The 115,343-nt window shown below is 53.4% G+C and carries 111 protein-coding genes, 4 tRNA genes and 1 other RNA gene (1 of these 116 running past the window's edge); 98 read left to right on the forward strand and 18 right to left on the reverse strand.

The window, feature by feature from the left end:
• The first annotated feature begins 213 nt into the window (after window positions 1-213).
• From QO008_RS00005 to arsB, 3 genes are all read left to right on the forward strand, one after another.
• Window positions 214-495, forward strand: a complete 282-nt coding sequence (locus QO008_RS00005; RefSeq protein ID WP_197721109.1) for an ArsR/SmtB family transcription factor — start codon at window positions 214-216, stop codon at window positions 493-495.
• Between the two features lie 78 nt (window positions 496-573).
• On the forward strand, window positions 574-990 hold the full coding sequence (locus QO008_RS00010) for an arsenate reductase ArsC (protein ID WP_307383120.1): 417 nt from the start codon (window positions 574-576) through the stop codon (window positions 988-990).
• Window positions 980-2,014: an ACR3 family arsenite efflux transporter gene (arsB, locus tag QO008_RS00015; protein WP_307383123.1), complete on the forward strand. Its 1,035-nt coding sequence runs from the start codon at window positions 980-982 to the stop codon at window positions 2,012-2,014. The genes QO008_RS00010 and arsB overlap by 11 nt, the downstream gene beginning before the upstream one ends.
• A gap of 54 nt (window positions 2,015-2,068) precedes the next feature.
• Here the strand turns inward: arsB and QO008_RS00020 are convergent, their stop codons facing one another.
• Window positions 2,069-4,945, reverse strand: a complete 2,877-nt coding sequence (locus QO008_RS00020) for an insulinase family protein (RefSeq protein WP_307383126.1) — start codon at window positions 4,943-4,945, stop codon at window positions 2,069-2,071.
• Between the two features lie 141 nt (window positions 4,946-5,086).
• Here QO008_RS00020 and QO008_RS00025 point away from each other — a divergent pair, with 141 nt between their 5' ends.
• The 7 genes from QO008_RS00025 to QO008_RS00055 all read left to right on the forward strand — a co-directional run bounded on the left by QO008_RS00025 (window position 5,087) and on the right by QO008_RS00055 (window position 15,285).
• Window positions 5,087-6,376, forward strand: a complete 1,290-nt coding sequence (locus QO008_RS00025) for an NAD(P)H-dependent oxidoreductase (RefSeq protein ID WP_232006499.1) — start codon at window positions 5,087-5,089, stop codon at window positions 6,374-6,376.
• A 48-nt stretch (window positions 6,377-6,424) separates the two neighbouring features.
• Window positions 6,425-6,856 (forward strand): RrF2 family transcriptional regulator, encoded by a 432-nt coding sequence (locus QO008_RS00030; RefSeq protein ID WP_126465008.1) that lies wholly within the window; start codon window positions 6,425-6,427, stop codon window positions 6,854-6,856.
• Between the two features lie 210 nt (window positions 6,857-7,066).
• Window positions 7,067-10,162: an isoleucine--tRNA ligase gene (gene ileS / locus QO008_RS00035; protein ID WP_307383130.1), complete on the forward strand. Its 3,096-nt coding sequence runs from the start codon at window positions 7,067-7,069 to the stop codon at window positions 10,160-10,162.
• Window positions 10,159-10,764, forward strand: a complete 606-nt coding sequence (locus QO008_RS00040; RefSeq protein WP_164715189.1) for a histidine phosphatase family protein — start codon at window positions 10,159-10,161, stop codon at window positions 10,762-10,764. The genes ileS and QO008_RS00040 overlap by 4 nt, the downstream gene beginning before the upstream one ends.
• Window positions 10,765-10,773: 9 nt before the next feature.
• The gene (locus QO008_RS00045) at window positions 10,774-11,760 is read left to right on the forward strand and encodes a 1-aminocyclopropane-1-carboxylate deaminase/D-cysteine desulfhydrase (protein WP_126465013.1); all 987 of its coding nucleotides are present in this window, start codon (window positions 10,774-10,776) and stop codon (window positions 11,758-11,760) included.
• A 231-nt stretch (window positions 11,761-11,991) separates the two neighbouring features.
• Window positions 11,992-14,049: an elongation factor G gene (gene fusA, locus QO008_RS00050; protein WP_126465015.1), complete on the forward strand. Its 2,058-nt coding sequence runs from the start codon at window positions 11,992-11,994 to the stop codon at window positions 14,047-14,049.
• A gap of 282 nt (window positions 14,050-14,331) precedes the next feature.
• Window positions 14,332-15,285: an L-lactate dehydrogenase gene (locus tag QO008_RS00055; RefSeq protein ID WP_307383134.1), complete on the forward strand. Its 954-nt coding sequence runs from the start codon at window positions 14,332-14,334 to the stop codon at window positions 15,283-15,285.
• Between the two features lie 116 nt (window positions 15,286-15,401).
• Here QO008_RS00055 and QO008_RS00060 read toward each other — a convergent pair whose 3' ends face one another.
• From QO008_RS00060 to QO008_RS00070, 3 genes are all read right to left on the reverse strand, one after another.
• Window positions 15,402-16,859, reverse strand: coding sequence for a hypothetical protein (locus QO008_RS00060; protein WP_126465019.1), 1,458 nt, complete (start codon window positions 16,857-16,859; stop codon window positions 15,402-15,404).
• 145 nt (window positions 16,860-17,004) lie between these two features.
• Entirely contained in the window at window positions 17,005-18,234 is a 1,230-nt protein-coding gene (locus QO008_RS00065) for an MFS transporter (RefSeq protein WP_307383141.1), read from the reverse strand.
• 1 nt (window position 18,235) lies between these two features.
• Window positions 18,236-19,027 (reverse strand): zinc dependent phospholipase C family protein, encoded by a 792-nt coding sequence (locus QO008_RS00070; protein WP_307383144.1) that lies wholly within the window; start codon window positions 19,025-19,027, stop codon window positions 18,236-18,238.
• Window positions 19,028-19,073: 46 nt separating this feature from the next.
• Between QO008_RS00070 and QO008_RS00075 the strand changes: the two genes are divergently transcribed.
• Window positions 19,074-20,336, forward strand: coding sequence for a tetratricopeptide repeat protein (locus QO008_RS00075; protein ID WP_307383148.1), 1,263 nt, complete (start codon window positions 19,074-19,076; stop codon window positions 20,334-20,336).
• 135 nt (window positions 20,337-20,471) lie between these two features.
• On the opposite strand, the gene gltA is transcribed toward QO008_RS00075, so the two are convergent.
• Together gltA and QO008_RS00085 are read right to left on the reverse strand one after the other, a co-directional pair.
• Window positions 20,472-21,860, reverse strand: coding sequence for an NADPH-dependent glutamate synthase (gltA, locus tag QO008_RS00080; protein WP_307383151.1), 1,389 nt, complete (start codon window positions 21,858-21,860; stop codon window positions 20,472-20,474).
• A complete protein-coding gene (locus QO008_RS00085) occupies window positions 21,857-22,705 on the reverse strand; it encodes a sulfide/dihydroorotate dehydrogenase-like FAD/NAD-binding protein (protein ID WP_307383153.1) in 849 nt (282 codons plus the stop codon). Before QO008_RS00085 ends, gltA begins: the two co-directional genes overlap by 4 nt.
• Before the next feature lie 179 nt (window positions 22,706-22,884).
• Between QO008_RS00085 and thrC the strand changes: the two genes are divergently transcribed.
• Together thrC and thrB are read left to right on the forward strand one after the other, a co-directional pair.
• Window positions 22,885-24,321 carry a threonine synthase gene (gene thrC, locus QO008_RS00090; protein ID WP_307383156.1) on the forward strand — a complete coding sequence of 479 codons (1,437 nt, stop codon included), beginning with the start codon at window positions 22,885-22,887 and terminating at the stop codon, window positions 24,319-24,321.
• Window positions 24,314-25,174, forward strand: coding sequence for a homoserine kinase (gene thrB / locus QO008_RS00095; protein WP_126465027.1), 861 nt, complete (start codon window positions 24,314-24,316; stop codon window positions 25,172-25,174). The genes thrC and thrB overlap by 8 nt, the downstream gene beginning before the upstream one ends.
• A 36-nt stretch (window positions 25,175-25,210) precedes the next feature.
• Here the strand turns inward: thrB and QO008_RS00100 are convergent, their stop codons facing one another.
• Window positions 25,211-26,353 carry an alanyl-tRNA editing protein gene (locus QO008_RS00100; protein ID WP_126465028.1) on the reverse strand — a complete coding sequence of 381 codons (1,143 nt, stop codon included), beginning with the start codon at window positions 26,351-26,353 and terminating at the stop codon, window positions 25,211-25,213.
• A 63-nt stretch (window positions 26,354-26,416) separates the two neighbouring features.
• On the opposite strand from QO008_RS00100, the gene QO008_RS00105 reads away from it, so the two are divergent.
• Window positions 26,417-28,786, forward strand: coding sequence for a DNA internalization-related competence protein ComEC/Rec2 (locus QO008_RS00105; RefSeq protein ID WP_307383160.1), 2,370 nt, complete (start codon window positions 26,417-26,419; stop codon window positions 28,784-28,786).
• Window positions 28,705-29,685 carry a DNA polymerase III subunit delta gene (gene holA, locus QO008_RS00110; protein WP_307383162.1) on the forward strand — a complete coding sequence of 327 codons (981 nt, stop codon included), beginning with the start codon at window positions 28,705-28,707 and terminating at the stop codon, window positions 29,683-29,685. The genes QO008_RS00105 and holA overlap by 82 nt, the downstream gene beginning before the upstream one ends.
• Before the next feature lie 42 nt (window positions 29,686-29,727).
• Here the strand turns inward: holA and rpsT are convergent, their stop codons facing one another.
• A complete protein-coding gene (gene rpsT / locus QO008_RS00115) occupies window positions 29,728-29,991 on the reverse strand; it encodes a 30S ribosomal protein S20 (RefSeq protein ID WP_126465034.1) in 264 nt (87 codons plus the stop codon).
• 171 nt (window positions 29,992-30,162) lie between these two features.
• Between rpsT and lepB the strand changes: the two genes are divergently transcribed.
• The 33 genes from lepB to QO008_RS00280 all read left to right on the forward strand — a co-directional run bounded on the left by lepB (window position 30,163) and on the right by QO008_RS00280 (window position 60,328).
• Window positions 30,163-30,717, forward strand: a complete 555-nt coding sequence (lepB, locus tag QO008_RS00120) for a signal peptidase I (protein ID WP_232006500.1) — start codon at window positions 30,163-30,165, stop codon at window positions 30,715-30,717.
• Between the two features lie 9 nt (window positions 30,718-30,726).
• Window positions 30,727-32,538: a translation elongation factor 4 gene (lepA, locus tag QO008_RS00125; RefSeq protein ID WP_126465036.1), complete on the forward strand. Its 1,812-nt coding sequence runs from the start codon at window positions 30,727-30,729 to the stop codon at window positions 32,536-32,538.
• 46 nt (window positions 32,539-32,584) lie between these two features.
• Window positions 32,585-33,727 (forward strand): radical SAM family heme chaperone HemW, encoded by a 1,143-nt coding sequence (gene hemW / locus QO008_RS00130; RefSeq protein ID WP_307383166.1) that lies wholly within the window; start codon window positions 32,585-32,587, stop codon window positions 33,725-33,727.
• Between the two features lie 110 nt (window positions 33,728-33,837).
• Window positions 33,838-34,860 carry a heat-inducible transcriptional repressor HrcA gene (gene hrcA / locus QO008_RS00135; RefSeq protein ID WP_307383169.1) on the forward strand — a complete coding sequence of 341 codons (1,023 nt, stop codon included), beginning with the start codon at window positions 33,838-33,840 and terminating at the stop codon, window positions 34,858-34,860.
• A 14-nt stretch (window positions 34,861-34,874) separates the two neighbouring features.
• Window positions 34,875-35,417 carry a nucleotide exchange factor GrpE gene (gene grpE, locus QO008_RS00140; protein ID WP_164715191.1) on the forward strand — a complete coding sequence of 181 codons (543 nt, stop codon included), beginning with the start codon at window positions 34,875-34,877 and terminating at the stop codon, window positions 35,415-35,417.
• Between the two features lie 42 nt (window positions 35,418-35,459).
• On the forward strand, window positions 35,460-37,289 hold the full coding sequence (dnaK, locus tag QO008_RS00145; protein WP_126465044.1) for a molecular chaperone DnaK: 1,830 nt from the start codon (window positions 35,460-35,462) through the stop codon (window positions 37,287-37,289).
• A 110-nt stretch (window positions 37,290-37,399) separates the two neighbouring features.
• Entirely contained in the window at window positions 37,400-38,524 is a 1,125-nt protein-coding gene (gene dnaJ / locus QO008_RS00150) for a molecular chaperone DnaJ (RefSeq protein WP_126465046.1), read from the forward strand.
• Window positions 38,524-39,435, forward strand: a complete 912-nt coding sequence (prmA, locus tag QO008_RS00155) for a 50S ribosomal protein L11 methyltransferase (RefSeq protein ID WP_307383175.1) — start codon at window positions 38,524-38,526, stop codon at window positions 39,433-39,435. The genes dnaJ and prmA overlap by 1 nt, the downstream gene beginning before the upstream one ends.
• Window positions 39,432-40,157, forward strand: a complete 726-nt coding sequence (locus tag QO008_RS00160) for an RsmE family RNA methyltransferase (protein WP_164715192.1) — start codon at window positions 39,432-39,434, stop codon at window positions 40,155-40,157. The genes prmA and QO008_RS00160 overlap by 4 nt, the downstream gene beginning before the upstream one ends.
• The gene (gene mtaB, locus QO008_RS00165) at window positions 40,157-41,452 is read left to right on the forward strand and encodes a tRNA (N(6)-L-threonylcarbamoyladenosine(37)-C(2))-methylthiotransferase MtaB (protein WP_126465051.1); all 1,296 of its coding nucleotides are present in this window, start codon (window positions 40,157-40,159) and stop codon (window positions 41,450-41,452) included. Before QO008_RS00160 ends, mtaB begins: the two co-directional genes overlap by 1 nt.
• A 2-nt stretch (window positions 41,453-41,454) precedes the next feature.
• The gene (locus tag QO008_RS00170; RefSeq protein WP_126465053.1) at window positions 41,455-41,793 is read left to right on the forward strand and encodes a histidine triad nucleotide-binding protein; all 339 of its coding nucleotides are present in this window, start codon (window positions 41,455-41,457) and stop codon (window positions 41,791-41,793) included.
• 113 nt (window positions 41,794-41,906) lie between these two features.
• Window positions 41,907-42,086: a 30S ribosomal protein S21 gene (gene rpsU / locus QO008_RS00175; RefSeq protein WP_126465055.1), complete on the forward strand. Its 180-nt coding sequence runs from the start codon at window positions 41,907-41,909 to the stop codon at window positions 42,084-42,086.
• A gap of 16 nt (window positions 42,087-42,102) precedes the next feature.
• Window positions 42,103-42,546 carry a GatB/YqeY domain-containing protein gene (locus tag QO008_RS00180; protein ID WP_307383184.1) on the forward strand — a complete coding sequence of 148 codons (444 nt, stop codon included), beginning with the start codon at window positions 42,103-42,105 and terminating at the stop codon, window positions 42,544-42,546.
• Window positions 42,547-42,626: 80 nt separating this feature from the next.
• Complete coding sequence (locus QO008_RS00185) at window positions 42,627-43,310, forward strand: NfeD family protein (protein WP_126465059.1); 684 nt, start codon at window positions 42,627-42,629, stop codon at window positions 43,308-43,310.
• Window positions 43,311-43,350: 40 nt separating this feature from the next.
• A complete protein-coding gene (gene floA / locus QO008_RS00190; RefSeq protein WP_371828957.1) occupies window positions 43,351-44,310 on the forward strand; it encodes a flotillin-like protein FloA in 960 nt (319 codons plus the stop codon).
• Window positions 44,311-44,817, forward strand: a complete 507-nt coding sequence (locus QO008_RS00195) for a hypothetical protein (protein WP_126465063.1) — start codon at window positions 44,311-44,313, stop codon at window positions 44,815-44,817.
• A gap of 10 nt (window positions 44,818-44,827) precedes the next feature.
• Complete coding sequence (locus tag QO008_RS00200; protein WP_307383189.1) at window positions 44,828-45,844, forward strand: PhoH family protein; 1,017 nt, start codon at window positions 44,828-44,830, stop codon at window positions 45,842-45,844.
• Window positions 45,831-46,295, forward strand: coding sequence for an rRNA maturation RNase YbeY (gene ybeY / locus QO008_RS00205; RefSeq protein WP_126465067.1), 465 nt, complete (start codon window positions 45,831-45,833; stop codon window positions 46,293-46,295). The genes QO008_RS00200 and ybeY overlap by 14 nt, the downstream gene beginning before the upstream one ends.
• Window positions 46,282-46,986, forward strand: coding sequence for a diacylglycerol kinase (locus QO008_RS00210; protein WP_307383192.1), 705 nt, complete (start codon window positions 46,282-46,284; stop codon window positions 46,984-46,986). The genes ybeY and QO008_RS00210 overlap by 14 nt, the downstream gene beginning before the upstream one ends.
• A gap of 4 nt (window positions 46,987-46,990) precedes the next feature.
• Window positions 46,991-47,407 carry a cytidine deaminase gene (gene cdd / locus QO008_RS00215; RefSeq protein ID WP_126465071.1) on the forward strand — a complete coding sequence of 139 codons (417 nt, stop codon included), beginning with the start codon at window positions 46,991-46,993 and terminating at the stop codon, window positions 47,405-47,407.
• Window positions 47,400-48,296: a GTPase Era gene (gene era / locus QO008_RS00220; RefSeq protein ID WP_126465073.1), complete on the forward strand. Its 897-nt coding sequence runs from the start codon at window positions 47,400-47,402 to the stop codon at window positions 48,294-48,296. The genes cdd and era overlap by 8 nt, the downstream gene beginning before the upstream one ends.
• Complete coding sequence (gene recO, locus QO008_RS00225; RefSeq protein ID WP_307383197.1) at window positions 48,277-48,990, forward strand: DNA repair protein RecO; 714 nt, start codon at window positions 48,277-48,279, stop codon at window positions 48,988-48,990. The genes era and recO overlap by 20 nt, the downstream gene beginning before the upstream one ends.
• 13 nt (window positions 48,991-49,003) lie before the next feature.
• Complete coding sequence (gene glyQ, locus QO008_RS00230) at window positions 49,004-49,891, forward strand: glycine--tRNA ligase subunit alpha (RefSeq protein WP_126465076.1); 888 nt, start codon at window positions 49,004-49,006, stop codon at window positions 49,889-49,891.
• Window positions 49,884-51,977 (forward strand): glycine--tRNA ligase subunit beta, encoded by a 2,094-nt coding sequence (gene glyS / locus QO008_RS00235; protein ID WP_307383199.1) that lies wholly within the window; start codon window positions 49,884-49,886, stop codon window positions 51,975-51,977. Before glyQ ends, glyS begins: the two co-directional genes overlap by 8 nt.
• A gap of 8 nt (window positions 51,978-51,985) precedes the next feature.
• Window positions 51,986-52,615 (forward strand): CBS domain-containing protein, encoded by a 630-nt coding sequence (locus QO008_RS00240; protein WP_126465080.1) that lies wholly within the window; start codon window positions 51,986-51,988, stop codon window positions 52,613-52,615.
• Entirely contained in the window at window positions 52,599-53,444 is an 846-nt protein-coding gene (locus QO008_RS00245) for a pyruvate, water dikinase regulatory protein (RefSeq protein ID WP_307383203.1), read from the forward strand. Before QO008_RS00240 ends, QO008_RS00245 begins: the two co-directional genes overlap by 17 nt.
• A 9-nt stretch (window positions 53,445-53,453) precedes the next feature.
• Window positions 53,454-54,470 (forward strand): deoxyguanosinetriphosphate triphosphohydrolase, encoded by a 1,017-nt coding sequence (locus tag QO008_RS00250; RefSeq protein WP_307383206.1) that lies wholly within the window; start codon window positions 53,454-53,456, stop codon window positions 54,468-54,470.
• 15 nt (window positions 54,471-54,485) lie between these two features.
• On the forward strand, window positions 54,486-56,252 hold the full coding sequence (gene dnaG / locus QO008_RS00255; RefSeq protein WP_307383209.1) for a DNA primase: 1,767 nt from the start codon (window positions 54,486-54,488) through the stop codon (window positions 56,250-56,252).
• Window positions 56,253-57,374, forward strand: coding sequence for an RNA polymerase sigma factor RpoD (gene rpoD, locus QO008_RS00260; protein ID WP_126465086.1), 1,122 nt, complete (start codon window positions 56,253-56,255; stop codon window positions 57,372-57,374).
• On the forward strand, window positions 57,371-58,039 hold the full coding sequence (locus QO008_RS00265; RefSeq protein WP_307383214.1) for a tRNA (adenine(22)-N(1))-methyltransferase: 669 nt from the start codon (window positions 57,371-57,373) through the stop codon (window positions 58,037-58,039). Before rpoD ends, QO008_RS00265 begins: the two co-directional genes overlap by 4 nt.
• A complete protein-coding gene (locus tag QO008_RS00270) occupies window positions 58,014-58,781 on the forward strand; it encodes a Nif3-like dinuclear metal center hexameric protein (protein ID WP_307383217.1) in 768 nt (255 codons plus the stop codon). The genes QO008_RS00265 and QO008_RS00270 overlap by 26 nt, the downstream gene beginning before the upstream one ends.
• A 10-nt stretch (window positions 58,782-58,791) precedes the next feature.
• Window positions 58,792-59,118, forward strand: an RNA gene (rnpB, locus tag QO008_RS00275) — RNase P RNA component class A.
• 52 nt (window positions 59,119-59,170) lie between these two features.
• On the forward strand, window positions 59,171-60,328 hold the full coding sequence (locus QO008_RS00280; protein WP_307383220.1) for a CapA family protein: 1,158 nt from the start codon (window positions 59,171-59,173) through the stop codon (window positions 60,326-60,328).
• A gap of 67 nt (window positions 60,329-60,395) precedes the next feature.
• On the opposite strand, the gene QO008_RS00285 is transcribed toward QO008_RS00280, so the two are convergent.
• The 7 genes from QO008_RS00285 to QO008_RS00315 all read right to left on the reverse strand — a co-directional run bounded on the left by QO008_RS00285 (window position 60,396) and on the right by QO008_RS00315 (window position 66,836).
• Complete coding sequence (locus tag QO008_RS00285) at window positions 60,396-61,160, reverse strand: ABC transporter ATP-binding protein (RefSeq protein WP_307383223.1); 765 nt, start codon at window positions 61,158-61,160, stop codon at window positions 60,396-60,398.
• Complete coding sequence (locus tag QO008_RS00290; RefSeq protein WP_307383226.1) at window positions 61,141-62,127, reverse strand: ABC transporter substrate-binding protein; 987 nt, start codon at window positions 62,125-62,127, stop codon at window positions 61,141-61,143. Before QO008_RS00290 ends, QO008_RS00285 begins: the two co-directional genes overlap by 20 nt.
• Before the next feature lie 10 nt (window positions 62,128-62,137).
• Window positions 62,138-62,902 carry an ABC transporter permease gene (locus QO008_RS00295; RefSeq protein ID WP_307383229.1) on the reverse strand — a complete coding sequence of 255 codons (765 nt, stop codon included), beginning with the start codon at window positions 62,900-62,902 and terminating at the stop codon, window positions 62,138-62,140.
• Entirely contained in the window at window positions 62,877-63,170 is a 294-nt protein-coding gene (locus tag QO008_RS00300) for a thiamine-binding protein (RefSeq protein WP_126465100.1), read from the reverse strand. The genes QO008_RS00295 and QO008_RS00300 overlap by 26 nt, the downstream gene beginning before the upstream one ends.
• Before the next feature lie 122 nt (window positions 63,171-63,292).
• Window positions 63,293-64,648 (reverse strand): aspartate kinase, encoded by a 1,356-nt coding sequence (locus QO008_RS00305; RefSeq protein ID WP_197721111.1) that lies wholly within the window; start codon window positions 64,646-64,648, stop codon window positions 63,293-63,295.
• Window positions 64,649-64,802: 154 nt separating this feature from the next.
• Window positions 64,803-66,440, reverse strand: coding sequence for a zinc-ribbon domain-containing protein (locus QO008_RS08070; protein ID WP_307383234.1), 1,638 nt, complete (start codon window positions 66,438-66,440; stop codon window positions 64,803-64,805).
• 114 nt (window positions 66,441-66,554) lie between these two features.
• A complete protein-coding gene (locus QO008_RS00315) occupies window positions 66,555-66,836 on the reverse strand; it encodes a hypothetical protein (protein ID WP_307383237.1) in 282 nt (93 codons plus the stop codon).
• Between the two features lie 171 nt (window positions 66,837-67,007).
• Between QO008_RS00315 and dnaX the strand changes: the two genes are divergently transcribed.
• Genes dnaX through recR form a run of 3 tightly spaced genes read left to right on the forward strand, consistent with a single transcriptional unit; the run spans window position 67,008 to window position 69,530 of the window.
• On the forward strand, window positions 67,008-68,597 hold the full coding sequence (dnaX, locus tag QO008_RS00320; RefSeq protein ID WP_307383240.1) for a DNA polymerase III subunit gamma/tau: 1,590 nt from the start codon (window positions 67,008-67,010) through the stop codon (window positions 68,595-68,597).
• Window positions 68,590-68,928, forward strand: coding sequence for a YbaB/EbfC family nucleoid-associated protein (locus QO008_RS00325; protein ID WP_126465110.1), 339 nt, complete (start codon window positions 68,590-68,592; stop codon window positions 68,926-68,928). The genes dnaX and QO008_RS00325 overlap by 8 nt, the downstream gene beginning before the upstream one ends.
• 2 nt (window positions 68,929-68,930) lie before the next feature.
• Window positions 68,931-69,530, forward strand: a complete 600-nt coding sequence (gene recR / locus QO008_RS00330; protein ID WP_126465112.1) for a recombination mediator RecR — start codon at window positions 68,931-68,933, stop codon at window positions 69,528-69,530.
• A gap of 53 nt (window positions 69,531-69,583) precedes the next feature.
• On the opposite strand, the gene QO008_RS00335 is transcribed toward recR, so the two are convergent.
• The gene (locus QO008_RS00335) at window positions 69,584-70,261 is read right to left on the reverse strand and encodes a GerMN domain-containing protein (protein WP_307383244.1); all 678 of its coding nucleotides are present in this window, start codon (window positions 70,259-70,261) and stop codon (window positions 69,584-69,586) included.
• 388 nt (window positions 70,262-70,649) lie between these two features.
• Here QO008_RS00335 and ftsH point away from each other — a divergent pair, with 388 nt between their 5' ends.
• The 4 genes from ftsH to QO008_RS00355 are packed head-to-tail and all read left to right on the forward strand — an operon-like array spanning window position 70,650 to window position 76,742.
• Window positions 70,650-72,611, forward strand: a complete 1,962-nt coding sequence (gene ftsH / locus QO008_RS00340) for an ATP-dependent zinc metalloprotease FtsH (protein WP_126466302.1) — start codon at window positions 70,650-70,652, stop codon at window positions 72,609-72,611.
• Between the two features lie 33 nt (window positions 72,612-72,644).
• Window positions 72,645-74,018, forward strand: a complete 1,374-nt coding sequence (locus QO008_RS00345; RefSeq protein WP_126465116.1) for a 4-alpha-glucanotransferase — start codon at window positions 72,645-72,647, stop codon at window positions 74,016-74,018.
• Complete coding sequence (locus QO008_RS00350) at window positions 74,008-76,374, forward strand: glycogen/starch/alpha-glucan phosphorylase (RefSeq protein WP_307383248.1); 2,367 nt, start codon at window positions 74,008-74,010, stop codon at window positions 76,372-76,374. Before QO008_RS00345 ends, QO008_RS00350 begins: the two co-directional genes overlap by 11 nt.
• Window positions 76,374-76,742 (forward strand): helix-turn-helix domain-containing protein, encoded by a 369-nt coding sequence (locus tag QO008_RS00355; protein ID WP_126465118.1) that lies wholly within the window; start codon window positions 76,374-76,376, stop codon window positions 76,740-76,742. Before QO008_RS00350 ends, QO008_RS00355 begins: the two co-directional genes overlap by 1 nt.
• Before the next feature lie 185 nt (window positions 76,743-76,927).
• Here the strand turns inward: QO008_RS00355 and QO008_RS00360 are convergent.
• Window positions 76,928-77,003 (reverse strand) — tRNA-Lys (locus QO008_RS00360).
• A gap of 165 nt (window positions 77,004-77,168) precedes the next feature.
• Between QO008_RS00360 and QO008_RS00365 the strand changes: the two genes are divergently transcribed.
• The 12 genes from QO008_RS00365 to QO008_RS00420 all read left to right on the forward strand — a co-directional run bounded on the left by QO008_RS00365 (window position 77,169) and on the right by QO008_RS00420 (window position 86,695).
• Window positions 77,169-78,983, forward strand: coding sequence for an acyltransferase family protein (locus QO008_RS00365; RefSeq protein ID WP_307383252.1), 1,815 nt, complete (start codon window positions 77,169-77,171; stop codon window positions 78,981-78,983).
• A 16-nt stretch (window positions 78,984-78,999) separates the two neighbouring features.
• Window positions 79,000-80,343, forward strand: a complete 1,344-nt coding sequence (locus QO008_RS00370; RefSeq protein ID WP_232006502.1) for an aminopeptidase — start codon at window positions 79,000-79,002, stop codon at window positions 80,341-80,343.
• A 68-nt stretch (window positions 80,344-80,411) separates the two neighbouring features.
• Window positions 80,412-80,498: transfer RNA gene (locus QO008_RS00375), tRNA-Leu, on the forward strand.
• A 1,056-nt stretch (window positions 80,499-81,554) separates the two neighbouring features.
• Window positions 81,555-81,851 carry a type II toxin-antitoxin system RelE/ParE family toxin gene (locus QO008_RS00380; protein ID WP_126465124.1) on the forward strand — a complete coding sequence of 99 codons (297 nt, stop codon included), beginning with the start codon at window positions 81,555-81,557 and terminating at the stop codon, window positions 81,849-81,851.
• Window positions 81,852-81,868: 17 nt separating this feature from the next.
• Window positions 81,869-82,915 (forward strand): helix-turn-helix domain-containing protein, encoded by a 1,047-nt coding sequence (locus tag QO008_RS00385; protein ID WP_126465126.1) that lies wholly within the window; start codon window positions 81,869-81,871, stop codon window positions 82,913-82,915.
• A gap of 191 nt (window positions 82,916-83,106) precedes the next feature.
• Window positions 83,107-83,811 carry a phage portal protein gene (locus QO008_RS00390; RefSeq protein ID WP_232006503.1) on the forward strand — a complete coding sequence of 235 codons (705 nt, stop codon included), beginning with the start codon at window positions 83,107-83,109 and terminating at the stop codon, window positions 83,809-83,811.
• Window positions 83,804-85,333, forward strand: coding sequence for an ADP-ribosyltransferase (locus QO008_RS00395; protein WP_307383258.1), 1,530 nt, complete (start codon window positions 83,804-83,806; stop codon window positions 85,331-85,333). Before QO008_RS00390 ends, QO008_RS00395 begins: the two co-directional genes overlap by 8 nt.
• Window positions 85,311-85,493 carry a hypothetical protein gene (locus QO008_RS00400; protein WP_126465130.1) on the forward strand — a complete coding sequence of 61 codons (183 nt, stop codon included), beginning with the start codon at window positions 85,311-85,313 and terminating at the stop codon, window positions 85,491-85,493. The genes QO008_RS00395 and QO008_RS00400 overlap by 23 nt, the downstream gene beginning before the upstream one ends.
• 39 nt (window positions 85,494-85,532) lie before the next feature.
• On the forward strand, window positions 85,533-85,790 hold the full coding sequence (locus tag QO008_RS00405; RefSeq protein WP_307383261.1) for a hypothetical protein: 258 nt from the start codon (window positions 85,533-85,535) through the stop codon (window positions 85,788-85,790).
• A 194-nt stretch (window positions 85,791-85,984) separates the two neighbouring features.
• On the forward strand, window positions 85,985-86,182 hold the full coding sequence (locus QO008_RS00410; RefSeq protein ID WP_307383264.1) for a hypothetical protein: 198 nt from the start codon (window positions 85,985-85,987) through the stop codon (window positions 86,180-86,182).
• Window positions 86,183-86,213: 31 nt separating this feature from the next.
• Entirely contained in the window at window positions 86,214-86,432 is a 219-nt protein-coding gene (relB, locus tag QO008_RS00415; protein ID WP_307383267.1) for a type II toxin-antitoxin system RelB family antitoxin, read from the forward strand.
• Window positions 86,429-86,695 (forward strand): type II toxin-antitoxin system RelE family toxin, encoded by a 267-nt coding sequence (locus QO008_RS00420; RefSeq protein ID WP_126465136.1) that lies wholly within the window; start codon window positions 86,429-86,431, stop codon window positions 86,693-86,695. Before relB ends, QO008_RS00420 begins: the two co-directional genes overlap by 4 nt.
• A 47-nt stretch (window positions 86,696-86,742) precedes the next feature.
• Here the strand turns inward: QO008_RS00420 and QO008_RS00425 are convergent, their stop codons facing one another.
• The gene (locus QO008_RS00425; protein ID WP_126465138.1) at window positions 86,743-87,063 is read right to left on the reverse strand and encodes a YjgN family protein; all 321 of its coding nucleotides are present in this window, start codon (window positions 87,061-87,063) and stop codon (window positions 86,743-86,745) included.
• A gap of 257 nt (window positions 87,064-87,320) precedes the next feature.
• Between QO008_RS00425 and polA the strand changes: the two genes are divergently transcribed.
• From polA to nadD, 31 genes are all read left to right on the forward strand, one after another.
• On the forward strand, window positions 87,321-89,957 hold the full coding sequence (gene polA, locus QO008_RS00430) for a DNA polymerase I (RefSeq protein WP_307383273.1): 2,637 nt from the start codon (window positions 87,321-87,323) through the stop codon (window positions 89,955-89,957).
• Complete coding sequence (gene coaE / locus QO008_RS00435) at window positions 89,944-90,552, forward strand: dephospho-CoA kinase (RefSeq protein WP_126465142.1); 609 nt, start codon at window positions 89,944-89,946, stop codon at window positions 90,550-90,552. Before polA ends, coaE begins: the two co-directional genes overlap by 14 nt.
• Window positions 90,539-92,200, forward strand: coding sequence for an ABC transporter substrate-binding protein (locus QO008_RS00440; RefSeq protein WP_307383279.1), 1,662 nt, complete (start codon window positions 90,539-90,541; stop codon window positions 92,198-92,200). Before coaE ends, QO008_RS00440 begins: the two co-directional genes overlap by 14 nt.
• Before the next feature lie 147 nt (window positions 92,201-92,347).
• A tRNA-Leu gene (locus QO008_RS00445) sits at window positions 92,348-92,434 on the forward strand.
• A 158-nt stretch (window positions 92,435-92,592) separates the two neighbouring features.
• Window positions 92,593-92,679 (forward strand) — tRNA-Leu (locus tag QO008_RS00450).
• 146 nt (window positions 92,680-92,825) lie between these two features.
• Window positions 92,826-93,977, forward strand: coding sequence for a hypothetical protein (locus QO008_RS00455; RefSeq protein WP_307383281.1), 1,152 nt, complete (start codon window positions 92,826-92,828; stop codon window positions 93,975-93,977).
• Window positions 93,978-94,119: 142 nt separating this feature from the next.
• Window positions 94,120-95,382, forward strand: coding sequence for a carboxyl transferase domain-containing protein (locus QO008_RS00460; RefSeq protein WP_307383285.1), 1,263 nt, complete (start codon window positions 94,120-94,122; stop codon window positions 95,380-95,382).
• Window positions 95,383-95,391: 9 nt separating this feature from the next.
• Complete coding sequence (locus QO008_RS00465; protein ID WP_126465150.1) at window positions 95,392-95,607, forward strand: acetyl-CoA carboxylase biotin carboxyl carrier protein subunit; 216 nt, start codon at window positions 95,392-95,394, stop codon at window positions 95,605-95,607.
• Between the two features lie 283 nt (window positions 95,608-95,890).
• Window positions 95,891-97,216, forward strand: coding sequence for an electron transport complex subunit RsxC (gene rsxC, locus QO008_RS00470; protein WP_307383288.1), 1,326 nt, complete (start codon window positions 95,891-95,893; stop codon window positions 97,214-97,216).
• 12 nt (window positions 97,217-97,228) lie between these two features.
• The gene (locus tag QO008_RS00475; protein ID WP_197721112.1) at window positions 97,229-98,194 is read left to right on the forward strand and encodes an RnfABCDGE type electron transport complex subunit D; all 966 of its coding nucleotides are present in this window, start codon (window positions 97,229-97,231) and stop codon (window positions 98,192-98,194) included.
• A complete protein-coding gene (locus QO008_RS00480; protein ID WP_126465154.1) occupies window positions 98,195-98,776 on the forward strand; it encodes an RnfABCDGE type electron transport complex subunit G in 582 nt (193 codons plus the stop codon).
• 10 nt (window positions 98,777-98,786) lie between these two features.
• Window positions 98,787-99,380: an electron transport complex subunit RsxE gene (rsxE, locus tag QO008_RS00485; protein WP_126465156.1), complete on the forward strand. Its 594-nt coding sequence runs from the start codon at window positions 98,787-98,789 to the stop codon at window positions 99,378-99,380.
• A gap of 10 nt (window positions 99,381-99,390) precedes the next feature.
• Window positions 99,391-99,966 carry an electron transport complex subunit RsxA gene (rsxA, locus tag QO008_RS00490; RefSeq protein ID WP_126465158.1) on the forward strand — a complete coding sequence of 192 codons (576 nt, stop codon included), beginning with the start codon at window positions 99,391-99,393 and terminating at the stop codon, window positions 99,964-99,966.
• A gap of 12 nt (window positions 99,967-99,978) precedes the next feature.
• Complete coding sequence (gene rnfB, locus QO008_RS00495) at window positions 99,979-100,944, forward strand: RnfABCDGE type electron transport complex subunit B (protein WP_126465160.1); 966 nt, start codon at window positions 99,979-99,981, stop codon at window positions 100,942-100,944.
• Window positions 100,945-101,039: 95 nt separating this feature from the next.
• On the forward strand, window positions 101,040-101,420 hold the full coding sequence (locus QO008_RS00500; RefSeq protein ID WP_307383295.1) for a NusG domain II-containing protein: 381 nt from the start codon (window positions 101,040-101,042) through the stop codon (window positions 101,418-101,420).
• Window positions 101,421-101,424: 4 nt separating this feature from the next.
• Window positions 101,425-101,931, forward strand: a complete 507-nt coding sequence (locus QO008_RS00505; protein ID WP_126465163.1) for a Gx transporter family protein — start codon at window positions 101,425-101,427, stop codon at window positions 101,929-101,931.
• Between the two features lie 2 nt (window positions 101,932-101,933).
• The gene (locus QO008_RS00510; RefSeq protein WP_307383299.1) at window positions 101,934-102,470 is read left to right on the forward strand and encodes a Maf family protein; all 537 of its coding nucleotides are present in this window, start codon (window positions 101,934-101,936) and stop codon (window positions 102,468-102,470) included.
• Window positions 102,471-102,482: 12 nt separating this feature from the next.
• Complete coding sequence (radC, locus tag QO008_RS00515) at window positions 102,483-103,199, forward strand: RadC family protein (protein WP_126465167.1); 717 nt, start codon at window positions 102,483-102,485, stop codon at window positions 103,197-103,199.
• A gap of 5 nt (window positions 103,200-103,204) precedes the next feature.
• Window positions 103,205-104,044 carry a rod shape-determining protein MreC gene (mreC, locus tag QO008_RS00520; RefSeq protein WP_307383302.1) on the forward strand — a complete coding sequence of 280 codons (840 nt, stop codon included), beginning with the start codon at window positions 103,205-103,207 and terminating at the stop codon, window positions 104,042-104,044.
• Complete coding sequence (locus tag QO008_RS00525; protein ID WP_307383306.1) at window positions 104,041-104,535, forward strand: hypothetical protein; 495 nt, start codon at window positions 104,041-104,043, stop codon at window positions 104,533-104,535. The genes mreC and QO008_RS00525 overlap by 4 nt, the downstream gene beginning before the upstream one ends.
• Window positions 104,528-107,746 carry a penicillin-binding transpeptidase domain-containing protein gene (locus QO008_RS00530; RefSeq protein ID WP_307383309.1) on the forward strand — a complete coding sequence of 1,073 codons (3,219 nt, stop codon included), beginning with the start codon at window positions 104,528-104,530 and terminating at the stop codon, window positions 107,744-107,746. The genes QO008_RS00525 and QO008_RS00530 overlap by 8 nt, the downstream gene beginning before the upstream one ends.
• A gap of 1 nt (window position 107,747) precedes the next feature.
• Window positions 107,748-108,410, forward strand: coding sequence for a hypothetical protein (locus QO008_RS00535; protein WP_307383312.1), 663 nt, complete (start codon window positions 107,748-107,750; stop codon window positions 108,408-108,410).
• A gap of 66 nt (window positions 108,411-108,476) precedes the next feature.
• Window positions 108,477-110,336 (forward strand): TIGR03960 family B12-binding radical SAM protein, encoded by a 1,860-nt coding sequence (locus tag QO008_RS00540; protein ID WP_307383315.1) that lies wholly within the window; start codon window positions 108,477-108,479, stop codon window positions 110,334-110,336.
• Window positions 110,311-110,994 carry a TIGR03936 family radical SAM-associated protein gene (locus QO008_RS00545; protein ID WP_307383318.1) on the forward strand — a complete coding sequence of 228 codons (684 nt, stop codon included), beginning with the start codon at window positions 110,311-110,313 and terminating at the stop codon, window positions 110,992-110,994. The genes QO008_RS00540 and QO008_RS00545 overlap by 26 nt, the downstream gene beginning before the upstream one ends.
• Window positions 110,978-112,159: a ribonuclease E/G gene (locus QO008_RS00550; protein WP_307383320.1), complete on the forward strand. Its 1,182-nt coding sequence runs from the start codon at window positions 110,978-110,980 to the stop codon at window positions 112,157-112,159. Before QO008_RS00545 ends, QO008_RS00550 begins: the two co-directional genes overlap by 17 nt.
• A 101-nt stretch (window positions 112,160-112,260) precedes the next feature.
• Complete coding sequence (gene rplU, locus QO008_RS00555) at window positions 112,261-112,569, forward strand: 50S ribosomal protein L21 (RefSeq protein WP_126465181.1); 309 nt, start codon at window positions 112,261-112,263, stop codon at window positions 112,567-112,569.
• Window positions 112,569-112,898 carry a ribosomal-processing cysteine protease Prp gene (locus tag QO008_RS00560; RefSeq protein ID WP_307383325.1) on the forward strand — a complete coding sequence of 110 codons (330 nt, stop codon included), beginning with the start codon at window positions 112,569-112,571 and terminating at the stop codon, window positions 112,896-112,898. Before rplU ends, QO008_RS00560 begins: the two co-directional genes overlap by 1 nt.
• A complete protein-coding gene (gene rpmA / locus QO008_RS00565; RefSeq protein WP_126465185.1) occupies window positions 112,899-113,189 on the forward strand; it encodes a 50S ribosomal protein L27 in 291 nt (96 codons plus the stop codon).
• A 126-nt stretch (window positions 113,190-113,315) separates the two neighbouring features.
• A complete protein-coding gene (gene obgE, locus QO008_RS00570; RefSeq protein WP_307383328.1) occupies window positions 113,316-114,587 on the forward strand; it encodes a GTPase ObgE in 1,272 nt (423 codons plus the stop codon).
• 8 nt (window positions 114,588-114,595) lie between these two features.
• The gene (gene yhbY, locus QO008_RS00575) at window positions 114,596-114,886 is read left to right on the forward strand and encodes a ribosome assembly RNA-binding protein YhbY (RefSeq protein ID WP_126465189.1); all 291 of its coding nucleotides are present in this window, start codon (window positions 114,596-114,598) and stop codon (window positions 114,884-114,886) included.
• A 3-nt stretch (window positions 114,887-114,889) separates the two neighbouring features.
• Window positions 114,890-115,343, forward strand: partial view of a nicotinate-nucleotide adenylyltransferase gene (nadD, locus tag QO008_RS00580; protein WP_126465191.1) — the 5' portion only. The gene runs 155 nt beyond the window's last position; only the first 454 of its 609 coding nucleotides appear in the window; the start codon lies at window positions 114,890-114,892; its stop codon lies off the right edge, out of view.

A 115,343-nucleotide genomic window follows, 5' to 3' on the forward strand; every position in this document is an offset into this window, starting at 1 on the left:
AAGAGATCAATCGCCGGCCACGTAAATGCTTAAACTGGAAAACGCCTTATGAGGTTTACCATTCAGTGGAGTTGCACTTGACTTGACAATTCAAGACAAAAAATGAGAACGCCGCGGACGAAGATAGATCAAAATATTTAGATTTGACATTGACAGAGAGGCGTAAAAATCGTATACTCATTACATCAATATATATTGATATGAGGTGATATCGTGGAAGAATACAAGGAGATCGCCAAGATCTTTAAGGCATTCTGTGACGAGCGCAGATTGGCGATTTTGGATTTGTTGCGCTCAGGGGAGGAATGTTCCTGCGTGCTATTGGAGCATTTGCCGCTCACCCAGTCCGGTCTTTCGTATCACATGAAGATTTTGACGGAATCCGGCATCGTCGTCGGCCGCCAAGAGGGCAGGTGGACCTATTACCGCATCTCCGAAGCGGGCAGAGAAGCTGCCATAGAGGTGCTGATGCAGTTGACGCAATCCGAGGAATAGCCATCCCAAAGGATGGCTGCTTTTTCATCCGATACATCAAAAAACATTGATGTGTAAATATATATATTGGAGGTAGCTATGAAAACAAAAGTCGCATTTATCTGCGTACACAATTCTTGTCGAAGTCAAATTGCCGAGGCATTGGCCAAAAAATTCGGCGGAGATCGGTTGGAGGTATACTCCGCCGGTACCGAGGTCAAAGGATCGATCAATCCCGATGCCGTTCGCCTGATGCGCTCGGTCTACGGCATCGATATGCAAAAAGAACAGAGACCGAAGACGATTTCAGAAATCCCCGCCGTCGATCTCGTGATTACGATGGGGTGCAATGTCGTATGTCCCGTATTGGATTACGATTATGTCGCGTACGATTGGGGCTTGGACGATCCGACGGGCAAGGACGATGCCGCCTTTATAGAGACTATGCGGACGATCGAAAAAAAGGTGAAGGATCTCGTCGAAGCGGTGGAAACGGGGGCCGAATATGCAGGATAAGGGTATCGGATTTTTTGAACGCCATCTCACCATCTGGGTCTTACTCTGTATGGCAATCGGCGTTGCCATCGGACGCTTTATTCCCGAAATCCCCGCCGCATTGGGTCGCCTGGAGTTCTATAATGTATCGGTGCCGACGGCGATTTTACTGTGGATTATGATCTATCCTATGATGTTAAAGATCGACTTTGGGAGTATTCGAGAGATCGGGAAAAATCCCCAAGGGCTTTGGATTACCTGGATCGCCAATTGGATCGTAAAGCCGTTTACCATGTATTTTATCGCAAAAATTTTTTTCTTCGGCATCTATCGCAACTTGGATCCGGCCGTCGCCTCCCAATACTTGGCGGGCGCGGTACTCTTGGGAGCCGCACCCTGTACGGCGATGGTGTTTGTCTGGAGTAAGCTTACGAGGGGAAATCCCGCCTATACCTTGGTGCAAGTGGCATCGAACGATCTGATTTTATTGTTTGCCTATGTGCCCATCGTGAGTTTTTTATTGAAGGTCGGCGATATCGCAATCCCCCGAGAAACGCTGATTCTGTCGATTCTTCTGTTTATCGTCGCGCCTCTGGGATTCAGCTACCTGACGCGCCGGTATCTGTTACGGCATAAGGGCGAGGATTATTTAAATGAGCGATTAATTCCCGCTTTTGACAAATACACGATGGTGGGGTTGCTCCTCACATTGGTGATTATTTTTTCCTTCCAAGGGGATACGATTATCGCAGAACCGCTGAATATTCTGCGCATAGCCGTTCCGTTGATCTTACAGACTATTTTAATCTTCGGTCTGACCTTTTATGCCGCCTATCGGGCGAAGTTGCCGTATTCCGTCGCCGCGCCCTGCGGCATGATCGGGGCCTCTAATTTCTTTGAGCTCGCAGTCGCCGTCGCGATCTCGCTATTCGGCCTCGCATCCGGCGCCACGCTTGCCACCGTGGTGGGCGTCTTGGTAGAGGTGCCGGTGATGCTGTTGCTCGTTCGCATTGCCAACGCATTACAAGACAGGTTTGCCGCATAGATCCCCACAAAAAAACGCCTCGATGTTTTCGCATCGGGGCGTTTTTGTTTCGCGCTATCGCTTAATGGATTCGAATCGATCGAACAGATCGGTATTTTGTTTCAGTACATCGGAATTTCCCATGGCGACGACGTGGTTTTGCGCCATAACCTTTTGTATCATGGGACCGTAGCTTTTTAAATCTTGTACGGTCGTGGCGAGGGCCTCTTCTTTTCGCTTCTGAATCTCTTCGGCGGTGGTGCCGTTCAGATAGCGCTTAAAGTCCAACACGCCGTAGGCGGGAGGCGAAAGATGGGGATCGAAGGCGTTCATAGTGCCGATGATCATATCGTCGAGATCGCGCTTTTTCATCTCGAGGGTCGCGAGAAATTCCGCCATTTTGTCGTAGACCGCGATGGTCTCGGGCACGCGGGGGTCGCGGTAGGAATAGCAGGCGACTTCGCCCGCGCGGGTGATGCGCACGCCGGCGCCGTAGGCACCGCCTTTGGCGCGGATTTCGTTGTGCAAAAAGCGGTTACTCAGCACATTGGAAAGCACCGCGAGCCGGCCGTCGTAGTCGAAACCCGCCGCGTGAATGTCGCCGCCCTTTGCCACATAATTGACTTGGGAGCTGGCGAGAAAGGCTTCGTTTTCGCGGCGAACGGAAAAGGCGAGCGCCATATTATCGTAGCGGGTCTTCGGGAATTTTTCGAGGAAGGGGGCGAGTGCCGTCTTTGCGGCATCCAGGTCCTTTTCCTCGGCGATCAAATTGATCTTTAGGCGGCTGGTCGTAAAGAGTTTTTCATATACCCCTTTGAGTTTTTGTGTCAAGGCTTTAAAGTCGCCTTTCTTTAGGAGATCGGCGAGGAAGAAATAGAGATTGAGCCCGTTTAAGAGATCGTCCACATAGGCGGCCTCGTGAAAATGGGCGCGCACCCGGGCGGAGACGATTTGATGTCCCGATTGGAGAAGCGATGTGGCGATGTCCGCCTTTACCGACTCCAAGAGGGTGCGAATGCGCGCCGCATCGTCGAAGCGGGAGCGCGTCATAATCTCGTGGAGCACATCGTAGCAGCGCGTCAGCTGCCGGGGCAGGGCGCCGGTGGAGATAAAGAAATAGGGCGTATAGCCGTCGTCACTTTTTTCTACCGGGGTCTCGAAGGTGATGCCGCCGCCGGAGAGATAGATTTCGGTATCGAGGGCGGCGGGATCGTAGGCTTCGGTCTCCACTTTTGACAAGAGATCGCTTAGGATCGACGCGTAATAGAGTTCTTCTTCGTCGAGATGCCGCATATCGAAGGCGAGATTGGTATAGACGATGCCATTGGTCTCTAAGGCATTTTCCGTTCCCGATACGCCGGCGACTTCGATCGCTTTGCGGGGGATGGGGGTGATATTCGGCTCCACGTCCTCGGGTTCGAGTTTGGGGATGCTCGCCTTATCCTCGGGGGAATCGGGCGTCTGTTGGTAGCGAATGAGCGCTTCGGCTTCGGCGCGAATCCGCTCTTTTTCCGCTTCGGGAAGGACGCTGAGCGCTTCGCGTTCTCTTTCTCTTTGGGCGGCATCGAGGCGCTTTTGCTTGCCCGCTTCGGGATCGATTCGCATGGCGATCTGTTGCGGGGCGTTTAAGAAGTATTCGCGAATTTTTTCGGAGAAATAATCGCTTCCGATTTTCAGACGAAGGGCATTGAGTTTCGGCAGCAGTTCGATTCCGTCCAAGGGATTTTTGTCGTAGAGCCAGGTATTCAGCGCGCCGATATAGCTCAACAGATCCGCATGGGCGCCGCCGCCGCGACGAACCGAAAATTCGAATTTGGCGAGGGTTGCCCGCAGTATGTCCTCGTCGAAGCCGTTTTCGGCGAGATCTTCGAGGGTATTTGTCACGATCTCTTTAAAGCGTTCGTACTGCTCTTTTTCCGCGTGGTAGGCGACGATCGTAAAGTCCCAAGTATTGCCCGCGGAAAGCTCGGTATAGATGTCTTCGCCGATTTCCGCCTCGCGAAGCTTTCTCTTGAGTATGCCGTTTTCCGATTCCACCAAGAGCTCCTGAAAGAAGCTGCGCAACAGTAGGTCTTCGGCATCGGGATTTTCCTTTGCCGTATAGGCCATGGCGAAATACGATTTTCCGTGGCCGTCTTCGCCTTCTTCCAGGTCGTAGGTGTCGAAAAATTCCTGCGGTTCGGAATAAAAGTCGTGGCCCACGATTTCGGAGGCGGGATCGCGGCGGTTAAACTGCGAAAGATATTCGCGGTCCAAATAGTCCAACCGCTCCGCAAAGTCCATATCGCCGGCGAGGAGGATATAACTATTGGACGGGTGGTAAAAGCGCTCGTGGAAGGCGAGGAAATCTTCATAGCGCAGTTCGGGGATATGTTCGGGATTGCCGCCGGAATCGTGAGAATAGGTGCCGGCGGGGTGGAGGCGTTCCCGTACGATGTCCGATACCTGATTGGACGGGTCGGAGTAGACGCCCTTCATTTCGTTATAGACCACGCCGTTTTTAATCAGCCGGTCGTCTTGGATCTCAGCGTGCCAGCCCTCTTGGTAGAATATATTTTTGTTTTCTTTCATCGAGGGATAAAAGACCGCATCCAAATAGAGGTCCATCAGTTGCCGAAAGTCCTTGTCGTTTCGGGAGCTGATGGGATAGATCGTCTTATCCGGATAGGTCATGGCGTTTAAGAAGGTCTGCAGACTGGAGCCGACCATATCCATAAAGGGTTCCTTGGTCTTGTATTTGCGCGAGCCCGACAGGGTGGAATGTTCCACGATATGGGCGACGCCGGTCGAGTCCTCCGGCGGCGTGCGAAAGCCGATCGAAAATGTCTTGTTGTGGTTTTTATTGTCGATTAAGAGGAGGCGTGCTCCCGTTTTTTTGTGCTCTAAAAGGGAGACTTCCCCGTGTAGTTCGGGAATCTCCCGCTTGTCGATTTCGATATAGTTTTCGTTCATAGATTCACTCCTATTCTGATGGTATATACCCGAAAGGGTAAGGGAATATCAAATTCCGGGCAAGGAACGGCAAATGCGTTCCCATCTTTTTTGCGCGGCCTGAAACTGTGCTATAATTCTAGAGAATGAATGGAGGAAACTATGAAAATCAAAGATGATTTGGAGCAACAGGGACCGATTCGCGTCGCCGTCGTCGGGGCGGGACTGATGGGAACGGGCCTGGTCGCCCAATTGTTAAAGATAAAGGGCATGGAGCCCGTGCTGTGGGCGTCGAGAAACGCCGACGGACTGCAGCAAAAACTCGAGGACCTCGGGCTCGCCTACGATGCATTTGTAGACGCCAAGACGATCGATGCGGCGAAGGCCGCCCGCAGCCGGGGCGAAATCGCCCTTACCACCGAAAACCGACTTGCCTGGGAGTGGGCGGCGGTGGACGTGATCGTCGACTGCACAGGCAATACCGAGGCGGGGGCGGAAATCAACGAATACGGCCTGGAGAACGGAAAGCATATCGTCTCTTTGAATGTGGAATGCGACGTTCTGCTCGGACCCTACTTTTTGAAGAAGGCCCGGGAAAAGGGACTCTGCTACACCGGCACCGCCGGGGACGAGCCGGGTTCGATAATGGAACTCTATGAATTTGCCGACTTCCTCGGATTCGATATCGTCTGCGCCGGCAAGGGAAAGAACAATCCCCTCCGCACCGACGCCACGCCCGAGGAGTTGGCGGAGGAGGCGGCGAAAAAGGGGATCAGCCCGCGTATGCTCACCTCTTTTGTCGACGGCACCAACACCATGATCGAGCTCAATGCCGTATCCAATGCCACGGGTCTGGTGCCCGACGTCTTCGGCTGCCACGGCATCGAAGCGGATATCCACGGGCTAAAGCGCGAGGCGCGGCAAAAAGAAGACGGCGGCCGCTTTTCGAAAAAGGGCGTGGTGGAATTCGTCCACGGCATTGCCCCCGGGGTGTTCGTCGCCGTAAAGACCGACGACGAAGTGATTCGCCGGGAGATGCCCTATCTTTCGATGGGAGAGGGCCCCAGCTATATCCTCTACCGGCCCTACCACCTCACCAATATCGAGACGCCCATGACCATCGCCAAGGCGGTGTTGTATCAGGAGCCGACCATCGCGCCGACAAAAGGCTATATCGCCCATACGGTCGCCATCGCCAAGCGCGCCATAAAAAAGGGAGAGACCCTCGGCGGCATCGGCTCCGATGCGGTCTACGGCAAGATCACCGAGGCGGCGCATTGTTACGGCGAGGGGCTTGTGCCCGTGGGATTGATCACAGAAGGCGCCGTCGCCAAGCGGGATATCGCCGCGGGGCATCTGTTGACCTTTGCAGACGTCGTCTTAGACGAGGAAACGAAGCTCGTCGAGATGTTTCGGTGCGAGCACGAGGATTTCTATTCTTTACCGAACTAAACAAAAGTGTTATAATTGATACTCAACCGAAGTAGAAGGAGGGCCAAAGTGAGACTGACGCAGGAAATAGACTATGCATTTCGAATTATCGCCCATTTGGCAAGCAACGAGGGCAAAGTAATCGGCGCTCCCAAGATCGCCCGCGCTATGGACGTACCCGAACGGTTTACCCTGCGTATCTTAAGAAAGCTGAACTTGGCGGGTCTGACCCGTTCCAAGAGGGGCGCAAACGGCGGCTATATCTTAAACAAGCCCGCCGCATCCATTACTCTCTACGACATCATCCTCGCCGTAGACGGCCCCATCGAACTCAATCGATGTTTGCACGCCGACGATCCGCAGTGCAATCGCTACGAAGGCAAGGCCATTCAGGGTTGCAAGTTCCATCGCACCCTTTACGGCATACAGGAAGAAGTCATTCAGCAATTTCAAAACGTGCCAATTACAAATTTTATCGAAACCGTAGAAGCCGAAGATTGAATCTCCCTGTCCACAGAGAGGCGCAGTGGCTGAAAAGCGCCGTCATAGATTCGATCGCATCACCTTCTTCAGAGCCTTCGGGCCGTCTTACCGCGTTAAGGTATCGAGTGATAGTAACCTATAAGTAGGGTGGTACCGCGTATAATTGCGTCCCTTCGTCTTTTGACGAAGGGACGTTTTTATAAATTAAAAACAACAAAGGAGTGTATTATGGCAAAGTTTCAGACCTTATCGACCGATCCCGCCGATGTACGGGAACGTCGAATCGTGGACTACTGGCAAGAGATCGACCTGTTAAAGCGTTCGGTCGAGGCCCGAGAAGACAGCGAAGACTTTATCTTTTACGAAGGCCCGCCGACGGCAAACGGCAAGCCGGGCATTCACCACGTAATTTCCAGAACCTTAAAGGATTTGACCTGTCGCTATAAGACGATGCAGGGCTATAAGGTAAAGCGCAAAGCGGGGTGGGATACCCACGGGCTGCCGGTGGAAATCGAAGTGGAAAAGAAGCTGGGCCTAAAGAATAAGCAGGATATCGAGAAATACGGCATCGAAAAATTCAACCAAAAATGCCGCGAATCCGTCTTCGAATACGAAGATCTGTGGCGCAAGATGACCGCGCGCATGGGTTATTTGATCGACCTCGACGAAGCCTATATCACCCTGAACAACGACTATATCGAATCGGTCTGGTACATCCTCAATAAGATGTTTCAGGACGGTTTGATCTACGAAGGCCATAAGATTCTGCCCTATTGTCCCCGCTGCGGCACGGGCCTCGCTTCCCACGAAGTGGCGCAGGGCTACCAAGAAGACAAGACGCCGACGATTACCGTCAAGTTCAAGGCGAAGGACGAAGACGCCTATTATTTGGCCTGGACCACGACCCCGTGGACCGTCCCTTCGAACGTGGCGCTTGCTGTGCATCCCGACGTGGAATACGCCAAGGTACGATACGCCGACGGCAATGTGTATTATCTCGCTTCGGCGCGGATCGACGATGTGCTCAAAGACGAATACGAGATTCTCGAGACGATGCCGGGAAGCGCATTGGAGTACCGGGAATACGAGCAGTTGATCGATCAGGTCTCCATTGAAGGCAAGGCCTTTATGGTGGTCTGTGCGGACTATGTCACCACCGACAACGGAACCGGGATCGTGCATACCGCGCCGGCTTTCGGGGAAGACGACTACCAGACCGGCCACCGCTATGGCTTAGGATTCGTACGGCCCGTGGACGAAGAGGGGAACTTTACCGAGACCCTGTGGAAGGGCCGCTTTGTACACGACGTCAACGAAGAGATCATCGACTTTTTGAAAAAAGAAGACAAGGTCTTCTCCAAAGAGACCATCGTCCACAACTATCCCCACTGCTGGAGATGCAAGACGCCGCTGATCTACTACGCCCATCCGTCTTGGTATATCGCGGTGACCAAATACAAAGAAAAATTGGTCGAAAACAACGCCGGCGTCGACTGGTATCCGGATTTCGTCGGCGAAAAGCGATTCGGCAATTGGCTCGAAAACCTAAACGACTGGGCGATCTCCCGCTCTCGCTATTGGGGCACGCCCTTTCCCGTATGGCGCTGTCCGGACTGTGGCAAGATCGATTCGGTGGGCAGCCGCAAGGAATTGGTGGAGCGCGCCGTCGAAGACATCGACGAAAACATCGAACTGCACCGCCCGTATGTGGACGACGTACATCTGCAATGCGACTGCGGCGGCGAAATGGTGCGGGAAAAAGACGTCATCGACTGCTGGTTCGATTCCGGCTCCATGCCCTTTGCCCAATGGCATTACCCCTTTGAACACGCCGACGATTTCGACGAATTGTTCCCGGCGGCATTTATCAACGAGGGGATCGACCAGACGCGCGGCTGGTTCTATTCGCTGCTCGCCATCTCGACCTATATGACCGGACAATCTCCCTACAAGAGCGTCTTGGTCAACGACCTGATCCTCGACAAAGAGGGCAAAAAGATGAGCAAGAGCCGGGGCAATACCGTCTCTCCCGAAGCGCTCTTTAAGGAATACGGCGCCGATGCCGTGCGCTGGTACCTGATGTATGTCTCTCCGCCGTGGACGCCGACGAAATTCGACGAAGACGGCCTGCGCGAGGTAAAGGGCAAGTTCTTCCGCTCTCTGCGCAATCTGCACAATTTCTTTACCCTCTATGCCAACTTAAACGGCGTAGACCCTCGAGAAGAGATGGAAGTCGAATACGAAGAGATTGACCGCTGGGTTCTCTCCAAGTACAACAGCCTCCTGCAAAATGTAATCGAAAATATGGAAGCCCACGAGATCACCAAAGTCGTGCGGGAAATCCAAGATTTCGTCGCAGAAGACCTGTCCAACTGGTATATCCGCAGAAACAGAAGGCGTTTCTGGGACGAGGCGGACAGTCCCTCGAGAAATGCCGTCTTTAAGACCACTTACGACGTCCTCTTGGGCGTCTGCAAGATGATCTCTCCCATCGCCCCCTTTGTCGCCGAGGAATTCTACGAAACTCTCGTCGGCGGCGAGAGCATCCACTTGGAGCGCTATCCCGCCGTGGACGAGGAGGCCATCGATGTGCAGCTCGAGAAAAAGATGGACATCGTGCGCACCCTGGTCACTTTGGGCCGCGCCGGCCGGGAAAATGCCAAGATCAAGGTGCGTCAGCCCTTGTCGCAGGTCTTGATCGACGGCGACTTAGAAGATCTCGTCGGCGACCTCACCGGACTGATCAAAGAAGAACTGAATGTCAAAGACGTCGTGTTCAAACAAGATCTTTCCGAATATATGCATTACAATTTGAAGCCCAACTTTAAGACCGTAGGCAAAAAATTCGGCTCGAAGATCCGCGACTTCAAAAAAGAACTTGCTACACGGGATGCCAAGGCGTTGTATGCCGAACTCAAGGAAAAGGGATCGGTCACCATGACCTTAGAAGGCGAAGAGACCGAAGTGCTCTTGGAAGACGTCTTGGTGGATATCACCGCGAAAGAGGGCTTTGACGTCAGCATGGAGGACAATCTCTTCGTCATTCTCGATACGGAACTCACCGAGTCCTTGGTGGCGGAAGGCTATGTCCGCGAATTTATCTCCAAGGTACAAAAGCAGAGAAAATCCAACGACTACGAAGTCACCGACCGCATCCGCATCCGCTACAACTGCTCCGACAAGGTGGCGGAGGCGCTGGAAAATGTCAAGGACGACATTATGGATGAGACTCTCGCCGAAACCATGGACAGAGCCGAACTCATTTGCGACGCCACGGAACTCAACGACGAAATGATTCAATTCGACCTCACCAAAGCGGAGTGATCGAGCTGTATATTCTCCGCCACGGCCAGACGGAGTGGAATCGGGAAGATCGCATCCAGGGCCGACAGGACTCGCCCTTAACCGAGGCGGGGATAGAGGAAATCGAAAAAATGGCGAAAACCCTCGCCCATCTGCCGTTTCGATCCTGTTACTGTTCCGACCTGGGGCGGGCAAAAAAGACCGCCGAGATCTTGCGTAACGACAGAAAATTTCCCATAATAGAGGTAGAAGCGCTACGGGAACTCCCGCTGGGTCCCTGGGAGGGGAAGCTCTTTTCAGAGATCCAAGACGACCCGATGTGCAAGATCTACTTCGAATCGCCGGAGGCTTTCGGTTTTTCGGGGACGGAAAACTTTCACGATCTGTACCGAAAGATCGAATCCTTTCTTCGGCACATCGAGACCGAAGAGACGGGCCCGATCCTCGTCGTGGCACACGGCGTCAGCATTCGGGCGATGCTCAACTGCATGGAAGGCGTTTCGATCGAAAACTTTTGGCACCGGCCCATCCCCGAAAGCGCCGGACTCTCTGTGGCGCGCTACGACGAGAAGCGATGGGAAGTGCTGCAAACCGCCGACAAAAAAGACGGAGTATCATATTGAGGTGATCCCATGAAAAAATTGACTTTGGCGAATACGCCGACGCGCATCGAGCAAGTACAGTTGATGGATGCGGATTTACCCGCCAATCTCTTCGTAAAACGAGACGATATGACCGGTATATCCGTAACCGGAAATAAGATCCGTAAGTTGGAATATATATTGCAAAAAGCGTTGGACGACGGCATTACCGACATCATCACCACCGGCGCCGCCCAGAGCAACCATTGCCGCGCCACGGCGATGGCCTGTGCGCGAATGGGCTTCGACTGCCATCTGCTTTTGGGCGGAAGGGAAGATGTGCCGCCGGAGGGGAATGTGTTTTTGGACATCCTCGCCGGGGCGAAACTGCGCTTTATCAGCGGAGAAGACTACAACAACCGCCGGGACGAACTGATGGAAGATTGGAAGGCGGAGCTGGAGGCCGAGGGGAAAACGGTCATGATCATCCCCATGGGCGGCGCCAACGGCCTGGGGAGCTTCGGCTATGTGGACTGCTTCGACGAGATCCTCGCCCAGGAAAAAGAGATGGGGATCGAGTTCGACACCGTGATCTCCACCACCGGATCCGCGGGGATGTTGGCGGGCCTTTTATATGCCGATGCCCTGCGAAAAACGAAGAAAGATATTATCGGCATCAGCATCTTTGCCCCGGCAAAGAACATCAAAGAAGTCATGTTGCCGCCGATTCTCGCCGAAATGAACGAGATCGCCGCAACCGACGTCGTCGTCGAAGATCCCCACGTCATAGACGGCTACCAGGGCATCGGCTACGGCATCAGCCGGCCCGAAGAATTGGAGTTTATCCGCGACTTCGTCTCCCAAACCGGGATCATCCTCGATCCGGTCTATACGGGAAAGGCGATGTACGGCACGATTTCCGAGCTGTTGAGCGGCAACTGGAAGGACAAAAAGAACGTGCTCTTTATCCATTCCGGGGGCGCCTTCGGCTGGACCCGATCCAAGATCGACCAAATGCTGGGCGACAATCCCTATTGATTTTGAAAAGACGAGCGAGGGCTCGTCTTTTTTTAGTTGCAGTGGCGAACCTTTTCCCGAAAGCGATCCGTAAATTTTTTAAATACACTGCGCGGCATAAACGGCATGTGAGATCATCGGTTCGAATGGTGAAATTGTTATCAATAGACTGAAAAAAATGCGCGTTTATGGTATAATCGTACACATAAAAACGTTTCCGCAAGGGAAACCGCACGATAGGAGGAATTACACATGAAAGTCTATAACACCAGTCAGGTCCGTAACTTGGCCCTCGTAGGCCACAGCGGTTCCGGGAAAACGAATTTAACCGAGGCCATGCTCTTCCAATCGGGAGCGACCAAAAAGATCGGCCACGTGGACGAAAAAAATACCGTCTCCGACTTCTCCAAAGAGGAGATGGAGAGAGGGACGTCCATCGGTACGAGCATTATTCCTATCGAATGGCGGAAGATGAAGCTGAACATCATCGATACGCCCGGCTATATGGATTTTATCAGCGAATCCATCGGCGCACTGCGCGCCGCCGAAGCGGCACTGATGATTATCGATGCCACCGCCGGGGTGCAGGTGGGAACGGAACGGATGTGGAAATACACCGAAGAGATCGGATTGCCGCGGATTATCTTCGTCAATAAAATCGACGGCGAGAACGTAAATTTCCGCGCCTTGATGGAACAGATCGAGAGCCTTTTCGGCAAAAAGGTCATTCCCTTCTCCGTGCCCATCGGAGAGGGCGAAGAGTTCGTCGGCGTTACCGACGTTATCTTCCAAAAGGGATTCCGTTATACCGATGCGGCGCCGGCGGAAGTCGAACTCAACCACGACCAGATCAAGGCGACCGAGCGGATGTACGAAGAGATTGCGGAGGTCGTCGCCGAGTCCGACGAGGTCCTGATGGAAAAGTATTTCAGCGGCGATAAATTCACCCGCGACGACCTGCTGCGCGGCGTAACGACGGCGCTTTTGGAAGGGGACGCCGTGCCGCTATTGGTCGGCAGTGCCGAAAAGGGAATCGGGATCGACATTCTCTTGAACACCATCGTCAACTATATGCCCGCACCCGACGACGAGCGCGCCCATACGGGCTTCCGCTACGAATCCGGCGAAGAGCGCGAAATCGGCGATGCGGATCCCTTCTCGGCGGTGGTATTTAAGACGATTACCGACCCTTATGTGGGAAAAATCTCGATCTTTAAGGTGCTGAGCGGCGTATTCAAAAAGGATATGGGACTCTATAATGCCTCCCAAGGCGTCGAAGAGAAAAACGCCGGGGTCTTTGCGATTCGCGGTAAGGAGCAACTCCCCGTAGACGAGATTCACGCCGGAGACATCGGCGCCGTCGCGAAATTGACCCATACCAAGACCGGCGATACCTTGGCGGATAAGGCGCATCCGGTTATCTACAAAAAGGTAAAGATGCCGCAACCGGTATATTTCTACGCCATCGAAGCGGCGTCGAAAAACGACGAAGAAAAGCTCTCGACGTCGCTCCGCAGACTCCAAGAGGAAGATCCGGGCATCGTCATCGTCAGAAATCCCGAGACCAAACAACTTACCGTGGGCGGACAGGGCAATGTCCACCTGGACGTGATCCTCGAAAAGCTTAAAAATACCTTCGGGGTGGCGGTCAACAAAGTGCCCTTTATCATTCCCTATCGCGAGACGATCCGAAGCACCGCCTCGGTACAAGGGAAGCATAAAAAACAATCCGGCGGCGCCGGCCAGTACGGCGATGTGTGGATTCGCTTTGAGCCCACGGACGAGGACTTCGTATTCGACGAAGAAGTCTTCGGCGGCAGCGTCCCCAAAAACTACTTCCCCGCCGTAGAAAAAGGCCTTGCCGATGCCATGGAAAAGGGCGTCCTCGCGGGCTATCCCGTGGTCGGCGTCAAGGCCGTGCTCTATGACGGCAGCTACCACGATGTGGACTCCAACGAAATGAGCTTTAAGATGGCGGCGTCCCTCGCCTTTAAGAAGGGGATCCCCGAGGCGAACCCCGTGCTGCTCGAGCCCATTATGCGGGTAGAAGTCACCGTACCCGACGACTATATGGGCGATGTCATGGGAGACATGAACAAACGCAGAGGTCGCATTCTGGGTATGGACCAGCAAAAGGGCGGCGGCCAGCTGATTATCGCCGAGGCGCCCCAGGCGGAAATGTTTGAATACGCCATCGATCTGCGGGCGATGACCCAGGGTCGCGGCGCTTTCACCATGGAGTTCGAGCGCTATGAAGAAGTGCCCGCCCAACTGGCGCAGGAAATTATCGAGAACGCGAACAAAGAATAAACCCAATATAGAGAAAACGCACGGACCGCGCGGTCGGTGCGTTTTTTGTTTGCTCCTCGTCGGGGTCTATGCAATGGCTCTTCGGCTTCGCCAATGGATTGCATTTTTGGTCAAATCGGTCAACAACGGGCAACGAGATGCCTGAAAAACGGCAACCCTACAAATTCGGGAAAACGCGGTCAACAAGTGCCCAACGCATTTCATAGACGGAAGCAAAGTGGCTATGATATATTTTTTCTAAGCTCAAGCATATGGTATAAATATTTATGAAAGGATTGGATTATGTCGAAAGAACATGTAAAGATTTCCGTCATCGGGGCAGGCGCCGTGGGTGCCTCCACCGCTTTCTCTTTGACCATGGCAGGCCTCGCCAACGAACTCGTCGTCGTCGATTTGAACGAAGAATTGTCCGAAGGCGAGACCATGGACCTCAATCACGGGGCCAGTTTTATCAATCCCATGACCATTACGGCGGGGGATTATGACAAGACCGCAAACTCCGATATCGTCGTGATTACGGCGGGCGCCGCCCAAAAGTCCGGAGAATCGCGGATCAATTTGGTGGGAAGAAATATTAAGATTTTTGAATCCATTATTCCGCAAGTCACCGCGTATAGTCCCGATGCGATCCTCTTGGTCGTATCGAACCCGGTAGACATTCAGTCGCTTTTGTCGCTCAAATTGTCGCACTTTCCGAAGGAGCGAATCATCGGCTCCGGTACGGTTCTCGACAGCTCCCGCTTAAAATACGAAGTGGCGCGCCGCTTGGATGTCAGCCCCCACGACGTACAGGCCTATGTGCTGGGAGAACACGGAGACACCTCTTTTGTATCCTGGGATCTGATGACGATTCAAGGCATTCCGATCGAGACCTTTGCCGAACAAAAAGGGATCGAGTTCACCCCCGCCCTTCGAGAAGACATCGAAAACGACGTGCGCAATGCCGCCTATGAGGTCATTCAGCGCAAGGGCAACACTTCGTATGCCATCGCCATGTCCGTAACGCGGATTGTAAAGGCGATCCTCAAAGACGAACACTGCATTCTACCGGTCTCTACCTTCTTAGAGGACAACAACGGCATCAGCAATGCTTATCTGAGTTTGCCCGCCATTGTGGGGAGAGAGGGCGTCGTACAGACCTTAAATATCGAACTGAAGGGCGAAGAACGCGAAAAGTTCAACCACTCCGCGAGCGCGCTCCAGGACGTCATCGCCGCCCATGGCGCCTTGGCATAACGAGAAACACATCGGGCATTGTCCACACCCCTTATGCGACATAAAAAATTGTGCCGGCGAGATTCGGTTCTCGCCGGCACGATTTTTTTGCGAAGAAAATTCGATCGACGGAATTTCTAGTCCCTCGAAGGGTTAAAGATCTTCTCGTATTTGGTCAGCAAAGATTCCAAACTGTCCGCGTCGTAGGCGATATAGGCATTGTTGGCTTCTAATTCTCCGAGAAGGCTTTCAAAGAGATCCATCAATCGGGGATCGGTCACGACGGAGATCTCTGCGGTCTTCGCCAATTTGCTATTTTTTAAGAAACACTGCGTTCCGTTGTAGTGGAAGTTAAATTCCTTGTAGTTCTTTAGATTCCTCGTGGCGAAATCGTCGATCAGATAAAATTGAATCTTGGGGTTGTTGCGCATACATTCGATGATATGGGCATAGTGGCGGGATCGCTGTTCGGGGCGCAGCCGGTAGTGAATGCCGCAGTGCATGATATAGCCGTGTTCCATATATTCGAAGAGGGAGGAACGGGGCATAAAAAAATCGATCTCCGCGTTGATAAAGAGCTCTTCCCAGATCACTTCCAATTTCTTGATCTCTTGGATTTCCGCCGAGGTGCCGTCCCCGTTTTGATTGCTCTCGACGATGTCGGAGACGACTTCGGGCGGCAGGAGGAACTCGAATCCGTAGCCGTTTAAGAATTTGAACTGGCTTCCGGTGTAGAAGTTTGTGCGGAAATTGCTGCTCGCCACCTCTTCCGAGTCGATGGTCTTGAGCGCATAGTCGGGATTGGGTACCTTGGCCGTGATAAAATCCGAAAATTCCCGCACGAGATCCAGATCGAAGCTATAGGTGACGGTCTCAAAGTTTCCTTCGTTGTCGATGGTAAAGTTGGAAAAGAACTTGTCTTCAATCACGATAAATTTAAAGCCGCTGAGGGGACTCGTATCGTAGAGCTCAATCGAAAGATTGCTGTATGCGCTCATCAGTCGATAAAGTTGTAGGGAATTTGCCGTCTCGTCGAATGTGTAGCCCGCCGCTACGGTAATCTGACGATCGTTCAGCTGGTACTCTTTGATAATGTCCAGGATAAACTTCATCTGCGGCGAAAACACGTCAAAATTCGTCCAAATATAGAGCGGTTCCGCATCGCCCAGGATTATCAAGTCCTTTAAGATTTCCGCAATCTGTTTTTTCACTTTGTAGGTTCCCGCGTGAAAGGCGAGCTCGTTGCCGCCCACTTCGACAAAGGGCTCCGGCGCCGCTTCGTAGTAGGCGTCGTTTAGAATTTGTGTGATCTTTTTTGCGAGCTGGTCTTCGGTAAGATCTTGAAGACCCCGGCGGTCGATATGGAAGGTATGGTAGAAAAAGGGGAGCGCGTCCTCTTCTATAATGGCTTCGGCAAAGATCGCACCGAGGGTGTCGTTGATCTCGTGGATCGCCTTTGCCGTGGGCAATTTAGTGCCGGAACACCATTTGCTGATATACGAGGTGTCGTAGCGCAGGGCATTGGCGAGGACGATCAGTTTGGTATCTGTAAAATCGATGAAACGCTTTAATAGTTCGGAATAGCTTCGAATCACTATGTATTCTCCTTTGGAATTTCTGTCAAATGGGTGTATGGGTATTATATAGTACATTCGGCGCGGCGTCAGGACCTCCTCGCATTCGGAGATCAAAAAAACGAGCGAACCGATGTCCACTCGCTTGGGGTTTTGGCGGGGTCGTCTACTGATCGGTTTTACGCATTTCGCGAACGGAGGCGAGGAATAAAAAGAGTCCGATCAAAAACATTATCACCAGCGAAAAGATCGCCCGGGATTGGCTGCCCAACAAGGTCGTGAGCGCCGAGATCATAAGCGTGCCGATGATCGATGCGCCCTTGCCGAAGATGTCGAAGATGCCGAAGTATTCGCCGCTTCGTTCCGGGGGGATCAGGCGGACAAAGTGAGAGCGGCTCAAGGACTGGATCCCGCCCTGAAAGAGGCCGACGGCGACGGCGAGGAACCAAAATTCCGCCAAGCTGTCGAGCTGTACGGCAAATAGGGCGATGCCCGCGTAGCAGACGATACAGAGGGCGATCAGCCGGTACGCGGGGTATTTTTTGGAGAGCCGCGCAAAGAGCAAAGAGGCGGGGAAGGCGACGATCTGGGTCACCAAAAGCGCGAGCAAAAGACCCGAGGAATCGAGCCCCAGCGATTCGCCGTAGGCGGTGGCCATATTGATAATGGTATAGACCCCGTCGATGTAGAAGAAAAAGCTCAATAAAAACAGATAGAGCGCCTTGTCCCTGCGAATGTGTTTCAGGGTCTTCGCCATATCGGAAAACGAGGCGGCCTCTGTCGAAAAGTGGGTTTGCCGATAGGTCTTTAGGACCGGCAGCGTAAAGAGGAGCCACCAAAGCCCGTTGATAAAAAAAACGATTCCCATGGCGACTCCGGTATCGAGGCCCATCTTGGGAAAAAGCAATATCACCGCCAACGAGAGGACAAAGGGAATGCAGCTTCCGATATAGCCCCATGCAAAGCCCGTGGCGGAGACGCGGTCCATATTTTCGGGGCTCGTCACGTCGACGAGCATCGAATCATAAAAGATCAAAGAGGCGTTATAGCCCGCCTTCGCCAATATAAAGGCGATCAGAAAACTGCGCCAATCGGGGAAAAACGGAAATAGCAATGAAACCGTGACCGCAAAGGCGACGGAGACCAAAAAGCTCCTGCGCCTGCCGATCTTTCCGTCGGCGATGCGACCCAGAAAGGGGCCCGCCAAGGCGATCAATACGGTCGAGATCGTCATTCCCAGCCCCCAGTAGCTGAAGTAGTCGGTGGCGGAGATGCCCGCCCGATCGGTAAGGCTTCGAAAGTAGATGGGGAGAATGGTCGTCACCAAGAGGACGAAGGCGGAATTGCCGACGTCGTAGAGCATCCAATTGCGTTCGGAGACGGTAAAGTTTTTCATGTCACACTCCACTGAAATTCAGATCAAAAAACGGCGGATAGGCGTCCTCGCCTTCATACAGCGCCTCGATCGCCTCGACGGCGACGGGATAGGCGAGGCGCATGCGTGTCATTAAGGCGGGGGTGGTGATATAGCGGGATTCGAAAAATCCTTTGTCGTGCATCAACTTGCCGCCGAAGGATTTTTGCATGCCCAACAGGCGCAGTAGTCGCATCTTTCGATCGTACGCGCCGGGGGAGGAGACGTGAAAGAGCATCTCCACGAGGCGAAAGGAAAACAGGGCACTGCGTACGGCGTGGATGTCGCCGCCTTCGTAGCGGCCGTAGACCGGCACGATGGCATCCGCCACCTTATCCGGATGGGGAAGAATGTCGCGGCTAACGAACCGAAGCGGATCGATGCCTTCTTCTTCGAGCACCGCGCGGTCGAGCTCCCGCTCCATGGTCATATGGTCCAGGGCGACTCTGTCTTCGATGCGATCGATAAAGGGGTGCAGGGAGATGTCCAAAGAAAAATGGCAGAGCAGGCCCAAAAGATAGGCCCAGGTAGGATTGTTGCGATCGGAATAGCGGATCCAACCGCGATTTTGCCGCAGCAGTTTTGACAGGCTCTCGGCGTGAATGCGGCTCCCGAGATTGTCCGCCCGATAGGGTAAGGCAAAGAAAAAAATATCGGGTCCCTGATTGCCGATTGAAAAATGCGCTTCGTACTTTTGGGCGACTGCTTGCGCGGCATCCGGCAATAGGGTAAGGATACGCTTTCCGAAAAAATAATGGGCGATATGACTTGCCATAACATCTCCTTTCGTGCTTTTGCTATACTGGGTATAGGAGGTACACATGGACAAAAAAACAATCGATTTTATAGAGAGCCTCTCCGGGGACTATGCGGAGGATCTGAACCGCATATCCGACGAAGTGGAGCGACTCCACGCCGCCGGGGAGACCGAGCGCGCCGAAGCCCTACTGGAATACGGCAAGCGTCGCATACGAGAAAGGGACGCCGGAGAAGAGGAGTTTCGAAGCGTAGCGGCATCCGAAGGGGATCTCGGCCGCTTTTACATCCTGTTGGAAGGCGTCTTTGAAAAGATTTTACAAGAAGATTTTGCTGCGGCCGACGCGATTGCAGAAACCATCGCCGAAGAATCGCCGGTGATTGCCGTCGCGCTGGCGGCATTGGAAGACGACGAGCCGCTGCGTTCCTTTCAATCTTTGGTCGAAGAAGTGTTATACCGCGTGGCGCATACGGACGAGAGCGTGCCTATCGCGGGCCCCGAGGTCGAAATCTATTTGAGCGTGCGGGGCGGTTTGGCGCTGGAGCTGAAGGCCTATGACCGGGCGGAGCGCTATTTGAACGACGCGCTGGCGGTCAATCCCGCATCGGTCACCAATAGGCTGACGCTTTCGAAGCTGTATCGCATGACCGGCCGAGAGGACGAAGCGAAGGCGATGAATCGAAAGGCATTTCAAAACGCCTACCGCGCCGCCGACTTCGCCGAATGTTTTGCCAACGAAGGCTATTTCCTCTATAAAGAGGGCCGCGCGAATTTGGCCCTCGCCTGTTCGATGATCGCGCTGGATTACGACGAAGAAAATAGCGAGGCGGAGGGCAATCTCATCCTCCTGCGCCAAAAATATCCGGAGGTAGAGCCGGCGTCGGAAGACGAATTTGCCGACTATCTGCAGGCGAATGGGATTACCGGCACCCTATCGGAGGGGCGTGCGGAGATCCTCAAAAAGCTCGCCGAGCGCGCGGAATCCGACGAAAATTATGAACTCGCCGCCGATATCTGGATCGATCTGGAAACCATCCTCGGAGACGATGCGATCCACGAACATATTCACGAACTGATGCACAAGATGGAGCAAGCCCCCTCTATCTTTGCAGGCGATGCGGACGGCGGCTCCTGTGGCCATCACGACGAAGGGCACCATCATGCGTGCCGCCACGGGGAAGGCCATCACCACGGGAAAGGGCATCATGCGTGCCGCCACGGGGAAGGCCATCATCATGGGGAAGGACATCACGGTTGTCGCCACAGCGAGGATTCGAAAAAGGGCGACTGCTGTGGCGGCGGCGAATGCGATTCCGAGAACGCATAGATATGCACATTCGCCGCCTTCCTTTATAGAATATGGCGCATGCGATCGTATATATTAGATCATAAGTTTGTAAAATCGAGATCAGGATATAAGAAAAGGCAGGTCAATTTTGACCTGCCTTTTGCCGTCCTGTGATTATTCACCGAATTTTTCTTTGATGTATTTGTCGATGCCTTCTGCGGCCTGTTTGCCCGCGCCCATGGCGAGGATAACCGTCGCCGCACCGGTGACGGCGTCGCCGCCGGCGAAAATATCATCGACGGAACTTTGTCCCAATTCGTCGACGATAATGCCTTCGCGTTTATTGGTTTCGATATCGGGGTTGGTCGAGGTGATCAAGGGGTTGGGGTTGGTACCCAGCGCCATGATGACGGTGTCGACTTCCAATTCGTAGTCCTGTCCTTCGAGGGGGATGGGGCGTCTTCTGCCGGATTCGTCGGGTTCTCCCAATTCCATGGGACGCACCGTCATGCTCTTGACCCAGCCGTCTTCGTCGGCGTGGATTTCTACGGGGCTGGCGAGGAAGCGGAATTCGATGCCCTCTTCCATGGCGTGGTGCACTTCTTCCAGACGAGCGGGGAGTTCTTCCTGCGTTCTTCGGTAGACGACGGTGACGTCTGCGCCCAATCGCTTGGCGACGCGGGCCGCGTCCATGGCGACATTGCCGCCGCCGATGATGGCGGTCTTTCGGCCGGCGATAATCGGGGTGTCGTAGCCGGCTTCGTAGGCGTGCATCAGATTGGTACGGGTGAGGAACTCGTTGGCGGAGAATACGCCGTTGTAGTTTTCACCGGGGATATTCATAAAGCGAGGGAGTCCGGCGCCGGTTCCCAAGAAGATCGCATCGTAGCCTTCGAGGCGAATGCCGTCTACGGACATGGTGCGGCCGACGATGGTGTTGGTTTCGAATTTGACCCCGAGGTCCTTCAGTTTTTGGACTTCGCTGTCGACGACCTTGTCGGGCAGACGGAATTGGGGAATGCCGTAGACCAATACGCCGCCGGCGTTTTGCAGAGATTCAAATACGGTGACGTCGTAGCCTTTTTTCACGAGTTCGCCGGCGACGGTAATGCCCGCGGGGCCCGCGCCGACCACGGCGACTTTGTGGTCGTTGGGAGCTTCGACTTCCATGGTCTGAATATTATTTTCACGGGCGTAGTCGGCGGCAAAGCGTTCCAATTTGCCGATACTGATCGCATCGCCTTTGTTTTTCAATACGCAGTGCATTTCGCATTGGCTTTCCTGAGGACATACCCGTCCGCATACGCCGGGGAGGGCGGTGTACTTGGATAATTCCCTGGCGGCCTGTTCGTGATTGCCTTCGGAGATTTCGTGGATAAAGGCGGGAATGTCAATGGAAACCGGGCATCCGGTGCGACATTGGGGATTTTTACAGTTCAGGCAGCGTTTTGCCTCGGTCATCGCCTCTTCTTCGTTGTATCCGTAGCAAACCTCTTCAAAGTTTTTGTTTCTCTTGTCGGGTTCCTGTTCCCGTACGGGAACTCTCTTAAAGCGATCCATCATGCATTCCTCCAAACTTGTTGGCCTTTCGTCTTTTCCACGTCGATATATTGTCTTTGCCGCTTCATCGCCAAATCGAAGTCTACCTTGTGGCCGTCGAATTCCGGGCCGTGTACGCAGGCAAATTTCGTCTCGCCGTCGATCATAATTCGGCAGGCGCCGCACATGCCGGTGCCGTCGACCATGATCGGGTTCAAAGATACGATGGTGTGCAGATCGTATTTCTTCGTGGTGAGGCAGACGAACTTCATCATAATCATCGGTCCGATGGCGACGCATACGTCGTATTCGTTGCCTTCGGCGATCAATTCGTCGATCTTTTCGGTGACCATGCCCTTAAAGCCGTAGCTGCCGTCGTCGGTACACACATAGAGATTGCAGTCCAGATCTTTGAATTCTTCTTCGTAGATGACCGCGTCTTTGTTCTTAAAGCCGATAATGACATCGCAACGGATGCCGCGTTCGGAGAAATAGCGAACTTGGGGATACACCGGGGCGGCGCCGATGCCGCCGCCGACAAATAAGTACTTTTTCGTCTTGAGCTCTTCATCGTCGATATGGATAAATTCCGAGGGAACGCCCAACGGGCCGACGAAGTCCTTCAGATGATCGCCGACTTCCTTGGAAGCGAGCTTTTTCGTGGAGGGACCGGTGGCCTGCACGACGAGGTCGACCCAGCCTTCTTTGCGGTCGAAGTTGGCGATGGTGAGGGGAACTCTCTCGGCCGTCTTGTCTGCGATAACGATTACAAACTGTCCGGGTTGTGCCGCTTTGGCGACGCGGGGGGCGTCGATGCGCAACAGAAACACATTTGGCGCCAAGTCTTTCTTTTCTTGAATCTTAAACATATTTTCCTCCCATATATTCTCCTTTTCTCCATTATAATAGATAGGGAGAAGAATTTCTACCGATTAGTGAAAATATTATCGAAATATGAAAACCTATTCTCGCCCTTGATTCCGACCATCAAGTGGCGTAAACTGTTTTCTAATAAATTAAGAAAGGCATTGAACGAGAGGAGAGAGTGATGCAGTATTATTCCACCCGAGACCGATCCCAAATCGCAGACGAGAAAGAGGCGATTTTTCGCGGTCCCGCGCCCGACGGCGGGCTCTATGTGCCCGAAACCCTGCCGAAGTTTTCCTATGCGGATTTTCTTGACGCGCCGTACCCGGCGCTCGCCGCGGCGGTGCTCGCGCAGTTTTTCCCGGCTTTCGATTACGATGCGCTAAGTTCCTGGACGCAGGCGGCCTATGGCGATTTTCGCACGCCCGGCGTCGTGGGGTTTTGCGATCTCGGCGAATGTACGGTGGCGGAGCTCTTTCACGGGCCCACGGCGGCGTTTAAAGACTTCGCCCTTCAGATGCTGCCCCGCTTGATGTCCGCCTCGGCAGAGGGGCGCCGGGTGCGCATCCTTACCGCCACCAGCGGCGACACGGGAAAGGCCGCTTTGGCGGGATTTCAAGACGTGGAAAACACCGATATTTTCGTATTTTATCCGGCGGGCGGGGTAAGCCCCATGCAGATGCGGCAGATGGCGACGCAGCAAGGGAAGAATGTACACGTCTATGCCGTGCGGGGCAATTTCGACGACGCCCAGCGCACGGTCAAGGAGATCTTCGCCGACGAAGGAATTCGGCGCCGAGGAGAAGAAGTGGGGATCGCGTTTTCCTCGGCGAATTCCATCAATATCGGCCGATTGGTGCCGCAGATCGTCTACTATATCTACTCGTACCTGGAACTGGTGCGCCGCGGCACGATCGAGATGGGAGAGAAGGTGGATGTGGCGGTGCCCACGGGAAACTTCGGCAATATTTTGGCGGCCATGTACGCAAAGGAGATGTCTCTGCCCATCGGAGATTTTATCTGCGCCTCCAATCGAAACAATGTACTTACCGATTTTATTCGCACGGGCGTTTACGATGCGAATCGCCCCTTTTACAAGACGACTTCGCCGTCGATGGATATTCTGGTGGCGAGCAATATAGAGCGGTATCTGCACCGCATACTCGGTAGGGACTACAAGATCCGCGAGCGGATCGACGCCCTGAAAGAGGCGGGGAAATATAGCGTACCCATAGACGCGATTCGCCGCTCTAAGCTGGTCGGCTACTGGTCCGGTGATGCGGAGGCGGAGGCGCGGATTCGCGAGGTCTTTGAGAGGGACGGTTATTTGATGGATCCCCATACCGCCGTGGCCTACGACGGGATGAAAAAGCACGGTGCCGCGCGCCACGTGTTGGTAATGGCGACGGCGAGTCCCTATAAATTCCCCGACACCGTAGCGCGAGCTCTGGGCATCGACGAAGACGACGAGCGCGCGCAACTGGAAAAGATCGAAGCGCTAAGCGGCGTCCCGATCCCCGCGCCCTTGGCGGCGGTCTTCGACCTGCCCCTGCGCTTTGAAGATACGATCGATGTAGAGGAAATGCGTACAGTCGTACAGGAGGGTTTTTATGATTGAGGTAAGGGTGCCGGCGACGACGGCAAATATGGGGCCGGGTTTCGACGTGATCGGCATGGCGCTAAATCTACACAATACCTTTACGTTTTCTATGGACGGCGGCGAAGTGGATCGGGATTCGATGATCTACCGTAGCGCCGAGGTCGTATTTCGACGGGCCAAGCGGCCGATGGACGGCTTTGTCTATGCGGTAGAAGCCGAGGTGCCCATGGCGCGGGGGCTGGGAAGCAGCGCCACCTGCATCGTGGGCGGTATGGCGGGGGCGAACGCGCTTTTGGGCTCTCCCTTTTCTCGCGACGAGATCCTCGAGATGGCGTCGGATTTCGAGGGGCATCCGGACAATGTGGCACCGGCGTTGTTGGGCGGCTGTGTCGTAAGCGCCCCCGGACCGGACGGGGTGTTTTACCGCAAACTGAAGCGGGCGTCGGACTTTACGCCCATCGTCGCCATTCCGGACTTCGATCTGTCGACGGAGAAGGCGCGGGCGGCGCTCCCCGAGGCGTTGGCCTATGGCGATTGCGTCTATAATATCGGCAATATGGCGTTTTTGGTCTACGGCTTGGAGACCGGAGATTTCGAGGCGCTCCTACGGGGTGCGGGCGATCGCATCCACCAGCCTTACCGGGGGCCGCTGATTCAAGGCTATGATGCCATGGCGGCGATCGAAGAGACGAAAAAAGGGAAAATGCTGATCAGCGGTGCCGGTCCGACGCTTCTGTTTTTGACCGCGGCGACCGAGGACGCGGAAGCGATTCAAAGCGCATGGGAGCGCATTGCCGCTCCCCTCGATGCGCATTGGGAGATCCGCACCCTCGCGGTGGACGATGCCGGCGCCGTCGTTCGGAAGATCTAAAACGGGCACAAAAAAATCGGCCGAATAGCCGATTTTTTATTGCGCCGATGCCAGTTCGCTTTGGATTCGCATCAAAAATGCCTCCATAATATGCGCCATATCGCGATAGGCGACATTTAATTGGACGCGGTACATATTGCCCGTGCCGTCGATGCCGTCTCTTTCTTTTTCCAGATCGTTTAAGATCTTCTTCAGATCCACATGGGTATCCTGACTGCGGATCACGTGGATCTGAGCCTCGCTGCCGTTGGGAATGCCGTAAATCTGTACGGTGCGGGGTTTTCTTTGGATGGCGCCGGTCAAATTTTTGAAGTTCTTAAAATTGATGTTTTCGAGGGTCAGATAGATATAGCCGTAGCCGTTGATGCTCCGGCGGCGGTCCATAAATTCCTGTACCTGCTCCAGTCCGAGGCGGGATTCCAGTTCCTGTTTTTCCTGCTTTAGGGTGTCGATCTGTCCCTGTAATTTTTTGACCGCCTGCCAAATGCCGGCGGGGGCGTCTTCCTTAAGATATAAGGACAGATTGTTTTTCAGGTAGCGATGCTTCCGATAGTCCTCGAGCGCTTCCGCGCCGCAGAGGAAATAGAGGCGAATGCCGTCTTCGGTTTTTTCGGCATCGGTGATCGCAAAGAGCGCCAACTCGCCGGTGGCGCTCGGTGCGGGGGCATAGGAGACTGCGGATTCTACGCCCGAGACCGAGAGCTTTCCGTCTTTTTCTACTACGGGCAGATTCGATTCGATCAGGTGATTGACCAGGTTTTCCAGCTTTTCCAAGGTCATAAAGCCCACATCTTGGGTATCAACCAGAAGATAGCATTTGTCTTCGGTTTCGGCGCCCAGCACGTCCGCGTGCAGCAGCGTCGCCGCCGCATCGGCAAAGAGGATGCGTGCCAAATTGTTCTGCATATTCTGCAGTCTGCGGGACCAATCTATGGACAAAGTTCCCGTCTCGCCGGCGGAGATGTCCTTTATGCGGTATTGAATCCTGCCGTTTTCATCGACGGAGTACGAGATGGGTTTATCGTTATAATAGGCGAGATCGCCGCGGGTATAGCCCTCCACCGGGGGTTGAACGATGCTGTCTTCCAGTAAAAAGTGCTCATATCCCTTGCTATGTACCGTCGGGGGGATGGTGATTTCCATCTTCTTCCGATAGGGATCGGTCATATATAATGCCATAGATGCCTCCTTCGCAGTTTTCCTCTATTTTAACACAAATACTCGGTTTAGGAGAGTGTAGCCGTGAAACGACCGTGGTTTCTCCTGTGTTCGGCGTTCGCCGCGGGATGCCTTTTCGCCGATTGCGTCTCGAGCGATCTGTTCTTTTTAATTTTTCTGTTTGCCGTCGGCGGCGCCGCCTTATGTAGGCGGGGCGGGCTTGTTTTGGGTGCGCTTTTGATGGCGGCGTCGTTTGCGTGGTGTATGCACGAGACGGCATCGGTTACAGCGGGGCCGTATCGGTTTGCGGCGCGGGGACGGGTGGTGAAGAGCGAGGCGCATTACTATGATCTTTCGGCGGGGATCGGCAAGAGGACACGGGTGCTGTCGGAATCCATGCCGCCGGCGGGGACGGAGATGGTCGTGCGGGGACCGGTGCGCTATCCCGAGCGACCAAAAAACCCCGGGCAGCCGGACGATGTGCGCTACGCCCTCTCCCGCGGCATAATGCGTACGATACGGCCGGTGGCGGAAGAGATGCTTTCTAAAGCGGAAACAGATCCGCCGGGATCTCTATTGGCGGGGCGCGAATCGCTCGTGCGGCGACTGCGGGGCGTCTTCGATCGGCATTTGCCGCCGCGGGATGCCGATGTGCTTTCTGCCATGGTGTTGGGTACCCGCGCGGAGGCGAAGAGCACGGACAGTTTGCGAACGCTGGATCTGGTACATATCCTCTCGGTGTCGGGGCTGCATATCGGCGTGTGGATCCTGCTTTGGGAGAAGGTGCTCCGCCGCCTCACCGCACCCGTCGCCTTTCGCGTACTCTGGATCCATCTGTTTTTGGCGGCCTATCTCTTTCTCGCAGACTTTCCCGTGGGCGGCATGCGGATTTGGGCGATGGTCCTCTTTCGCGATCTCGCCCGGGCAAAGAATGTGCCGGCGGATCCGATGTATGCGCTCTTTTTCAGCGCCGGCGTATTTTTGCTGTGCAATCCCTTTTACATATTCCATAGGGGCTTTTTGTTCAGTTTCTTTTCCGTATACGGTCTGTTTTTTCTGTACCCGAAACTCCGACCGCTGCTTCCCACCGGCGGCGTCCTACGCGACGGACTCGTCGCCTCTGTCTCGGTAACGGCACTGATCGCACCGCTGTTGCTTGAGACCGCCGGCGGCATCTCGTGGGCGGGTATTCTCGCCAATGTCGTGGTATTGCCCGCGGCATCGATCGTTTTGATCGGCGGCATACTGTTGCTTGGATTTGCGGCGATCGCACCGCCCCTCGCTTTGGGGACGGCATTTTTCCTGCACCTCGTGCTGAGCGCGCTGTTCGGCTTTACCGATGCGATCGCTATGCTTTCCTCGAGCTGGGTGCTCCCCGCTTTTTCGCTTCCGGAAAGCGCGGCGTATATCGCGGCGATCCATGCGGCGGTGCTCTTTCCGTGGCGCCGGCTTACGCAACGGGCGGGGCGGGTGCTCATTCTGCAGGCGGTGGGGGTCGCATTTGCGGCACTCAGTACAACCTATATCCTGTCGCCGCCGCTTACGATCACCCAGCTCTACGTCGGCCAGGGCGACTGCGCCTTTGTGCGTAGCGGGGATTTTTGCGCGCTGATCGACACCGGCGGAAGCGCGGGTGCGAACGATCCGGCGCGGCGCTATGTGCTGCCGTTTCTTAGAAACCAAGGCGTAGGGCGCCTCGATGCGGTGGTTCTTTCTCACTACGATATGGACCATGCACAAGGCATATTCTCTATAAAAGATGCGGTGCCGATCGATGCCGTATATGGGCCGGCAGCGGATGGAAACGACGCGTTGTTTCGAGAAATCGAGCGCGTAGCGGGTCGCGTGCACACGGCGCCGGGTATGTATAAAGCGGGGCAGGGTCGAATTCTGCTCTACCCGTCGGTGGGGCGGGGCGATAACGCCGCATCCATGGTGGCGGAGGTATTTTACGGCGAGAATGCCGCGCTTTTTATGGGCGATCTTCCCCAAAGAGAAGAGGAGATTCTGTTTCAAAGGCCCGGCAAGCGCGGGATCGTAAAGCTCGGCCACCACGGTTCCCGCACATCGACCGGGGAAGCGTTTCTGATAAACACTCGGCCCGATTTGGCATTGATCTCGGCGGGAAAAGACAATCCTTACGGCCATCCCCACGAAGAAGTGTTGGAACGCCTGAAAGAGCATAGAATTCCCTATAAAAAGACCGAGGACGGGGCGGTGCGCATGGATTTTTACGGCGATAGCATCGCGGTCGATGCCTTTCGCACGACGCGGATTTCTATGGCGCGCGGTATGATTTTTTTCCTCTTCATGGTACTCTGTATAGGCATCGTCCGAATGGGCGCCGAATATTGTAAGAAAAGAGAAGAGATATGGACACAATGGACTATAAGGGGGCCTATCTCCTCCACGGGCCGGAAAAATACGGTATGGAGGAGCGGCGCCGAAAAATAGAAGAAAAATATATCGACGCGGCCATGCGGGATTTGAACTACGACGTGGCGGCCCCCGTCGCAGAGGAGATTATCGCTAAGGCGAACACCCTGCCTTTTATGAGCGAAAAGCGCATGGTGGTGGTAAAAGATAGCGGCGTGCTCGCCGGGGCACCGGACATCGACGCGTTTTTGGAGGCGGTCTTCGAGATTCCCGATTCTACGATCCTCCTCCTCTTAGAGGGGGAGGCGGCGATTCGAAAGAATCAAAAGCTCTACACCCGCTTCAAAAAACGCGACCGCCTAATCGCCATGGAGCGGCCGAAGGGCCGGCAACTCAGAAACTATATCGCTTCGTACTTGGCCGGCTACGGCCGAAAAATTCGCCCGGAGGTTATGGAGCGTTTTATCCGCCAGTCGGGTTACGAAGAGCGTCGTTACGAGGGCGATTTGCGAGAATTGGTCAATACCTTGGATCAGATTGTCAGCATTTCCGGCAAAGAGGTGACGGCGGAAGCCGTAGACAGCTTTATGGTGCCCTTTTCGGTCGAGACCATATTCGATCTATTGGATGCCGTCGCCAAAAAGGATGCCCCGCGTATGCTCCGCCTACTCGACGAATTCGAGGCGAAAGAAGAGCCGGCGCCCCGCATCCTCTATATGATCGCGCGGCAGACGGGCAATTTTTTGTTCTATAAGTATATGCGCGCCACCGGTCTGAACGATGTGGAAGTGTTTCGCTATATGGGCGTAAAGCCCTATGAGGGAAAAAAGATCGCCGCCAACAGCCGCGGCCTTTCCGAAGCACAGCTCAAGCGACATTATGCGCTGATTCTCTCGGCGGAGCGGAAGATGAAGACCTCTTCGGGATCCGATCGCGCGGTGATGGAAGGTTTGCTCTTGGATATGCTTCGAGTATAGAGGCATAAAAAAAACCCGATCCGTCGCGGATCGGGTCATTTTTTAGTTGGCCATACCGAGTTTTTTGGACAGGCGGCTCATTTTGCGCGCCGCTGCGTTCTTATGGATAATGTTCTTAGAAGCGGCCTTCTTCATCTTCTTGTCGACAGTGCGGAGGAGTTCTCTCGCTTCGTCGACATTGCCGTTTTCAAGAGCATCTTCAAACTTGCGGATGGAAGTCTTGATACCGGTTTTAATGGTTTTGTTGCGCAAGGTTTGCTTTTTCGTAACGTCAATTCGCTTAATCGCGGACTTGATATTTGCCATGGTTCACCTCCGACTGTGAAATTATCCCTACGGACCTTAACTTGTAGAATTTTATCACAGCCCCTTTGAATTTGCAAGAACACAGTGGCTTTCGCGAGATTTTTGCTGCATCTGTGGGAAATCGGGATTTTATGATAAAATGAATAGTCAGATTAAGAAAGGGGAAATGGTTTGAAACGTGAAGAAAAGTCGCAGTCGTTCGCCATGGAAGCGATAAAACTGGTCGTAACCGCCATTGTATTGGCCTTACTCATTCGTACATTTATCTTTAATACCACCATGGTGATCGGCCAGAGCATGGAGCCGACATTGCACCAAAACGAGCGGTTGATATGTTTGGTATTCCCGAACTACTACTCCGACCCCGCCCGGGGCGAAGTGGTGATTATCGACGCGCCGGACGGCTCCGGCAAGGAATACGTAAAGCGCGTAATCGGCTTGCCCGGGGACACGGTCTCGATCGAAGGCGGAAAAGTCCTCGTCAACGGCGTGGCCCTCAAAGAGCCGTATATCCATCCCGGTATCGAGACGGAGATCTATCGGGAGAGCAGCTGGCGTTTGGGAGAAGGGGAATTTTTCGTCTTGGGAGACAATCGACAACCGGGCATGTCCGTCGATAGCCGCTATTTCGGACCGGTTCAGAAAGAACATATCCGTTCGCGCGCTGCGCTCCGCTACTACCCCTTTCAGAAATTTGCGTTATTTCGCTCCGGTGGAACGGAATAAGGAGGATCGATGACAGACAGACAGACATTTATTCGAAACTTTTCTATTATCGCGCATATCGACCACGGAAAGAGCACCTTGGCGGATCGCTTGATCGAAAAGACGGGGATGCTCACCGAACGGGAGATGGACACCCAGGTGCTGGATTCCATGGCGCTGGAACGAGAGCGGGGCATTACCATTAAACTCAAGGCGGTGCGCCTGATTCACCAAAGCGCCGACGGCGACGAGTATATCTTCAATTTGATCGATACGCCCGGCCACGTCGACTTTAACTACGAAGTCTCGCGTTCCCTTGCGGCGTGTGAAGGGGCATTGTTGGTGGTCGACTCTACCCAGGGCGTGGAGGCGCAAACCCTCGCCAATGTGTACTTAGCCTTGGATCAGGATCTCGAGTTGGTGCCGGTCATCAACAAGATCGACCTGCCCTCGGCCCGCACCGACGAAGTGAAACAAGAAATCGAAGACATTATCGGGCTCGACGCCGAAGAAGCGCCCCTGATCAGCGCCAAAAAAGGCATCGGCATCGACGAAGTTCTAGACGCCATTATCCGCGAAGTGCCTGCCCCCACCGGCGATGCGAAGGCGCCGCTTAAGGCCTTGATCTTCGATTCCTTCTACGACGCCTACCGGGGCGTGGTCTGCTATGTGCGCATCTTCGACGGCACCGTAAAGGCCGGCGATGCGATCAAGATGTGGGCGACCCAAAAGGAATTCGAGGTCGTGGAGGTCGGCGTAAATGCCAACGGCCACATTCCGCTGGAGAAGCTCTCGGCCGGGGACGTCGGCTATATCACCGCGAGCATTAAAAATGTAAAAGAGGCGCGGGTCGGCGATACCATTTTCGACCCCGCCAACCCGCCGGCGGAAGCGCTGCCCGGCTACAAAAAAGTGGTGCCCATGGTGTATTCGGGAATCTACCCCGCGGAAGGGGAGTCCTATACCGACGTGCGCGACGCCCTGGAAAAACTCCAGGTCAACGACGCAGCGCTGGTATTCGACGCGGAGACTTCCGTCGCCTTGGGCTTCGGGTTCCGCTGCGGGTTCTTGGGGCTCTTGCATATGGAGATTATTCAGGAGCGCCTGGAGCGCGAATTCGACCTGGACATCATCACCACGGCGCCGTCGGTTATCTACCGCGTCTATACCGTAGAGGGAGAGATGCTCGAGATCCAAAATCCGTCGAATCTGCCGGATCCTACCGAGATCGAATATATGGAAGAACCCTTTGTGCGGGCGGAGATTATGTCGCCCACCGACTATGTAGGCACAATTATGGAGCTCTGCCAGGATCGACGGGGGCGCTATATCAGCATGGATTATCTGGAGGAAACGCGGGTAACTATCACCTACGAACTTCCTTTGAACGAAGTCATCTACGATTTCTTCGACGCGCTGAAGAGCCGAACCCGGGGCTATGCTTCCTACGACTACGAGCTGATCGGCTACGAACAGGGCGATTTGGTCAAGATGGACATCCTGATCAATGGCGAATTGGTCGATGCCTTTTCTTTGATCGTGCACCGGGAGAAGGCGTACGAGCGCGGCAGAAAAATCTGCGAGCGCCTCACCGGCGTCATTCCCCGGCATCAATTCGCCGTGCCGATTCAAGCGGCCATCGGCTCCAAGATCATCGCCAGAGAGACCATTCGCGCCGTGCGCAAGGACGTCCTGGCGAAGTGCTACGGGGGAGACATTTCCCGAAAGCGCAAACTGTTGGAAAAGCAAAAGGAAGGAAAAAAGAGAATGCGCTCTATCGGAAACGTAGAAGTGCCTCAGGAAGCCTTCCTCGCGGTATTGAAATACGACGAAGACCAATAAGACGAGCGGATCCTCAGGGTCCGCTTTTTTCATAGGAGAAAACAGTATGCAACCACTGTCCGTATACATTCACATTCCCTTTTGTGCCGCCAAATGCGGCTATTGTGACTTTTATTCCCACCGGCCCCGAGAAGGGGAGGCGGATCGCTATATTCGCGCCCTCAAAAACGAGATTGCGCTCTATCGAAATCTCTTGGACGCGCGGGGCATCTACACGGTCTATATCGGCGGGGGAACGCCGTCGCTATTGGGCACGGATCGACTGCTCGCGGTTTTGGGCGCACTTATGCCGCAAATGGCCGATGCGAAGGAGATAACAATAGAAGGAAATCCCGAAAGTATGCTCGATTTAAATATATCGACGCTGATCGATGCCGGCGTAAATCGCTTCAGCATGGGCGTACAGAGTGCAAGCGACGCGCTTCTTACCCGCATGGGACGCATTCACGACGCCGAGACGGCGATGCGCGCCTTTCGCCACCTAAGGAGCGGGGGCGCCGACAATATCAATCTCGATTTTATCTCCTCGGTGCCGGGGGAGAATGCCGCCGATGTAGAAGCGTCTCTCGCGATGATTCGTGCGCTTCAACCCGAACACGTAAGCCTCTATAGCCTGATTTTGGAAGAAGGCACGCCCTTTTACGAACGGTATTTTGACAGCAGGGATTCGGCCTCCGAAGAACGTGACCGCCTTCATGTGCATGCCTACGCCCGCGGCCTTTCGGAGATGGGCTATGGGCAATACGAAATCTCGAATTTTGCAAAGCCTGGGCGCGAATGCCGCCACAATCTGCACTACTGGGATCTGGGCGAGTATATCGGCATCGGCGCCGCCGCCTGCGGAAATCTGGGGGATACGCGCTATGGCAATCATCGATCGATGCGCGCCTACTTTGCGGCGACAGAGGCGAAAAGATCCCCCAGGGAATATACCGAGCGGCTTATGCCCATCGATCGGGACAACGAATATATCGTCCTGGGGCTTCGAAAAAACGTGGGAATCGCCCTCGATGCCGTGCTTCCCTCCGGCGCCACATTCGGCGCCGCCTATACAACGGAAATCGAAGAGTTTACGAAAAGCGGACTCCTGCATACACACAAAGGGCGCATCGCCCTTACGGACCGGGGACGGGATCTCGCCAATATCGTCGAGCTGGGATTTTTCCGCCTCGAGGAAGACGCAAAGTAGAGAATTTTAGCAATCGGACTTGACAAGTGCTAATAAGGGACCTATACTATAACTGTAAGCGATTAGCACTCATTCGAATCGAGTGCTAAAAACGATGGGGGAAGGAGCATATGGACCAGAGAAAGACGGACATCTTAAATATCATCATCGAGTCCTATATCAGCTCTCCCGTACCCGTCGGCAGCGGTACCATCTCCAAGGAATCCGACCTCAAGATCTCGTCGGCCACCATCCGAAACGAGATGAGCGATTTGGAAGAGATGGGCTTTTTGACGAAGCCCCATACCTCTGCCGGCCGTATTCCTTCGGAAAACGCTTATAGATTTTATGTCGACGAATGGATTTCCGAGATCGGCCATTCCGACGCCCTCGTGGGCCTCTTTCGAGAGGCCATGCCGCCGTCTCTGTTGGGGACGGAGGAATTTTACGAATCGGCGATCGGTGCATTGGCGGATCATACAAAAAGCATCGCATTTATGCTGATGCCCAAGCGGGGCGATCGGACCATAAAATATATGGATCTGATCCCGGTTTCGGAACACCTCGTCATGTTGCTCGTGGTGGGGGACCGAGGCGTGGTCGTTAAGCGACTGCTCCCGGTGGAGTTTCCCGCCGACGAAGAAGAGCTTCGTTATATTCGCGAGGTGTTATCCCGAGCCTTTGTAGGCATTTCTTTTATGGAATTCGACGGCGTGAAATTCGTCTTATCGGGCGGGCTGATCCGCTATGAAGACTTTGTCCTTCGGGTGACGGAGGTACTCTCTCGGGTCGCTTCGGCGGTCGAAGAAGTAGAGGTCATCACCGGCGGCATCAGCAATCTGTTCCGCTATGAGGAATTTCGCGATTCCTTCAAAATCCGATCCCTGTTGGAGTATTTGGGAGAGAAGAGAAATCTCTTGCGGCTTGCGGCGAATATGCCCGACACGCCGAGGATACAATTCATCATCGGCTCCGAAAACAGCGACGAAATCATGCGAGAGTATAGCGTCTCGGGGCAGAGCTATCCCATAAACGACTCTGATTTTGCAAAGGTGGGATTGATCGGTCCTTTGCGTATGAACTATAAAAAATCGGCAGAGGCGCTGGGCGCTTTTACCCAAGCTTTATCCGAGAGACTTTGGAAAGAACGTTGAGGTGGAATGTGGTAGTGGAAAATAACGAACAAAAACCCGTAAATCCGGACGAGACCCCCGAAGAGGAGCGCCGTCCGGAAGAAGAAGCACAGCGGGAAGAGGACTCCCGCGAAGCGGAGGTCGAACAGATCGAAAAGGAAAAATACGACGAGCTGGAAGACCGCTATATTCGCCTTCAGGCGGATTACAGCAACTTCCGGCGCCGCAGCACCGAACAAAGCGTTCGGCTCCGCGAAATGGGCATGGAAAAACTCGCCCTGGACATCCTGCCGGTGCTCGACAATTTTGAACGGGCGCTGGAGACGGAAGACGTGGGCGATGAAAAGTTTTACGAAGGCATGGCAATGATCGCCGACCAGTTCCGAAAAGAACTGGAGAAAAACGAGATCGTTGAGATCGACGCGTTGCATGCGCCCTTCGACCCCAATCTGCACCACGCCGTTATGCTCGAAGAAAAGGAGGGCGTGGAACCCGACGTGGTCGTGGAGGTGCTCCAAAAGGGGTATACCCTCAAAGAACGTGTCATCCGACCGGCCATGGTCAAGGTCTCGAAATAAGCATAGAGTAAGCGCAACTATATATATTCAGGAGGAAACAGAATGGCAAAAATTATCGGTATCGACTTAGGAACCACCAACTCCGCAGTGGCGGTAATGGAAGGTGGACAGTCCACGATCATCCCCAATATCGAAGGAAACCGTACGACCCCTTCGATCGTGGCATTTACCAAGGACGGCGAAAGATTGGTAGGGGAAACGGCAAAGCGGCAAGCCATCACCAACCCCGACAGAACCATCGCATCCATTAAGCGCCACATGGGTACGGACCACAAGGTCACCATCGACGGCAAGGATTACTCGCCCCAGGAAATCTCCGCGATGATCCTGCAAAAGCTGAAATCCGACGCCGAAAGCTATCTCGGTGAAACCATCACCGAAGCGGTTATCACCGTACCGGCATACTTTACCGACTCCCAAAGACAAGCGACCAAGGACGCCGGACGGATCGCCGGACTGGATGTAAAGAGAATCGTTAACGAGCCCACCGCGGCTGCCCTCGCCTATGGCGAAGACGAAGACGCGGAATCCAGCACGATTATGATCTACGACTTGGGCGGCGGTACCTTCGACGTATCGATCCTCGAACTCTCCGACGGCGTGTTCGAAGTACAGGCCACCCGCGGCAACAACAAACTCGGCGGCGACGACTTCGACGAGCGGATTATCGACTGGATCGCCGATTCCTTTAAGAAGGAAAACGGAGTCGACCTCAAGGCGGACCGCATGAGTATGCAGCGTCTGAAGGAAGCGGCGGAAAAGGCGAAGAAGGAACTCTCCTCGACCATGAGCACCAATATCAACCTTCCCTTTATCACCGCGACCGCCGAAGGACCGCTGCACTTGAACATGGACCTGACCCGTGCGAAGTTCGAAGAGCTCACCGCGGATCTCGTCAAAAAAACCGAAGAGCCCGTACTCTCCGCACTAAAAGACGCGGGCCTCAGCGCATCGGAAATCGACAAAGTCCTCTTGGTCGGCGGTTCTACCCGAATCCCCGCCGTACAGGCACTCGTTAAGAAGCTCACCGGTAAGGATCCCCAAAAGGACATCAACCCCGACGAATGCGTGGCCTTGGGCGCCGCCATCCAAGCGGGCGTATTGAGTGGCGACGTAAAGGACCTCTTGCTCCTCGACGTTACCCCCCTCTCTTTGGGTATCGAAACCATGGGACAGGTAACCACGCGTTTGATCGAACGCAATACCACCATTCCCACCAAGAAGAGCCAAATCTTTACCACCGCTGCCGATAACCAAACCAGCGTAGACATCCACGTACTGCAAGGGGAACGCCAAATGGCGAGCGACAACGTCACCTTGGGTCGTTTCCAACTGGACGGCATTGCGCCGGCACGCCGCGGCGTACCCCAAATCGAAGTCACCTTCGACATCGACGCCAACGGCATCGTAAATGTTTCGGCGAAGGACTTGGGTACCGGCAAGGAACAACACATCACCATCACCTCTTCGTCCAACCTGACGGAAGACGAAATCGAAGAAAAGGTCCGCGAAGCGGAAATCCACGCAGAAGATGACAAGAAGAAGAAGGAATCCATCGAAGTGAAAAACAACGCCGATTCCGTCATCTACGCATCCGAATCCGCATTGAAGGACGTAGAAGGTAAGATTTCCGAAGACGACAAGAAGAAGGTCGAAGCGGCCATCGAAGATCTGAAATCTGTCAAGGACACCGACGACATCGAGGCCATCAAGACCAAGACGGAAGCGCTGCAAACCGCCTTCCAATCCGTTTCGGAAGTTCTCTATCAACAAGCCCAACAAGAAAGCCAAGGAGCCGAAGGACAACAAGCTCCCCAAGACGACGATGTGGTCGATGCCGACTACGAAGTCGTAGACGAAGACGAAGAGTAAGCTATGGGCAAAAAGGGCACTGCGGTGCCCTTTTTTATTTTGTCGTCTTTTCAAAGCCCGAATTTTGCGATATGATTATCATTTAATCAGAGTGGAAAGAGATGGTGTGTATGAGAGATTTTTACGAAATTCTGGAGATCGAACGGGACGCTTCTATGACAGAAGTGAAAAAAGCGTATCGCAAAAAGGCGAAGCAATATCACCCCGACCTCCATCCCGGCGACGAAGAAGCCGAGCATAAATTTAAGGAAGTGAACCTCGCCTACGAAGTCCTTTCGGACGAGTCGAAGCGACAGACCTATGATCTGTACGGCGAGGACGGCCTGCGCAACGAATATGCCGGCGGCGGTGGTGGATTCGGATTCGGCGATATTTTCGGCGACCTGTTCGACATCTTCGGCGGCGGTTTCGGCGCGAATTTCAGCAGCGGCAATACGGCGAAGGCCCCCAGAGACGGCGGGCATATCCGCTACGACTTGAACCTTACGTTCAAAGAGGCGGTCTTCGGCACCGAAAAGGACATTCAGATCCGGCGGACCGAAACCTGTTCCCGCTGCGGTGGCACCGGTGCCGAGGAAGGAACCGACATCCATACCTGCGACAAATGCGGCGGCAGCGGCCAAGTGCGCGAAGGCACCAATTCCGCCTTCGGCCGGTTTGTGCGCGTGGTTCCCTGTGACGAATGCGGCGGTACGGGTAAGATTATCGAAGAGCCCTGCAAACACTGTAAGGGCGCGGGCAGAGAGACCATCAACCGCAAGCTCCACATCCGAATCCCCGCCGGGGTCGACGATCGCAGCGTGATCACCATGACCGGCGAAGGACACGCCGGCGAAAACGGCGGACAGCCCGGTACGGTGTACGTCTATCTGCATATCGAAGAGGACGCGATCTTTAAGCGCCTGGGGCAGGATCTCTACGTGGAGATCCCTATCCGCTACGAAGACGCGGTTCTGGGCGGTACGATTCAAGTGCCCACCCTAAAAGAAATCATCGACTACGAGATCCCCGCCGGCACCCAGGGCGGCGAGACCTTCCGCATCGAAGGCGAGGGCGTGCCCTATTTGCGCCGCGAAGGAGCGGGGGATCTCCTGTTTACCGTCAATATCCTGGTACCCAAAAAGATTTCCCGGGAGTATCGGGAACAACTGGAGTCCCTGCGGGCGGTCGCCGGCGGCAAAAAGTCGGAGGACGAAAAGGGATTCTTACAAAAGATTAAGGACTTTTTCGAGTAATGGACTACATTCTATTGGAAATTCAGGGACCCGACGCCGAGGAAGCCACCGCCGCTGCCGTACTCCACGGCGCGGGAATCGACGCCTTCGAGATCATTTCCCGAAACAGCGTGGAAGAACTGAATAGCAGCGAATTTACTTGGGATTTGGTGGACGAGAGCCTGCTCGCGGATGCGCAGGAAGGCTTTACCATCAAAGCGTATTTTGAACGCGGAGACGAAGCGATTGATGCGGTAAAGGCGCGGCTCGATGCGCGCGGCTTTTCGACGCGCATCCTTCCCGTAGAGGCGCGGGATTGGGCCAACGACTGGAAGCGGTATTTTCGCCCCATCGCCGTGGACCGGAGCCTCGTCATCGTGCCGAGCTGGGAAGACTACACGCCCGATGCCGACGAGGCCGTATTGTATATGGATCCGGGCATGGCATTCGGCAGCGGCAATCATGAGACGACGCTCTTTTGCGCCCGCTATCTGCGCCAATACGTGCGAGAAGGGGATCTAGTATTGGACATCGGCACCGGGAGCGGGATCCTTTCCTTGGTCGCCCTAAAGAGCGGCGCGGCGCGCGCCATCGCCGTGGATATGGACCCGCAATCAGTGGCCTCGGCCAAAGAGAACGCCGCAAAAAACCGCCTCGACGACCGAATCGACGTGCGACAAGGCGACCTGTTCGGCGTGGTGGAGGAAGTGGCGGATCTCGTGGTGAGCAATATCTTTGCGGAGATCATTATCGGCATGATCCCCGCACTCACAAAACACATCAAGCCCGGAGGCGTATTTATCGCCTCGGGCATACTCAAGGAAAAGCGAAAGAACGTAGAATCGGCGCTTATAGAATCGGGTTTTGAGATCCTGGATTCCGACGAAAAAGGCGACTGGGCCGCGATTGCGGCGAAAAGAGGAGTGCATTGAGACATTTTTTTGTAAGCGAACGACCGATACCGAAAAAACACGTCGCCCTGTCCTCGGCGGACAGCCGGCATCTCTTGCAGGTGCTCCGGGCGAAGAGCGGCATGGAAATTCAAGTCGCCTACGACGGCAGCTTATACCGGGGACGTCTGGTGGCGATCCGGGGCGACGCCTTTGTCGCCGTAGAAGAAGAGATTCCCATGGAGGGTCCTTTGGCCAGCGTGGTCTTGGTACAGAGCGTGGGCAAAGGCCAAAAGTTGGAAGCCGTCATTAAACACGCGACCGAATGCGGCGTCGATGCCTTCCTGCCCCTGCAGGCAAAGCGGAGTGTGTCGGACCTTACGAAGAAATACGAGTCCAAGCGTATTCGCTACGAAAAAATCGCGCAAGAGGCCGCCAAGCAGTCTAATCGCCGCCACATTCCCGAGATTTTGGACCTGGCGGACATGGAGTCCTTTCTCGCGTGCACTAAAGAAAACGACGAGATCCTCGTATGTTATGAAGAGGAGCGGCAGCAGGACATCCTCGACGTGGAGCTGCGCCTGCAGGGAGATGTGTACGTGGTCGTCGGGCCGGAAGGGGGATTCGATCCGGAGGAAATCGCGCGCTTAAAAGAAGCGAATGCGAAATTTGTGAGCCTCGGAGATACGATTCTCCGCACCGAGACCGCCGGCGTTATCGGGGGCTATATCGCCGCCCGATTGGTAGAAAGGCGGACGCGTTGATGCGTTTCAGCACATATACACTGGGATGTAAAGTCAATCAATACGAGACCGAAGCCGTAGAGGAGATGCTCGAGGCCGCTGGATACATTCGGGATCAAAGCGACGAGGCGGACATCGCCCTTATCAATACCTGTACCGTCACCAATACCAGCGATCAAAAGAGCCGCCAGATCATTCGGCGGCACAAGAGAAAGAGAAAAGATTGCATCGTCGTCGTACTGGGTTGCTACGCCCAAGTCTCCCCCGAAGAAGTGGCCGCCGTCGAAGGGGTGGATCTGGTTTTGGGCACCAAAAACCGGGCGAATCTGCTCGAAGATTTAGAGGCCGTGCGCCGGGGCGAAGGGCCGATCGTCGACGTGGAGGAACACGAACGCACGGATCCCTTCGAAGCCCTGCATGTGGAAGATGCCGAAGCGCGCACCCGCGCCTATATGAAAGTACAGGACGGTTGCAATCGCTATTGCAGCTATTGCATCATTCCCTATGCCCGCGGGTTTATCCGTTCCCGCGCCATTGATGACGCCGTAAAGGAAGCGCGGCGTCTCGCGCAAAACGGCTTTCGCGAAGTGGTGCTTACGGGAATCCACATCGGCAGTTATGGCAAGGATCTCGACGAAGCGGTCGAACTCATCGATCTGATCGAGGCGATCGGCGCCGTCGATGGGATTCTGCGCATACGCCTCTCGTCGGTGGAGCCGATGACGATTACGGACGAATTTCTGCAGCGCGTACAAAAGATTCCGAGCTTTATGCCGCACTTTCACCTCTCGTTGCAGAGCGGTTCTAAAAAAGTGCTCGAAGAGATGAATCGAAAATACACCCCGGCGGAATACAAAGAAACGGTAGAAAATATACGCCGCTACTTTCCCGACGCCGGCATAACGACCGATGTGATCGCGGGCTTTCCCGGCGAGACGGAAGAAGAATTCGAAGAGGGCCTCGCCTTTGTCCGAGACATCGGATTTTCGGACCTCCACGTGTTTCCCTATAGTATGCGGAAAAACACGCCGGCGGCAAAGCGAGAGGATCAAATTCCCAAGGCGATTAAAAATCGGCGCGCGCAGCGTCTGATCGAAGCCGGTAAAGAAATGCACAAAAAGTTCGCCGAATCCATGGTCGGCAGACGCTTCTCTGTTCTTTTTGAGGAAGAAAAAGACGGAAAGTACTACGGCTTTACGCCGAACTACCTGCGGGTTTTCGTCGAGAGCGACGAAGATCTTCATAACGCCGTGCGATGTGTTACAATACAGGGTATAAGGGAAGAGGAAATCATCGCTGTACTCGGAAAGGAGTGACCATGGACTGTTTGTTCTGTAAGATCGCGGCGGGAGAAATTCCGTCCGATTGCATCTACGAAGACGAGAAGATCTTTGCCTTTCGGGATATCGACCCCCAAGCGCCCGTACATTTTCTCGTCATCCCGAAAGTGCATATCGAATCGCTGGATGCCCTAAAGGATTCCGACGCCGGGCTGATCGGCCATATCTTTACGACCATTCGCGACCTGGCGAAAAAAGAAGGCCTCACCGGCGGCTACCGCGTCGTCAACAATATCGGAAAGGACGGCGGGCAGTCGGTCGCACACCTGCACTTTCACGTTCTCGGCGGCAGAAGCCTGCAATGGCCACCGGGTTAAATCTTTGAAAACTCTTTGCCGTTATTGAATTCACCTCCCGAATCGTGTATAATTGTAAGGAATTTAGCCAGACTCCTGGCTAATCACTCTTTTCTAAAGAGGGGAGGGAAATTATGTCGGAAATCCGCGTTGGAGAAAATGAGTCTTTGGAATCCGCCCTTAAGCGATTTAAGAGACAATGTGCTTCCAGTGGCGTTTTAAAGGAAGCGCGCAAAAGAGAACACTACGAAAAACCCAGTGTTAAGCGCAAGAAAAAATCTGAGGAAGCACGCAGAAAAAAACGTAAATACTAATTGAGAAGGTGTAATTTTGTCTTTAAAAGAAACCTTGATGCAGGATCTCAAGACTGCGATGAAGGAAAAGAACAAAAAAACGAAAGATACCATCACCTTAGTGCGCGCGGCGATCAAACAAAAAGAAGTTGACGAACGCATCGAACTGGATGATGAGGGCGTTTTACAAATCCTTTCGAAACAAATCAAGGAAAGACGCGGAAGCATCGAAGAATTTGGAAAAGCCGGCCGGGATGACCTGGTCCGGGAAACCGAAGAGGAAATTCAAATTCTCATGCGCTATATGCCCGAACAATTGTCGGAGGAAGAGCTCGAGAAGCTGGTACGCGAGGTTATGGCGGAACACGACATCACCGAGAAGAAGCAGATCGGCCTTCTGATGAAAAATATTATGCCGAAAGTGCAAGGGCGTGCCGACGGAAAAGCCGTCAACGCAATAGTAAATCGCATCTTAAATTAAGATAACCCGGGGATTCATCTCCGGGTTACTTTTCGATTTGCCCGAAATTTCGAGGGTATAATACAAAAGGAGGTTTGTGTATGAAAAAGCGTATCCTTCTCTTTGTATTCTCTCTTGTCCTCTTGCCGCAAGCCGTCTACGCACGGGGCGTAGAAATCGCACCGTTTCTCTATTTGGTGCGCGCACTTCTCGTGATCGCGGGGCTTTCGAGCCTGGTCTACGGCTTGTTTTCCCGAAAGGGATCGGCTAGTTGGATTTTCGGTCTATTTTGCATCGTTTTGTACTTCGGACTGGGGCTTTACATCGGCATCGGCTCGGCCATTCCCTTTGTATTGTTTTTGCTGAGCGGCATACTCTTTGCCGTGGAGTTTGTGGTGCCCGGTTTCGGCATTGCGGGCATCAGCGGCATCGCCTTGATGGCCTATTCCCTCGCCGCTTCTATGGGGAATCCCTCTGTGGCGGCCGGCACATTGGGGCTATCGGCGCTGGTGCTGTTCGTCTTGATCCGCAATTTGATCGAGCGCGGCGAAGACATTGCCTTTCTCGAAAAGCTGATCTCGCCGGAAAAGCAATATACGCAGTTTCCCGCGGCCTGTGCCGTCGGCGATCGGGGAAGGAGCGTTTCACCCCTTCGGCCTTCCGGCACCGCCGAAATCGACGGAAAGCGCCTATCCGTGCAATCCGTTACGGGTTTTGTCGATGCGAATCGGCCCTTAGAAGTCGTATCCGTTACAGGCAATCAGATATACGTCAAGGAGGTTTGACATGTTTCAAGCAGCAGGCGCCGTTTTGGGGACCATATTGATGTTCGTCCTGATCGTCGTCCTTATCGCCATCTTTACCATGGTTCCCGTCGGGCTGTGGGTGACCGCATTTTTCTCGGGCGTCAAGGTACGCCTTTCCGATTTGATCGGTATGCGACTGCGCAGGGTCAAGCCGCGCAGAATCGTAAATCCCATGATCAAGGCCACCAAGGGCGGCATGCATATCAACATCGCCGACTTGGAAGGGCACTACCTCGCCGGCGGCAATGTGGATACCCTGGTAGATGCGCTGATCGCCGCCGAGCGCGCGGATATCGAATTGAATTTTGAGCAGGCCGCCGCCATCGACCTCGCCGGGCGCGACGTCTTGGAAGCGGTACAGGTAAGCGTCAACCCGAAAGTGATCGAAACGCCGAATATCTCGGCCGTCGCCCAAGACGGGATCGAGGTCGTCGTCATCGCCAAGGTGACCGTGCGCGCAAATATCGACCGCTTGGTCGGCGGTGCCGGCGAAGAGACGATTATCGCCCGCGTCGGGGAAGGGATTGTCACCACGGTTGGTTCTTCCAATAGCTACAAAGAAGTGCTCGAAAATCCCGACAATATTTCTCGCATGGTACTCAGCAAAGGGCTGGATTCCGGCACGGCGTATGAAATCCTCTCTATCGACATCGCCGATGTGGACGTGGCGAGAAACATCGGGGCACGCCTGCAAACCGACCAGGCGGAAGCCGACAAGCGCATCGCCGAAGCAAAGGCTTCGGAACGCCGCGCTATGGCGATCGCCCGCGAACAGGAAATGCACGCCGAAGTCGAAGCGATGCGCGCCCGCGTGGTAGAAGCGCAGTCTCAAGTGCCCCTCGCATTGGCGGAGGCCTTAAAGAACGGCAATCTTTCGGTGGACGGGTACTACCGGCTCGAGAACTTAAAGAGCGATACCTCTATGCGGGAGGCCATTGCCAAGGGTTCCGAGTCGACCGACGAAGAAAAGGACATCTAAATGTTGGGTTTTGCCTTTTCCAATGCCGTGCTGATCGTGCTGATCTTCGCGCTGATACAGGCGAAGGAAAAGAAAGCGCGGCAAAAACAGCATAGCGGCCGCAACGCTTCGGCATCGAAGAAGGCTTTTTCAAAAGGGACGTCTGTGGCAGAAAAAATTCGAGAGGCGCAGGCGGCCATCGGTGCGGCCGTTTCCGAGAACAGGGCCGAAGGAAGCAATGCGAAAGCCGCCAATTCCCTAAGAAAATCGGCACAACACACGAGTTCGCCTTCGAAGCGGAATCCTTCGAATTTGCAGGAGGCTTCGGCACAGGCGGCCAAGCGCGTTACGCAAAAAAGCGACCCGTATTTTTACGAGAAGAAGAGCGAATTCGACGATTATGAAACGCCGAAAGCGGCTGTGCCCAAGCGGAAGCATCCCTTTTTCGCCATCGAGGCAAAGGATCCCGCCCAACGGGCGATGCTGTACCGGGAAATTTTAGACAAACCGAAGTGTATGCGGAAGTAAAGGAGACGTTTTGCAAGGAGATTTGGTCATAGAAGTGAACGAACCCCGAATCGTAAAGGAACTGTTCGGGCATCTCGACGAAAACATCGCATTGGTGGAAGCGGCATTCGGCGTGAAAATCCGTTCCGCCGAAGACGGCCTTACGGTCGAAGGCGAGGACGAAGCCGTTCGAAAGGCCCAACTGGTGCTTCGCAATTTGATCGAGGCGATTCGAAAGCAAAAGCGCATCGATAAGAAGGACATTCGATATAGCATCGAGTTGGTGCGGGCGGGGGTCGAAGACAGCTTTACCGCCCTTTTAGACGATGTCATCGTCTATACGGAAATGGGGCGGCCTCTGCGGCCCAAGACGCTCGGGCAAAAGCTCTATCTCGACGCCATCCGCGGAAACGACGTGGTATTCGGCATCGGCCCGGCGGGTACAGGAAAGACCTATATCGCTATGGCGAATGCGGTAAAGGCCTTTAAGGAAAAGGAAGTCAACCGCATCATCCTCACGCGACCCGCCGTCGAGGCGGGGGAAAGCCTGGGCTTTCTGCCGGGGGATTTGCAGATGAAGGTGGATCCCTATCTTCGCCCGCTCTACGATGCATTGTTCGAGATTCTGGGGCAGGAAGCCTTTCAGAAGTATCTCGAAAAGGGCATGATCGAAGTGGCGCCCCTCGCCTATATGCGGGGGCGTACCCTCGACAATGCCTATGTGATCCTGGACGAGGCGCAAAACACCACCAACGAGCAGATGAAGATGTTCCTTACCCGCCTGGGCTATGGATCCAAGGCGGTAATCACCGGCGATGTGACTCAGATCGACCTGCCCCGTGGCAAACAATCGGGTCTGAAAACCGTAATGCGGATCTTAGAAGGCGTGCGGGGAATCGAGATCATCCGCATGGGCCGAAACGACATTGTGCGCCACCCCTTGGTGCAGCGCATTATCGACGCCTACGACCGCTACGAGACCAAAGAAGAAGAAGCGCGCAAAGAAAAAGCGCAGGCACGGAAGGAAAAAGGCGATGCGGCGTCTTAATCTCTATATCGACGATCGCCAGACGGCACTTCCCGTTTCCGACGAAGAGCGAGCGCTCCTCAAAGCGCTCTTTCACCATGCCGTCTTCTGCCTAATCGAAGAAGATGCGGCGGAACTCTCGGTGAGTTTTGTCGACGGTACAGAAATCCGCCGATTGAACCGCGACTACCGCGGCATCGATCGGGAGACCGACGTGCTCAGTTTTCCCCTCGACGAATCTGTGGACGGGATGCGGCTTTTGGGCGATATCGTCATCAATACCGAGCGGGTGCGCAGCCAGGCGGAGGAATTCGGCCATAGCTACCGCAGGGAACTGACGTATCTCGCCGTACACAGCCTGCTCCACCTGACGGGCTACGACCATATGGAAGAAGAGGAGAAAAAGCGCATGCGACGCGCCGAGGAGGCGCTGCTCGCATCCTTTGAAGGAGCGGAAGATGAAGCGCGGTAATTTCATTCAATCCTTTAACTTCGCCGTACAGGGCATCATCAGCTCCATCCACTCGGAGCGCAATATGAAGTTTCATTACGCCGCCGCCCTGGGCGTCATCGTATTCAGCTTGCTCTTTAATCTGTCGCGCATCGAATTTATCGCCTTGCTCTTCGCCGTTACCTTTGTGGTGGTTTCGGAGCTGTTCAATACGGCGATCGAGCGAACGGTGGATATGGTGACGCAGGAATACCACCCCATGGCGAAGCTCGTCAAGGACGTCAGTGCAGGCGCCGTGCTGCTCGCCGGCATAAACGCTGCCGTTACGGGCTATCTGCTGTTCTTCGATCGGATCCTCTCCTTCTCCGATGTGGTCTTGATTCGCATCAAGAATTCCGGCCCGCACTTGACCTTTGTCGCCATCCTCATCGTATTGATCCTCACCGTGGGCTTCAAGCTCTACAATCGGGACAGGGGCGGCAGCTACTTTCAGGGCGGTGCGGTCAGCGGCCACTCCGCCCTCGCCTTTTGCATGGCGGCGTCGATTTCTTTTATTTCCATGAACGGATTTATCGCCGCGCTTGCCTTCGGTCTCGCATTTCTCGTGGCGGAAAGCCGGGTGGAGGGAGAAATCCACAAGCCCATAGAGGCCGTGGCCGGCGGCGTGTTGGGTGTTGCGATCGCAGTGATTATATTTGTATGGATGGGATAAAGACATGAACAGAGAAGAGAACATAAAACAATTAATACGCGCGGCCATCGAAGCCAAGAAGCGCGCTTATGTGCCGTATTCCGGGTTTTCGGTGGGCGCCGCTCTCGAAACTGAAGACGGTTCGATCTACACGGGTTGCAATATAGAAAACGCCGCCTATACCCCTACGGTCTGCGCGGAGCGGGTGGCGATATTTAAGGCGATCAGCGAAGGCAAAAAATCCATCGCGCGCATCGCCGTCGTCGCCGGGGAAGAGATGAGCTTTCCCTGCGGCGTCTGCCGGCAAGTGATCCGAGAATTCGGCGCCGATGCGGAAGTGATCGTCGCCAAGGACGCCGAAACCTATTCGATCTATTCCGTAGCGGAACTGTTGCCCCATAGCTTCGGGCCCGAGGATTTAGGAGGAGACTACGATGTATAAATCCGGATTCGTATCTGTCGTCGGCAGACCCAATGTGGGCAAGAGCACGCTCTTAAACCGCATCCTTAAAGAAAAAATCTCTATCACCTCGAACAAGGCGCAGACGACGCGCAATACGATCACGATGATCCATTCGGAAGACCGGGGACAGATCGTATTTCTCGACACCCCCGGCATACAGTCGCCACGCAACAAATTGGGCGACTATATGTTAAAGGCCAGCGTATCCTCGATGGAGGGGGTCGACTTAATTTTGATGGTCGCCGATATGAGCAATTATATGGGACCCAAGGAAAAGATGATCTTAAACGCCCTCGAATCCTATAAGGGCGAGATTCCGATTTTTCTCGCCATCAATAAGATCGACGCCGCCCCCAAAGAAGAGATCCTCCCGATCCTCGACAGTTTTGCGAAGACCGGGCTCTTTCAGGAGATTATTCCCATCTCCGCAGCAGAGGGAGAAAACGTAGACCATCTGATCGATACCATCTTCGAATACCTGCCCGAGGGGCCGCAGTATTTCCCCGAAGATATGATCACCGATCAACCGGAAAAATTCGTCGTCGCCGAGATGATTCGCGAAAAGGGACTTACCTATCTGCGCGAGGAGGTGCCCCACGGCATCGCCGTCGCCATCGAAAAAATGAAGCACTTTGACGACAAAGAGATGACCGCCATCGACGCCACCATCTATGTGGAACGCGACAGCCACAAGGGGATCATTATCGGCCGAGGCGGGCAGATGCTCAAGAAGATCGGCACCGAGGCGCGCAAAGAAATCCAAGGACTTTTGGGCGAGAAGGTGCACCTTAATCTATGGGTCAAGGTAAGCAAGAACTGGCGGGAAAAAGACGAGAAGGTCTCTTCCTTTGGCTACCGAGCGGATTGATTGCCTGGGCGTGGTCCTTTCCGCTTCGATCTACGGCGAAAGCGACCGCATCGTGCGTATGTATACCGACCGAAAGGGCAAGATCAGCGTAATGGCAAAGGGCGCAAAGTCCGTGCGCTCCCGCACGCTGCCCTTGACGGAGGTCTTTACCTACGGGCGGTATCGCCTGAGTGCGGGAAAGACTTTTTATTATCTAAACGGCGGCAAGATTCTCGAATCCAATCTCGCCATGCGCGAGGAGTACGACCGCCTAATCTATGGCTCCGCCCTGGTAGAAATCGCGGATCGAAGCAGTTTGGAAGGGGAAGGCACGCCGCAGATTTTTTCGCTGCTCCGAAAGTCTCTTCATATTTTGGCGCATGCGGAAGAGCCGCTGTGGATTTTTCTCGGCTTTGTCATTAAATACGTATCCTATATGGGCTATCGACCGTTGATTCCGAACGCTATCGAAGGGGAGTATATCTTTCTTCCGGATAAGGGCATCGTCAAAAAAGAAGACGGCGGGCCGCATGGTACGGAAATCGATTCGCAGGTTATTTACACTTTTCGGCATTTGCTATATACTTCCTTAGATAAGATCGATCTCGGGGAGATTTCCCCAGCGGCCATAGAAACGGTCTATCGATGCCTCACGGAGTACGTCGTCGTCAATTTGGAATTGGAAAGAATACAGTCTCTACAACTCAGGATGTAGAGGGGAGGAAAATATGCATTTTCAAGCAATGGTGCAGAAATTACAGGAATATTGGAACGAACAAGGCTGTACGGTTCTCGAACCCTATGACACCGAAAAGGGCGCGGGTACCATGAGCCCCCACACCTTTTTGCGTACCTTGGGGCCGGAACCTTGGAAGACTGTCTATGTGGAACCGTCTCGCCGCCCGGCGGACGGCCGCTATGGGGACAACCCGAACCGGTTGTATCAGCACCATCAATTACAGGTGATCTTAAAGCCGTCTCCGGAAAATGTGCAGGAGCTGTATCTGGACAGCTTAAAGGTCTTGGGCATCGATCCCTTGGAACACGACATCCGCTTTGTAGAGGACAACTGGGAATCGCCGACTTTGGGCGCGTGGGGCCTGGGTTGGGAAGTTTGGCTCGACGGTATGGAGATCACACAATTTACTTATTTTCAACAGGTCGGCGGCATCAACTGCGATCCGGAAAGCGCGGAGTTGACCTTCGGCCTGGAGCGGATCGCCATGTATCTGCAAAAGGTCGAAACGGTTTACGACATTCAGTGGAATGAACATATAAAATACGGAGATATCTTTAAGCGCGGCGAATACGAGCATTCCAAATACAGTTTCGAAATCGCCGATATGGATATGCTCCGCCATCTCTTCGACATCTATGAAAAAGAAGCGAGCCGCGTCCTCGAAGAGGATCTGATTCTGCCGGGTTACGACTATGTACTAAAATGCTCCCATACATTCAATGTACTGGACGCCCGCGGCGCGATTTCCGTATCGCAACGGGCCGCGTATATCGCGCGGGTTCGCAATTTGGCACGATTGGCGGCACAAAAGTATATCGCACAGAGAGAAGCGTTAGGATATCCTCTCCTAACAGAAGCGGGGGATCATCATGAGTAATCAAGAAAACACATATCTAATCGAGATCGGCGTCGAAGAGCTGCCTTCTTCCTATGTACGGGACGCGCTGGAAGATTTTCAGAATCTGGTGGAGGTCGCTCTCGAAAAGGAACAACTCGACTTCGACCATATCGACGCCTACGCGACGCCGCGCCGCCTGAGCCTGATGATCCGCGGTCTTGCGGAGGCACAGAAAGACGTCGAGGATTGGGTAAAGGGGCCGGCCGAAAAAATCGCCTATCGGGAGGACGGCACCGTCAATAAGCCCTTGGAAGGGTTTATGAAGAGCCAAGGCGTCACCGAAGACGATCTGGAGGTGCGCGAAGTAAAGGGCAATCGCTATATTTACGCCCACATCCACAAAAAAGGAGAAGGCGCAGAGGAAATCTTACGCCGCATCATTCCCGATGCCATTCGCCATATCGCCTTCCCCAAGACCATGCGTTGGGGCGGAAAGAATCTGCGTTTTGCGCGGCCCATCCGCTGGTTGGTCTCTATGCTGAATGCGCGCGTCGTAGACTTTGACCTCGAGAAAATCCCCGTCTCCAATCGAACCCGCGGTCACCGCTTTTTGGGCAAATCCGACATTCCCCTCGCCCACGCAGAGGCGTATGAAGAGGCGCTGGAGGAAAATTATGTAATCGTAGATCACGAAAAGCGAAAGACCGACATTCGCTATCAGATTCGTCAAATGGCGAAGTCCAACGGCGGCGAAATCCGCCCCGATGAAGATCTGCTCGAAGAGCTGACCTTTATCGTCGAGTACCCCACCGCGATCTTGGGCAATATTCAAGAAAGATTTCTCGCCCTGCCCGATGTGGTTGTGACGACGCCAATGCGCGAACATTTGCGCTATACGCCGGTGTATTCCCCGGACGACGACTTGATGCCGTATTTTATTACCATCCGAAACGGAAATGCCACCCACGGCGATATCGTCGCCAAGGGCAACGAAAAGGTCTTGGAAGCCCGTCTGGAAGACGCGCGGTTCTTTTTTGAAAACGACCGCAACCGTCCCCTCGAATCCTATGTGGAACAGCTGGACGGCATCGTCTTTCAGGAAAAACTCGGCACCATGGCCGATAAATCGAAGCGCAACCGCGCCCTTGCCGTACGCATCGGAGAAATCCTCGCCGTCGGCGAAAAGACCATCGAATCCGTCAAGCGTGCCTGCTATCTGTCCAAGGCAGATCTGATGACCAATATGGTACAGGAATTTACCGAGCTCGAAGGCATTATCGGAAGCATCTATGCCGATCTCGACGGGGAAGAAGAGATCGTCGCTCAGGCCATTCGGGAACAATATATGCCGACGGGAAGCGGCGCGGAACTGCCCGCCTCCACCACCGGGACCATCGTCTCTTTGGCGGACAAGCTGGATACGATTTGCGGTCTGTTTGCCATCGGCCTGATTCCCACCGGCAGCCAGGACCCCTTCGGCCTGCGGCGAAAAGCCATCGGCATTTTGCGGATGATCAAAGAAAAACGATGGGAACTCACCCTCAGCGAATGTGTGGACGCCGCCCTGTATGCACTGGTCGATTCCTGTGGCCTCGTATTCGACAAGGCGGATGTACGCAATCAAATCCTCTCGTTCTTCCGCGGCCGGATCGATGCCATGCTTTCCGATGCGGGGATCCGATACGATATCGCCCAGGCGTTAAACGACGTCGACGGAGAAGACGCCCTGCATATCTTCGAAAAAGCGGAGGCACTGCAGAAGTTTTTCGACGGCCACGACCGTAAGTCCTTCCTGGAAGCCGTAACGCGCGTGGAAAACATCGCCGCCAAGGCGGATCCCATACCGGGCGCGATCGATACCGACCTCCTCACCGAAGCGGAAAAGCCGCTGTATGCGAAGGTCAATGCATTGGAAGAACAGCTTGAAGAGGCCTACGGCAAGCGCAAAGATGCGGAATATTTGCAACTCTTAAATATGCTGACCGACGACATTCACGCCTATTTCGACGAAGTCATGGTCCTCGCCGAAGACGAGAACCTGCGGGCAAACCGGTTGCGGCTGATTCAGCGCATCGACCGTTTGGTACAGAGGGAATTTGACGGCAAACAAATCGTCGAAGGATAGGTGCAGAAATGAAACTTACGGAACGACAGGAAAAGATTATAGAAATCGTCCGTGAGCAAGGCCCCGTGATCGGAGACGATATCGCGAGTATTCTGGATCTGTCTCGGGGAACCATTCGTAACGATCTCAGCGTATTGACCATGCTGGGGTATCTGGACGCCCGGCCGAAAGTCGGCTATTTTTATAAGGGAGATCCGTATCGGATGCACATCCGAGAGCTCTTGGAATCCATAAAAGTAGAAGATGTAATGAGCGTGCCGGTGGTATTGGACGAACAGTCCAGCGTATACGACGGCATCGTCACGGTCTTTCTCGAAAACATCGGCACGATCTTCGTCACAAACGACGGAAACCTCGTCGGCTGCGTATCGAGAAAAGATTTGCTGCGCTCCGCCGTCGGAAAAACCGATTTGGAAAAGACGCCGCTTTCGATGATTATGACGCGGATGCCGAATCTCGTCACCATCGGCCCCGACGAATCCATCTATGCCGCGAGTATAAAGATCGAGCGCGGCGAGGTGGATGCGCTCCCGGTGATTCAGGGAGAGGAGAAGATCCGCGTCGTGGGCAGGATAACAAAGACCAACATCAATCGACTGGTCGTAGACTTAGGGGGAGACGATGAAATCGAACTATAATATGGAAGGGGCGCGAGACGATCAGCCCTTATTTATCTATGTGATCAGCGACAGCATCGGGGAGACGGGCGAGCTGATTGCCAAGGCCTCCGTACGACAATTCGACACCAAGGATTTCCTGATTAAGCGCTATCCGTATCACAACAGCGTCGAGCAGATCGGACCGCTGTTGGAGGAGGCAGCCGAACACGAAAATACCCTGATCGTCTATACCAATGTCGATGAAAAGACGCGCGCCTATATCAAATGTAAAGAAAAAGAGCTCCACTTGAACACGGTGGATGTGATGGGACCGCCTATGGATCGGATCGAGGACATCTTGGGCTATGCGCCCATTCGCGAGCCCGGTTTGATTCGGCGACTCGACGAAAATTATTTTAAGAAGGTCGAGGCCATCGAGTTCGCCGTTCAGTACGACGACGGCAAGGATCCGCGGGGCATCGTAAAAGCGGACATCTGTCTGGTGGGCGTAAGCCGCACCTCGAAGACGCCCCTTTCGATGTATCTCGCCAACAAGTTGTATAAAGTGGCAAATGTGCCGCTGGTACCCGAGGTGCCGGTGCCCAAGGAAGTCTACGAAAAGGACAATCGCAGACTCTTCGGTCTGGTGGCGAATTCGCAAAAACTCTATACCATCCGCGAGGAACGGCTGCGGGCGTTGGGACTGAATTCTTCCGCCAAGTACGCCAATGTGGACAGAATCGAAGAGGAAGTGGATTATTCCGTTCGCGTTATGAAAGAGATCGGCTGCACCATCATCGACGTGTCCAACAAGGCGATCGAAGAGACGGCGGAGATTATCAACGACTATATGGTCAACCGTTTTTAGGAGGGCAATATGCTGTTGAGAGAGCGATGGGAACAAACGGAGCGAGAAATCCTCGCTTCGCAGGCGACTTTGGCGGCGGAATCGAAAGGTCGCAGAATAGACGAGCCGGAATGTGCGATGCGCACCTGTTTTCAGCGGGATCGGGACCGGATTCTGCATTCGAAGGCATTTCGGCGCCTGAAACACAAGACGCACGTATTTATCGCGCCGCAGGGCGATCACTATCGAACACGCCTCACCCATACCCTGGAGGTGGCGCAGATCGCGAGGACCATCGCCCGTGCGCTCCGCCTAAACGAGGATTTGGTCGAGGCGACCGCATTGGGCCACGACCTGGGGCATACGCCCTTCGGCCATACCGGAGAAGCGGTGCTCGACAAGCTGAATCCCGGCGGCTTTAAGCACTATCTGCACAGCCTGCGCGTGGTGGATTTTTTGGAATCCAAGCCGGGACGCGACGGCCTGAACCTGACCTGGGAAGTGCGCGACGGCATCGCCAATCACTCCGGCGAAAACCGCGCCCATACCCTCGAGGGAAAGATCATTAAATTTGCCGATCGCATCGCCTATATCAATCACGATATCGACGATTCCATCCGCGCCGGTGTACTGCATATGGAAGACATTCCGAGTGCGCTCCTCGAGACCCTCGGCCGTTCCCATTCCGCCCGCATCTCTACCATGGTACAAAGCGTCGTCGAAAACAGCGCCGACTACCGGGATATCCGCATGGACGAGACCGTCGGCGGCGCCATGAACCGCCTGCGGGATTTTATGTTTGAACATATTTATTACAGTAAAATCGTAAAGAGCGAAGAAGAAAAGGTGGAAATGCTGATCCGAGATCTCTACGGCTACTATAAAAAGCGACCGGAAAAGCTGCCGAAGGAGGTCTTGGCCTTTGCGGCGCGCCGTGAAGTCGCCGAGGATGATATGATCACGGACTATATCGCCGGCATGACGGATCGATTTGCCATCGCCGTGTGGCGAGATCTGTTCGAGCCCAAAGATTGGCACAGTCTGTAGAAAGAAGGTGGGTCTATGGCATCCATTATCGACGACGATATTATCGCCCGCGTAAAAGAAGAGAGCGATATCGTCGAGTGGATCGGACGCTATACGAAACTGGAAAAAAAAGGCAGAAATTATATGGGTCTTTGTCCATTTCATTCGGAGAAGACCCCTTCTTTTTCGGTGCAGCCGGAAAAGGGCTACTACCATTGTTTCGGCTGCGGTGCCGGCGGCGATATTATTAATTTTTTAATGGAAAAAGAGGGATTGGGTTTTATCGACGCCGTGGAAAAGCTGGCGGAATCGCTGCATATCGAGCTGCGTCCCGCCACAAAAAACCCGGCGGTCGAAGAGAAAAATCGCCGCATATTCGCCGCCAATCGCGAGGCGGCGGTCTATTATATGAAAATTCTAAGCCGCAACAAATACGCCTTAGCCTACCTCAACGGCCGCGGCATCGGGCGGGATACCATCCTCGCCTTCGGGTTGGGATTTGCACCCGCAGGCGGCGATCAGCTGTTGGGGCATATGAAGCGGGCGGGCTTTTCCGAAGCGCTGCTCTATGAAGCGAATCTCTTGTCGCGCAATCGGGAGCGCAATACTTATTTTGACCGCTTTCGCAACCGCATTATTTTTCCCATCGTCGACACGAAATCCCGCGTGGTGGGATTTGGGGGCAGGGTGCTGGACGACAGCAAGCCGAAATACCTGAATTCCTCGGATACGCCGGTCTATAAAAAGAGTCGGGAGCTCTACGGACTCAACCGCGTCGCCAAAACTTCGGATCGGGAAAAGATCCTCTTGGTCGAGGGCTATATGGACGTAATCTCCCTCCATGCGAGCGGGATTTCCTATGCGGTGGCGAGCCTGGGCACTTCGTTGACGACGGAGCAGGCGCGGCGGATCAAGCGATTCGGAAAGCAAGTGTATATCTGTTACGACGCCGACGAGGCGGGCAGAAAGGCGACCAATCGTGCCATCGACATCCTCCTAAAAGAGGACGTAAGGCCGCGGATCGTCTTGTTGGAACGTGGCGCCGATCCGGACGACTATATCCGCGAGCACGGCAAGATCGCCTTTGAGGCGCAGCTGGCCCGCGGCGTTTCCGCGCCCGAATACCAAGTCGAAATATTAGAGGAATCATACAATCTGCACGATGCGGCATCGCTCTCGGAATTCTTGCGAGAAGTAACAAAGGTGATCGAAAAAATCCCGAGTCCCGTAGAGCGAGACGTCTATGCAAAAAAGTTCGCCGAGAGATACGGCGTGCGCAGCGAATCATTTCGACGTGAAATGGGTAAATTTACCCATAAGAGAGAAGACCTCTCCCGAAGGGAAAAGCAGACCGATTCCGAGCGACCGCTATGGACACAGCTGCTTCTCTACGCCTTGGAGCAGGAAGACTTTTACGACATCGCCGCAAAAAACGACGCCTGGCAATGGGTCGTGGGCGAGGCGGACAGGCACGCCTTCGACTTCTTGGGTGAACTGTATCAAGAAGGCGTAAAAAACGGGACGCGGCGCGTACGATTCTTAGACGCCTACCCGACGTATGAGGCGCTTTTTATGCGCAGTGCCAAAAGCCTCGATCTGCAGCGCGGCGAAGAAATCGTCAGGGAACTGGCGGAGCGCCTCTACGAAGAGGGGCTCAGAAATCGGAGCGAAAAACTGCTTTCGGATATTCAAACGATCGAAAAAGAGGGGACACAGAGCGGCGACGATCTGCGGCAAAAGCTGCAGGAGCTCACCGAAATCAACCGCCGTCTCCACGAACTAGAGAAGGGGGAGCCATCATAGATGAACGATAAAAAGAAAAGCGTACATTTCGACAGCGCCGAAGAAAGCATCCTGGAAAAGGATCCGGCCATCGAAAAACTGTTTAAAAAGGGCATGCAAAAGGGCAGTCTGACCTGGAAGGAAGTGGTCGACGCCCTCGACGAGGTCGAGTTAACCAGCGACGATATGGACGATTTGTACTCGGAATTCGAAGACAACGACGTGGAAATCCTCAAAGAAAAAGACGAGGAAGACGACGAAAAAGACGGCGCCGCCCCGAAGAAGGACAAAAAGGACGCCGGCAATAAAAATATCAATGTAGACGACCCGGTGCGTATGTATCTGAAGGAGATCGGCAAGATTCCCCTTTTGGAACCCGACGAAGAAGTCGCCATCGCCAAGCGCATGGAGGCGGGAGACGAACTCGCCAAGCGCGAACTGGCAGAGGCGAATCTACGTCTGGTGGTAAGTATCGCCAAGCGCTATGTGGGGCGGGGCATGAGCTTTTTGGATTTGATTCAGGAAGGCAATTTGGGCCTGATGAAGGCGGTCGACAAATTCGACTACACCAAGGGCTTTAAGTTCTCCACCTACGCCACCTGGTGGATCCGCCAGGCCATCACCCGCGCCATCGCCGACCAGGCGCGCACCATCCGCATTCCCGTGCATATGGTCGAGACCATCAACAAACTTGTGCGGGTACAGCGGCAACTGGTACAGGAGTTGGGCCGGGATCCCCAACCCGAAGAGATCGCCGAGGAAATGGGCATCACCGTAGAAAAGGTGCGCGAGATCCAAAAGATCGCCCAAGAGCCGGTGAGTTTGGAAACCCCCATCGGCGAGGAGGAAGATTCCCATCTGGGCGATTTTATCCCCGATGACGACATCCTCTCTCCCCAGGAGGCGGCGACCTTTATCTTGCTGAAAGAGCAGTTGTCGACGGTACTGACCACGCTCACCGAGCGGGAAAAATCCGTCCTCACCCTGCGATTCGGCTTGGAAGACGGAAGGGCCCGCACCCTCGAGGAGGTCGGCAAGGAATTCGACGTCACCCGGGAGCGCATTCGCCAGATCGAGGCGAAGGCGCTACGGAAATTGCGCCATCCCAGCCGCAGCAAGAAACTGAAGGACTTTTTGGAATGATTGAAAGTTCAAAACGCCTCTCTGCCGTATTCGCCATGGCGGAGCGGGCTAGTGCTATCGGAGATATCGGCTGTGACCACGGCTATATCTCCTTTGCGCTTTTACGGGACGGGATCGCTGAGAAAGTCGTCGCGACCGACATCTCCGCCCCGAGCTTGGAAAAAGCCCGGCGTCTGTTAGAAGCGGTCTATCCCGCCGAGAAATTCCGCATCGTCCGTGGCGACGGATTTATGCCCATCGCGCCGGGAGAGATTCAGGCGGCGGTTATCATCGGCATGGGGGGGCAGTTGATCGCCGAGATTTTAGAGCGCGGTTGGGAGGTCATCAAGGAATTGGACTATATCCTCGTACAGCCGATGCAGGGGGCCGAGGAGTTGTTTCGCCATATCAACGCCTACGGCTATACGATACTGGATGCGCAGCTGATCGAGGAGCGGAAGAAATATTATCCGATTCTGAAACTGCGCGCCGGCGGAGAGGACCGCGCGGACTGGGGACGGTTTCGCCACTCTCCGGTCTTTTGTGAGATGGCAGAGCAGAATCTCGCGCGCTTGGAGAAAATCGCTGAGGCGGTACGAAACGCGAAGCCCGAACGACTGAAAGAAGTGGAAGAAGAGATCGGCCGATGGGAGGAATATCTTGAAAGTATCGGAAATCGCGGCTAATCTGCGCCGCTGGGCGCCGGAGGCGTCACAGGAAGAATGGGACAATACGGGTTTTCAGTTGCGCCTTTTGGACCGGGAAGTGTCAGATGTGGTCGTCGCCATGGATGTGACCGAGGATGTGGTGGAACTCGCCGTCGAGACCGACGCGCAGTTGATCCTCACCCATCACCCGATGTTTTTTCAGTCCCTCAAGCACATCGATATAGAGGAAACAAAGGGGCGTATGGTTGCGCGTCTGATTCAAAATAATATTTCGGTCTACGCGAGCCACACTGCCATGGACAAGGCGAAAGGCGGCGTAAACGATCTGTGGATCGACAAGCTGGGCTTGAATGCCGTAGCGACCCTTACGGAAGAGGGAATCGGCATCGTCGGCGATCGCGAGATCGAACTCGCGGATATTCTGCAGATATTTCAAAACGAAGAAATCCCTTCGGTGCGCGCTTATGGACGCGGCAAGACGCAGTTTCAGCGTATCGCCTTTGTCGGCGGATCGGGTGCCGATTGCATAGACGATGCCGTCTCAAAAGGCTCCGATCTACTCATCACCGGCGATGTAAAACATCACGACGGCCAGCATGCCTACGAGCAAGGCTTAATGGTTATCGATATCGGACACTTCCACAGCGAAAAAGCGGTGCTTGCCGCTATGGCCCAGTGGATAGAATCGTTGGGAGAGATTCGCGCGCATTTGGTCGTAAACAGCCCTTTTGCTTTTGAAATATCGGGAAAAATGTGGTAAAATACAGACTCGAGTACGTCGGTTAACTGCGCGCAAGCGAGGAAAGTCCGTGCTCCATAGAGCGAGGATGCCGGATAACGTCCGGTGGGGGCGACCCCAAGGCAAGTGCAACAGAGAGATACCGCCATCAATGGTAAGGGTGGAAAGGTGAGGTAAGAGCTTACCAGCGCATAGGCGACTATGCGGCTATGTAAACCCCATCCGGAGCAAGACCGAAGTGGAACCAAGGCGGCTGCTCGTCGTCTCCAGTAAGGTAGGTCGCTAGAGCTTTCCGGCGACGGAAAGACCAGACAGATAGTTAACAAGACAAAACACGGCTTATAGACGTAGTCGAGCGAAGCGGAGGGTTCTCCGCTTTTTTTTACATAGCTATGAAAATAGGAGGCGAAATGAAAAGACGACTGATCGTATGGATCCTCGCGATCCTGTGTTTGGCGGGCTGTACGGCGCCCGCGGTTCGAAAGCCAAATGCGACAAATGCTAAAAAAACCCCGCCGCCGGCGCCTCCGAAGACGGTGCGCGTCGTCGCCTTCGGCGATTTTATGCTCCACCGCCCGCAACTCGATGCCGCCAAGGGGCCGGAAGGCTACGATTTTAAGGAGAATTTTCGCTACCTTCGTCCCTATATCGACGGGGCGGATCTGGCGATGATCAATCTGGAGACGACCTTAACCGACGGCAGCCGGGGCTACACGACCTATCCGGTGTTTTCTTCGCCGAAAGAAGTCGCTCGGGACTTCAAAGAGACGGGATTCGACGTGATTTCTACGGCAAACAATCACGCCTACGACAAATTGAAGGATGGCGTAGACTATACCTACGACGTCTTGAAAGAACAGGATCTCGACGTGGTGGGCACCGGGAAGGAAAGGGCCGAACCGCTCGTCAAAGAGGTAAACGGCATCCGCCTGGGCATTCTCTCCTACACCTACGGGCTGAACGGCTTCGACGGCGTATTGGCAAATAGCGAAAATCCCGAAAGCGTCCGTCTTCTCACCCGGGAACGGGTGCAGGAGGACGTGGCGCGTCTGAACGAAGAAGGGGTCGACTTAATCCTCTCTTATGTGCATTGGGGCGAGGAATATAGGAAAGAGGCCAATGCCGATCAAAAGGAAAAGCTGAAAATGCTCGCCGATGCGGGCGTCGCCCTCGTATTGGGGAGCCACCCCCACGTTCCGCAGGGGATCGACAATGTCGTCGGCAAAGAAATGACCACATTCTGCGCCTATTCCATGGGAAATTTCGTATCCAATCAGCGCAGAAACAATATGGGCGGCCGGCGCACCGACGTCGGGCAGATGGTCACGGCACAGATCATAAAGGACGAAAGCGGGACGCGGATTGCGGAATTTATGCCCAAGCCGCTATATGTCGACAAATACGTCGACGGCGGCCTGCATTACGAAGTCATTCCCGCGGAGGCGGCCCTTTTGGGCGAGATTCCCGTAGAGCGCATCGAGACGCTCCGACCCGTATTGGAAGAGACGGTCGCGGATCATACGGTACGAATTTCGCCGGATCTGTTGCTTTCCAATGACGGCATATAGCGCGAGAAAACCGCATATCATAAAAAAAGGCAACCATTCTACAAAGAGTGGTTGCCTTTTTGTGCGCCTATTCTTGTTCATCGCTTAAGAGCGCTTCTTGAATTCGGTTCTTTGCGTCCATATATCCCCGGCTCGCGAGGAATTCTTCGCGGTTTCCCGCGGGAACCTCGTAGCGATACGCGATGTCGTGGGTGCGGGGGGAGAGTACATAGACGGCATCGGATAGGCGAAGCGCCTCGTCGATATCGTGGGTGATCAGAAGCGTCGTCAGCGCGTATTTTTTTCGAATCTCGAGATACCAATCCTGCATCTTCAGACGCGTAATGGCATCTAAGCGGGAAAACGGCTCGTCGAGCAATACGATGTCTTTGGCAAAGAGAAAGGTGCGCAGAAACGCGGCGCGCTGCGCCATGCCGCCGCTCAAAGAAGATGGGTAGAGCGTCTGGGTGCCTTCCAGACCGAATTCCGAAAAATAGGCGGATGCGGTCTCCCTAGCCGCCTTTTTATCCTTCCCCGCGAGGCGCAGGGGGAGGGAGACATTGTCTATGATCTTGAGATGCCGCAAGAGTAAATCCTTTTGCAGCATATAGGCGATATGCCCCGGTGTAGCGGTAATGTCTTTGCCGCGAAAGCGCACTTCGCCCGTATCGGGCGCGGCGAGGCCGGCGAGGATATTAAACAGGGTGGTCTTTCCGCTTCCGCTCTGTCCCAATAACGAGACGACCTTTTTCGCCGGGATGCGAATATCTACGGCATCGAGGATGACTTTGTCTCCATATGCCTTAGAGATGCCGATCCCCTCTAAGAGAATATCACTCGGGGAGGTATGCATTGGTAAAACCGAAATCTTCGGGAATCTCTTTTTCCAGCAGGTTGTTTTCGTAGAGCCACGCGTAAAAATCGTTCCAACGCTTGGCGTCGATAACGCCGAAGGGCTTGCCTTCGTCTTTGTATTGCTTTGAGAGATAGGCCTGGCTCTTTACGATCATCGCCTCGTCCAGTTCCGGCGACGCTTTTAAGAGGATTTTTGCGGCCTCTTCGGGATTCTCTGCCGCGTAGTCGTAGCCCTTGGCGATGGCGGCGAGGACTTTCTTTGCGGTGTCGCCGTTTTTCTCGAGATAGTCGTTATTGGCGATCAAGATCGGGCTATAATAATCGAATTCGGGGTGGCTTTCGATAAAGGGCATATAATTGGTTTCGAGCCCCGCATTTTCCGCGGCGATGCCGTCCCAACCATAATACACCCAGACTGAATCGACATTGCTGTTGAGTGCCGCGACGATGTCGGTGACGGTGGAGGGGATCAGTTCCACTTTGGAGAAATCGCCACCATCGTCTTCGACCATGGTTTGGATCATGGCGAGTTCCACCGGGCTGTTCCAAGTGGCGTAATTGTGGCCGCTCAGCTTGCCCATAGAGTCGATGCCCTTTTCCTTTAAGCTCAATAGACCCGAGGTATTGTGCTGCAGGATCGCCGCCACCGCCGTTACCGGCAGCGGATCGTCCTTTGCCCAGGAAGCGGCGATGGTATCTTGAAAGGAGATGCCGAAGTCGCCGCCGCCGGAAGCCACCAGGCTCTCGGCGCCGCCTTCCGGCGGTTGCAGGATTTCGAGTTCGATGCCTTCTTCTTCAAAGAAGCCTTTTTCTTGGGCCACATAGATGCCCGTGTGATTGGTGTTCGGGGTCCAGTCGAGGACGAGCTTTACCTTTTGTATATTCTCCGCCTTGCCGGCATCGTTTCCGGCGGCGCAACCCGCCAATAGCACAAATGCCAACAGGATGGGTATGAGTTTTTTCATGGAATTCCTCCTAATTGTCGCTTTCTGCCCAGGGCATGGCTTTTTTCTGCAAGATATGCACGCCCGCCATCAGGAGCAGACTGAGAAATGAAATTAAAAAGATTACGGCGAACATTTTGTCGTAGCTATATGCATTTTTTACCCGCGTCATATAGACACCCAACCCGCGAAAGCCGCCGAGCCATTCGGCGATGACCGCGCCGACCACCGAATAGGAGGCCGCGATTTGCAGGGCGGAAAAGAAGCCCTCCAAGGCGTTGGGCAATTTGACGTAGAAAAAGATCTGTCCGGGGCGGGCCCCCATGGCGCGCAGCAGTCGAATTTCGTCGGGATCCGCCGCGGCAAAGCCTTCGTAGAGATTAACCGCCATGGGAAAGAAAGTTACCAGCACGATCAACAGGATCTTCGGCGCCATACCGTATCCCATCCACAGCACCAATAGCGGAGCAATGGCGACGGTGGGAACGGTTTGGGTGAGCACTAGAATGGGGTAGAGGGCGTCGCGGATCAGGGCATTGGTGTTCATCAAAAAGGCACAGAGAAAACCCGATGCGATGCCCAGTAAAAGACCCAGTACCGCCTCTAGGAGGGTAATTTGCAGGTGGAAAAATAAAAGGGATGCGTCGTGAATAAATGCCTCTACCACCCGCATCGGCGCGGGCAAGAGATAGCCGGGCAATATGCCGGATGTGCTCAATACCTGCCATAGGACGAGCAGCAGCACGATAAAGAGACTGCCCCGGTAGATTTTATTGATATTTGCCGATTTTTTCATCGATGGTCAGAATAGACTCTTTGCCGTGACTCAGTTTTACATAGCAATAGACGGCTTCGGCGCCTTCTTCCATCACTTTCTTTTCGCAGGCGCGCAACAGGTCGATGATTTCGTCCATGGAATCGCCTTCTACGGTGGTCTCGAAGGGACCGACCACATAGTGGAGACCGCTCTTGGCGATCAGATCGATGACGGCATCGACGATGCGTACGACTTCGCGATCGCCTTCCACCACGGGAAGGACTTGGATGGCCATGCTTGCTTTCATATCTATTTCTCCTTTCAGAACAAAAAAGCCGATGCGAACGTGCATCGGCTCATTCCTTACACAGCATTATCTGCACAAGTTCATCGGGTTGAGTTTCCTCTCTCAGCGCGCTGCACCCCGTCTCATTCAGTATACTCCAAATCCTCGCCGTTTGAAAGTGCATCCGAAAAGGCGGCGTCGTAGATGGCGCGTACGGATTTTTCCGCCTCGGCCTCCAAGACCCCGATGATAATATTCATTTCGCTCGCCCCCTGCACGATGACACGGATATTTACCTCGGCATCGGCCAGCGCCTTAAAGATCAATGCGCTCATGCCGATGCGGTTTTTCATATTTCGGCCGACCACGGTAATTAGGGCGATGTTGTGGTCAAGGCTGATGCGATCCGCATTGGTAAAGGTCTGGAGCTCGGCGAGGACCTGCTCGGTCTTATTTTTCAGATAGCGTCCAGAAATCACCAAGGAAACCGAGTCGATGGACGAGGGCATATGCTCCAAATACAGATCGTTCGCTTCGATCACCGAGAGGACCTTGCGGTGAAAGGCGAGGTCTCTGTTCATGCGGTATTTTTCGATATTGATCACGTCGAAGCCCTTGCGACAGGCGATGCCCGTGATGTCGGCGCCGCCCGCTTCTTCAGGCACCGAGCCCAGGATATAGGAGCCGTCTTCGTCTTTGGCATTGGTGTTTTTGATCACCACGGGGATGTTTTTTTCGATGACGGGAAACATCGCTTCGTCGTGCATGACCTTGGCACCGCTGTAAGAGAGCTCCCGCAGTTCCTGATAGGAAATAGAGTGAATTTTTGCGGGAGAGTTTACGATCGAAGGATCCGCCGCCAAAAGCCCGGAAACATCGGTCCAGTTCTCGTACAGATCGGCGCCGACGCCATGGGCGACGATCGAGCCGGTGAGGTCGCTGCCGCCGCGGCTAAAGGTAAAGATATCGCCTTTGTCGTTTGCACCGTAAAAGCCGGGGATGACGGCATTTTCGTGTTCCGATGCCATGGCCGCAAGCGACCGGTAAGTGGCATCTGCATCCCAGAAGCCGTCGTCGTCAAAGCGGATGACGTCCTTTGCATCGACGAAGTCGAACCCCAAATAGGCGGCGAGGATCTTGCCGTTTAAGTATTCGCCCCGGGAAAGCACATAGGCCTTTTCGACCCGCCCGTCGGCGATGGTGTTCCGTATGCGATCCAACTCCGCCTCCAGGGGAAAGCGGATGCCGATTCCGTCGATGATCTCCCGATACCGGGCTTCGATCATCTGGAGCACCTCATTGGCGCTGAGTCTGTGGATCGCCATATTGTAGAGGAGGATCAGAAGGTCGGTGACCTTTTGGTCGCTTTTTTGCGCCTTACCCGGCGCCGAGGGTATGATATAGCGGCGGTCGGGATCTTCCCGAACGATATCTGCCACCTTTTGAAACTGCGTACTGTTGGCCAAAGAAGACCCTCCGAATTTACAAACAATCGTCATAATATCCTCCTTCTTTATAGTTATACTCTATTGTAGTGAGTTTCCCACGCGGGCACAAGGTGAAAGCGGATTTGGAAGCGATTGCACAGAAATAAAAGCGATCCATAGAAAAAACGACACCGGTTTTGCCGATGTCGTCTGCGATTTGTAGGGACTATGCAAATGTCGAGGTAATAAAAATCGTAAGAATCCAAAAGAGTTTGGAGATCAGATCGATGCTGATAAACAAAATGCCGTACCAGGCGATAAAATCTCTGCGTCCTCCGGCGACGAGGTCTTCCTGTGCCGAAGCCAAGGCGAGGAAGATAACCCAGAAATACAGGAGGATGCTTAAAATAATATGCGGCGTTACGGCGCCGAGCACCGTTCTTCCCATGGCCAAAGACGAGGGGAGGAGGAAAAACACCAAGGTGGCGGGGATCAAATACAGGATCCAGTGCAACAGGCTGTCGATTCTCCGCGTCTTTTTGAAGACGGGACGGCAGGTGTTGTTCCTCGCGATTTCGTTGGCGTAGGTAAAGGCGAAAATGCCGATGGCGACCTTTAGGATGGTAAAGAGAATCGCGAGGATCGAGACCCCGCGGAATGCGAAGAGGATCGGCGCGGCGCTTAGAACCGCCCCGATGCCGATCAGTGCGTACAATCCGTTGGGTCCCGCTTCCTTGACCTTTACGCGGGCGGCCTGTAACCGTTCGGCCGCGGCATGTAAGGCGGCGATTTCGGTCTCATGGCCGGCGCCCGTATCCGCTTCGGCGGCGGGTGCCACGTCGTAGATTTCGGTGGCATCGAGGGATTCGGTCCCTTCGTTTCGGGAACGCGCTTCTTTTTTGGCGCGAAGTCGCTCTTTGAAGGCGCGGCTGCGCGCTTTCAGATCGGCCAAAAGGCGTTCTGCGCGGTCGGTTCGCGTCGGTGCATCGGAATGATCGTCCGCATCCGCGCGCTTCCCGGCGGGCGCCTCGTAGTCGTCGTAGGCGCGAATTTCTTCGGCCGGGGCGTCGTCGGAATCGGGGACCGCATAGGAATCGGATGTCTGCGTATCTTCCGCGTCGTATTCCACATCTGCTTTTCGGGACGCGCCTTCTTTCGGTGACTGCTTGAAGAAGAAGGAGAGAATGCCCTTGGCGGTGATCTTCTCTTTTTCCCGTTCCCGTTCCTGCCCTTCGAGGATCTCGTTGACCTTGTGGTTTAAGGATCCCACATCGCCGGTTTGGTTAAAGGTATCTTCTTCCACATCGCGAGAGATGCGCAAATTGTCCGCCTCGGTAGAGGAGATCGCCGTTTCGTCTTTTTCCAAGCGGTCCGCCATTTCGCCGAAGACCGAATAGGGATTGTCCTCTTCGTCGATAAAGCGGTTCCAGATCTCCGAGAAGCTCTTTTTCTTTTGCTTCGGTTGCACATCCGCTTCGGGCTCCGTTTTCTCTGCAACCGACGGCTCTTCCTCCGGTTCGACTTTCGGCGCCTCGTCTTTTACGTTTACGGGCGCTTGCTCTTCGGCCGTACTGTCGGTGGAAATGCCGGAGAGGGTTTCGTGCTTTTTGAGATTTTGTCCCACATTCGTATCGACGGTATCCAGATAGGATTTTAAGTACTCGCCGTCTTCCGGATCGGAGGAGTAGGCGACTTTAGTATCTCCGCCGGGCGAATTGGGTCGGGTAGAATTAGGATGGGATTCAGGGGAGGATTTTTTGAATTTCTTTTCGAAGAGTCTCCTGGCATCTTCCTGATTGGCGCCGCAGACGTGACAGAATTTGGCACCCTTCACCAACTCTTCGCCACACTGAAAACAATACAATTTTTCGCCCTCCTTCTTATAGTATATTTAAATTATAACATAGCCACATAGATTTAGAAGAATAAAAAAAGCTCCGGAAACCCGGAGCTTTTACGTACTTGAATCGAAAATCGATTATTGAGCAGCTTCTTCCGTTTGTGCGTTGTCAGCAGCTTCGTCAGCTTGGTCTGCAGTAGCGTTTGCTTCAGCAGCAGCGTTTTGTGCTTCAGCAGCTTCGTTTTCCTTAGCGTTTGCTTCAGCGGTAGCGTTTTGTGCTTCTTCGGTAGCGTTTTGTGCAGCGGCGTTTGCTTCGTTAGCAGCGTCGTTTGCCTTTTCAGCGTTGCCTTGGCAAGCAACCAGACCGAACATAAGGGTACCTACTGCCAATGCACTTGCGATTTTCTTCAGATTTTTCATTTTCAAATACCTCCTAAAATACATATCCTTGATATGGTCTTAGTATAGCTACCCTATGTGATGATTTGGTGTAAATCCTGTCAAAATTAAAGGAATTCTGTTTGCGCCGGATCTGTGAATTGTATTGGGAAGAAAGGGAGGATAGGGTATACTGGTATTTTGGAGGAGATTATGCAAGCCTTATATAGAAGATACAGACCGAAGACATTTGACGAAGTCGTCGGTCAAGAAAAAATCGTAACCGCGCTAAAAAATCAAATCACAGAAGACCATATACATCACGCTTACCTATTTTCGGGCACGCGGGGGACGGGGAAGACCTCGGTGGCGAAGATTTTTGCCCGGGCGATCAACTGCCTAGAGCCTCGGGGGGCGAATCCCTGTAACGCGTGCGAGGTGTGCCGGGGCATTCTCGAAGAATCGCTCTTCGACGTCATGGAGATCGACGCGGCGAGCAATAACTCGGTCGACGACATTCGCGAGATCCGCGAAAACATCGTCTACGCTCCCGCCGTGGCGAAGAAAAAGGTATATATCGTCGACGAGGTCCATATGCTCAGTAAAGGCGCCTTTAACGCCTTGTTAAAGATTTTAGAGGAGCCGCCTGCGCACGCCGTATTCATCTTGGCGACGACGGAACCGCAAAAGATTCCCGCGACGATCCTGTCGCGCTCCCAAAAGTTTTCGTTCTCCCGCTTAAAAGAAGAGGAAATCGCCCGTGAACTGGGGCGCATTTTGGACGAAGAGGGCCGCAATTATACGGAAGATGCGCTGCATATTGTCGCGGTACACGGCGACGGCTCTATGCGCGACAGCCTGTCCATACTCGATCAGGTCCTCTCTTTGTCGGAGGATACGATCGATGCGGCGGCGGTACGAAATAGCCTGGGGTTGAGCGAGGACGAGCGCATCTTTCGGATTCTGGACGGAGTGATCGCAGGCGATGCGGCGCTCCTTTTGGATGTGGTAGAAGATGCGTATCTCGGCGGTAGGAATCTCGCGCTCTTATACGACGCGCTCCTCAGGTATTTTAGGGAGCTCTTGTTCTACCGCTACGCCGAGAAGATTCCGCCCCGATTTGCGGAAGAGGAAAAAGAGACTTTTATCGCCCAGGCGCGGCAGCTGACAGAAAAGGACCTGTTTCGCTGTATCGACCTGTTCGATGCGGCGAGGGACGCTTTAAAATACGCCAAGGAGCCCCGCGGGGTGCTGGAAGTCTTACTGTTAAAGACGCTGTATAAAGAAGCGGAAGAGGAACCTGTCGATAAACCCGTGCGCGTGCGCACTCCGAAGAGAGAACCCGCACAGAAATCCGATACACCCTCGCCTTCTGTGCGGCCCCCCAAACCGCAAGAAAGCGAGAGCCCGCGCGAAGCCGAAGAGGCGTCGGAGGCTTTGAGGGACGATTCGGATCGTGATATAATACCTTCCGAAGAATTTCAGCCGGCGCGCTGGGAAGAAATTGTATCGCGCGTGCGCACAGAAAACATCGCCTGCGCTGCGCTCTTAAAGGACGCGGAGACGGTGTATGCGAAGAACCGGGCGCTCCATATCGGATTTTTGCCGCGATTTCGCTTCCATCTGAATGCGGTGCAGAAGGATACCAATCGAAAGACCCTCGAAGAGAGCGTGCGTGCGGTGCTCGGCGAGGACTGGGCCGTAATTATCGAAGAGACGGACGAGGACGCCACCTTGGACGCGCTGCGCCGGGTGTTCGGAGACGAAAAAGTAGAAGTAGATAGAGGAGGAAAAAATGGCTAAAGGTTTCCCCAATATGGGCGGAAAGAATATGAATTCCATGATGAAGCAGATTCAAAAGCTGCAAAAGGAAATGGAGACAATGCAGGAAAATCTCGACAAGGAAGAATTTGAAGCCACCGCCGGGGGCGGCGTGGTAAAGGCGATCGTCAACGGAAAGAAGGAGCTCTTAAAGGTAGAGATCGATCCCGACGTGGTCGATCCCGACGACGTAGAGACCCTTGAAGACTTGCTGCTCGCGGCGGTTCGAGAAGCCATGAGCGCGGCGGAAGAAAAGACCCAAGGGGAAATGAGTCGTCTGACCGGCGGCATGAATCTGCCGGGGATGTTTTAAGCGTGGAACGGCCTCTGGAAGAACTCGTCTTTCGCCTTTCCCGCCTGCCGGGCATAGGTGTAAAAACCGCCCGGAGGCTCAGTTATTTTCTCTTGGAATCCGACCAGGGGGAAGTGGAAAAGCTCGCCAAAGCGATCCTCGAGGCGAAGGAAAAGATTCGGGAATGCGAGATCTGTTTCGACTACACAGACGAGGAGATCTGCCCCATCTGCAAGAGCGCGCATCGGGACCGGCATACCATCTGCGTAGTGGAAGAGCCCAAGGACGTGCAGGTGATGGAACAGACCGCCAAATACAACGGCCTCTACCACGTATTGCACGGTGTCATCGTGCCGGAACGCGGGGTACTGCCGCCTGATCTTCGCATCAAGGAGCTCTTTGAGCGCCTTAAAAAAGAGGAGATTCGCGAGCTGATCCTCGCCACCAACCCCACCAAGGACGGAGACACCACCGCGCGCTATATCGCGAGAATGCTCAAAGACGTCGACATCAAGATCACCCGCATCGCCCACGGCATCCCCGTCGGCGGCGACTTGGAGTATTACGACGAACTTACGGTGGCGACGGCCATGCAACATAGGACCGAGTTTCGAGACGGATAAAAAAAGGAAGCCCCTTTTGGGAGCTTCCTTTTTCTGTGTCCGGATCGATGAATTTACAGGGGCGCCGTAAAGGGCTCGGTGATGTCCACATGGCCCATCAGGGTTTCTGCGGGTTTGCCGTTTACGGTAAACTCGACCGATTGAATGCCGTCTACGGAGAGCAGGCTGTTGACGACGGAAGTGACGATGACGTCTTCTTCTAAAGAGCCGCCGCTCGCATTGCCCGCGATGTCGACTTTTGCGGTGGTGCCGTCGATCTTGGACTTCGCGTAGTCGAATTTATCCAATCCCGTGGGTTCTGCGCCTTCCGCGGCGGGATCTTGTGCCAAGCGGTCCAATACTTTCTTTACGATATCGGATTCGCTAGCCTTGATTTCGGCAGAGGCGGTTTTCGTCTTGGCGTCTTCCTTGCCGTCTACAATATAGTCGGTGGAAGGATAGCTCAGGGTGACGGAATAGGTTTTTTCTTCTTTTGCCGTCTCTTTTGTATCTGCGTCGGTTTCCTCTTTTTCAGTGTCATCTTTTAAGTTTTTCTTTGTATCGGTGTTTTCCGTATCTTCTTCGACCATCGCGTCGTCTTTTTCTTCGGCATTTAAGGTTTCCGTATCCTTTTGATTTTCGACGACCTCGACTTGGTTTTCGGGCACTTCTGCCGCCGAGGAATTTTGTTGGCAGGCGACGGTGACGAGGCCCATAGCAAGGACGATGCCGGTAAGTGCGATTTTTTTCATTGGCGTTCCTCCTATCGCGTGTTCCGCTGAAATGGCGGAATTCCGCTATTCTTCGTGTTTCGATTTCTGTTTCGTATTTTACCACAGCAAAATCGGATTGTCACCCGAGAAGGCGGTGTTTTCGCGTTCTTTCACAGACTCGACATAGAACACACAAGATTTTCCATGAATGTCTAATATCTGTCTCGATTTGCGGGCGAATTCGACTATTTTTTGCGCTGCGGTATCCTTTCCGCCGTGGGTGTAGTATAGTACGGTTTCAGAACCCGTTCGTATAGTAAGAAACGGCCCTCGCAAATGCGGCCATGAATAATAGTTTCCTTATAAGTGTATAAATAAATACGGACGTGAATGGAGGCGTGTATTGAAAAAAGATTTTAACCGACCGATGTTTCTGTACTACGGCATCGGCATCATAATCGTATTTTTAATCTCGTTTATGCTGATGCCCAAGATGCGGCAGGACACCGTACAGACCAAAGAGGTCAGCTATAACGAGTTTTTGACATTGGTAGACGAAGGAAAGGTAAAAGAGGCCCATATCGCCGATAAGGCCATCGGCTTTACGGTGAAGGGCGAGGACAAGGTCCGTTACGATACCTCGCGCTTTCCCGACGAAAGTCTGGTCAACCGCCTGTATGAAAACGGCGTAGAGTTCGACCGGGAATACCCCAGCGAGATGAACCCCATACTCCAGAGCCTGTTGAGCTTCGGCTTAATGGTGCTGTTGATGGTGGCGGTGGGGCAGATCTTTATTCGCAGCATGACCAAGTCGATGGGAAAAGGCGGCGTAGGTCCCATGAGCTTTGGCAAGAGCAATGCCAAGATCTACGACCAGAGTGTCGAGGGCATTACCTTCGACAATGTCGCCGGGCAGGACGAGGCCAAAGAAGCGCTCCGAGAGATCGTCGACTTTCTCTACAATCCCAAGAAGTATAGCGAAATCGGCGCCAAGCTCCCCAAGGGGGCGCTCTTGGTCGGCCCGCCGGGTACCGGTAAGACCTTGATGGCAAAGGCCGTCGCCGGCGAGGCGTCGGTGCCCTTTTTCTCGATCTCCGGCTCGGAATTCGTGGAGATGTTTGTCGGCCTCGGCGCCGCCAAGGTACGGGACTTGTTCGAGCAGGCGAAGGAAAAGGCGCCCTGTATCGTCTTTATCGACGAGATCGACACCATCGGCAAAAAGAGAGACGGGGCGGGATTTTCGGGCAATGACGAGCGGGAGCAGACTTTAAACCAGCTCCTCGCGGAAATGGACGGATTCGAAGGAAACGGCGGCGTCGTCATCCTTGCCGCCACCAACCGACCCGAATCCCTGGACCCGGCGCTTCTGCGCCCCGGACGGTTTGACCGCCGCATTCCCGTGGAACTGCCGGATCTGATGGGTCGCGAGGCGATCCTCAAGGTGCACGCAAAGGACGTAAAGACCGAACCGAACATCGACTATAACGCCGTCGCCCGCGCCACCGCCGGTGCGAGCGGCGCCGACCTCGCCAATATGATCAACGAGGCGGCGCTGCGCGCCGTGCGCATGGGCAGAGAGCGAATGCGCGAAGAGGACTTGATGGAGAGCGTAGAAGTGGTCATCGCCGGCTACGAGCGCAAGAATATGGTGATCAGCCCCCGCGAAAAGCAAATCATCGCCTATCACGAAGTGGGCCATGCCTTGGTGGCAGCGCTGCAAAAGGAATCGGCGCCGGTGCATAAGATTACGATCATTCCACGTACCAGCGGTGCGTTGGGCTATACCATGCAGGTCGACGAGGAGGAGCGCTTCTTAATGAGCAAAGAAGAGGCGTTTAACAAGATCGTCACCTTGACCGGCGGACGGGCGGCGGAAGAATTGATCTTCAACACCCGCACCACCGGGGCCTCCAACGACATCGAACAGGCGACGAAGATCGCCCGCGCCATGATTACCCGCTACGGCATGGCGGACGAGTTCGGCTTTGTCGCCATGGAGACCGTCACCAATAAATATCTCGGCGGCGACACGACCCTTGCGGTATCGGACCGCCGCGCCTTTGACGTGGATATGGCGGTGCACGCCATTGTCACCGCCGCGCAGGAAAAGAGCCACGAGATCCTCACCGAAAATGTGGACAGCCTGCACGCCATTTCGAATTACCTGCTCAAAAAAGAAACCATCACAGGGCAGGAATTTATGGATATTTTACAAAAAAATAGCGACGTCAATGTGCCGCTTACCGTCGAGGACGAAAAGCCCCAAAGCGTTAGTGGGGCATCCTCGGATCTTCCCGCCGCAAAAAATCCTGAAGAGACAGATGGCGAAACGGGTATACTCCCTAAGGAAAACGAGGACGACGAACCATCGGATGAAAACCCTGCTTAAGCAGGGTTTTTTGCTTGTGCAAAGGAGGCGCATGTGAAAGCGGGAATTCTATCACCGATCTTTTCTCTGCCCGTGCCCGGCGGCCGGGGAGATTTTTCTGTCGTGAAAGACTATTTGAACTTTCTGCACCGCAGCGGTCTGTCGTACTGGCAGATTCTGCCCATCAATCCCGTGGATGCCTACGGCAGTCCCTACGCTTCTTTTTCTTTGTCGGCGGGGGATCTGGGTCTGTTGGATCTTACGGCGCTTGCAGAAGACGGATTGCTCGCCCGGGCGGATGTGGTGGCGGCGGAAGAAAAGGAAGACTATCTCTTCGAGTATTTGGATTTCGAACGCGCGGCGCGCGAACCGGGATACGCGGTCTTTTTACAAGAAGAGGGCACATGGGCAAAGGATGTGGCGGTATTTCGCGCTCTGCGCCGGCAGTACGGCGTGCTGATGAATTGGCCGGATCGCTACCGCATTTACGATGTAAATACCGTGGCGCCGTTGTGGAACGAGTCGGCGGTGCAAAAATACGCCGTGCTCGAGTACCTCTTTGACCGGCAATGGTACGCGCTCAGAAACCACGCGAGGGGCCTCGGCATAACGATCGTCGGCGATCTTCCCTACTACCCGGGGCGGGACAGCCTAGAGTTGTGGCGCATGCCCGAAAACTTTTTGCTCGACGAAAATCGAAACCCGCTCTATATCTCGGGCGTTCCCGGCGACGATTTTAACGACGCCGGCCAGACCTGGGACTCGCCGGTCTACGATTGGGAGCGTTTGCGGGCGGACGACTTTCGCTTTCACACCGCCCTCTTTCGCCGCGCCTTGAAGCGCTACGATCTGGTGCGCCTGGATCACTTTCGCGGGTACGAGAAGATCTTTCACATTCCCTACGGCGAGACCCCGAAGGAGGGACATTGGGCGCCGGTGCCGGGGCGCGAACTCCTCTCGCGCTTTCTGTCGATGCGGGATCGATTCCTGATCGAGGATTTGGGCACATTGGATCGGGCGTTTTATGAATTCCGCGACGCCTTCGGATTTCGGGGGATGGGGGTATTGCCCTTCGAGGCGCCGGGGACAATTTCAGCGTATCCGCGGATCTACTATACGGGCAATCACGACACGGCGCCTTTGGGCGGCTATGTTTCAGAGATGGGCGCGTTCGAGCGCAGGGGTTGGGAAGACTACCTGAAAAAGCCCATCTCGCGGGAAAATCTGTTACAATATGCACTGGAACGACCGGAGGAGATCGTGATCTTTCAGCACACCGATCTATGGGACGATGCACCGCGCATCAATGTACCCGGTACCGAAACGGGGAATTGGCGGGCGCAGATTCCCGCGCGCTATATGGACGAGAAGACGGCCGAGTACATTCGGCAGAGAATAGGAGAAAGGGCGGATAACAATGGATATTGAAACCTGGAAGAACAATCTGCGAATGACATTGGATCTGGAAACGGCAAAGCCCGCACACGAAGCGTCCATCGCGTCGAAGGCGAGGGCGCTGTCGAAGGCGGTGCGCCTGCGCTATCACGACCGGCGCATTCGATCCCACAATCTGCACGAAAAGGGAAAGATCGCCTGTTATATGAGCCTTGAGTTCTTGATGGGAAAGAGCCTGCGCAACCACCTCCACGCGTTGGGGTCCGATACCAAGGCGTTGGTGGCAGAACTCGTCGAAGAGATCTACCAAGTAAGCATCGAAGAGTTATATGAATTCGAGCCCGATGCGGGGCTCGGAAACGGCGGCTTGGGGCGTCTCGCCGCCTGTTTTATGGACGCCTCGGCCACCACGGGCGTACCCCTACGAGGTTACGGGCTTCGTTACGAGATGGGGATGTTTTCGCAGAAATTCGAAAACGGGTTCCAGGTGGAAGTGGGCGACGACTGGCTAAAAGACGGCGATCTCTGGGGGCAGCGGGTCGAGGAAGAAACCGTGATCGTCGACTTCAAAGACGTATCCCTAAAAGCCGTGCCCTACGACTACATCGTCCCCGGCTACCAGGTGGACAATGTGAATCGCCTCCGGCTCTGGAAGGCGGAAGCGGTCAATGACTTCGACTTTCGGAAGTTTAACGAGTTCGATTACATCGGCGCCGTGGAAGATCGGGAACTCGCCGCCAATATCACCCGGGTACTCTATCCCAACGACGAGCGCCGGGAGGGGAAGGTCCTGCGCTTTATGCAGCAGTACTTCTTTGCCCAGGCTACGATTCGCGACCTTATGCGCCAGGGCGGCATCGAACACCGTGATCTCAAGACGCTGAAAAACATTATCTCCATCCAACTCAACGACACCCACCCGGTGATCGGCATTCCCGAAGCGGTGCGCATCCTCACCGAGGAATTGGGATTCGCCTTCGAAGATGTCATCGATGCGGTAGAGAGCATATTTAGCTATACCAACCACACCATCCTGCAGGAAGCGATGGAAAAGTGGCACCGCAATATTCTCGATGAGGTCTGTCCCGATACGATGAAGGTGATCGAGCGCATGGACGCCCATTATGTGGAGCATTTGCGCATACGCGGATACGACAATGATCGGATTGAGCGCATGCGGATTTTGAGACACGATACGGTGTATATGGCGCATTTGGGAATTCTCGCTTCCCATACGGTCAACGGTGTAGCGGAGCTTCATTCCAGGATTCTTCGAGATACGGAGCTTGCGGATTTTTCAGACTTCGACCCGAACAAATTTACCAATGTCACAAACGGCATCACGCCCCGTCGATTCTTTATGCTCGCCAATCCCGAGATGGCAAAGGCGGTGGATCGCTGGATCGGAAACGGCTGGCGCAAGAATTTCAACGAGATCGAAAAACTCAAAGCCCTCGCCGACGACGCAGAGGTTTTGTCGGAATTTGCCGAAATCAAAAAGAAGAACAAGCGCCATCTCGCCGAGCGAATCCGAAAGGAATACGGCATCGTCGTCGATCCCGACTCCATCTTCGACATCCAAATTAAGCGCATCCACGAATACAAGCGGCAGCTGATGTATGCCTTCTATGTGCATCACTTGTACGCGCGTATCAAGGCCGACCCCCACGCGCCCTTCACGCCACGCACCTGTATCTTCGGTGGAAAATCCGCCACGGGCTACCACCGCGCCAAGGCGATTATCAAATACATCAACGAGCTCGCGCGGGTGGTGAATGCCGACCCGGACGCCGACGGCAAGTTGAAGGTCGTCTTTATCGAAGACTACAATGTCTCCTGGGCGGAGCATTTGGTCGCGGCGGCGGATGTCAGCGAGCAGATTTCTACCGCGGGCAAAGAAGCGAGCGGCACGGGCAATATGAAATTTATGATGAACGGCACCGTCACCCTGGGTACGATGGACGGCGCCAATATCGAGATCTTTGAAGAAGCGGGGATCGACAACAACTATGTATTCGGTGCCACCGTGGAGGAACTGCGGGCGGCAGAGTACGATCCCCATGCCCTCTATGCGAGAGATTCCCTGGTAAAAGAAGCGGTGGATAGCTTGACCGGCACCTATCTCGACGACGGGGGCAGCTTTAAGTTTTTGGACCTGTACCGAGCGCTGATGGACAATCAGTGGGGCAGAGACGACGAGTACTATATCCTCTATGATCTGCGCTCGTATATCGAAACCCAGGACCGGATCGAGCGCGATTTCTCCGACAAAGCAGCTTGGAACAAAAAGAGCTTTTTGAACATGGCCGCATCCGCCAAATTCACCGCCGATCGCACCATCTTGGAATACGCCGAGAGAATTTGGCATATAGAACCGAAGGTGCTCTAATGCGCTTCGGGGACAAAATCAAAATCCTGAGGACCGAAAAGGGATGGATCCAGCAAGAGCTTGCGGATGCCGTGGGCGTAAGCGTACGCACCATTAAAAATTATGAACTCGGCGACAGTTATCCCAAAAATCGGCTGATCTATAAAAAACTCGCGGAGATCTTTTCCGTCGACGTCAACTATCTTTTAACCGAGGACGAAGGATTTGCCATGCCCGACAAATCCCACGCGGGCTATGACGACTATCGCGCGCTGAAGCAGGCGAGCGAGGCGGTCCACCGCGTCTTTCAATCCGAATGGATTCAACAGAAAGACAAGGACGTCTTTCTGCGAAAAGTTTGGGAATGGTATTGGGAGGAGAAGGAATAAGAAAAGCGCCATAACGGCGCTTTTTTTGGCGAATGTATGTGGAATAGATAGAATCGAAGTTAAATGCGCGTTAAAGTCTGAACAAGCGAGTGCACAAAAAAAGGGAGGATCCAAAGATCCTCCCTTGGGCAAAGGACGAATAAAATCGTCATTTGCTGTACCGATAATGCCTGTAAATGGCGATTTGGTGCATCTTCAGGGACTCGAACCCTGGGCCCACTGATTAAGAGTCAGTTGCTCTACCAACTGAGCTAAAGATGCATGTCTCGGTAACAGAGATTATTATACCTACTTTCGGTGGTCTTGTCTACCTTTTCTTCGAAAAAAATGTAAAAATCTTATGAACGCGATTTTCCGGCGATTCTTCTGCCTCCGGGCGCTTTATGATAGAATGAGAGAATCATGACGAAGGAGAGTTTTTGTGGAATGAATGCATACAAAGAAGATGTCGAGCGCGGGCTGAAAGGCTTCGCCCTCTGTTTTATAGTTCTATATATCGCGGCGGATAAGATCTTTACCGGCGCGCACCTGGGCTATCATTTTTTGTTCGCCCTATTCGGATTTTTGAGTGTCGAGACCTACATTAAAGAGAAGATCTATGCCGGTCCGTATTTTGCAGAAAAAATCCGGCGACTTTGGCCGCCGCTCTTGGCGATGGTCTGCGTAAGTACCTGCTTATACGCCATATTCTTTTTCCAGGATTTGCCGCTGATTCGCGGCCAGGCGCTGAGCGCCTTATTCTTCGGCAATAATTTTTTTCAGAGCATAGAGGGCCATCCGCTGAGCATTCATCAGCCGTCGCCATTGGGCCATTTGTGGTTTCTCTCGCTTTTGGTGCAATTTTATCTGGTGTTTACATTTTGTATTACGGGGAAAAAGACCAAGCAAAAGATCATTTCTTTATGTTTGCTCTTAGGCCTCATCTCCGGTGTGTCGGTGCTCTTGATGGGCATTTACGGGGGATTGGGATTTTCCGCCACGCGGATTTTTTATATGCCCGACAGCCGACTATTTAGCTTTTTTCTCTCGGGCCTCTTCGTCCTCTATGCCACCATGGGAAAGGGGAGAGCGGCAGAGGGAAATCGAGACATCGCCTTATTGGGGATTTTGATCCTGTTTGTGATTTCGGTATTTTTCATGCCCGAAGGCACCCCCGCCTATTTCGGCGGGTTGCTGTGTGCCACTTTGCTCTTTAATCTCTTCTTCCTCTTCTTATTTCGGGACGGGGAGTCGTTTTTCAGCATCTTCACGTTTCCGCTCTTTTCGTTTTTGGGGGAGCGCGTCTATGAAATCTATCTGTATAGCATGCCGAGCTTCTTTTTTACGGGCAGGTTGGTCCGCGCCCTGGGCGGGAGCGAGACCTTACAGACTTTGCTCGCCTTTCCCGTATTGCTGATTGCGGCCCAGGCATCCCACTACTTTTTTGAAAAGCGAGAGATCGCATCGCGCCGTGTCTTGGCGGCATTTGCAGTGCCCCTGATCATGTTGCTCGCCGTAAGCTACGCGACCCAAGAAGAGAAACCGATGCTTCCCATCTATCACAGAGAGAAAGTGGTAAAGACGGTGGAGGCGGACAAAAAAGATACGACAGAAAACCGATCCGTCACCGAGCGCTTTCAGCCGTCGAACGAACTCGCGGCGGCGATCGAGCAGATCAACGCCCAAAAACCCGCCTACAAACTGACCAACGACGATCTATTTATCCTACAGGATAAAAAGGCATATGTATGGGGCAATAGTGCCATAGAAGGGCTTCGGGAGGCCTATGCAAAGATCATGCCGTCAATTTCTCTCGAGGCGGGCAAACATCTTACGATTCCTGAGATCGCAAAACGGGTAAAAGATATCGATAAAGATACCCCCTTGGTGCTTCAGGTCGGAAACGACGGACCGGTCAGCTATGCCGAGGTAAAAGAAATCGTCGATGCCGCCGAAGGGCGGGCGATCTTTCTCTTTACCGTCGTCGCCGATCCCGCCTACGAAGACAAAAACAACGACGTCTTCAACCGCATTGCATCCGACTACGCCAATGTGGCGCTGATCGACTGGTACGGCGAGGCCAAGACCCAGGGAGATTTTTTTGATGAAGACGGCAATATGAAACAGCCCGCCAAGCGCTTAATGGCGCAAATGCTGGCATACAGCCTTCTTCACAAAGCGCCGCCCGCCACGCAGGCGACCGACGCCGCGGAGGGCGCAAATGCGACGCAAACGAACGAAAACAGCGAACAGACAGAATGAAAGGACAGGGATACCGTTGGAAACGAAGACGATATGGAGAGAAACCGAACAGATCGATGCCATCTACGACTTTTCGGAGGGTTATAAGGAATTTTTGAACGCCGCAAAGACCGAGCGCCTCGCCGCCCGTGCCATTGTCGAAAAGGCGAAGGCACACGGCTTCGAAGAGTTTTCCGAAAAAAAGACCGTATCGCGCGGGGATAAGCTATATGTCTTGAACAAAGAAAAATCCGTACTGCTCTTTCGGATCGGCGAAGACATAGAGGCGGGCATGCGCATCGTCGCCGCCCACATCGACTCGCCCCGATTGGACATCAAGGCAAATCCCCTCTATGAAGAGGAGAATTTGGCGCTTTTAAAGACGCACTACTACGGGGGCATTAAGAAATACCAATGGACGACGATCCCCCTCGCCATCCACGGCGTAATCTTCAACAAAAAGGGAGAAAAAATCGAGGTAAATATCGGATCCGACAGAGAAGATCCCATCTTTACCGTCACCGACCTCTTGCCGCACTTGAGCAAGGAGCAGAACAAAAAGACCCTAGCGGAGGGCATCACCGGCGAAAACCTCAATGTCCTCTTCGGCCATAAGGACGCGAATGACGACGTAAAGGCCGAAATTCTCGCCCTGTTGAAGGAAAAATACGACATCGAAGAGAAGGATTTTGAAATCGCGGAACTGGAAGTCGTCCCCGCCTTCGAGGCGAGAGATCTTGGGCTGGACCGCAGCATGATCGGCGCCTACGGACAGGACGACCGCGTCTGCGCCTACGCGGCGATGGAGGCGCTGTTCGCCGCAGAAGATCCCGAAAAGACCTGTGTCGCCGTGTTTGCCGACAAGGAAGAGATCGGATCGGTCGGAAATACTTCTATGAGCGCGCGCTATCTGGAAAATGCCGTGGCGGAAATTCTCTATGCCATGGGCAAAGACAGCCATATGGCGGTAAAGCGCGCCCTGGCTCGAAGCACCGTACTTTCCGCCGATGTGACCGCCGCCGTCGACCCCAACTATAAAGATGTAATGGATGCGAAAAATGCGGCGCGCCTGGGCGAAGGCGTATGCCTCATGAAGTATACCGGCGCCCGCGGAAAGAGCGGCACCAACGATGCCAACGCGGAATTCCTCTCTGCACTTCGGATGCACTTTTCCAAAGAAGGCATTCGCTGGCAGGTGGGAGAAATGGGCAAAGTCGACCAAGGTGGCGGCGGCACCGTGGCATTTATCCTGGCGGAGACCGGAGCGGACGTCGTCGACTTGGGCACCGCTCTTCTTTCCATGCACGGGCCCTTTGAAGTCGCATCCAAGGCGGATATCTACTCCACCTATCGCGCATACGAATCTTTCCTTCGTATGTAATTGACAATTTCAAAATATATCCTTTACACGCGGCCGAACCTCTGTTATAATTACATGGTATCGGTCGAGCCGGAGTGATGGAATCGGCAGACGTACTGGACTCAAAATCCAGCGGTGGCAACACCGTGCGGGTTCAAGTCCCGCCTCCGGCACCAATGATACAAACGGCTAAATTGCGCTAACGTTGCAATTTAGCCGTTTTTTAATGCTCAATTTTGACGCCATCAGCGGGATTCGTGTCGATAATATCCAGGTAGATCGCTTAATTCAGCAGAGCTATGAGGGCGTCTTGGTAATGTTTTGTGGTTTTTGACGAAAGAGGTTTTCCTGTCGCCTTGCTTACCATCCTTTGCAATCGCCTTATAAATTCAATGATATGGGTACGTTTGATATCCACGATGCATATAGATTCAAAGTAATCCGTGCCTCGCTTCGATAGGTAGTTATAACAGTGTATAGTGCGAGGCTCGACTTCACGATCGTAGAGTAAGAGTTTTGCAAACTCTGCGCAGGTGGCTTTGCTATAATCTTCTAGCATGTCATCTTTTACAAGTAGATCATGGTGAGTTTAGTCTCAAGTATGATAAAGCCAAGTACTATGAAGTGGATTGCAACGATGTGCCGCTTTAATCGTGAGTATATCGTGCGATAACTTAAGTATAATTACAAAAATCAGCAGTTTAATCGCGCGACAATCGTGTGAATATGTAGAAAGGGAAAAGGTGGATAAACAGCAGCTTGCACAGTATCGGGATCTAAAAAGGAGATTGTGCGAATAAAAAAGCTAAGTCGGCCGGTGCGCGATCGTGTGCGGGCTTCTAACCCTCACTTTCCTTATCAAGAGATCCACATACAAATTGAAGGCGAAGACAGTGGCCCGTACAAGCGGCAATTAGAAAGGATCTTGCAAAAAAGAAAAGCGGAATGCGCAAAGATGGCTCTGGAAGTGGAGTCATTTATTGCGTCTATACCGGATAGCCGGACACGGATGATCTTTGAGAGGCGTTATATTGATGGGTGGACTTGGACCAAAACATCGATGTACATAGGGAGCGCAAACGAAGCAACAGCAAGATCCATTCACGATCGTTATTTGAATTGGTTTTCCAGTGACTGTTTGGATAAATAATTTCTAGATTCCTTGATCATCATAAACACTTGGTATATAATAATATTAACCTATGGGGTTAATATTATTAAGGGGTGAACCGTTGCAGATAGGCTATAAAACCAAAAAGCTAAAGAGAATTTGTACAAAATATGCAATTGCAAATAAAGAATATGGACCAGAAATGGCAATAAAAATACATCAACGTGTCAATGAAATTGAAGCTGTAGATACGGTTCATACCTTGGTTCAGTTTAGAATTGGACGGTGTCACGCCTTAAAAGGAAGACGAGAAGGGGAGTATGCTGTTGATCTAGTCCATCCGTTTCGACTAATTTTCACGGTGAAAAAAGATAAAATGATGATAGCACGAATTGAAGAGATAGTGGACTATCATTAGAACTTTGGAGGTGAAAAATGATAAGCAAAAATTATATAGCAATTCCGCCTGGCGCTACCATTAAAGAGCAACTTGAAGACAGAGGTATGATTCAAAGAGATTTTGCATCTCGCATGAACCTATCGGAGAAGCATGTATCTAAATTAATTAATGGACAGTCTCAACTAACCCAAGACGTTGCTTATCGTTTGGAAATGGTACTAGGGATTCCCGCAAGTTTCTGGAATAATTTAGAGTCCATCTATAGACAGAACCTTACGAAGGTTGAGAAAGAAAACGAAATGGATCAAGATATAGAGATTTCAAGAAAAATATCATATAATGAAATCTCTAAATTAGGTTGGATTGAAGAAACTAGAAAGCCAAAAGAGCGTGTTGTTAATCTCAGAAAGTTTTTTGAGATTACAACTTTAGAATTGCTTGCTGAAAACGCACCTATGCAAATTGCGTGTAGAAAATTAAATGAAGCCAACAAAGAAGATCTTAATTTGTTAGTATGGGCTCAAAAGGCTAAATTAGAAGCTAGGAATATACCAGTTAAACCGATTAATATAGATGGTTTAAAACGAAGCTTAAATGAAATTAGGGCGTTAACAACTTCTAAAGATTCGCACTTTAGTATAGATCTTCAACAAAAATTGGCGAACCTTGGGATTGCGCTGGTTTATTTGCCGCATTTACCGGGCTCTTTTCTTCATGGCGCTACGTTCTACGATTCCAAAAAAATCGTTATCGGTTTAACGTTACGAGGTAAAGATGCAGACAGGTTCTGGTTTAGTCTATTTCATGAGATAGGCCATATCATACTAGGACACATTAATGATAATTTGGGATTAACCGAACATCATGAATACGAGGCAGATGTTTTTGCCAGAGATATCTTAATTCCGCCGGATGAATATGATCTCTATATTCAAAACCATGATATTGGTTATGACACCGTAAAGAATTTTGCAGAAAAAATTAATATCTCACCGGGGGTGGTTGTAGGTAGATTGCAAAAAGAAGGAAAAATCGGTTATAATCAGTTGAATGATTTGAAGATTAGGTATGATTTCAATTAAATGACAGGAAGATATTAAGGTTTTTTATAGGGAGATCTGAATTGTTTCAGCATCTCCCGTTTTTTAGGTCTATTTTTAACTTTGCATGTTTTGCAGGGTTTTTCCATGAGACAATTGTATTGTAGATAACTATATATATTTCTTGCGTCCTTGTTGGGGGCGTTTTTTATGCAGATTTTTAGAGGGGTGAGGTGATTGACGCGCAAAAGAAAAATGTATGTGAAGCAAAGACGCGAACGGGCACACCATGTAAAAAGCGGTCGAATGGGAGCAGATCATCCGAGTACTGGCCGCTGTTAGTTACATGGTGGATCGAGTATAGAGCCGAAGCCAGAAAGTATGCGAAGAAGCAAGAATGCGGAGAAGCATGGCTTGTTTGCGAAAGTGTTGCCCGAAGAAATGATGGAGCCTATGATTTGATCGTGGAGTTTATGGACAAGCCCGATGGCGATGCGACGCAAGAGCACCTGATTAATCGGCTGGAGACGCTGATTTTTAATTTGTCGATGGTGGCCAATATCAACGACAAGGATTTCGGGGCATCCAGTGGGATTGCTTTGCGGTATAAGCTGCAGAGCATGAGTAATCTCGCCAATACAAAGGAGAGAAAGTTTACGAAAGGCTTTCGTCGCCGTTATCGGTTGATCGCGGTGCTTGCCAATACGGCGATCGCACCCGAAGATCTAGCCGGACTGCACTTTATATTCACGCGAAACACGCCTGCGAATCTGCTTGAGGAAGCGCAAACGGCCAACTTGCTGACGGGTCTTGTGAGCGATGAGACAGCGCTAAATAGCCTATCGATTATTAAGGATGCGAAGGCGGAGATGAAGCGGATTCAGGAAGAAGAGGCACCGCTGCCGACGTTTGATGCGGAAATGAACGCCGATGAATAGAGATGAATTTATAAAGCGTCAGTTTGCGTATACTAAAGCAAGGGAAGCGGAACATTTTGATCAGGTGATTCGCGATGATCTGGCATACAAAGAGGCGCTAACGAAGCTGTACGAAGATACCGCGAAGGATATGCTAAAGACAGTAGAAAGTCTATATACGCGGTATGCCTTATCTGAAGGGGTTCCGATCGAGGAGGCAAAAAAACGGATCACCAAGTTCGATGCGGCGGGATTTGCAGAAAAAGCGCAGAAGTTGGTGGAAGCGAAAGATTTCAGCGAAGAGGCCAATCGGCAGTTGAGGCTATATAACTTAAAGATGCGCGTTTCCCGGCTGCAAATGATGGAACACGAGATGCGCCTGGAGACCATTGGTCTGGCCGACAAAGAAGAAAAGATGCTTAAAGAGCGATTACACGAAGCATATGCAGAAGAAGTCGAAAGACAAGCGGACATTCTGGGCCTTCGAAAAGGAACAAGAGAAAAGATATTAAAACGAGCCGATCGGGTCATCAATGGGGACTTTCGATCGGCTCGTTTTAGTAGTCGGATATGGGCAAGTCAACACGATCTACAGGCGAAGCTGGAGCGCGGGCTTACGCGGTCGCTCCTTCGGGGAGAGAACCCAAAAGTCTGGGCGCGGGAAATGCGAACTCTGGTACGGAAAAATATGGCAGATACGGGAAGGGAAAACGCGCTGTATGCCGCCAATCGATTGGCCATTACAGAAACCTCCAGGGTGATGAATGAGGCGCGGATCAGCGCTCTTACCGAAGCGGGGTTTAATGCCTATGTGTGGATTTGTGAACCCGGTGCGTGCCATATTTGCGCACCGTACGATGGCGAAGTTTTTTCGTTGGCGAAAGGAAATATTGGCGAGAACGTGCCGCCGATGCATCCATTCTGCAAATGTTCGATAGCCGGATTTTATGAATATGATCCGGATGAGAGTATTTTCCAAGTTGTAGAAGATGAATTGATGGAAAAAATTCAAGAAGATCATGACTTGGTGTATGACCAATTACCTGAAGATGAACGCAATGTGCTGACAGAGTATATGCTGGATGGATATATAAAAATAAATCAGCAGTTAAATCGACCACAGGAAATAGATGCAAAGACAAAGTCTAGAATCGAAGTATTAGATGCCACTTTAGACAAGTTTAGTACAGAGGAAAGTATTCTTGTTTATAGAGGGGCGAAGCGAGAAATTTATGAGGGGCACAGTATCGGGGAAATTATTACTGAAAAGGGGTTCCTTTCAACTTCTGTAGAACGCAGAATCGCAAAAACATTTCCAAAAGCCACAGAAGAGGGAAAGAAAGTGCTCTTCGAAATACGGGTGCCCAGAGGCAAGAATGGTGCTTATATCGGCTGGAACTCGCCCTATGGGGAGAATGAGTATATATTGAAAAGGGGTAGCCAATTTGAGATAATAAACATCAACAAGGAAGAAAATGTTCCTGTGTATACTTTACGAATGCTAAAAAAGGAGGTTGAAGATGGATCAAAAAGAGACGAGTAACCCAACTTTAACACCCGAGCTAAGAGAAGAAATCAAACAAAGAATCAGAAATTTCCAAGAAAGGATGAAAGAAAATCCGGAACTGGCGCGAATACATTACGAAAGAAGGATGTCGATGGACACGCATCCGGTGTTTACCAAAAAAGAGAAAAATAAATAAGATTTAAGGCATCCCGGCGGATGCCTTTTTTAGTGAATTATGAAGCTGACGATTAAGAAGTGTACAAATCTTGAACGCCCGTGGTTATTGAAGCGTGAAGGCGGTCAGTACACACAGCACGCACATTTTTTCACTAGAAAAGAAGCGAAGTGTTGTAGACGGCTGATTGACCAGCGAAGGTATCCATACGAGAAGAAATACAAGATTGCCATGCAAAGAATTTTAGACGAGGAAGAGTTTAAAGCGCTGCAGAAAAAGCAGCGTTATTTTAATGTGCAAAAAGGTCCCCGCAAATGAGAGGGTCCCGGGCAAGACCTTAAACTGCCCCGACACCTCCTTTCTTTATAGAACGGCCGGAGGGATGGGGCTCCGGCCGCGCGGATAGAAGAGTAGACTTCGGTGCAACTCCGGGGCTATCCTTGCCCAAGCGTTGAAGGCGTAAAAAGCTACGGGAAGTTAAGCATTGCAACTTAAAACTATGGGAGGCAGACATGAGCGAAGAATTGAAGGAAGAAACAGGAGTCGACGAACAGACGGCTCAAGAAAACAACGATCGCGAACCGGAAGAGAAGAAGGATTCGAAATGGGTGAATTCGGCGTTTAGCCGGTCGTTGGTAAACAGCTTTTTAATGCCCAGATTTTGTTGTGTTGCAATCTTAAACAATCAAATCTTCAAATTTAATTTCTGACGTGTTACAATGTAACATAAGGAGGGAGGATATGGAAACAATTACTATCCGCGTAAAATCAAGGGACAAAGCACTTTTCAAGCGAGTCTCGAAAGAAAAGAACAAATCGATTTCGAATTGGGCCAGAGAGACGCTACTTTCCTCCATAGAGGATGAATACGATGTAGGCATCGTGGAAGAGTATCTCAAGAATAAGGATTCTATGAAGTTCTATACCGCCGATGAGGTCGATAAAGAGTTAGAAAGATGAGTTATACACTTATCTACTCCGAGCAGTCTCTGCGGCAGCTAAAGAAGCTCGACAAAGCTGTTTCCACTCGAATACGAAAGTATCTGCGTAAGATTGAAAGCTTAGAAGAACCCAGGTATAGAGGAAAGGCGCTATCCCAAAACTTGCGAGGATTTTGGCGGTATAGGGTCGGGGATTATCGAATCCTATGTGAGATCGACGACAACAAGTTGATTATCGTGGCAATCGACATCGAGCATCGAAAAAAGATTTACAAGAAATAAAGCACCCGGCGCCGGGTGCTTTTTTGTTGCCCAAATCGATGAAGGCATTAATATTCGTATTCGAGATGTTTCGTCTTCCACTTGATCAACGCGAGATTGACCCAAAATCCATAAATGCCGAAGGTGATTACGGTGAGCAGAAGCCACTTTACCCATTGGCCGAATAGGCCCATGGCGGTGCCGGTAAAGCGGAGTCGTCTGCCTTCGATCACCGTATGTCTCGCTTCGTAATTATAGATCAGGGTAAAGGCCCAGGGGGCGGCGAGGCCAAATGTCAGGCCGCAGACGATTGCGCCAAGAATCTTTAAGCCGATCAGTTCGAGCAAGCCGCCATCGAAGTATGAGGCAGCTTCAGGATAATATGCCATATGTATTTCTCCTTTTTACCGCGCCGAAACCGTACCGTATAGGATTGCACGACGGGATTTCGGCAGAGGGATATGTGAATGGGCAGACGAGATACGGCGAAGTCGATTTGCGGTACCGCCGCGCCTTTCCCCGATGATTGTACGGGGTAGAGACATAAAAAACAAGGGGAATTGCAAAAGCAAAGAATGCCGGGGATTTCTTTTCATCGATCCTTCGCGACGCGCCGAACTCGTGTATAATGATCGAAGGAGGGACTATGAATCGAGATACTGTATTAGTAATAGATGGAAGCAGCTTGTTTTTTCGCGCGTTTTACGCCCTGCCGCTCTTAAAGACCAAGCGGGGGATGTATACGAATGCGGTCTACGGCTTTGTCTCTATGATGGAAAACGCCATCAAACGGATCGATCCGGGCTATGTTTTGGTCTGTTTCGACCAAAAGGGACGCAACTTTCGCCATGCGCTCTACGACGCCTATAAGGGCACGCGGCAAAAGACGCCTTCGGAGCTGGATCAGCAGTGGCCGTATTTGATGAAGATTTTAGAGAAAATGCATATCAAGACCGCCGATTCGCCCGATTACGAGGCAGACGATTTAGCGGGCACGGTGGCGAAGATGGGAAAGTCGGCGGGAAAATCGGTCTATCTGCTCACCGGCGACCGCGACTACTACCAGTTGGTCGAAGAGGATATCTTCGTGCTGATGACGAAGAAGGGAATCTCGGAGATGGAGGTCTTCGACGTGGCGCGGATCGGCGAGGAATACGGCCTTACGCCCGAGCAGTTGATCGACCTCAAGGGACTGATGGGCGACAGCAGCGACAATATCCCCGGCGTACCCGGCATCGGCGAAAAGACCGGCATCAAGCTCCTTACGGAATTTGAGACGCTCGAAAATATTTACGACAATCTCGACAAGGTCAGCGGCAAGAAGCGCCGCGAGAACTTGGAAGAAAATGTGCAGCAGGCGTTTTTGAGCAAAAAGCTCGGCACGATTATTACCGATATTCCGCTGGATTTGGAGCTGGCGGATATCGAGCGCAAGCCCTACGATATGGAAGGCCTACGCGATCTCTACAAGGAGTACGAGTTCTTCAGTCTGCTGAACCGCCTGCCTTCGGAAGAAGAGGACTTTCACGAAGAAGCGACGCCGCTTCCCTTGGTCGATGCCGCAACAGCGGCGAAGGAGATGGTGGATCGGCAGCGGGTCTATGTGCATTTGGTCGCCGAAGAAAAGCCCTATGACGGTGGTACGCCGGATTATCTCCTCCTCTATACCGAGGATGCGGGCTGCATCGTAAAAGAACCCGATGCGAAGGCGTTTTCTGTGCTGCGAAGTCTTTGGGAGGATCCGAAAGTGACCCTACGGGGATCGGATCTCAAGGACCTCTTTCTCTATGCCTTTTCCTACGGCATCGACCTGAAGGGGGTCGACTTCGATACGGGAATCGCCGAATATTTGCTCGATCCCACCAAATCCAATTACGAAGCGGCGCATTTGATCGGCCTTTACGAAAATCGAGAGGTCAAGTCCAAAGCGGCGATTCTCGGAAAGGGAAAGAGCCGTATTGCGCCCGGCGAAGCGGAAGAAGACGTCGTGTTGTATTTGTCCGAATTGGCGCGCTTTTTGCCCCATGTGATCGAAAAGCAAGAGGAAAAGCTGCGCACGCTGAATATGTGGGCACTCTTTTCAGAGGTCGAAATGCCCTTGGTCGAGGTCCTCGCCTCGATGGAATACGAGGGAATGTGTGTGGATGTCGAGGTCCTCGATGCGATCGGAGAGGATCTTTCTGCGCATATCACAGAGCTCACCGAGAGAATCTATGCATTTGCAGAAGAACCGTTCAATATCAACAGCACCAAGCAGCTGTCCGCCGTTCTGTTTGAAAAGCTGGGACTTACGCCGATCAAAAAGACCAAGACCGGCTACAGTACGGGGCAGGATGTGCTCGAAAAAATCCGCCACGAACACGAAATCGTCGATCTGATTTTGGCGTATCGCCAGTATACAAAGATTCAATCGACCTATGTCGAAGGCCTCAAGAGCGTTATATCCGATGACGGAAAGATCCACTCGGTCTTTCAACAGACCGTCGCCGCCACCGGACGCATTTCGTCCACGGAGCCGAATCTGCAGAATATTCCCATCAAGACCGAAATCGGGCGCAGCATTCGAAAAGCCTTTTATGCGGAAGAAGGCGCGCGCTTTATCGACGCGGACTATTCCCAGATCGAACTGCGCATCCTCGCGCATATTTCGGGCGATCCGGTGATGCAACAGGCGTTTCGCGACGGAGCGGACATTCACCGCACCACCGCATCGCAGGTATTTCACGTCGCGCCCGATGCCGTCGATACCTTGATGCGATCCAGGGCGAAGGCGGTGAACTTCGGCATTGTCTACGGCATCAGCGACTACGGACTTTCGCAGGATCTCGACATTCCGCGGAAGGAAGCAAAGACCTATATCGACAACTATCTGGAGAAGTTCAGCGGCGTGCGCCGTTTTATGGAAGAGATCGTCGAGACGGGAAAGGCGCAGGGCTATGTGGAAACCCTATTTCACCGCCGGCGATATATCCCGGAGCTTTCCGCCAAGAACTTCAGTGTGCGTTCCTTCGGCGAACGCATCGCCCTCAATATGCCGATCCAGGGGACGGCGGCGGATATGATCAAAAAAGCGATGGTCGAAGTATATTTCCGGTTGAAGGAAGAGGGCCTCGCGGCAAAGCTGCTCTTACAGGTGCACGACGAATTGATTCTCAGCGCACCGGCATCGGAAGAGGCGCGCGTCAAGGCGCTGTTGGTACGCATTATGGAAGAGGCGCTGCCGCTCGATGTGCCGGTCAAGGTGGATGTAGAGACAGGAGAGAATTGGTATGAAACAAAGTAAAATCGGAATTACGGGGAGCATCGCATCGGGAAAAAGCATTCTTTCCGCCTATTTGGGCGGCTGGAATCTGCCGGTGATCGATGCGGATTTGATCGCGCGGGAATTGGTGGAGCCGGGTTCTGTCTATCTCGAAAAAATCGCCGAGACCTTCGGCGACGACGTGTTAGAATACGGTGCACTGAACCGCGAAAAGTTGGCGGAAGTCGTCTTTTCAGACGCGGCGAAGAGAAAGGCGCTCAATGCCATTTTGCACCCGCCGATTTACCGCGCCATGCTCGACCTTTCGAAGAACTTATACGGCCCGGTATTTTACGACATTCCGCTTTTAATCGAGAACCTCGACGAAATGCGCGAAAACGGCCTGGTATTCGACGAAATATGGCTGTTGGACACAGACCCCGAGGTGCAGAAAAAGCGCCTGATGCAGCGGGACAATATCGACGAAGAATACGCCCTGCGAAAGATCGCCGCCCAAATGCCTTCGGAAGAAAAAAAGCAATACGCCACCCGGATCTTTGACAACTCCAAGGATCTCCTGCACCTGTATCACCAGGTAGACACCGCATTGGAGGCGCTGGGTATTGAAGGCGCGTAAATTTCTCGTCCTTCTGCTCTCTCTTTTGCTTCTGCTCGTCGGCTGCAGCGGCGGCCTGCGAAGCGCCAAAGAGATAGATTCGAAGGATCGACCCGTGGCCGAACGCAGGGAGGGGGGCACGCTTCACGTTCCGCTCACCAATATCGATACGCTGAACCCTTTGCTGACCGAAAACCAATCGTATTTTCAGCTCAGCAAATTGCTATACGATCAGCTCTTCGTCTTCGAGGGGAGTGGCAGAATGATTCCTTCTCTGGTAGAGCACGTGGAGGTTTCCAATGGGGGCAGGCGGGTGAGCTTGACCCTTCGCAAGGGGATTTTTTGGGAAGACGGCACGCCTCTAACCACCAAAGACGTCGATGCGACCTTTCGGGCGATCAAGGCGATGGACGCCGAGGCGCCGTATCCCCGCATGATTCGCCATAGTGCCGGCGTGCGTTCGGCAAAGCCCCTCGCCGATATGATGCGGGCAGTGATCTTTGATGCGCGCAATATCGACTTCGAATTCGACCGACCCTACGGAAATTTTCGCGAAATGCTCGCCTTTCCCATCCTGCCGTCGCATTTGATGAGTACCGAAGATATGGCGGAAAAAGATGACTTTAAGGTGACGGGATCCGGCCCTTATATCTTTAAGAAATTCGAAAAAAACAAGAAAGTCTTTTTGGAAAAAAACCCCAACTACCACGGCAATCTTCCCTATGTCGACGAAATCGTGGGGATCATCCTCTCCGATCCGGCGGCAATTCGCCAGGCATACGAGGCGGAACAGATCGACCTCTGTGTGTTGGATGATTACACCTGGGACAAATACCGCGCGGGCCATCCCAAACGACTCGAACCCTTCGAGTCACAGCGCGTAGAGACGGTGTGCCTAAACACCGCCAATGCCAATCTTTCGGATCCCGCCCTCAGAAAAGCGTTGGACTTCGCCGTCAATAAGGGCAGAATTAGAGACAGCTTGTACCTTTCCCAGGGAACCATCGCTAACTTTTTCTTAAATCCCAAGATCTCCGGCGGTCTTTTTGCCAAAGAAGAAGCATATACCAGCACCGATGCCGCCGCCGAACTGTTGGACAAAGCCGGCTACAAAGACACAAATGGAGACGGCTACCGGGAAAAGCCGGGCGGCGCACCCCTCAGACTTTCGATCCTCGTCGACCCCGCCCACGAAAAAATGAAGACCGAAGCGGGCATGCTTAAAGACGACTGGGCAAAAATTGGCGTACAATGCGAGCTCAAGACGCTGGCGGTTCCTACGGAAGGAGAAGCGGAAGAAGGCGGGGACTTTCTTTCGACGGTAAAAAGCGGCGGCTATCAAATCGCCATAGTCGGTATGAACTTTTCCGCCGCACCGGATCTGGAGTCGGTGCTCCATTCCGCCTCTGTGGGGGAGATGAATCTTAGCCGATACGGCAATCCGGAAGCGGATCGAATATTGGAGAAGCTCGCCTTGACGCGCGGCGAAGACGAGCGCAGAGCCTTGGTGCAAGAGCTCTACGGCATCTTTCAAAAGGATACGCCCTATATCCCCATCCTATTTAAGCAAAAAGTGCTGATCAAGGGGGATCGAGTGCAGGGCATGCTCAGGCCCAATGTCTACAATGTCTACAATGGTATGGACGACGTGTATTTGTCCGAAGAATAAATAAGGCAAAATTCAACTTTGCATTTCGAAATCGATATGTTATAATAAGAGTCTCAGTTCACGAGAACGGAAGAAATTTTTCCCGATAATTTAAATTTGTGTTTACACACTGTAAGCACTGTGTTATAATTTATTATCGTGAGGCGAGCGGAGATGCTGGAATCGGCAGACAGGCATGTTTGAGGGGCATGTGTGAGTCATCACGTGAGGGTTCAAGTCCCTTTCTCCGCACCAACACAAAGCGGCGACGGAAAGCGAAAGCGCGTCGCCCTGCCAAAGGCGACCGGCAAGGTTCTTGTCGGTCGATTTCTTTTGGCGATACCTACCGTGCGGATTTGTTAATCTTTATTTACAGAAGGTAAAGTCCGTGTTATAATGTTGAACGGTAATAGGCGGGGATGCTGGAATCGGCAGACAGGCATGATTCAGGATCATGTGTGAGCAATCGCGTGAGGGTTCAAGTCCCTTTCCCCGCACCAAATCGCAGGAAAAAGAGCACTCTACGGAGTGCTCTTTTTTTGTTTTATAATTTGCTTTCATATTCCGGAAGAAAAGCCATTGTTTCATTTTTTTTTGTGGTATGCTGATTGGACCGGTAGCACTGTACTATGCGAAAGGAGATCCCATGTATCCACAAAAGACACTCTCTCTGCTCGCCTTGGGCGCCGTTTGTCTATGCGCCGCACCGGCGACGGCTTGTGCCCAAGAAACGCCGCAGACCGTGCCGACGACAAATAATCATATGCGCGACGCGTCGGCAATAGCCGCAGAAGCGAACATCGACGTAAACGGAAACCAAAAGTCGACGCCGTCGTATGTGATCGGAGGCGAAAACTATTTGCGCATCCGCGATGCCGCACTGCTCTTAAAAGATACTGAATCGAAATTTTCGGTCGAATGGAATGCCGCGGATTCTGTGGTCGATGTCCAAAAAGGGGTGGCCTATGCCGAGGAGGCATCGCCCGAAAATCCCGTCGAACGGCCCGAACTATTGCCCGCAAGCCCCGTTCGAGAATCGGATAAGGGCGTAATCAAATTGCGCGGCTACCGTATCGGTGGCTACAATTACTATCGCCTGCGGGATATGGCGAAGGCATTCGCGTTTCAGATCGATTGCGATGCTGCGAATAAGATAGTAAGTATTCAAACCGATGATGGAAAAGCGAATGCAAATTCGACAAATGACGCTTCGTATCCCGCGCTGAGTTTCACCGAAACCGCCGACGCCTCCGACGAGATTGTGCGCGCAAAATTTATCGGCTACACCGATCCCTTTACCGTCACTCCGGAAAAAGGAAACACTCCGCGCGTATTTCGGGATGCAAAGTTTGAAGTGAAAGCGCGCTATAAGGGATCTGCCGAAGTCGGCGATGTTTTGTATGTCCGCACCGGGGTAAATGCCGCGCAGGATGGCGCGTTTTCTATCTCTACGGGAGACGACGAGATCCGGTTCGAGGGCGATATGCTTCTGTTTCTCGCAAAGCCCGCGCGCGACGGCTATATCACCGACGAAGTGTATTGGGTGCCCGTCGCGGGTCCGATAGGGGTCTACAAGATCCAAAGCGATCGCGCGGAAAATATCGCGGATCCCGAAAAGTCCTTTGCCCTCGAATCCCTAGAGACTATCGATGCGAGCGTCGATCCGGAGGAATTGAGCCGGCAACAGATGCAAAGCAATTTCGAATCGGGCCGCATTACCGAGGACGAATACGACGCGTATCTGCGTTCTTTACAGGAGCCGATCCCCTACGCCGAAAAATCGGACATCCGCAAGTAAAACGATATATCTTTATAAAACGACGAAAGGAGATGCGCGCTGCATCTCCTTTTTATATCGGCAAAAAGAGGCCGCTCTGCCGATTGTAAAGCCTCAGCGGGGGTAAAACATAACAAGAGATAGGATGAGAAAGGAGTGAATTGTGAACCGAGCATTGGGACGGCTGGCGGATCTCGTCGATCCCCACAGCCTACAGATTGTCGAAATGAATCGCTCGGCGGTGATTCTCGCCGCCGGGAAAATTGCGGGGCGGCCGGTGGTGCTTTTTGCCTTTAATGAAGCCAAGTACGGCGGTGCTTTCGGCTATTTCGAGGGCGCGACCATTTCCCGCGCGCTACATATCGCAGAAGAAGCGGAGGCGCCCTTGGTTGGACTTTTTTGCACGGCGGGGGCAAATCTGCGGCAAGGGCAGCTCGCGCTGAGGGCGTATGGGGACCTGTTTATGCGGTATCATCGCTCAACGGTCTTAAAGATATACCTTTCTTATGGCGCCTGTGCCGGCGGCGGCGCGTATCTGGCGGGGCTTTCCGACATCGTGCTGGGGATCCGGGATGTAAGCAAATTGTTTTTAACGGGGCCCGTCGTGGTGAGCCGCGCTATTTTTGAAGAGGCCGATGCACACGCGTTGGGCGGCACCGAAGTGGTAAATCGCTACGGCGGCTTTCACTATATCGAGCCCTCGGCGGCGGATATGGCAAAGCGGTGCAAAGACCTAATCGCCTTTTTTGGCGAAAAGAGGCGGCCCGCAACGCAGGCGGCAGAACTCGATATCTTGCCCTATGTCTACGAAGAAATCGTCGACATCGACCGGATTCTCGCGTCGATATTCGACGGTGGCCGCTACTCGGAGCTATGGAAGGACTGGGGAAGAAATGCCGTCTGCGCTTGGGGGTATGTCGGCGGAAAGCGCGTCGGCGTATTTGCCAATCGTCCCATAGAAAAGGGCGGCGTGTTGGACCGTACGGCGGCGGAAAAGGCGGCGGCGTTTTATCGCCTGTCCGCGCGAATTCCCGTGCCGGTGCTGAGCCTCGTCGATACGCCGGGATTTTTGCCGGGTACGGAATCCGAGCGATCCGGCGTCTTAAAGGCGGGGGCGGAGATGCTCAAGGCATATATGGCCCATCCCGAAAAGAAGCTGACCGTCGCGGTGGGAAAGGTCTTTGGCGGCGCGTATATGGCGATGGGCGCAAAGGAGATGGGCGCGTGTCGTTACTACGCCCTTTCTCGCGCGCAGATCGGCATTATGGGCGCATCCTATGCGGCGAGCTTGTTGGATTTTGACGAAACCCAACGGGAATTCTATCGCCTGCGCCATCTCTCTGCCCACTCGGCGGCGGCATCGGGCATGATCGATGCGGTCATAGCCCCCGCCGAAATTCGAAACGCCGTCATCAAGACGCTATAAGGAGACAATATGAAGATCTATGCACCGCTTCCGGGGAAGATAGAAACGGTTTTTTTCGAAAAAAACAATATGGTTTCAAACCATGCGATCCTTATGACCTTGGAGAGCATGAAAATGTACTTGCCGATCTTCGCCAATGCGACAGGCGTTCTGGTGTTTACGGTTCGTGCCGGCGATACGGTTGTCGCCGGCGATGTCTTAGCGGAGATCGAAACGGAGAAATAGTTTTCCCGCTATTAATAAGAAGGAACGGCGAGACTTCGCCATGTACCCCTTGCCGGCGAAAATCGGGAACAGGTTTTCATATTTTTCTGCTGTAGATGTCTTTGTCGAAATCCCCGTTCCATTTTTACCAAATACTAGATTTTTTATCATGCTTTTGATAAGATAATGGAAGATGAAAGCTGAAGAGCGACCAAATCGGGGAGGATTTCTCCACCCCGATTTTTCCGGTACAGCAAAACGATTGCCGGCGCTCTTCATTTCCAGAAATGCAAGGGGTGAAAGAATGGCAAAGACGAATCTCACTTTTTCTGTGGGCGGCATTCATTTTGATGAACACAAAGAGCTTACAGAAGGAGTAGCAATCGAAGTTATGCCTTTACCGAAGGTGGTTCGCATTCCCATGAGCCAACACATCGGTGCTCCGTGTAAACCGACAGTGGCTGTCGGCGATCACGTTTTGAAAGGGCAAATTGTCGGAAATTCCGACGCGTTTATCTCAGCGGCCGTACATAGCAGCGTATCGGGCGAAGTCGTATCCATCAAAAAGGGATATGCGGCAAACGGTATGTATACGGATATGGTCGTAATCGAATCCGACGGCAAGGACGAATTGGATCCTTCCATTCAACCGATTGAAAACTATGACGATTTGACCATCGATGAAATCGTACAGCTCGTCAAAAACGCCGGCATCGTCGGCATGGGCGGGGCGGGATTCCCCCTCCATGCGAAGTTAAAAAGTGAAGATCCGGTACTGGATGTGGTCGTATTAAACGGCGCGGAATGCGAACCGTTTTTGACTTGCGACCACCGTTTGATGTTGGAAAAAGCCGACGAACTCTTCGGTTCTTTAAAGCTCTTCCAAGATTTGTATAAGACCGACGAAGCGTATCTGGCGATCGAAGAAAACAAGCCCGATGCGATCGAAAAGGCGAATCAAATGGTCGCCGACGTCTACCCGACGCTCAAGGTAGCGACCATGAAGACCAAGTATCCCCAAGGGGACTCGAAGCGGCAATCCGAAGCGATCTGTGGCAGAATTGTTCCCCAAAACGGCGTTACCAACGACGTCGGCGTATTTTTGACCAATGTCGCCACGGCGAAGGCGTATTACGACTTGGTGACCAAAGGTATGCCCTCGATCGAAAGAATTCTCACCGTATCGGGATCGGGTATCGAAAATCCGAAGAACCTGGTGGTACGCGTGGGTACGCCGGTACAGGATATCCTGGAATTTTGCGGCGTAAAGGACAATGTCGTCGAATTTATCTGCGGCGGTCCCATGACGGGTAAGTCGATCTTCGACTTCAACTCTCCCGTAACCAAGACATCTTCGGGGATTTTGGCGTTTACGGAAGAAGAGATTCAACCGGCCGAAGAAGGCCCCTGCATTCAATGCGGACGTTGTGTCGATCACTGTCCGGCCAATATCAATCCGACGCGAATCAACGCATCGATCTTGAGACATAGACTGGACCTCTGCCAGGAATACTATGCCGACCAATGTATGGAATGCGGCATCTGTTCGTTCGTATGTCCGGCAAAACGCTATCTCAGCGAGTCGGTCAAGCTGGCCAAACGCGAAGTTCGCGCCAACGCTCGTAAATAACAGGAGGTCAACGTGGAAAAGAACTTAAATACCAAATCTCCTAGTTTACAAGGAGACGGGCGCTTCGTACAACTGGCGCCGCACATTCGTTCGAAAGAAACCGTATCGAAGATTATGCGTGACGTATTGATCGCGTTGGTACCGGCCGTCGCTGGTAGTATCTACTTCTTCGGCATGAACGCGGTGATCATCTACATTATCAGCATTCTCTGCTGTGTACTCAGCGAGTATGCCTTCCAAAAGATCGCCAAAAAACCCGTGCAAATCGGCGACCTGTCCGCCGTGGTAACCGGGGTCCTTTTGGCAATGAATATGCCCGCGGGCATTCCCTGGTATGTACCCGCCATCGGCGCGGTATTCGCCATCGTCATCGTTAAGGAAGCCTTCGGCGGCATCGGCGGCAACTTCGTGAACCCGGCACTTGCGGCACGGGCGATGTGTATGCTGTCCTGGCCGGCTTTGATGGCGACCTATCTGAACCCCGACGGCGTCGCCGCCGCCACACCGCTTACGATTATTAAAGAGGGCGCGGATTTGGCACAACTGCCTTCTCTGCAAAGAATGTTTATGGGAGACATCGGCGGCGTAATCGGCGAGACTTCCGTACTGCTTCTCTTGATCGGCGCGGCCTATCTCTTGATCCGCAAGGTCATCGACTGGAAGATTCCCGTCATCTATATCGCATCGGCGGTCGTATTCTTGCTTCTCTTCGGCATCGATATGAACACCATTCCGTACGAAGTCATGGGCGGGGGCCTTATCCTCGGTGCCTTCTTTATGGCGACCGACTACAGCTCCACGCCGCAAGGGGACAGAGGCAGAATCATCTTTGCCATCGGCTGCGGTCTGATCACGGCCTTGATTCGCACAAAGGGATCCATGGCGGAAGGCGTTTCCTACTCGATCCTCTTAATGAATGTGGCAAGTCCTCTGATCGAACGCTTCACGAAGACCGAAGCATATGGGGAGGCGAAATAAATGAACAATTTCTTACGTAACGGCATCGTCCTGTTGGTTATCGCCGCCGTATCTGCCGGTTTGCTCGCCGTGGTAAACGGCTTTACCTCGAAGGTAATCGCGCAGGCGGAATTCGAAAAATCCGTAGAAGCCTATGTGGAGATCTACGGCGATAAGGCGGACGACTTTGAGCCTTTGGAAGAGGCGAAAAAAGCGGCCATCATCGAAAAATATCCGTCGGTACAAGACATCTTTGTCGCCAAGAAGGGTGGCGAGATCGTAGGCTACGGCATCAACCACATCACCTCCGGCTACGGCGGGGAAATGACCAATGCCATCGGCCTGTTGAACGACAACACCATCGCGGGATTCCGCAATATTCAGAACGCCGAGACCCCCGGCATCGGTACGCAAATTACCGAAGCGCCGTACTTCGACAAATTCGAAGGCAAGTCTTTTGCAAACGGAGAATTGAAGGGCAGCCCCGAAGCCTCCGGCGAAGATGAAATCCCCATGATCAGCGGTGCCACGGTTTCGTCCACGGCGGTGCTCGACGGTGTAAACTCTGTCCTTCCCGCCTACGCGGAAATCAGTGCACAGTAGGAGGTAGATCATGAGTTTAGGAAAAGTTTTTACAAACAGTATCTTTAAGAACAACCCGATCTTTATTCAAATGATCGGTCTGTGTTCGGTCCTCGCGATCACCACGCAGGTATCCTCGGCAATCGCCATGGGCGTTGCGGTTACCTTCGTATTGATCTGCTCCAACGCGGTCGTCAGTATCTTGCGCAATGTGATTCCCGAAAACGTTCGGATCCCCGCATTTATCGTCGTCATCGCCACCTTCGTAACCTTGGTCGAAATGGTGCTTCACGCGTACATGCCCGCGATCTATGCGGCACTGGGTATCTTCTTGCCCTTGATCGTCGTCAACTGCTGTATCCTCGGGGAAGCGGAAGGCTTTGCCTACCAAAACAAGCTGGTTCCTTCCATCGTGGACGGCTTAGGGACCGGGATCGGCTACAGCATCGCCGTTCTCGCCATGGCCATCGTCAGAGAACTGTTCGGAAGCGGTACGCTTTTGGGCATGCAGGTATTCCCGGAATCCTATCCCGGAATCGGCGTTCTGATCTCTCCGGCCGGCGCGTTTATCCTCTTGGGTCTCTATATCGCAGCGTATCGCAGCTTTATGGCGAAGAGAGCTTAGGGGGTAGACAATGAACTCGATTTTAACCATTCTCATTTCGACCATCCTGGTCAATAACTATATTTTTGCACGTTTCTTGGGGATCTGTCCCTTCCTGGGCGTCTCTTCCAAGACCGAAACCGCGACGGGTATGGGCATCGCCGTAACCTTCGTCGTCGTCATCGCATCGGCGGTCACCTGGTTGCTGCAACGCTTCGTCCTGGACGCATTCGGACTCGGTTACTTACAGACCATCGTATTTATTTTGGTCATCGCTTCTTTGGTGCAGTTCGTCGAGATGTTTATCAAAAAATCCTCTCCGGCGCTGTATTCCGCCATGGGCGTATTCTTGCCCCTGATCACCACCAACTGTATGGTACTCGGGGTTACCGTGTTGAACGTACAAAGCGAATACAATCTCTTTGAAGCCATTATCAGCGGCCTGGGCGCATCCTTGGGCTTTACCCTCGCACTGTTGCTGCTGAGTGCCTTGAGAGAGCGCATGGAAATCATGCCGATACCGAAACCCCTGCAAGGCGTGCCGATCGCATTGATCAGCGCCGGCCTGATGGCCATCGCCTTTATGGGGTTCCAAGGATTAGTATAGGAGGCGCATACCGTGGATATGCAAAATGTAATTTATGCAGTCTTGATTCTCGGTGTTTTGGGTCTGTTCTTCGGGGTCGTACTGGCATATGCATCGAAAGTATTTGCCGTTGAAATGGACCCGAGAGTCGTCAATGTCATCGACGCACTGCCCGGCGCAAACTGCGGTGCCTGCGGGTATCCGGGTTGTGAAGCGATGGCCAATGCCATCGTCGCCGGCGAAGCACCCGTCAACGGCTGTGCCATCGGCGGACAAGAAGTTGCGGAAAACGTCGCGGAAATCATGGGACAATCCGTGGGCGATGTGGAAAAACAAGTGGCTGTCGTACGCTGCCAAGGCGATTGCGATAAGTCCAAGAACAAATACGAATACAACGGCCTCGTGGACTGCCGCCTGATCGGCGACTTTGCCCAAGGCGCCAAGGGTTGCTCCTCCGGATGTCTCGGCGGCGGCACCTGCGTCAGCGTCTGCGAGTTCGACGCCATCCACGTACACAACGGCATCGCCGAAGTGGACAAGGAAAAATGTGTGGCTTGTAAGAAGTGTATCGAAATTTGTCCGAAGCACATCATCGGCCTGATGCCCTATAAGCAACAGACCGAAGTCAAATGCTCTACTCACGATCCGGGCAAAGTCGTGCGCACCAACTGCTCCATCGGCTGTATCGCCTGCGGACTGTGCGAGCGCAACTGCCCGAAGGATGCCGTTCACGTCGTAGACAATCTAGCGAAGATCGACTACGAAAAATGCATCAACTGCGGCATCTGTGCATCGAAGTGTCCCACCGGCGCGATCTTCGTCGAATACCCCGAACGGGTTGAAAAGATGAAGGAAAAGGACCGCCAAAAGAAGGCGGAAGCGGCCAAGGCAAAACAAACCGTGTCCGCCGGCGCCAAGGCGAAGGACAACGACGAAAAAATTAAAGCCGCCGACGACGAAAAAGTCTTAAAGGCGGAAAATAAAAAGAAAAACAAATAACGGTTTTTCCTCATAAGGGGATGCAGCTGGGCTGCATCCCCTTTCTGTTCCCCGGTTTTTGTGTGGTATAATAAGAAAATGAAAAAGGGGGAAGCATGAACCGAACGGACCGAATCATCGCGCTTTTGGTACTCGTCGTCGCACTGGGACTTGCGGCGACGCAGCTATTGCCGAATCGAGCGCCGAAGGGCGATGTATATATCAGCATCCAAATCGACGGCAAGGAGATGGACCGAATCCCGTTTCGCCGCGAAAATTTCAATAAGCGCTTCGTCTATCACGGCATCGAGGGCACCAATGTGATTACATTAGACGAAAAGGGGGCGAAGATGATCGAGGCGGATTGCCCCGACCAAATCTGTCTGCGCATGGCGCCGATCAAAGAGCCCGGCGAAATGATCGTCTGCCTGCCCCATCGCGTCATCGCAGAAGTGAAATCCGAGGAAGTACAGGATATGGACATCCTGCTTAGGTGATGCGATGAATCGCTATACTATACGCAAACAAGTATTTTTGGGCGTGCTCCTCGCCGTCGCCGTGGCGGTGGGCTATATCGAGACCATGATCCCCCTTCCGGTCGCCATGCCCGGGGCGCGTCTGGGTCTTTCCAATGTGGTCATCCTTACGACCATCGTGGTATTCGGTTCCAAGGAAGGCTTTTCTCTCGCGCTGTTAAAGAGCGTGCTCTTGATGTTGGTCACCGGGAGCGTGACGGGATTTTTCTACAGTTTTTCGGGCGCCTTGCTCTCGTCCATCGCCATGATCCTCGTCTATCGCTATGTAAAGAGCGCATCGATGATCGGGGTGAGCATCGCCGGATCTTTTTTTCACAATCTGGGACAGGTGTTGATGGCGATTTATATCGTAAAGAATCCGGGGCTTTTGACCTATCTGCCCCTTCTGTTGATCCTGGGGCTCTTTACCGGATACTTTGTAGGACTCACTGCCGATAGGGTGAGTACACATTTGCAAAAGATCGGAGTATAAACATGGGTTTGATTTTGGCGTCGAATTCGCCGCGCAGAAAGGCGATTTTACAGCGGGAGGGCATCGCGTTTACGGCGATCTCTCCGAACTTCGAAGAAGAACAAATTCGGCGTTCCAAGCCGGAAATCTATGTAATGCAGCTCGCCTACCAAAAGGCGATGCGCGTGCGAGAACAGCACCCGAAGGATGTGATTCTCGCCGCCGATACAGTCGTGGTACTGGGAGAGGAGATCCTCGGAAAGCCGCGGGACAGAAAAGACGCCGAGTCGATGCTCTCGCGGCTGCGCGGCAGGACGCATCGGGTGCTGAGCGGCTATTGTATTCTCGGGAAGGAAAAATACGTGGACTACGAAGAGACACGAGTACACTTTCCCGATTTTTCGGATGAAAGTATGGCTGCGTATCTCGACCGCGATCTATACGCCGATAAGGCGGGCGCCTATGGCCTGCAGGATATTACCGAATTTACGGTCCAAATCGACGGATCTTACGACAATGTAGTGGGGCTTCCCGTCGAAGCGATTCGGGCGCATCTGTAAGGAGGGGGAAATATGGCAAAGGAAGCGGTTCAAAAGCGACCCTTTAAGGAACTCAGCGATCACGAAAAACCCGAGGAGAAACTGCGTATGTACGGCGCTTCCGCCCTCAGCGACGCCGAGCTGTTGGCGCTCTTTTTGCGCACGGGCACCGAAGGCACGACCGTCTTGGAACTCGCAGATACGGTGTTGGAAGCACTGTGTGCCAAGACGCCGACGGCCCCCGGCTTGAGCAGTTTGCTCTACGGCAGCTACGACGATTTTCTCGCGGTCCGCGGCATCGGCAAGAGCAAAGCGGCCCGCCTTGCCGGCATGTCAGAGATCGCCCGGCGCATGCGCGCAACGCGGGTGCAGGGACAGGCGATGACCTCTCCGGCCATGATCGCAGCGTATTTTATGGACGATATGCTGGGCCTGCAGCAGGAAGAATTTCGGGTCGTCGGGTTGAATCCCAAAAAGGAGATCCAATTCGTCGAATGCGTCACCAAGGGCACGATCAATTATACGGTGGTCCATCCCCGTGACGTGTTTCATTTTCCCGTAACCCGACTCTGTCATTCGATCATCTTGGTGCACAACCATCCGACGGGGAACCCCGTCCCTTCAAAGGAGGACCGGGATCTGACCCTGCGCCTCAAACGAGCGGGCGAAATCATGGGGGTTCCCGTAGTCGATCACATTATCATCGGCGGCGATACATATTACAGTTTTTGTCAGGACGGAGCGTTATAGAATTTATGAAATCATTGGAACAAGTGAAACGGCGTCGCAATCTGCGATTTGCGGCCCTCGTGCTGATTCTTTTTTTCGGCATCAGCGGCCCCGGACGATCGATCCTCTCCGCCTTTGAGGGCCTCGTCGCCGCGGCGATCTCGCCGGTGACATCGACGGCGGGCGCGGGGATGAGTCGCACCGCCGATGTCGTCGACAGCATTTTGCATGTGGGGAGCCTGCGTCGCGAAAACCGCGCTATGGAGGCGGAACTCGCCAAATTGCGGGAGGAAAACCGCAATTTGAACGACATCGTCAATCGTTCTTCCTACCTTTCCAATGCCGCCGCCATCGAGGGCAATCACAGCAAGGGCGCGGTCAAGGCGAATATCGTCGCCAAGCCCGCGGGTATGTATTTCTATCGCTTTACGATCGACAAGGGAACGAAAGACGGCATCCAAAAGGGGGATACCGTCGTCAGCGCCCTGGAACAGGGAAGCGACGCCTCGGTGGAAGGACTGGTGGGCTATATCACAGAAATCGGACCGCATACCGCCAAGGTGCGCAGCATCGTAGACGAAGAAAACGCCGTGAGTTTTCGAAGCATTCGCACCGCCGACGGCGGCATCGTGCGCGGCCTTAACCGCAAGCTCGAAGGGTACGCCTTCGATATGTACGCGGATTTGGTGGTGGGAGACCCCGTGTTTACGACGGGAATCGGCGACGGCTATGAAAAGGACGTCTATATCGGCGCCGTAAAAAAGGTGGAAACGGACGAGGATAAGATGGTTAAGAGCATTAGCTTGGAAAGCGCCGTAAACTTTCACAAGCTCTATGAAGTCTATGTATTAAAGGGGGCGCGATGAAACTTCTCTTGTATGTCTTGATCTTTCTTGCGCCGTTTTTGTACCCATCGATGCTCTTTCAAGGGCTTCCGCTCCTTTTGCGCGGGTATTTGCCCTTCGCCGTGGCGGCGGCGCTTTTTATCAGAAGTCGCCCCCTCGCCTGGGCGGCGGGCATCTTCTCCGCCATACTCTTAGACGTCTTGCTCGCGCCGGCACCGGGGATCTTTCTTCTCTTTCACGCCCTGTTTTTGGGGAGTTTGTATATTACGCGGGGGTTGTTTTTTCAACCCTCTCCCGTCGGCATGGGCGTTTTTGTGGCGGCGGATATGCTGGTGCTCGAGATCGTGTATTTTCTGTTGCTCTTGATTTTGGGCTGGAAGGTGCCGTCTATGCCCGCAAATGTATACGTCATGATGCCGCTTTCTACCGCACTGTATACCGCCGTCTTTGCGACGGGTGCCGCGGATGCGCAGCGCGGTTATCGGAGGATGGGAAGGAACGCTGATGAATAAGCTCTATGAAAAACTGAAAGACGCGGATCGCTATAAGATATTTAGCGGCATCGTGCTGTTTCTTTTGGCGGCGCTCGTGCTTCAGTTGGCGCGCATCACCCTGATTCACGGCGACGAATACAGAAAGCTTGCCGACAGCCGGCGCGTCAAAGACATCGCAATTACGGCGCAGCGCGGCAAGATACGGGATCGAAACGGCGTCGTGCTCGCCGGCAATCGACCGGTATTTGCCGTGCAGCTTCGTAAGGACGAGGTCAAAGCGCTTTCGAGCAAAGACCGAAACGGCAGCTATCTTTTGCTGAGCCGCTATCTGGAAGAAGACGGCACAAACTATATGAAGTCCAGTCCGATTCTCTTAGACAGCTTTGTATATACGGACATCGAATCCTACCGGCACAAGGGCGATCCTCAAAAAGCGGTGCTCGAAGCCCTCGTAGGCTCTGAAAAACTGGAGAGTTTTCTGCGCGCCGCCTACACAAAACCCTATGACAGCCACTATGCGTTTCGCGTATTGGACCGCATCTTGGGGAACGAAAACTTTGGCGATGCCATGATCGCGCGCGGGGGAAAGCCCGTCTATGTCGATTCGCAAAAGACGACGGAATTTAAGGAGCGCTACGGGCTCCCCAAGGAATCCTACGCCATGGCGGATCTGTTGCAGGTGGTCCGGGAAAATCCGGTGTATATTCAGGAAGTGCTGGACCATCCCATCGGCCGGCGGCTCGCCTATGAACGAATCGGCGCCGAAGTGCCGGGCATCGGCCTAAGAGACTACGGCAACGAATATTACGACGCCTATATTCAAAATAAGGTGCGTCTGATGGAGATTTCTCCTGACGTCAGCTGGACCAGTTCCGCAGAAGACGACTTTGTCAGTGTTTTGATCGAGCGAGATGCCGAACGATTTTTGACCGCCAAGGCGTCGGTTACCGAAGAGGCCATATCCTTCTTAAAGCAAGAAGGGGCAGACATTCGCGCCGCGAAGGAAAAGGGCGATGTCGTGCCCATCGACGACAAGAAAAACCCCGCATACGGCGCGCTTTCCGAACTCGCGAAGGACAAAAAGCGCTTGCGAAAATTTCTTCGGCGCGAGGGGATGTATGCCGCGGCGCAGGACCATCTGATCGAAGCGGGAATCGCTACGGGCATCTCGGTCGCCGGGGATGCGCCTGCCTATACGCAACTGAACAACGCGGTGGATCTTTCGAAGCGCGCGGGACTAAAGGATTCCCTCTCTTCGGAGGAGATCTTTCACGCGCGTGCAGAAAAGCTGGGCATCAATCCCCAACTCAGCCCCTATGAAATCGCCGACATCGTCAATATTTATGATTCCATCGGCAGCCAGGGCAATTACGCCTATATTCCCATTCACTATGCCTACGAAGTGAAGGACGAGACCGTGGCAAAGATCGAGGAAAATCTCAACAATCGCGCCGGCATCCATATCTCTGTGGAGCCGATCCGCTATTATCCCGAGGTCAATGTGGCGAGTCACGTGCTGGGCTATATCGGCAATATCGCCCAAGAGAAGGAAATCAAAAAATACATCGACGAGTTGGGGTACAATCGCAACGACCTGATCGGAAAGACCGGCATGGAGCAGGTCTTCGAGGAACGCCTGAAGGGAAAAGACGGCCGCAGAACCGTTACCGTAGACTCCTCGGGAAACACCACCGGCGTGATCCGCGAAGAAAAGCCCGTCGCCGGAAAAGACGTGCGCTTAAGCATCGACGTCCATCTGCAAAAAAAGGCGGAGGAGAGCCTCGCCACCGTACTGCAACAGATTCGTACCGGCGAGATGTATCAATCGCCCTGGGGTAATTTTAATTATCTTACCAGCAAGGACAAGGGCGGGCCGTACAAAAACGCATACAGCGGCGCCGTGGTGGTGGCCGATGTAAAGACGGGACAGGTGCTCGCCATGGCGAATTATCCTTCGTTTGACCCGAATCTGTTCGCCACCGGCATCAGCTCCACCGCCTGGGAGAGCCTCAAGCCCAAAGAGGAGAAGAATCTCCTCGCGCCGCGGCCGCTCTACAATATCGCCACGCAATCCGCCATTCAGCCGGGGAGTATCTTCAAAATGGTCACCGCCTCGGCCGCCCTGGAAAAGGGTCTGGATCCGGAGATGGCGATACCCGACGGCGGCTATGTCGACGTAGACGGGCAGATATTCGGTTGCTGGCTCTGGAACCAAAGCCGCCAGGTGCACGGCAACGAGACCCTCGCCATGGCGCTTAGGGATTCCTGCAACTATTATTTTTATTCCCTCGGACTGGGTAAAGATCAACGTAGAGACAAAGATCTCGGCATACGCGTCAAGCCGGAAGAAATCAACGACATGGCAGAACGCTTCGGATTGGGAGAAAAGACGGGGGTTGAGATTCAAATCCCCGCCGAAGCCGGCGGCACGCGGCCGGATCCCGAAGGCAAGGGAAAGATCATCAAATCGCTGCTCAAGCGACATCTCGACGCCAATATGGATGTCTACCTGAAGGGCGTTAATACCGATCACGAAAGGGAAAAGATTCGAGACCAAATTCTCGCGATATTGGATGCGGAAGAAAAACCCGATCGCACCGCCGTCTATGAGCGACTAAAGGCGATCGGCGTCGATCCCGATGCCAAGGGCCGCGGGCAAAAGGTGGGTCTGGCGGATCTGATCAAATATACCTATGTGGACCAGGCGCATTGGAACACCGGCGATACGATGAATGTCGTCATCGGGCAGGGCTCCAATGCCTATACGCTTTCGCAAGTTACGCGCTATATGATGGCGCTCGCTAATAAGGGCACCCTCTATCCGCTTTCGCTGGTGGAGGAGAAGAATCCGGCGCAGGAAGTGCAGAAAGTGGGCATGAATCCCCGCTTCTACGACGATCTGAAAAAGGGCATGGTGATGGTCTCTAAAAGCGGACTCAACGGAAAGCTCTTTAATGAATTTCCCGTCGAGATCGCCATGAAGACAGGGAGTGCCGAGCGGGCAGGCGCCAATCCCTATACCGGGGAGACCTATGACGCCTTCGGCTGGCAAGTGGCCTATGCCCCCGCGAACGACCCCGAGATCGCGGTGGGCGTCGTCCTCTTTCAGGGCGGAAACGGCGCCAACTGCGGACCCGTTATGCAACAAGTGATGGCGGAATATTTCGGCCTATATAAAGACGTAAAGGACGATATGCTCCCCATCGAAACCGGATTGGATTTGGAGTAATATGATACGAGTACTGATAGGAACCGCCGGCGGCGTGGGAACGAGCGCCATCGCGCGGGATTTTGCAAGAGAAAAGGACGGGGCGCTTCTGATCGAAGCGAGCAATCGCATGCGCGTGCAAGATCTATTTGTAGAGGGCGCGGACAGCCATATCTACGATTATTACGATTGGATCTCCGGGCGCATAGAGTCGGAAAAAATCCCCTTTCGACACGAAGCGTACGATCTCATACAAGGGAACCCCTTTCAGGACGCCGAAGACGTGGCAGAGAGCGACTTTGCAGCTGCCGTGGCGGCGTTGGCGTATGAGGAGATCGTCGTCGACCTCTCCCGTTACAGAGACGTAGACCTCCTTCGCTGGATCCAAGCGGCGGATGTGGTCCACCCCGTACTGCGCGCCGATGCGGTGTCGGAAAGGGGGCTCGACCGTATCCTCCTGTTGCTGATGCGGCATCGTATCGACGCCGACATTCGCCCGATCTACAACCGCCTGCTTCCGGGCGAGAGAGAAAAAATAGACGTAGACAAATGGGCGGAAGATGCGGTATTGTATTTTGAAGAGTCCGAAAATGTGCGGTTTACGACAGAAGAAACTGCGCCCGCCGCGAAAGAAGAGAAGACCGCGGGGCGTTTTTGGGATATTTTCCGACCGAAGAGGCAGTAGGAAAGCTACTGTCTTTTCTTATATGCGGGGACGCGTCCCGTCGATAGAAAGGCGAAGAGGAGTGCTATGATTCAATCGGAAAAGCTGGAGAAATGTCTGAAAAAAGTAGAAAAGCCCGCTCGCTATATCGGCAGCGAACTGAACAGCATCTACAAAGAGGATCCGAAACTGCGTTTTGCATTCTGTTTCCCCGACGTCTACGAGGTGGGCATGAGCCATTTGGGAATGCAGATTTTGTATTTTGCCATCAACGAACAGCCCCACCTCGCATGCGAGCGCGCCTTTGCGCCCTGGCCGGATATGGCGGAGGAGATGAAAAAGGAATCGATCCCCCTCTACGGATTGGAATCGAAGTTGCCCCTTTCCGAGTTCGACGTGGTGGGCTTTACCCTCCAATACGAAATGAGTTATACCAACATCCTCTATATGTTGGATCTCGCGAACATTCCCTACAAGGCCGACGCGCGGCGAGAAGACGATCCCATCATTATCGCCGGCGGTCCTTGTGCCACGACGCCGGAGCCCTTGGCAGATTTTATCGACTGTTTCGTCGTCGGGGAAGGGGAAGAGATAAATATCCGCCTTCTGGAGACCGTGCGACGGGGAAAGGAAGCGGGAAAGAAAAAGCGCGAGATCTTGCGAGATCTTGCAGAGCTCGAGGGCATCTATATCCCCGCTTTTTACGCAGTGGATTACGACGAAAACGGACTGATCGCCGGGCGCCGCGCCCTCGTACCGGAGGCGAAGGAGACGATTCGCCGCATACGCCTTCACGATATGAACGAAGGCTTTCAACTGGATCGGCAGATCGTGCCCTTTATCGAAACGGTACACGATCGGGCGGTGGTGGAGCTCTTTCGCGGCTGCACGCAGGGTTGCCGCTTTTGCCAGGCGGGGATGATGTATCGTCCCATCCGTGAGCGCGATACCGAAACGCTCCTTACCATGGCGGACAACATCCTTAAAAACACCGGCTACGACGAGGTGTCTTTGACCTCGCTTTCTTCGTGCGATTATCGCATGTTGATGCCTTTGGTCGACGAATTGGTGCGGCGGTATGAATCGGACAATGTGGGCATCAGCCTGCCGTCGCTGCGCCTGGACAGCTTTATCGTCGACGTACTGCGCCAAATCGAAAAGGTGCGAAAGAGCGGCCTCACCTTTGCCCCCGAAGCGGGGAGCCAAAGAATGCGCGATGTGATCAACAAAAACGTCACCGAAGAGGATCTCATGTGGGTGGTGAACAGCGTCTTTGTCGAAGGGTGGAGCCGCATTAAGCTCTACTTTATGATCGGCCTGCCGGGCGAGGAGATGGAAGATGCCCTGGGCATACGCGATCTCGCCTATAAGGTGAAAGAGGCGTTTTTCGATCGCCCCAAAGAAGAGATTCGCGGGCATTTTACAGTGACCGCATCGGCGTCGTGCTTCGTTCCCAAGGGGTTCACCCCCTTTCAATGGGCGCCGCAGGACAGCCTCGAGACCTTTTTCGAGAAAATTCAGGCGCTGCGTGGGTCGATACGCGATCCCAAGGTAAAGTTTCAGTACCACGACCCCTATACTTCGCGCATGGAGGCGATCCTCGCCCGGGGCGACCGGCGGACGGGGGCTTTGATCCAAGAGGCCTATACGCGGGGACAGATCTTCGACGGCTGGAGCGAATACTTCCGCTACGATGTTTGGGAGCAGGCGATGCAGGCCGCCGGGATCGACGGCGACTTTTACGCCAATCGCACCCGTGCCTTTGACGAGATTTTGCCCTGGGATTTTATCGACATCGGCGTCAGCAAAGCGTATCTGAAAAAAGAGTACCAAAAGGCGATGGAAGGCATTACGACGCCGGATTGCCGGGGTGCCTGCAATGGCTGCGGCATCCGAAACTGCGAAATGTGGGAGGAATTTCATGCAACTGCGCCTGGCATTCAGTAAAAAAGGGATGATTAAATTTATTTCCCACCTCGATACTGTGCGTGTCTTTACCCGCGCCATTCAACGGGCGAAAATCCCGGTCCTCTGGTCCGAGGGCTTCAACCCCCATCAGAAGCTTTCCATTGCACAGCCTCTGAGCGTGGGAACCGAGAGCGAATACGAGGTGGCGGATCTCGAGGTGGAAGACGGCACCGACCCCGAAGCCGTGAAGCGGGCGCTGAACGAGGCGCTTCCCGACGGCATTCGGATCCTCGCGATAAAGGACGACTTCGACGCGACATCGGTGTTCGAGCGCATCGAAACCTCGCGCTACCGGCTGTTCTTTCCCGCGACGATCTATCCCGCAATAGAAGCACTCGAGGAGATCACCGAACGCGCCCTGGCGCGGGAGGAAATCCTCGTTCGGCGGCGCAAGAAAAAGGGCAAAAAGCGGATCTTTGTCGACGAGGACATTAAACCTGATATATTTTCGATCGAATGGAAAGAAGAACGGGGCGGCAGCGCCCTCTACGCCCTGTTAAAGGCGGGCGGCCACGGCAATCTGCGGCCCGACCGATTTTTGGCTGGCGTATTCGAAGAATCCGGCCTGGATACGGACTATGTGCAAATCAGGAGGATGATGAGTATGGATCGTGACGGCAATGAAGTACAAATCTGACGCCTTTTTATTTGTCGATGCGGAAGAGCCGAAACTGATGGGCCGAATCGAATCCGGCGTCTTAAAGGAGATCCACCTCTTCGGCAGGTCGTCGATGGTGGGAAATATATACCGCGGCTATGTAAAAAATGTCCTGCCCGCCATGGACTGCGCCTTCGTCGACTTCGGCGAGGGCGAAGCGGGCTACCTCCCCATGAAATATGTCTATCCGCTTCCGTATCGAAAGTCGATCAAAGGCGGCGATACGGTGATCGTCGAGGTCAAAAAGATGCCTTTGGGGGACAAGCGCGCGGTTCTTTCTACCGATTACAGCCTGCGCGGGGAGTATCTGGTCCTCTTGCCCGCCAATCGCGGGGTGCGAATCTCGAAAAAAATCGAAGACGACGCCGCCCGCACGCGCCTCAAGCTCTGGGCAGAAGGGCTGCCCGACCGTCCGGGTTTTATCGTCCGCACCGAGGCGATGGCGTGCGATGCCGATGTGTTGGAGCGGGAATACCTGCGGCTGGCGGAGATCGCAGAGGCGATCGAAAAAGAAAGAAATTTTTTGCCCCCGACCAAGCGTCTCCGATCGGACAATCTGCAGGCGAGTCTGTTTGTCCGCCACCCGGAGCTTCCGATCGTAATCAATGATCACGCCGTCGAAAAATACATTTCCGATTCCTATCGGACCGTCTACGATCCTTCCTTCAGTTTGCGGGGACTGGCCCAATATCGAAAGCAATTCGACGAACTCTTTTTTGGCGTCGTCCCCCTTCCTTCGGGCGGCAATATCGTCATCGACGAAACCGAAGCCTGCGTTTGTATCGACGTCAACAGCGCATCGGTCAAGAAGCAGGGGAGTTTTCAGGCGATGCGAAGGTCCGTCAATGCCGAGGCGATGGAGGCGTGTATTGCACAGATTCTGCTGCGCAATATCAGCGGCATGATCGTCATCGACTTTTTGCACGGTATGGACGAGGAGGAAAAGGCGGAGATCGCCGAAAGATTTCGTCGCGGGCTCGCGGACGATCCCATGAATTCTACGGTCTACGGCTTTACCGCCATGGGCCTGTTTGAGCTTTCTCGCCAGCGACGGGAAGCCTCATTTCCCGCCGCCTACTGGGCGCGAAAAACCCAGAACCGCGAGCGCATAAAAAAAGAGATTTCTCGAGAGAAAAAATTGTAATTTCTAAAAAATTGTGGTATCATACTTTGATGTAACCGCACCTAAACAGGTCAGAAGCGAATCACCTGTTGGGGCGAGTCTTATTATGAGGAGGTGCTACAATGTACGCAGTTATCGAAACCGGCGGAAAGCAATACACCGTTCACGAAGGCGACTTGGTGAAAGTGGAAAAGCTCGACGCGAACGAAGGGGATTCCGTATCCTTTGACAAAGTTCTCCTGGTACAGGAAGAAGGCGGTCTGAAGGTCGGCAAACCCTATGTAGAAGGTGCAAAAGTCGAAGCAAAGGTCCTGAAACAGGCCAAAGACAAAAAGGTCATCGTCTACAAGTTCAAGGCGAAGAAGAACGAACGTAAGAAAAAAGGCCATCGCCAACCGTATACGCTCGTAGAAATCGGCAAATTGGCATAATGACGAAGATCGTACTCTACTTTTGCGACGGAAAGCCCATCGGCTTTTCTGCGCGGGAGCACGCGGGAGACGGGGACGAGATCGGCGAAATCGTCTGTAACGGCATTTCGGCACTGACTTTGACCTGTATCCTGTCGATCGGAGAGATCGCAAAGATTTCCGAGGACGATATGCACATCGAGCAGTCGGAAGCCTATCTGTTCTTTCGGCTCAAAGACGGCGTGGAATCGGAAACGGCGGTAACGCTGTTGCGCTCCATGATCGTAGGTATTAACGCCATTGCAGAGAAATACGAAAACTACATGAAAATAGAGACTCAGGAGGTTTAGATGATTCAGTTTACGCTCGAACTCTTCTCTTCGAAGAAGGGAATGGGTAGTTCTAAAAACGGTCGCGACTCCGAATCCAAGCGTCTCGGCGTGAAGAAGGGCGATGGACAACACGTACTCGCCGGCAACATTCTCGTACGTCAAAGAGGCACTAAGATTCACCCCGGTATCAATGTGGGGATCGGTAGCGACGACACCTTGTTCGCTAAAGCCGACGGTCGCGTTTCTTTTGAAACCCGCGGCAAGAACAAGAAAATCGTAAATGTACATCCTATCGAAGAATTAGCATAAACAAGGCCGCAGAGAAATCTGCGGTTTTCTTTTTATCTTATATAGTTATTAGACTTCCTTTTCTTCAATTATAAAAGAGTCAAAACCGTGCTGTGATATAATGAAGCAAGGAAACGGGAGGTGTCTATGTTTGTTGATATTTGCCGCATTTCCGTGAAAGCGGGAAACGGCGGCGACGGCGCCGTCGCATGGCGCAGAGAAAAATACGTACCCGCCGGCGGACCGGCCGGGGGAGATGGCGGGCGCGGCGGCAGCGTGGTGTTGGAAGTCGACGAGAGCATCCACACCTTAATGGACTTCCGTTACAAGCGCGTCTATAAAGCGGAGAACGGCGAAAACGGCCGCAGCAAAAAGCAGTTCGGGGCCGACGCCGACGATATCGTGCTCAAGGTACCTGTGGGTACCGTCGTGCGCGACGAAAAATCGAACAAGGTCATCGTCGATCTAAAGCGGCCCGGGGAACGCTTTGTCATCGCCCAGGGCGGGCGCGGCGGCAAGGGCAATGCCCGCTACACAACCAGTACGCGTCAGGCGCCCACCTTTGCCCAACTGGGCTTTCGCGGCCAGGAGCGGGACATCGTGCTCGAACTCAAGATGATCGCCGATGTAGGGCTGGTTGGCTTTCCGAATGTGGGAAAATCGACCCTTCTTTCGGTCATCTCGAGTGCTCGGCCCAAGATCGCCAATTACGAATTTACGACCCTATCTCCCAATTTGGGCGTCGTGTATTTGGGACCGGAGCAGAGCTTTGTCTGCGCGGACATTCCGGGTTTAATCGAAGGCGCATCGGAAGGCGTAGGGCTCGGCTACGATTTTCTACGACACGTCGAGCGAACCGGCGTCCTGATCCACGTATTGGATGCGAGCGGCGCGGGTTATCGGGATCCCCTGACAGATTTCGAGACCATCAATCGCGAGCTGGCCGACTACAACGCGGCGCTGACCGAAAAGCCGCAGATCGTGTTTTTGAACAAGATGGATCTGCCCGAGGCGCGCGAAAACGAACCCGCGCTGCGAAAAGCGCTGGAGGAGAAGGGCTACGAAGTCTTCTCCGGTTCCGCCGCCACCACGGCGGATATCCGTCCCATGCTGTATCGGGCATTTGACATTCTTCAGAATACGAAGATCGAATACGAGACGCTGGACGAAGAACGCTATGTAGAAGAAGAAAAGCGAGAACCCGGCATTTCCGTCCGCAAAGAGGCGGGAAAATACATCGTCGACGGGGGCTACATCGAGCGCCTTTTGGGCTCTACTTTTTTCGACGACCGGGAATCTCTGCGCTATTTTCAGGAGAATCTGCGTAAAAACGGCGTCATCGATCGGCTCCGGGAATTGGGGATCGAAGAGGGCGAATCGGTCTTTATTGCAGGATATGAATTCGAGTTTTTTGAATAGGGAGGACTATGATTACCGCAAAACAGAGGGCGCAGCTGAAACGGCTGAGCCATGGCATGAAGCCCTTGATGCAAATCGGAAAGAACGGCATTACGCCGGGGGTGATCGAGCAGATCGACGCGTTATTGGAAGATCACGAGTTGGTGAAGATCACCTTGTTACAGAATACGTCCGTAGAAATGCAAGAAGCGACCGATGCGCTCTTGGAAGAGACGGGTGCAGAATTCGTACAGTCGATCGGCTCTAAGCTGACCTTGTACCGGGCATCGAAAGAAGATCCGCAGATCGTCCTGGAGTAGAAAATGAAGATCGGCATCATGGGCGGCTCGTTCAATCCCATCCACATGGGACATTTGATGATGAGCGAATACATTCGGGCGGAGCTCGGCCTCTCGAAGGTCCTATTTATCCCCACGGGAAACGCGCCCCACAAGCGAGATTATTCCGTGCCCGCTTCGGACCGCTTAAAGATGGCGGAGCTCGCGGTGGCGGACAATTACTATTTTGAAGTATCGGATATCGAAGTGACCCGTACCGAGACCACCTATTCCGTGGACACCTTAGAAAGTCTGCGGTCGCTCCATCCGGAGGCGGAGTTTTATTTCTTCTTGGGTTCGGACATTTTGCAGGACCTTAAGACCTGGAAGCGGTTTGGAGAACTGGCGCAGTTGACGCGCTTTGCGGTGGCGGTGCGACCGGGCTTCGGTCAGGTGACGCGGCGGGCGATCGGCCAGGAGATCCGGTACTTAAAGGAGC

Source organism: Aedoeadaptatus ivorii, from assembly GCF_030815095.1.
Taxonomy (GTDB): domain Bacteria; phylum Bacillota; class Clostridia; order Tissierellales; family Peptoniphilaceae; genus Aedoeadaptatus; species Aedoeadaptatus ivorii.

Bases quoted from the DNA above. Each gene is read 5' to 3' on its own strand.
- arsB (WP_307383123.1), top strand. From the start codon at position 980: ATGCAGGATAAGGGTATCGGATTTTTTGAACGCCATCTCACCATCTGG.
- QO008_RS00500 (WP_307383295.1), top strand. From the start codon at position 101,040: ATGAACCGAACGGACCGAATCATCGCGCTTTTGGTACTCGTCGTCGCA.
- QO008_RS00425 (WP_126465138.1), bottom strand. From the start codon at position 87,063: ATGGCATATTATCCTGAAGCTGCCTCATACTTCGATGGCGGCTTGCTC.
- QO008_RS00170 (WP_126465053.1), top strand. From the start codon at position 41,455: ATGGACTGTTTGTTCTGTAAGATCGCGGCGGGAGAAATTCCGTCCGAT.
- QO008_RS00395 (WP_307383258.1), top strand. From the start codon at position 83,804: ATGAATAGAGATGAATTTATAAAGCGTCAGTTTGCGTATACTAAAGCA.
- QO008_RS00550 (WP_307383320.1), top strand. From the start codon at position 110,978: ATGAAGTACAAATCTGACGCCTTTTTATTTGTCGATGCGGAAGAGCCG.
- QO008_RS00100 (WP_126465028.1), bottom strand. From the start codon at position 26,353: ATGGCATTATATATGACCGATCCCTATCGGAAGAAGATGGAAATCACC.
- QO008_RS00545 (WP_307383318.1), top strand. From the start codon at position 110,311: ATGCAACTGCGCCTGGCATTCAGTAAAAAAGGGATGATTAAATTTATT.
- QO008_RS00280 (WP_307383220.1), top strand. From the start codon at position 59,171: ATGAAAAGACGACTGATCGTATGGATCCTCGCGATCCTGTGTTTGGCG.
- ileS (WP_307383130.1), top strand. From the start codon at position 7,067: ATGGCAAAGTTTCAGACCTTATCGACCGATCCCGCCGATGTACGGGAA.
- QO008_RS00295 (WP_307383229.1), bottom strand. From the start codon at position 62,902: ATGAAAAAATCGGCAAATATCAATAAAATCTACCGGGGCAGTCTCTTT.
- rpsU (WP_126465055.1), top strand. From the start codon at position 41,907: ATGTCGGAAATCCGCGTTGGAGAAAATGAGTCTTTGGAATCCGCCCTT.
- yhbY (WP_126465189.1), top strand. From the start codon at position 114,596: ATGATTACCGCAAAACAGAGGGCGCAGCTGAAACGGCTGAGCCATGGC.
- era (WP_126465073.1), top strand. From the start codon at position 47,400: ATGTATAAATCCGGATTCGTATCTGTCGTCGGCAGACCCAATGTGGGC.
- rpmA (WP_126465185.1), top strand. From the start codon at position 112,899: ATGATTCAGTTTACGCTCGAACTCTTCTCTTCGAAGAAGGGAATGGGT.
- QO008_RS00455 (WP_307383281.1), top strand. From the start codon at position 92,826: ATGTATCCACAAAAGACACTCTCTCTGCTCGCCTTGGGCGCCGTTTGT.
- QO008_RS00355 (WP_126465118.1), top strand. From the start codon at position 76,374: ATGCGCTTCGGGGACAAAATCAAAATCCTGAGGACCGAAAAGGGATGG.
- radC (WP_126465167.1), top strand. From the start codon at position 102,483: ATGGCAAAGGAAGCGGTTCAAAAGCGACCCTTTAAGGAACTCAGCGAT.
- relB (WP_307383267.1), top strand. From the start codon at position 86,214: ATGGAAACAATTACTATCCGCGTAAAATCAAGGGACAAAGCACTTTTC.
- QO008_RS00535 (WP_307383312.1), top strand. From the start codon at position 107,748: ATGATACGAGTACTGATAGGAACCGCCGGCGGCGTGGGAACGAGCGCC.
- QO008_RS00290 (WP_307383226.1), bottom strand. From the start codon at position 62,127: ATGAAAAAACTCATACCCATCCTGTTGGCATTTGTGCTATTGGCGGGT.
- QO008_RS00400 (WP_126465130.1), top strand. From the start codon at position 85,311: ATGGATCAAAAAGAGACGAGTAACCCAACTTTAACACCCGAGCTAAGA.
- fusA (WP_126465015.1), top strand. From the start codon at position 11,992: ATGAAAGTCTATAACACCAGTCAGGTCCGTAACTTGGCCCTCGTAGGC.
- prmA (WP_307383175.1), top strand. From the start codon at position 38,524: ATGGACTACATTCTATTGGAAATTCAGGGACCCGACGCCGAGGAAGCC.
- QO008_RS00510 (WP_307383299.1), top strand. From the start codon at position 101,934: ATGGGTTTGATTTTGGCGTCGAATTCGCCGCGCAGAAAGGCGATTTTA.
- dnaX (WP_307383240.1), top strand. From the start codon at position 67,008: ATGCAAGCCTTATATAGAAGATACAGACCGAAGACATTTGACGAAGTC.
- QO008_RS00070 (WP_307383144.1), bottom strand. From the start codon at position 19,027: ATGGCAAGTCATATCGCCCATTATTTTTTCGGAAAGCGTATCCTTACC.
- QO008_RS00075 (WP_307383148.1), top strand. From the start codon at position 19,074: ATGGACAAAAAAACAATCGATTTTATAGAGAGCCTCTCCGGGGACTAT.
- QO008_RS00210 (WP_307383192.1), top strand. From the start codon at position 46,282: ATGAAGCGCGGTAATTTCATTCAATCCTTTAACTTCGCCGTACAGGGC.
- QO008_RS00250 (WP_307383206.1), top strand. From the start codon at position 53,454: ATGCTGTTGAGAGAGCGATGGGAACAAACGGAGCGAGAAATCCTCGCT.
- QO008_RS00025 (WP_232006499.1), top strand. From the start codon at position 5,087: ATGAAAATCAAAGATGATTTGGAGCAACAGGGACCGATTCGCGTCGCC.
- QO008_RS00365 (WP_307383252.1), top strand. From the start codon at position 77,169: ATGAATGCATACAAAGAAGATGTCGAGCGCGGGCTGAAAGGCTTCGCC.
- obgE (WP_307383328.1), top strand. From the start codon at position 113,316: ATGTTTGTTGATATTTGCCGCATTTCCGTGAAAGCGGGAAACGGCGGC.
- QO008_RS00240 (WP_126465080.1), top strand. From the start codon at position 51,986: ATGAAACTTACGGAACGACAGGAAAAGATTATAGAAATCGTCCGTGAG.
- rplU (WP_126465181.1), top strand. From the start codon at position 112,261: ATGTACGCAGTTATCGAAACCGGCGGAAAGCAATACACCGTTCACGAA.
- QO008_RS00305 (WP_197721111.1), bottom strand. From the start codon at position 64,648: ATGACGATTGTTTGTAAATTCGGAGGGTCTTCTTTGGCCAACAGTACG.
- QO008_RS00045 (WP_126465013.1), top strand. From the start codon at position 10,774: ATGAAAAAATTGACTTTGGCGAATACGCCGACGCGCATCGAGCAAGTA.
- hrcA (WP_307383169.1), top strand. From the start codon at position 33,838: ATGGACCAGAGAAAGACGGACATCTTAAATATCATCATCGAGTCCTAT.
- QO008_RS00010 (WP_307383120.1), top strand. From the start codon at position 574: ATGAAAACAAAAGTCGCATTTATCTGCGTACACAATTCTTGTCGAAGT.
- coaE (WP_126465142.1), top strand. From the start codon at position 89,944: ATGAAACAAAGTAAAATCGGAATTACGGGGAGCATCGCATCGGGAAAA.
- QO008_RS00265 (WP_307383214.1), top strand. From the start codon at position 57,371: ATGATTGAAAGTTCAAAACGCCTCTCTGCCGTATTCGCCATGGCGGAG.
- cdd (WP_126465071.1), top strand. From the start codon at position 46,991: ATGAACAGAGAAGAGAACATAAAACAATTAATACGCGCGGCCATCGAA.
- mreC (WP_307383302.1), top strand. From the start codon at position 103,205: ATGAAATCATTGGAACAAGTGAAACGGCGTCGCAATCTGCGATTTGCG.
- QO008_RS00405 (WP_307383261.1), top strand. From the start codon at position 85,533: ATGAAGCTGACGATTAAGAAGTGTACAAATCTTGAACGCCCGTGGTTA.
- QO008_RS00420 (WP_126465136.1), top strand. From the start codon at position 86,429: ATGAGTTATACACTTATCTACTCCGAGCAGTCTCTGCGGCAGCTAAAG.
- rsxE (WP_126465156.1), top strand. From the start codon at position 98,787: ATGAGTTTAGGAAAAGTTTTTACAAACAGTATCTTTAAGAACAACCCG.
- QO008_RS00300 (WP_126465100.1), bottom strand. From the start codon at position 63,170: ATGAAAGCAAGCATGGCCATCCAAGTCCTTCCCGTGGTGGAAGGCGAT.
- ybeY (WP_126465067.1), top strand. From the start codon at position 45,831: ATGCGGCGTCTTAATCTCTATATCGACGATCGCCAGACGGCACTTCCC.
- thrB (WP_126465027.1), top strand. From the start codon at position 24,314: ATGATTGAGGTAAGGGTGCCGGCGACGACGGCAAATATGGGGCCGGGT.
- ftsH (WP_126466302.1), top strand. From the start codon at position 70,650: ATGTTTCTGTACTACGGCATCGGCATCATAATCGTATTTTTAATCTCG.
- QO008_RS00315 (WP_307383237.1), bottom strand. From the start codon at position 66,836: ATGAAAAATCTGAAGAAAATCGCAAGTGCATTGGCAGTAGGTACCCTT.
- QO008_RS00065 (WP_307383141.1), bottom strand. From the start codon at position 18,234: ATGAAAAACTTTACCGTCTCCGAACGCAATTGGATGCTCTACGACGTC.
- QO008_RS00020 (WP_307383126.1), bottom strand. From the start codon at position 4,945: ATGAACGAAAACTATATCGAAATCGACAAGCGGGAGATTCCCGAACTA.
- glyS (WP_307383199.1), top strand. From the start codon at position 49,884: ATGAGTAATCAAGAAAACACATATCTAATCGAGATCGGCGTCGAAGAG.
- QO008_RS00525 (WP_307383306.1), top strand. From the start codon at position 104,041: ATGAAACTTCTCTTGTATGTCTTGATCTTTCTTGCGCCGTTTTTGTAC.
- polA (WP_307383273.1), top strand. From the start codon at position 87,321: ATGAATCGAGATACTGTATTAGTAATAGATGGAAGCAGCTTGTTTTTT.
- dnaG (WP_307383209.1), top strand. From the start codon at position 54,486: ATGGCATCCATTATCGACGACGATATTATCGCCCGCGTAAAAGAAGAG.
- QO008_RS00085 (WP_307383153.1), bottom strand. From the start codon at position 22,705: ATGTTTAAGATTCAAGAAAAGAAAGACTTGGCGCCAAATGTGTTTCTG.
- QO008_RS00350 (WP_307383248.1), top strand. From the start codon at position 74,008: ATGGATATTGAAACCTGGAAGAACAATCTGCGAATGACATTGGATCTG.
- QO008_RS00530 (WP_307383309.1), top strand. From the start codon at position 104,528: ATGAATAAGCTCTATGAAAAACTGAAAGACGCGGATCGCTATAAGATA.
- glyQ (WP_126465076.1), top strand. From the start codon at position 49,004: ATGCATTTTCAAGCAATGGTGCAGAAATTACAGGAATATTGGAACGAA.
- dnaK (WP_126465044.1), top strand. From the start codon at position 35,460: ATGGCAAAAATTATCGGTATCGACTTAGGAACCACCAACTCCGCAGTG.
- QO008_RS00540 (WP_307383315.1), top strand. From the start codon at position 108,477: ATGATTCAATCGGAAAAGCTGGAGAAATGTCTGAAAAAAGTAGAAAAG.
- mtaB (WP_126465051.1), top strand. From the start codon at position 40,157: ATGCGTTTCAGCACATATACACTGGGATGTAAAGTCAATCAATACGAG.
- rpsT (WP_126465034.1), bottom strand. From the start codon at position 29,991: ATGGCAAATATCAAGTCCGCGATTAAGCGAATTGACGTTACGAAAAAG.
- QO008_RS00560 (WP_307383325.1), top strand. From the start codon at position 112,569: ATGACGAAGATCGTACTCTACTTTTGCGACGGAAAGCCCATCGGCTTT.
- QO008_RS00505 (WP_126465163.1), top strand. From the start codon at position 101,425: ATGAATCGCTATACTATACGCAAACAAGTATTTTTGGGCGTGCTCCTC.
- dnaJ (WP_126465046.1), top strand. From the start codon at position 37,400: ATGAGAGATTTTTACGAAATTCTGGAGATCGAACGGGACGCTTCTATG.
- thrC (WP_307383156.1), top strand. From the start codon at position 22,885: ATGCAGTATTATTCCACCCGAGACCGATCCCAAATCGCAGACGAGAAA.
- QO008_RS00285 (WP_307383223.1), bottom strand. From the start codon at position 61,160: ATGCATACCTCCCCGAGTGATATTCTCTTAGAGGGGATCGGCATCTCT.
- QO008_RS00245 (WP_307383203.1), top strand. From the start codon at position 52,599: ATGAAATCGAACTATAATATGGAAGGGGCGCGAGACGATCAGCCCTTA.
- QO008_RS00055 (WP_307383134.1), top strand. From the start codon at position 14,332: ATGTCGAAAGAACATGTAAAGATTTCCGTCATCGGGGCAGGCGCCGTG.
- rsxC (WP_307383288.1), top strand. From the start codon at position 95,891: ATGGCAAAGACGAATCTCACTTTTTCTGTGGGCGGCATTCATTTTGAT.
- QO008_RS00385 (WP_126465126.1), top strand. From the start codon at position 81,869: ATGATAAGCAAAAATTATATAGCAATTCCGCCTGGCGCTACCATTAAA.
- QO008_RS00195 (WP_126465063.1), top strand. From the start codon at position 44,311: ATGTTGGGTTTTGCCTTTTCCAATGCCGTGCTGATCGTGCTGATCTTC.
- QO008_RS00335 (WP_307383244.1), bottom strand. From the start codon at position 70,261: ATGAAAAAAATCGCACTTACCGGCATCGTCCTTGCTATGGGCCTCGTC.
- floA (WP_371828957.1), top strand. From the start codon at position 43,351: ATGTTCGTCCTGATCGTCGTCCTTATCGCCATCTTTACCATGGTTCCC.
- gltA (WP_307383151.1), bottom strand. From the start codon at position 21,860: ATGATGGATCGCTTTAAGAGAGTTCCCGTACGGGAACAGGAACCCGAC.
- holA (WP_307383162.1), top strand. From the start codon at position 28,705: ATGGACACAATGGACTATAAGGGGGCCTATCTCCTCCACGGGCCGGAA.
- QO008_RS00410 (WP_307383264.1), top strand. From the start codon at position 85,985: ATGAGCGAAGAATTGAAGGAAGAAACAGGAGTCGACGAACAGACGGCT.
- rpoD (WP_126465086.1), top strand. From the start codon at position 56,253: ATGAACGATAAAAAGAAAAGCGTACATTTCGACAGCGCCGAAGAAAGC.
- QO008_RS00185 (WP_126465059.1), top strand. From the start codon at position 42,627: ATGAAAAAGCGTATCCTTCTCTTTGTATTCTCTCTTGTCCTCTTGCCG.
- lepA (WP_126465036.1), top strand. From the start codon at position 30,727: ATGACAGACAGACAGACATTTATTCGAAACTTTTCTATTATCGCGCAT.
- QO008_RS00325 (WP_126465110.1), top strand. From the start codon at position 68,590: ATGGCTAAAGGTTTCCCCAATATGGGCGGAAAGAATATGAATTCCATG.
- rsxA (WP_126465158.1), top strand. From the start codon at position 99,391: ATGAACTCGATTTTAACCATTCTCATTTCGACCATCCTGGTCAATAAC.
- hemW (WP_307383166.1), top strand. From the start codon at position 32,585: ATGCAACCACTGTCCGTATACATTCACATTCCCTTTTGTGCCGCCAAA.
- QO008_RS00480 (WP_126465154.1), top strand. From the start codon at position 98,195: ATGAACAATTTCTTACGTAACGGCATCGTCCTGTTGGTTATCGCCGCC.
- QO008_RS00465 (WP_126465150.1), top strand. From the start codon at position 95,392: ATGAAGATCTATGCACCGCTTCCGGGGAAGATAGAAACGGTTTTTTTC.